Source organism: Salinimicrobium sp. TH3, assembly GCF_026676115.1.
In the GTDB taxonomy this organism is placed as follows: Bacteria; Bacteroidota; Bacteroidia; order Flavobacteriales; family Flavobacteriaceae; genus Salinimicrobium.
Genome location: NZ_JAPONB010000008.1, coordinates 57,672 through 173,014 on the forward strand (window position 1 = coordinate 57,672; position 115,343 = coordinate 173,014).

General features: G+C 41.8%; 101 protein-coding genes (2 of these 101 cut by a window edge). 62 read left to right on the forward strand and 39 right to left on the reverse strand.

All coding sequences use genetic code 11. The features are described from left to right. Positions 1–2,412: the 3' portion of a substrate-binding domain-containing protein gene (locus OU683_RS12535; RefSeq protein WP_268138807.1), read on the forward strand. Its footprint begins 249 nt before the window's first position; 2,412 of the gene's 2,661 nt are visible here — the last part of the coding sequence; its start codon lies beyond the left edge, outside the window; it ends in the stop codon at positions 2,410–2,412. Between the two features lie 164 nt (positions 2,413–2,576). On the opposite strand, the gene OU683_RS12540 is transcribed toward OU683_RS12535, so the two are convergent. The 3 genes from OU683_RS12540 to OU683_RS12550 all read right to left on the reverse strand — a co-directional run bounded on the left by OU683_RS12540 (position 2,577) and on the right by OU683_RS12550 (position 6,334). Next, positions 2,577–4,283: an SGBP N-terminal domain-containing protein gene (locus OU683_RS12540; protein WP_268138809.1), complete on the reverse strand. Its 1,707-nt coding sequence runs from the start codon at positions 4,281–4,283 to the stop codon at positions 2,577–2,579. Positions 4,284–4,781: 498 nt separating this feature from the next. After that, on the reverse strand, positions 4,782–5,291 hold the full coding sequence (locus OU683_RS12545; protein WP_268138811.1) for an SRPBCC family protein: 510 nt from the start codon (positions 5,289–5,291) through the stop codon (positions 4,782–4,784). 413 nt (positions 5,292–5,704) lie between these two features. Beyond that, complete coding sequence (locus OU683_RS12550) at positions 5,705–6,334, reverse strand: thioredoxin family protein (protein ID WP_268138813.1); 630 nt, start codon at positions 6,332–6,334, stop codon at positions 5,705–5,707. Between the two features lie 1,082 nt (positions 6,335–7,416). On the opposite strand from OU683_RS12550, the gene OU683_RS12555 reads away from it, so the two are divergent. Beyond that, on the forward strand, positions 7,417–9,840 hold the full coding sequence (locus tag OU683_RS12555; protein ID WP_268138815.1) for a BspA family leucine-rich repeat surface protein: 2,424 nt from the start codon (positions 7,417–7,419) through the stop codon (positions 9,838–9,840). A gap of 161 nt (positions 9,841–10,001) precedes the next feature. Here the strand turns inward: OU683_RS12555 and OU683_RS12560 are convergent, their stop codons facing one another. After that, positions 10,002–10,670 carry a hypothetical protein gene (locus OU683_RS12560; protein ID WP_268138817.1) on the reverse strand — a complete coding sequence of 223 codons (669 nt, stop codon included), beginning with the start codon at positions 10,668–10,670 and terminating at the stop codon, positions 10,002–10,004. Between the two features lie 169 nt (positions 10,671–10,839). Between OU683_RS12560 and OU683_RS12565 the strand changes: the two genes are divergently transcribed. Beyond that, positions 10,840–10,995, forward strand: coding sequence for a DUF2200 family protein (locus OU683_RS12565; protein WP_268139048.1), 156 nt, complete (start codon positions 10,840–10,842; stop codon positions 10,993–10,995). Between the two features lie 84 nt (positions 10,996–11,079). After that, complete coding sequence (locus OU683_RS12570; RefSeq protein ID WP_268138819.1) at positions 11,080–12,891, forward strand: alpha-amylase family glycosyl hydrolase; 1,812 nt, start codon at positions 11,080–11,082, stop codon at positions 12,889–12,891. Positions 12,892–13,272: 381 nt separating this feature from the next. On the opposite strand, the gene OU683_RS12575 is transcribed toward OU683_RS12570, so the two are convergent. The 3 genes from OU683_RS12575 to OU683_RS12585 form a co-directional block, all read right to left on the reverse strand. Next, complete coding sequence (locus OU683_RS12575) at positions 13,273–14,388, reverse strand: DUF2914 domain-containing protein (protein WP_268138821.1); 1,116 nt, start codon at positions 14,386–14,388, stop codon at positions 13,273–13,275. Positions 14,389–15,527: 1,139 nt separating this feature from the next. Beyond that, positions 15,528–18,458: a sensor histidine kinase gene (locus OU683_RS12580; RefSeq protein WP_268138823.1), complete on the reverse strand. Its 2,931-nt coding sequence runs from the start codon at positions 18,456–18,458 to the stop codon at positions 15,528–15,530. Between the two features lie 31 nt (positions 18,459–18,489). Continuing rightward, entirely contained in the window at positions 18,490–19,242 is a 753-nt protein-coding gene (locus OU683_RS12585; protein ID WP_268138824.1) for a LytR/AlgR family response regulator transcription factor, read from the reverse strand. Between the two features lie 232 nt (positions 19,243–19,474). Between OU683_RS12585 and OU683_RS12590 the strand changes: the two genes are divergently transcribed. Next, positions 19,475–20,140 carry a class I SAM-dependent methyltransferase gene (locus OU683_RS12590; protein ID WP_268138826.1) on the forward strand — a complete coding sequence of 222 codons (666 nt, stop codon included), beginning with the start codon at positions 19,475–19,477 and terminating at the stop codon, positions 20,138–20,140. A gap of 346 nt (positions 20,141–20,486) precedes the next feature. On the opposite strand, the gene OU683_RS12595 is transcribed toward OU683_RS12590, so the two are convergent. After that, positions 20,487–20,864, reverse strand: a complete 378-nt coding sequence (locus tag OU683_RS12595) for a nuclear transport factor 2 family protein (RefSeq protein WP_268138829.1) — start codon at positions 20,862–20,864, stop codon at positions 20,487–20,489. 310 nt (positions 20,865–21,174) lie between these two features. Between OU683_RS12595 and OU683_RS12600 the strand changes: the two genes are divergently transcribed. Beyond that, positions 21,175–21,420, forward strand: a complete 246-nt coding sequence (locus OU683_RS12600) for a hypothetical protein (protein ID WP_268138831.1) — start codon at positions 21,175–21,177, stop codon at positions 21,418–21,420. 70 nt (positions 21,421–21,490) lie between these two features. On the opposite strand, the gene OU683_RS12605 is transcribed toward OU683_RS12600, so the two are convergent. Further along, positions 21,491–21,982 carry a hypothetical protein gene (locus tag OU683_RS12605; RefSeq protein WP_268138833.1) on the reverse strand — a complete coding sequence of 164 codons (492 nt, stop codon included), beginning with the start codon at positions 21,980–21,982 and terminating at the stop codon, positions 21,491–21,493. 462 nt (positions 21,983–22,444) lie between these two features. Then, positions 22,445–22,876: a PepSY-like domain-containing protein gene (locus OU683_RS12610; RefSeq protein WP_268138835.1), complete on the reverse strand. Its 432-nt coding sequence runs from the start codon at positions 22,874–22,876 to the stop codon at positions 22,445–22,447. Between the two features lie 112 nt (positions 22,877–22,988). On the opposite strand from OU683_RS12610, the gene OU683_RS12615 reads away from it, so the two are divergent. From OU683_RS12615 to OU683_RS12660, 10 genes are all read left to right on the forward strand, one after another. Continuing rightward, the gene (locus OU683_RS12615; protein ID WP_268138837.1) at positions 22,989–23,666 is read left to right on the forward strand and encodes a response regulator transcription factor; all 678 of its coding nucleotides are present in this window, start codon (positions 22,989–22,991) and stop codon (positions 23,664–23,666) included. Beyond that, positions 23,663–24,922, forward strand: a complete 1,260-nt coding sequence (locus OU683_RS12620) for a sensor histidine kinase (protein ID WP_268138839.1) — start codon at positions 23,663–23,665, stop codon at positions 24,920–24,922. The genes OU683_RS12615 and OU683_RS12620 overlap by 4 nt, the downstream gene beginning before the upstream one ends. Positions 24,923–24,975: 53 nt before the next feature. Further along, complete coding sequence (locus tag OU683_RS12625) at positions 24,976–25,422, forward strand: PepSY-like domain-containing protein (RefSeq protein WP_268138841.1); 447 nt, start codon at positions 24,976–24,978, stop codon at positions 25,420–25,422. 7 nt (positions 25,423–25,429) lie between these two features. Further along, the gene (locus OU683_RS12630; protein ID WP_268138843.1) at positions 25,430–26,281 is read left to right on the forward strand and encodes an SdiA-regulated domain-containing protein; all 852 of its coding nucleotides are present in this window, start codon (positions 25,430–25,432) and stop codon (positions 26,279–26,281) included. A gap of 79 nt (positions 26,282–26,360) precedes the next feature. After that, a complete protein-coding gene (locus tag OU683_RS12635; protein WP_268138845.1) occupies positions 26,361–27,080 on the forward strand; it encodes a TVP38/TMEM64 family protein in 720 nt (239 codons plus the stop codon). 11 nt (positions 27,081–27,091) lie between these two features. Next, positions 27,092–27,778, forward strand: a complete 687-nt coding sequence (locus OU683_RS12640) for a DUF2490 domain-containing protein (RefSeq protein ID WP_268138847.1) — start codon at positions 27,092–27,094, stop codon at positions 27,776–27,778. 167 nt (positions 27,779–27,945) lie between these two features. Continuing rightward, positions 27,946–29,010 carry a mechanosensitive ion channel family protein gene (locus OU683_RS12645; RefSeq protein WP_268138849.1) on the forward strand — a complete coding sequence of 355 codons (1,065 nt, stop codon included), beginning with the start codon at positions 27,946–27,948 and terminating at the stop codon, positions 29,008–29,010. 178 nt (positions 29,011–29,188) lie between these two features. Next, positions 29,189–30,019, forward strand: coding sequence for a universal stress protein (locus tag OU683_RS12650; protein WP_268138851.1), 831 nt, complete (start codon positions 29,189–29,191; stop codon positions 30,017–30,019). A 199-nt stretch (positions 30,020–30,218) separates the two neighbouring features. Next, entirely contained in the window at positions 30,219–31,403 is a 1,185-nt protein-coding gene (locus OU683_RS12655) for an Rcat domain-containing protein (protein ID WP_268138853.1), read from the forward strand. A gap of 155 nt (positions 31,404–31,558) precedes the next feature. Next, on the forward strand, positions 31,559–33,547 hold the full coding sequence (locus tag OU683_RS12660) for a S9 family peptidase (RefSeq protein WP_268138855.1): 1,989 nt from the start codon (positions 31,559–31,561) through the stop codon (positions 33,545–33,547). A gap of 383 nt (positions 33,548–33,930) precedes the next feature. Here the strand turns inward: OU683_RS12660 and katG are convergent, their stop codons facing one another. After that, a complete protein-coding gene (gene katG, locus OU683_RS12665; protein WP_268138857.1) occupies positions 33,931–36,192 on the reverse strand; it encodes a catalase/peroxidase HPI in 2,262 nt (753 codons plus the stop codon). 326 nt (positions 36,193–36,518) lie between these two features. Here katG and OU683_RS12670 point away from each other — a divergent pair, with 326 nt between their 5' ends. Both OU683_RS12670 and OU683_RS12675 read left to right on the forward strand, forming a co-directional pair. Continuing rightward, a complete protein-coding gene (locus OU683_RS12670; protein ID WP_268138859.1) occupies positions 36,519–37,166 on the forward strand; it encodes a phosphoribosyltransferase in 648 nt (215 codons plus the stop codon). A 4-nt stretch (positions 37,167–37,170) separates the two neighbouring features. Beyond that, positions 37,171–37,932, forward strand: coding sequence for an SDR family NAD(P)-dependent oxidoreductase (locus OU683_RS12675; RefSeq protein ID WP_268138861.1), 762 nt, complete (start codon positions 37,171–37,173; stop codon positions 37,930–37,932). 57 nt (positions 37,933–37,989) lie between these two features. On the opposite strand, the gene ppsA is transcribed toward OU683_RS12675, so the two are convergent. The 6 genes from ppsA to OU683_RS12705 form a co-directional block, all read right to left on the reverse strand. Continuing rightward, positions 37,990–40,377 carry a phosphoenolpyruvate synthase gene (ppsA, locus tag OU683_RS12680; RefSeq protein ID WP_268138863.1) on the reverse strand — a complete coding sequence of 796 codons (2,388 nt, stop codon included), beginning with the start codon at positions 40,375–40,377 and terminating at the stop codon, positions 37,990–37,992. An 18-nt stretch (positions 40,378–40,395) separates the two neighbouring features. Then, positions 40,396–40,782: a hypothetical protein gene (locus tag OU683_RS12685; protein ID WP_268138866.1), complete on the reverse strand. Its 387-nt coding sequence runs from the start codon at positions 40,780–40,782 to the stop codon at positions 40,396–40,398. Between the two features lie 464 nt (positions 40,783–41,246). After that, on the reverse strand, positions 41,247–41,849 hold the full coding sequence (locus OU683_RS12690) for a hypothetical protein (protein ID WP_268138868.1): 603 nt from the start codon (positions 41,847–41,849) through the stop codon (positions 41,247–41,249). A gap of 266 nt (positions 41,850–42,115) precedes the next feature. Beyond that, positions 42,116–42,877, reverse strand: a complete 762-nt coding sequence (locus OU683_RS12695) for a hypothetical protein (RefSeq protein ID WP_268138870.1) — start codon at positions 42,875–42,877, stop codon at positions 42,116–42,118. Positions 42,878–42,982: 105 nt separating this feature from the next. Further along, a complete protein-coding gene (locus OU683_RS12700; RefSeq protein ID WP_268138873.1) occupies positions 42,983–43,474 on the reverse strand; it encodes a YqiA/YcfP family alpha/beta fold hydrolase in 492 nt (163 codons plus the stop codon). Positions 43,475–43,690: 216 nt separating this feature from the next. Next, positions 43,691–44,077, reverse strand: coding sequence for a hypothetical protein (locus OU683_RS12705; RefSeq protein ID WP_268138875.1), 387 nt, complete (start codon positions 44,075–44,077; stop codon positions 43,691–43,693). Between the two features lie 256 nt (positions 44,078–44,333). Between OU683_RS12705 and OU683_RS12710 the strand changes: the two genes are divergently transcribed. Continuing rightward, the gene (locus OU683_RS12710) at positions 44,334–44,879 is read left to right on the forward strand and encodes a lipid-binding SYLF domain-containing protein (RefSeq protein WP_268138877.1); all 546 of its coding nucleotides are present in this window, start codon (positions 44,334–44,336) and stop codon (positions 44,877–44,879) included. 155 nt (positions 44,880–45,034) lie between these two features. On the opposite strand, the gene OU683_RS12715 is transcribed toward OU683_RS12710, so the two are convergent. Further along, a complete protein-coding gene (locus tag OU683_RS12715; protein ID WP_268138879.1) occupies positions 45,035–45,856 on the reverse strand; it encodes a patatin-like phospholipase family protein in 822 nt (273 codons plus the stop codon). Between the two features lie 575 nt (positions 45,857–46,431). Here OU683_RS12715 and OU683_RS12720 point away from each other — a divergent pair. The 6 genes from OU683_RS12720 (at position 46,432) to OU683_RS12745 (ending at position 55,493) form a co-directional block, all read left to right on the forward strand. Beyond that, positions 46,432–47,706, forward strand: coding sequence for an efflux transporter outer membrane subunit (locus OU683_RS12720; RefSeq protein WP_268138882.1), 1,275 nt, complete (start codon positions 46,432–46,434; stop codon positions 47,704–47,706). A 10-nt stretch (positions 47,707–47,716) separates the two neighbouring features. Then, positions 47,717–48,922, forward strand: coding sequence for an efflux RND transporter periplasmic adaptor subunit (locus tag OU683_RS12725; RefSeq protein ID WP_268138885.1), 1,206 nt, complete (start codon positions 47,717–47,719; stop codon positions 48,920–48,922). Next, on the forward strand, positions 48,922–52,047 hold the full coding sequence (locus OU683_RS12730; RefSeq protein WP_268138887.1) for an efflux RND transporter permease subunit: 3,126 nt from the start codon (positions 48,922–48,924) through the stop codon (positions 52,045–52,047). The genes OU683_RS12725 and OU683_RS12730 overlap by 1 nt, the downstream gene beginning before the upstream one ends. A gap of 265 nt (positions 52,048–52,312) precedes the next feature. Further along, positions 52,313–54,016 (forward strand): mechanosensitive ion channel family protein, encoded by a 1,704-nt coding sequence (locus OU683_RS12735; RefSeq protein ID WP_268138889.1) that lies wholly within the window; start codon positions 52,313–52,315, stop codon positions 54,014–54,016. 90 nt (positions 54,017–54,106) lie between these two features. Then, positions 54,107–54,568, forward strand: a complete 462-nt coding sequence (locus OU683_RS12740; RefSeq protein ID WP_268138891.1) for an ankyrin repeat domain-containing protein — start codon at positions 54,107–54,109, stop codon at positions 54,566–54,568. Between the two features lie 130 nt (positions 54,569–54,698). Beyond that, positions 54,699–55,493: a DUF1206 domain-containing protein gene (locus tag OU683_RS12745; RefSeq protein ID WP_268138893.1), complete on the forward strand. Its 795-nt coding sequence runs from the start codon at positions 54,699–54,701 to the stop codon at positions 55,491–55,493. Positions 55,494–55,641: 148 nt separating this feature from the next. Here the strand turns inward: OU683_RS12745 and OU683_RS12750 are convergent, their stop codons facing one another. From OU683_RS12750 to OU683_RS12760, 3 genes are all read right to left on the reverse strand, one after another. Next, positions 55,642–56,340, reverse strand: a complete 699-nt coding sequence (locus OU683_RS12750) for an aspartate/glutamate racemase family protein (protein WP_268138895.1) — start codon at positions 56,338–56,340, stop codon at positions 55,642–55,644. Positions 56,341–56,454: 114 nt separating this feature from the next. Next, entirely contained in the window at positions 56,455–57,684 is a 1,230-nt protein-coding gene (locus OU683_RS12755) for a S8 family serine peptidase (RefSeq protein WP_268138898.1), read from the reverse strand. A 248-nt stretch (positions 57,685–57,932) separates the two neighbouring features. Then, positions 57,933–58,244 (reverse strand): rhodanese-like domain-containing protein, encoded by a 312-nt coding sequence (locus tag OU683_RS12760; RefSeq protein ID WP_268138900.1) that lies wholly within the window; start codon positions 58,242–58,244, stop codon positions 57,933–57,935. Positions 58,245–58,536: 292 nt separating this feature from the next. Between OU683_RS12760 and OU683_RS12765 the strand changes: the two genes are divergently transcribed. From OU683_RS12765 to OU683_RS12800, 8 genes are all read left to right on the forward strand, one after another. Then, on the forward strand, positions 58,537–59,931 hold the full coding sequence (locus OU683_RS12765) for an anthranilate synthase component I family protein (protein WP_268138902.1): 1,395 nt from the start codon (positions 58,537–58,539) through the stop codon (positions 59,929–59,931). Positions 59,932–59,985: 54 nt separating this feature from the next. Then, entirely contained in the window at positions 59,986–60,666 is a 681-nt protein-coding gene (locus OU683_RS12770) for an anthranilate synthase component II (protein ID WP_268138904.1), read from the forward strand. 4 nt (positions 60,667–60,670) lie between these two features. Beyond that, positions 60,671–61,660, forward strand: a complete 990-nt coding sequence (gene trpD / locus OU683_RS12775; protein WP_268138906.1) for an anthranilate phosphoribosyltransferase — start codon at positions 60,671–60,673, stop codon at positions 61,658–61,660. 10 nt (positions 61,661–61,670) lie between these two features. Continuing rightward, complete coding sequence (gene trpC / locus OU683_RS12780; RefSeq protein WP_268138908.1) at positions 61,671–62,462, forward strand: indole-3-glycerol phosphate synthase TrpC; 792 nt, start codon at positions 61,671–61,673, stop codon at positions 62,460–62,462. Continuing rightward, on the forward strand, positions 62,462–63,109 hold the full coding sequence (locus tag OU683_RS12785) for a phosphoribosylanthranilate isomerase (protein ID WP_268138910.1): 648 nt from the start codon (positions 62,462–62,464) through the stop codon (positions 63,107–63,109). Before trpC ends, OU683_RS12785 begins: the two co-directional genes overlap by 1 nt. A 5-nt stretch (positions 63,110–63,114) precedes the next feature. Next, the gene (gene trpB / locus OU683_RS12790) at positions 63,115–64,296 is read left to right on the forward strand and encodes a tryptophan synthase subunit beta (protein ID WP_268138912.1); all 1,182 of its coding nucleotides are present in this window, start codon (positions 63,115–63,117) and stop codon (positions 64,294–64,296) included. A gap of 203 nt (positions 64,297–64,499) precedes the next feature. Next, positions 64,500–65,267 carry a tryptophan synthase subunit alpha gene (gene trpA, locus OU683_RS12795; RefSeq protein WP_268138914.1) on the forward strand — a complete coding sequence of 256 codons (768 nt, stop codon included), beginning with the start codon at positions 64,500–64,502 and terminating at the stop codon, positions 65,265–65,267. Between the two features lie 80 nt (positions 65,268–65,347). Further along, positions 65,348–65,494 carry a hypothetical protein gene (locus OU683_RS12800; protein WP_268138916.1) on the forward strand — a complete coding sequence of 49 codons (147 nt, stop codon included), beginning with the start codon at positions 65,348–65,350 and terminating at the stop codon, positions 65,492–65,494. Positions 65,495–65,624: 130 nt separating this feature from the next. Here OU683_RS12800 and OU683_RS12805 read toward each other — a convergent pair whose 3' ends face one another. The 5 genes from OU683_RS12805 to OU683_RS12825 all read right to left on the reverse strand — a co-directional run bounded on the left by OU683_RS12805 (position 65,625) and on the right by OU683_RS12825 (position 72,615). Continuing rightward, complete coding sequence (locus OU683_RS12805; protein ID WP_268138918.1) at positions 65,625–66,290, reverse strand: uracil-DNA glycosylase family protein; 666 nt, start codon at positions 66,288–66,290, stop codon at positions 65,625–65,627. A 221-nt stretch (positions 66,291–66,511) separates the two neighbouring features. Continuing rightward, positions 66,512–69,961, reverse strand: a complete 3,450-nt coding sequence (locus OU683_RS12810) for a pyruvate carboxylase (protein ID WP_268138920.1) — start codon at positions 69,959–69,961, stop codon at positions 66,512–66,514. A 153-nt stretch (positions 69,962–70,114) separates the two neighbouring features. Next, a complete protein-coding gene (gene yaaA / locus OU683_RS12815) occupies positions 70,115–70,876 on the reverse strand; it encodes a peroxide stress protein YaaA (RefSeq protein WP_268138922.1) in 762 nt (253 codons plus the stop codon). A gap of 109 nt (positions 70,877–70,985) precedes the next feature. Beyond that, positions 70,986–72,062, reverse strand: coding sequence for an RluA family pseudouridine synthase (locus OU683_RS12820; RefSeq protein ID WP_268138924.1), 1,077 nt, complete (start codon positions 72,060–72,062; stop codon positions 70,986–70,988). Next, positions 72,031–72,615: a PASTA domain-containing protein gene (locus tag OU683_RS12825; RefSeq protein ID WP_442800854.1), complete on the reverse strand. Its 585-nt coding sequence runs from the start codon at positions 72,613–72,615 to the stop codon at positions 72,031–72,033. Before OU683_RS12825 ends, OU683_RS12820 begins: the two co-directional genes overlap by 32 nt. A gap of 152 nt (positions 72,616–72,767) precedes the next feature. Here OU683_RS12825 and OU683_RS12830 point away from each other — a divergent pair, with 152 nt between their 5' ends. Then, positions 72,768–73,745, forward strand: a complete 978-nt coding sequence (locus OU683_RS12830; protein ID WP_268138928.1) for a D-alanine--D-alanine ligase — start codon at positions 72,768–72,770, stop codon at positions 73,743–73,745. 38 nt (positions 73,746–73,783) lie between these two features. After that, positions 73,784–74,236 carry a pantetheine-phosphate adenylyltransferase gene (coaD, locus tag OU683_RS12835; protein ID WP_268138930.1) on the forward strand — a complete coding sequence of 151 codons (453 nt, stop codon included), beginning with the start codon at positions 73,784–73,786 and terminating at the stop codon, positions 74,234–74,236. 410 nt (positions 74,237–74,646) lie between these two features. Here the strand turns inward: coaD and OU683_RS12840 are convergent, their stop codons facing one another. Then, positions 74,647–76,956: a TonB-dependent receptor domain-containing protein gene (locus OU683_RS12840; RefSeq protein WP_268138932.1), complete on the reverse strand. Its 2,310-nt coding sequence runs from the start codon at positions 76,954–76,956 to the stop codon at positions 74,647–74,649. A 191-nt stretch (positions 76,957–77,147) separates the two neighbouring features. Here OU683_RS12840 and OU683_RS12845 point away from each other — a divergent pair, with 191 nt between their 5' ends. Beyond that, positions 77,148–78,899, forward strand: coding sequence for a M14 family metallopeptidase (locus OU683_RS12845; RefSeq protein ID WP_268138934.1), 1,752 nt, complete (start codon positions 77,148–77,150; stop codon positions 78,897–78,899). Here OU683_RS12845 and OU683_RS12850 read toward each other — a convergent pair. Then, a complete protein-coding gene (locus OU683_RS12850; protein ID WP_268138936.1) occupies positions 78,867–79,490 on the reverse strand; it encodes an NUDIX hydrolase in 624 nt (207 codons plus the stop codon). The two genes, OU683_RS12845 and OU683_RS12850, sit on opposite strands and share 33 nt — an antisense overlap. Positions 79,491–79,497: 7 nt before the next feature. Between OU683_RS12850 and pyrE the strand changes: the two genes are divergently transcribed. Both pyrE and OU683_RS12860 read left to right on the forward strand, forming a co-directional pair. Continuing rightward, on the forward strand, positions 79,498–80,139 hold the full coding sequence (gene pyrE, locus OU683_RS12855) for an orotate phosphoribosyltransferase (RefSeq protein ID WP_268138938.1): 642 nt from the start codon (positions 79,498–79,500) through the stop codon (positions 80,137–80,139). 3 nt (positions 80,140–80,142) lie between these two features. Next, on the forward strand, positions 80,143–80,535 hold the full coding sequence (locus OU683_RS12860) for an SRPBCC family protein (RefSeq protein ID WP_268138940.1): 393 nt from the start codon (positions 80,143–80,145) through the stop codon (positions 80,533–80,535). Here OU683_RS12860 and OU683_RS12865 read toward each other — a convergent pair. Beyond that, positions 80,532–81,263 (reverse strand): biotin--[acetyl-CoA-carboxylase] ligase, encoded by a 732-nt coding sequence (locus OU683_RS12865; protein WP_268138942.1) that lies wholly within the window; start codon positions 81,261–81,263, stop codon positions 80,532–80,534. The two genes, OU683_RS12860 and OU683_RS12865, sit on opposite strands and share 4 nt — an antisense overlap. A 94-nt stretch (positions 81,264–81,357) precedes the next feature. On the opposite strand from OU683_RS12865, the gene rsfS reads away from it, so the two are divergent. From rsfS to OU683_RS12895, 6 genes are all read left to right on the forward strand, one after another. Further along, a complete protein-coding gene (gene rsfS, locus OU683_RS12870) occupies positions 81,358–81,729 on the forward strand; it encodes a ribosome silencing factor (RefSeq protein ID WP_228915500.1) in 372 nt (123 codons plus the stop codon). A 17-nt stretch (positions 81,730–81,746) separates the two neighbouring features. Beyond that, positions 81,747–83,798, forward strand: coding sequence for an ATP-dependent zinc metalloprotease FtsH (gene ftsH / locus OU683_RS12875; RefSeq protein ID WP_268138953.1), 2,052 nt, complete (start codon positions 81,747–81,749; stop codon positions 83,796–83,798). A gap of 99 nt (positions 83,799–83,897) precedes the next feature. Beyond that, positions 83,898–84,509, forward strand: a complete 612-nt coding sequence (locus OU683_RS12880) for an LUD domain-containing protein (RefSeq protein WP_268138955.1) — start codon at positions 83,898–83,900, stop codon at positions 84,507–84,509. A gap of 1 nt (position 84,510) precedes the next feature. Next, on the forward strand, positions 84,511–85,314 hold the full coding sequence (locus tag OU683_RS12885) for a phosphatidate cytidylyltransferase (protein ID WP_268138957.1): 804 nt from the start codon (positions 84,511–84,513) through the stop codon (positions 85,312–85,314). Beyond that, a complete protein-coding gene (locus tag OU683_RS12890; protein ID WP_268138959.1) occupies positions 85,304–85,957 on the forward strand; it encodes a phosphatidylserine decarboxylase family protein in 654 nt (217 codons plus the stop codon). The genes OU683_RS12885 and OU683_RS12890 overlap by 11 nt, the downstream gene beginning before the upstream one ends. Then, positions 85,926–86,234, forward strand: coding sequence for an acyl-CoA-binding protein (locus OU683_RS12895; protein ID WP_268138961.1), 309 nt, complete (start codon positions 85,926–85,928; stop codon positions 86,232–86,234). Before OU683_RS12890 ends, OU683_RS12895 begins: the two co-directional genes overlap by 32 nt. A gap of 413 nt (positions 86,235–86,647) precedes the next feature. Here the strand turns inward: OU683_RS12895 and OU683_RS12900 are convergent, their stop codons facing one another. Continuing rightward, entirely contained in the window at positions 86,648–89,275 is a 2,628-nt protein-coding gene (locus tag OU683_RS12900; RefSeq protein ID WP_268138964.1) for a valine--tRNA ligase, read from the reverse strand. 141 nt (positions 89,276–89,416) lie between these two features. On the opposite strand from OU683_RS12900, the gene OU683_RS12905 reads away from it, so the two are divergent. Then, positions 89,417–89,788 carry a DUF1573 domain-containing protein gene (locus tag OU683_RS12905; protein ID WP_268138966.1) on the forward strand — a complete coding sequence of 124 codons (372 nt, stop codon included), beginning with the start codon at positions 89,417–89,419 and terminating at the stop codon, positions 89,786–89,788. Between the two features lie 47 nt (positions 89,789–89,835). Here OU683_RS12905 and OU683_RS12910 read toward each other — a convergent pair whose 3' ends face one another. Then, positions 89,836–91,158: a retropepsin-like aspartic protease gene (locus tag OU683_RS12910; RefSeq protein ID WP_268138968.1), complete on the reverse strand. Its 1,323-nt coding sequence runs from the start codon at positions 91,156–91,158 to the stop codon at positions 89,836–89,838. Between the two features lie 87 nt (positions 91,159–91,245). On the opposite strand from OU683_RS12910, the gene OU683_RS12915 reads away from it, so the two are divergent. After that, a complete protein-coding gene (locus OU683_RS12915; RefSeq protein WP_268138970.1) occupies positions 91,246–92,436 on the forward strand; it encodes a pyridoxal phosphate-dependent aminotransferase in 1,191 nt (396 codons plus the stop codon). A gap of 2 nt (positions 92,437–92,438) precedes the next feature. After that, a complete protein-coding gene (gene murB, locus OU683_RS12920) occupies positions 92,439–93,452 on the forward strand; it encodes a UDP-N-acetylmuramate dehydrogenase (RefSeq protein WP_268138972.1) in 1,014 nt (337 codons plus the stop codon). Between the two features lie 71 nt (positions 93,453–93,523). Here murB and OU683_RS12925 read toward each other — a convergent pair whose 3' ends face one another. Together OU683_RS12925 and OU683_RS12930 are read right to left on the reverse strand one after the other, a co-directional pair. Then, positions 93,524–94,141, reverse strand: a complete 618-nt coding sequence (locus OU683_RS12925) for a fasciclin domain-containing protein (protein WP_268138974.1) — start codon at positions 94,139–94,141, stop codon at positions 93,524–93,526. Positions 94,142–94,269: 128 nt separating this feature from the next. Continuing rightward, a complete protein-coding gene (locus tag OU683_RS12930) occupies positions 94,270–94,902 on the reverse strand; it encodes a fasciclin domain-containing protein (protein ID WP_268138976.1) in 633 nt (210 codons plus the stop codon). 190 nt (positions 94,903–95,092) lie between these two features. On the opposite strand from OU683_RS12930, the gene OU683_RS12935 reads away from it, so the two are divergent. The 6 genes from OU683_RS12935 (at position 95,093) to OU683_RS12960 (ending at position 101,371) form a co-directional block, all read left to right on the forward strand. Continuing rightward, the gene (locus tag OU683_RS12935; RefSeq protein WP_228915524.1) at positions 95,093–95,299 is read left to right on the forward strand and encodes a membrane or secreted protein; all 207 of its coding nucleotides are present in this window, start codon (positions 95,093–95,095) and stop codon (positions 95,297–95,299) included. 14 nt (positions 95,300–95,313) lie between these two features. Beyond that, entirely contained in the window at positions 95,314–96,414 is a 1,101-nt protein-coding gene (locus OU683_RS12940; protein ID WP_268138978.1) for a glycosyltransferase, read from the forward strand. After that, positions 96,405–96,974, forward strand: a complete 570-nt coding sequence (locus OU683_RS12945; protein WP_268138980.1) for an RNA polymerase sigma factor — start codon at positions 96,405–96,407, stop codon at positions 96,972–96,974. Before OU683_RS12940 ends, OU683_RS12945 begins: the two co-directional genes overlap by 10 nt. Positions 96,975–97,204: 230 nt before the next feature. Then, entirely contained in the window at positions 97,205–98,074 is an 870-nt protein-coding gene (gene lipA / locus OU683_RS12950; protein ID WP_268138982.1) for a lipoyl synthase, read from the forward strand. After that, the gene (gene gap, locus OU683_RS12955; protein WP_268138984.1) at positions 98,074–99,111 is read left to right on the forward strand and encodes a type I glyceraldehyde-3-phosphate dehydrogenase; all 1,038 of its coding nucleotides are present in this window, start codon (positions 98,074–98,076) and stop codon (positions 99,109–99,111) included. The genes lipA and gap overlap by 1 nt, the downstream gene beginning before the upstream one ends. Before the next feature lie 28 nt (positions 99,112–99,139). Then, entirely contained in the window at positions 99,140–101,371 is a 2,232-nt protein-coding gene (locus OU683_RS12960) for a hybrid sensor histidine kinase/response regulator (protein WP_268138986.1), read from the forward strand. Positions 101,372–101,467: 96 nt separating this feature from the next. On the opposite strand, the gene lpxK is transcribed toward OU683_RS12960, so the two are convergent. After that, positions 101,468–102,475, reverse strand: a complete 1,008-nt coding sequence (gene lpxK / locus OU683_RS12965) for a tetraacyldisaccharide 4'-kinase (RefSeq protein WP_268138988.1) — start codon at positions 102,473–102,475, stop codon at positions 101,468–101,470. A 215-nt stretch (positions 102,476–102,690) separates the two neighbouring features. On the opposite strand from lpxK, the gene OU683_RS12970 reads away from it, so the two are divergent. The 5 genes from OU683_RS12970 to OU683_RS12990 all read left to right on the forward strand — a co-directional run bounded on the left by OU683_RS12970 (position 102,691) and on the right by OU683_RS12990 (position 107,590). Beyond that, complete coding sequence (locus OU683_RS12970) at positions 102,691–103,785, forward strand: Nif3-like dinuclear metal center hexameric protein (RefSeq protein ID WP_268138990.1); 1,095 nt, start codon at positions 102,691–102,693, stop codon at positions 103,783–103,785. A 2-nt stretch (positions 103,786–103,787) separates the two neighbouring features. Next, positions 103,788–104,567, forward strand: a complete 780-nt coding sequence (locus OU683_RS12975; protein WP_268138992.1) for a zinc ribbon domain-containing protein — start codon at positions 103,788–103,790, stop codon at positions 104,565–104,567. 231 nt (positions 104,568–104,798) lie between these two features. Beyond that, positions 104,799–105,377, forward strand: a complete 579-nt coding sequence (locus OU683_RS12980) for a hypothetical protein (protein WP_268138994.1) — start codon at positions 104,799–104,801, stop codon at positions 105,375–105,377. Position 105,378: 1 nt separating this feature from the next. Then, positions 105,379–106,038 (forward strand): peptide-methionine (S)-S-oxide reductase MsrA, encoded by a 660-nt coding sequence (msrA, locus tag OU683_RS12985; protein WP_268138996.1) that lies wholly within the window; start codon positions 105,379–105,381, stop codon positions 106,036–106,038. A gap of 55 nt (positions 106,039–106,093) precedes the next feature. Next, positions 106,094–107,590 (forward strand): potassium/proton antiporter, encoded by a 1,497-nt coding sequence (locus OU683_RS12990; RefSeq protein ID WP_268138998.1) that lies wholly within the window; start codon positions 106,094–106,096, stop codon positions 107,588–107,590. Between the two features lie 70 nt (positions 107,591–107,660). Here the strand turns inward: OU683_RS12990 and OU683_RS12995 are convergent, their stop codons facing one another. Then, positions 107,661–108,098: an organic hydroperoxide resistance protein gene (locus tag OU683_RS12995; RefSeq protein ID WP_268139000.1), complete on the reverse strand. Its 438-nt coding sequence runs from the start codon at positions 108,096–108,098 to the stop codon at positions 107,661–107,663. Positions 108,099–108,162: 64 nt separating this feature from the next. Between OU683_RS12995 and meaB the strand changes: the two genes are divergently transcribed. Further along, positions 108,163–109,248 carry a methylmalonyl Co-A mutase-associated GTPase MeaB gene (gene meaB / locus OU683_RS13000; RefSeq protein WP_442800855.1) on the forward strand — a complete coding sequence of 362 codons (1,086 nt, stop codon included), beginning with the start codon at positions 108,163–108,165 and terminating at the stop codon, positions 109,246–109,248. On the opposite strand, the gene OU683_RS13005 is transcribed toward meaB, so the two are convergent. Next, positions 109,243–110,184, reverse strand: a complete 942-nt coding sequence (locus OU683_RS13005; RefSeq protein WP_268139004.1) for an NAD-dependent epimerase/dehydratase family protein — start codon at positions 110,182–110,184, stop codon at positions 109,243–109,245. The genes meaB and OU683_RS13005 overlap by 6 nt on opposite strands. Positions 110,185–110,307: 123 nt before the next feature. Here OU683_RS13005 and OU683_RS13010 point away from each other — a divergent pair, with 123 nt between their 5' ends. Genes OU683_RS13010 through OU683_RS13020 form a run of 3 tightly spaced genes read left to right on the forward strand, consistent with a single transcriptional unit; the run spans position 110,308 to position 113,252 of the window. Further along, positions 110,308–111,024 carry a glycosyltransferase family 2 protein gene (locus tag OU683_RS13010; protein WP_268139006.1) on the forward strand — a complete coding sequence of 239 codons (717 nt, stop codon included), beginning with the start codon at positions 110,308–110,310 and terminating at the stop codon, positions 111,022–111,024. Further along, positions 111,017–111,640: a lipid-A-disaccharide synthase N-terminal domain-containing protein gene (locus OU683_RS13015; RefSeq protein WP_268139008.1), complete on the forward strand. Its 624-nt coding sequence runs from the start codon at positions 111,017–111,019 to the stop codon at positions 111,638–111,640. Before OU683_RS13010 ends, OU683_RS13015 begins: the two co-directional genes overlap by 8 nt. Next, the gene (locus OU683_RS13020) at positions 111,633–113,252 is read left to right on the forward strand and encodes an ArnT family glycosyltransferase (RefSeq protein ID WP_268139010.1); all 1,620 of its coding nucleotides are present in this window, start codon (positions 111,633–111,635) and stop codon (positions 113,250–113,252) included. Before OU683_RS13015 ends, OU683_RS13020 begins: the two co-directional genes overlap by 8 nt. On the opposite strand, the gene OU683_RS13025 is transcribed toward OU683_RS13020, so the two are convergent. The 3 genes in view from OU683_RS13025 to OU683_RS13035 are tightly spaced (at most 5 nt apart) and all read right to left on the reverse strand, a layout consistent with a single transcriptional unit that may run on beyond the window. Next, entirely contained in the window at positions 113,218–113,808 is a 591-nt protein-coding gene (locus OU683_RS13025) for a phosphatase PAP2 family protein (protein WP_268139012.1), read from the reverse strand. The two genes, OU683_RS13020 and OU683_RS13025, sit on opposite strands and share 35 nt — an antisense overlap. Positions 113,809–113,811: 3 nt before the next feature. Further along, complete coding sequence (locus tag OU683_RS13030) at positions 113,812–114,039, reverse strand: DUF8828 family protein (RefSeq protein WP_268139014.1); 228 nt, start codon at positions 114,037–114,039, stop codon at positions 113,812–113,814. A 5-nt stretch (positions 114,040–114,044) separates the two neighbouring features. Then, positions 114,045–115,343 carry the 3' portion of an MATE family efflux transporter gene (locus OU683_RS13035; protein ID WP_268139016.1) on the reverse strand. Its footprint extends 84 nt past the window's final position, so 1,299 of the gene's 1,383 nt are visible here — the last part of the coding sequence; the start codon falls outside the window, past its right edge; it ends in the stop codon at positions 114,045–114,047.

The following is a 115,343-nucleotide window of genomic DNA, read 5'->3' on the forward strand; positions in this document are numbered from 1 at the left end:
CAGGATGTAGATGTACTTATCGTCTCTCCCAATGAGGCCGCACCTCTTACAGAGGTTGTCTCCCGTACCTACAAAAAGGGGATTCCGGTTATAGTGGTTGACAGGAACATCAATTCCAATGATTTTACTGCTTTTATTGGTGGCAATAATTTTGAAGTGGGAATTTCGGCAGGAACAATGGCCCTCAACAAGCTGGAGCAAAGAGCTGTTGATACCGCCAGGATCCTACAGGTAACAGGATTGCCAGGGTCCTCCCCTGCTGAACAAAGGCTCAATGGGTTTAACCAAAATATAAATAACAACTCTACACATGTTGTAGATATTCTTAAAGCCGACTGGCATAAGCAAACTGCTTACCGCAAGTTAGACAGCCTCTTCAAATCTTCAAATGTAGATTACGATCTTATTTTTGCCCATAATGATGAAATGGCCCATGCGGCTTATCTGGTCACGAGAAAATATTCCAAAAATCCGCTCATCCTGGGAGTGGATGGGCTTATTACTACCAATGGAGGAGTTCCCATGATCCTCGAAAAGCAAATAGATGGCACAATTTCCTATCCTACAGGAGGTGACCTGGCGGTGAGAACTGCTCTGAATGCCCTGGCAGGAAACAAGGTGGATAAATACAATTACCTCAATACCCTGCCTATAGATTCCCGCAACGCTGAAACTCTTTTTTACGAAGGCATACGCCTCCAGGAACAAAAGGAAAAGCTCCGTAATCTTATTGAAAGAAATGATGATCTAAACCTGAATATTGAAAAACAAACTAATGTAATATCTCTTTCCCTGGTCCTTATCTTATTACTGTTGCTCATATCGGGGGTGATATTTTACTTCTTTTACCACAAAAACAGGGCAAACAAACTCCTGCTTGAAAAACAACAGGTGATTGATAACCAGAACCAGTATATAAGGCAACAGAGGGATCATTTGTTGACAGCAGTAAGGAAGATGGAGGAATTAACAGAAGTGAAAACGAATTTCTTCACCAATATATCCCATGAGTTTAAAACTTTACTTACTGTACTCAAGCTGGATATCGACAAACTTAATTCCACAGATTCCACAGTACACCACCTAAAAAATAATGTAACGAAACTTACGAAAACCCTCAACCAGTTACTTCACTTCCAAAAAGTTGAAAATCCCGACTATCCGGTGAGTTTTGAGTATGGAAATATTTCGCTCCTGATTAATGAAATAGCCGAAAACCTGCAACCTACAGCCGAAAGCAAGGGATTATCCCTCGAGGTAAATACCCCCCACATACATTGCGAATTTGATCGTGATATTATGGATAAGATCCTCACCAACATCGTACATAACGCCATAAAATATACCGAAAAAGGAAAAGTGAAAATTGAGCTTTTTAAAGAGGAAGACCTGGTAAAGATCAAAGTCACAGATACCGGAATTGGAATCCCTGAAAATGAAAAAAGTAAGATTTTTGAGCGTTTTGAGCATTCTTCTATTTCAGATTTCTCCGAAGATTCTTCGGGCATAGGACTCGACTTCAGCATGAACCTTATCCTAATGCATGAGGGGAATATTGAAGTAGAAAGTGTAGAAGGCGAGGGCTCTGTCTTCACAATCACCATTCCCCTACGGCAAAACCCCGTTAAGAGGATCGACGTTTCAGAAACAATAGAAAATGCAGGAAACTTAAAGCAAAAGATACTGGTGGTCGAAGATACTCAGCAGATTAGAGATAGGATAAGGGACATCCTGCGAGGAGAGTATAAAGTCATAGAAGCAGTAGATGGGCTTGATGGTTATGAGAAAGCCTGTTATCACAATCCAGACCTCATCATTAGTGATTTGCTAATGCCAAATATGGATGGCATAGAATTCTCCCAAAAGGTCTTTTCTAATCCAGTTACTATGGGAATCCCTTTGATCCTTCTCTCGGCAGTGAGCAGTGATGAATCGATCATTCGTGGATATAAGATCGGGGCAGATGATTATATCACCAAACCTTTTAATCCTGAAACCCTTAAGGCAAGAGTGCGAAATCTACTGGAAAAACGATCGGCCTCACAAGGAAAAGCACCTATTGATGCTTTGGAATGCACGGGAGACAAGGATTCTGCCTTCCTGAATGAAATTAAGGAAATTGTGTATGAAAATATTACCAATCAGGATTTTAAGATCGATGAGGTGGTTAAAAAGGTGGGGATGTCACGCTCAAAATTTTATCGGAAGGTAAAGGATGTAACGGGATTATCCCCTGTTAATTACCTGCGGAAAATTAAACTGGAATACGCTTCGCAGGTCATCCTGAAATCGGACAATACCATTTCTGAAGTTGCCTATCTCTCCGGGTTTTCTGATGTAAAATACTTTACCAAATGCTTTTTAAAAGAATTCAAGATATATCCTTCAGAATACCGAAAGAAGTTCCAGTAGTTAAAAAATAAAAAGGCTGTCTAAAATGCTTTTTTACGTCTAACTCAACTTGTTTTAGGTTCTAATCAAACCTGATAACCAGTTAAATAAGAATCTGAAATAAATTCAGAATGACGGCTTATAAGCTTTTTAGACAGCCCAATACTATCGGGTGACTAATCCAATTAGTTGTTCATCATATAATTAATGCTGTTAGTAGTAAAATTCTCCACGTTGGCCTGGAATTCATTGGTTCTTCCATCGTTCATTTCCCACTCATAAGCTGCGATACCAATAGCTATAATTCGACCTTCGTAAGTAGCAGTTGGCAGGAATTCAATGGCGGCTATACAGCAAAGATCGGTTACATGCTGCCAGGTTCCCAGGATCCTTGAGGTAGTCAATTCCTCAAATTCTGCTCCACGGGCAACGCTCGCATGAGGCTCGGTAAGCTCGGGAACAGCTCCAAGATCCCACATAGAATTATGATCTTCCTTGTACCCGGGATTGATAAAAGGCACAAAGTTATGACCAATAGATTCCCCCGGTACTATCTCGTCGGTTAAACTAAGGCCCTGCATGGCAGGATGACTCATAACATCTGTAGGTAAGCCGGTGGTTGTATTCATACCCCAGTTGTCGGGGTTTGGTCCCCCTGCACCATTCCCTGCAATTCCCGGTTCGTAGGGAATACGGCCAAGATCATCTATGATCCTGGTTCCAAAACCGCCAAGGAACATATTTCCTCCGTTCTCAACATAGTTCGTAAGCGCGGTAATAGAAGCTGCAGTAAGGCTGCCATCGGGGTTATCAAAACTTCCGGTATTGTCATAATAATAAACTACTACCTGTACCGGCTCAAGATCTTCGGCGGTGAAGTTTCCATTCTCAAGGTAAATGAAATTTTCCCCGTAATAAGATTTTAAAAATTCGGCAGCTGCTTTAGTATCGGCTTCAGAAAGAGCGGATATGCTCGCTGCACTTCCCAAAAATGCAATTATTTGCGGCTCTGTGACTGTAACCACATAATCTACAGAATTGTTGTTAAGCGTAACAGTGAAGGTTACAGGGCCATTGCTGAAATCTACCGCCCCATTGGCAGTTGGAGTAACAGTGGCACCGTTAGGCACAGAAAGGTTTACTTCAACGGCGTTTAGATCGGTTCCTCCAGGGACAGAGACAGTCACTCTTTTGTTTTCCTGGTCAATGGTACCATTTGCTTCCACAGGAGAAGTAATGCTAAAGCTGTTAATGGTAGGTTCAGCTCTTTCCTGTACGCTTACCTCATAGGTAGTTGTGGCTCCAAAATAGCTCACGGTCACTTCTACCGGGCCGTCGGAAAAGTCAATAACCGAACCGGATTCCGGACTCACAGTCGCACCTGCGGTAGTGTCAAATTCTACAGTAAGAGCAGAAAGGTCTGTTCCTATAGGCACTTTAGCAGAAGCTTTCTTAAGAGTTTGGTTCACAGTACCGGCTTCCTGCACAGGTTCGATGATCCTGAAGGCCGTAAGTTTCGGCACGCCCGCTTTGAAAACGTTTACCTCATAATTCACTGTTTTAAATCCTTTAGATACATGGAAGTTGACATGTCCCGCAGAAAAATCTACAGTTGAACCCGGCTCTGGATCTACCGTAGCACCTTCAGAAGTAGTGAAGTCCACAACAACATTACTAAGGTCTGTATCCTGTGGCACGGTTACTTCAATCGTTTTCGCTTCCTCATCAATAGAAGCAGTGGCATTAATAGGTGAAGTAATGGCAAATTGCGAGATATATGGGGTTGCAGGAACCTCTGCAAAATCATCTGTTTCACAGGAAACGATGCCGACAATTATGAAACTGAACATTGCCAACACAGCAATGACTTTCATGTTTAATTTTTTGATCATGATTTATTGTTTTGAATTTGCTTTAAAATTACCTGTTCTGACCACTTTTGAAGGGGGTAAAATTGTTCAAAAGCGGTAGAGAAAATAGTTTTTACTCGCTTTTACATGAATAACTTCTGAATTATAGGTATTTATCCTGAAAAATTAAGTTTTGGATTTTGCCTATTCTGTTTAATCATGAAATGATTAGAACTTTTCATGAAGGTTTTTCTGAACAATTTTCGACCAACCCCCGAAATAATCTGAATTAAGATATTAAAAGTACGAAGGAAGAAGTGAAAATTTATTTTTTTTCTGATCACTAATCACTGAAAACTTACTGCCTACTCACCCCTGCCCACTGCATGTTTATTTATTTATTCCACTGTTCTTTTTCATTTCCCCCCAACCCTAAAGGGAGCTGAAAAAGAACAGAACCTGCTAATAGAAAAATATATCAATTTTGATTTAATGTTCATTCATCAACTAGGAGCCTTTACATTATTCGGCACTTCCTACTCACCCCTGCCCACTGCGTACTGTTTTCTGATCACTGCCTTCTAAAACTTCCCGCCATCTGCCACTTTCTGCATAATCTTTAAGAACTCTATTGCGTCCCTTTAGAAAATTGCTCATGTAGCTTTTGAGGAATAATTTATTTGCCAACTCACCTAAAATGCCAAGCGGAGCCTGAAACTTAAAGACATCCCTCATAATTGTTCCTCCATTCGAGGTAGAAAAATAATGTTCATGCCTAAAACTTTTAAAGGCACCTTTCACCATTTCATCCGCAAAAAAATCGGGCCTGTCGAATTCTGTAACTCTGGTAGTAAGGCTTTGAACTACCCCAAGATGTTTCCCCCGCCAGGTAACAGTTTCATTCAGGCCTATTAATCCGCTGGTTCTTCCTGCAACTGCTCTTTCATCAGACGATCTATTGATCTTCGATTGAAAATCAATGCTCCTGGACAGATCAAATACAATCTGCTGCTCAGCTTTAATATATGTTTCTAACCTAATTACCGGCATATTATTAAGTGTTGTGTGGTCTCTTAAAATACGATTTTAGAAAAAGAGCCAGGTACCAAGACTTTTACAGGTTGAACTAATTATAAAAAACTAAACACTTACTGCCTACTTCACTCTGCCCACTGCCTACCGAAATTCCCTTATCATTCAGATCGATCGGCAGCGAAGTGAAGAATCTCTTTTGAAGTACGAGATTAGAAGTACGAAATACGACCGACGAATTACAAAGTACCGCCTGTCATTCAGAACGAGATTTATTAGTATTCTTCATGGAACGGTTTTGCATCCAAAAGATAAACAGAGGACATGACATAACCTGACTTTGCAAAAAGTCAGAAGACGACATTGGAGGCAGAATTGCTTCTCTTTTACCGGCAGAAAAAAAGCTTTTTTGAAGTCTTTGGAATCATAATTTAAACCCAGTCCTCAGCCAAAATCCTTTCCTGCTTTTCCAGCTGTTGTACTACTACTCCAAGTTCGTTGATGATATTCTCTCCTTTGTCCTTATTGTACCAAATTTGCAGCAGGGTTTTAAACTGGGCGTCGATCTTGCCGAATTTCTCTTTATAGTCGGTCACTAGTTTAGTAGCTGCAGCCGTTCGTGGTCCCCAGGTGGCCATCACCTCCAGGTTGGGATTCATTATAATGAGCTTTGGAATGGAGCGGGTGCCATTGGTAAGGAAATGGTCCATTAGTTCCGGATACTCATCTCTCAAAACGACCCTGAGCTCAATATTTTCTGAAGCCTCTGCAAGTTTGTTGAGCACCGGCAGCGTTTGGGCCGCGTCTCCACACCAGGATTCGGTAATGAGCAGCCAGATCTGTTTAACTCCAACACCTTTAAAAAGGGAGGTTTCGGTTTCCGAAAGCTGAATGGTCTTATTCAGCCGCAGGGAGCGTTTATAGTTCAGAGCAGTAAATTCAACCCGGTCCTGATCAATTTCTCCAGAAGTGCTTTCGGTAAGCACCAGCTTTTTCATCAGGTCCATATATTCCGTGTAGGTCATGGAGCCTTCCAGACCTTGAGCCAGTTTTTCTATCATAATGATAAATTTTAAAATGCAAAAATATAGTTCTCTTTTACGGGGAGATATGATCCTACTCAGGTTTGGTAATGGTTAATAAGTAAATTGGGGATTGGGTAATTAGGGTGGGGTGATTTGTTAAAAATTCTCGGTGCATTCAATAAAGAGCCAAAAGCCAGGACCAATACTTTTTGCCGGTTGAACTTATTACTAAACACTAAACATCTACTGCCTACTTATCACTGCGCACTGCCTACCAAAATTCTCTTATCATTCAGAACGAGCGGGTGTGAAGTGAAGGATCTCTTTTGAAGGACGAATTTAGAAGTACGAAATTAGACCCCCAAATGTCCCACTGAGCCCGACCACAGGGAGGAATAGTCGAAGTGCTCCTTAACAAAATTTCTCTTCTAAAACGGCTTCGACTACCCGCCTCCCGGCGGCTCAGCCTGACAGCCTATACCAATGTCACACTGAGCCAGACCACAGGGAGGAATAGTCGAAGTTTTGTGAAGGAAGAAATTTGAAAATACGAAGGTTGAAGTACACCTCCGTCTGTCAACTCAAAACTTTGTAGAACTTTTCCGGCATGGAAAGAAGAACATAACATTTTGAATTGCAGTACAAAAGCTGATTGCAAGTTCCTTTTTTGTACGTGTAGTGGGAGAATTTTCGAAAGTCAATTCGGTGTTTAAGAAAGTCGACAACTATAGATTAACCTGGAGCAGTTCCGCAGAATTTGAGACCCGAACCTAAACCTGCTGTTAAACCTTCTCATCAATTGGAGGCGTATCCAATTTAAAGAGAACTCAAAATTAACTACTTATTTCTAAGAGTACGGAATTACCCGCCAGATATAAATCCGGAAAAACCTCTTATACAATAGGAGAATTTTCAACTTCAGGATAGGGATATCTTTAATACAGTAGATCTACACATCAGGAATTCATTTTAAAACAATTTGAAGTCTTTTTTAAAAAGATCTTTTGCCTAACAACAGCTCTCCCTTCAGTGTTCCTTTTGATCTCTTTTGCAGGTTTTAAAACTTATACTGAGAAATCATCATAACTCCGGTCTTATGACCATTAAACTATACTATTATGAAGAACTCAACTCAACAATTAAAAAAGTGGTTCACTGCAAATGGAAATCCTGCTGTTTTCGGTCTGGTAAGGAAGAGTCAGACAACATTTTCTGATGCTTTTAAATTAAGATTCTGGCTGCTTATGCTAGCTATGATCATCTTCAGCTGCGACACTGATTCTGATGAATTACTACCTGAGGAGGAAAACCTAATAAAAAAGGATCTGTTGCAGGAAAATACCACTGCGACCCAAAATACCCCGGGTATTTATGACGCTGCCCATGGAGGCCAGGAAGGCTTTTATTTTTTGCCTCCTATGGTAAAATCTCCGGACTATAGTGGAACATTTGACCCTGGTCTTGCTCCGGTAGTTGAAATATATGAATTAGGAACCAGTGAACTACTTCATGCTGCTTTTTCAATGAATGGAGACGCGGGCTCAGAGCTCGTTCGGCTAGATGAAGAAGGAGAACAATACGTGGTGAACTGGCACACAGATCAAACAGGGACAGCAGTAGGGCAAACATACAGAATTAAAATAAAGGTCGCCGGTACTGTACTTGGTCATGCAGATGTACAAATGGCAGAAAATGGAAATGAAGCTAAAAATATTACAGATGGTGAAGCGATTGCCCTGGTTGATGGACGAACCCTCCCCATAAAATTTCGGATTGAAGAAGGGGCAGTAAATATTGTTGGACCAGAGGGAGGTGTCGTTATAACCAACGATGGACTTGTGAACCTGATAATCCCTGAAAGTGCTGTTGATGAGAATATAAACATAACCGTCAATCCTGTAGTGGATGAGCTCCAGGATCCCGATGTTGTACCGGGAGCGCTTTTTGATTTTAATCCCAGCCCGTACAATTTTAAGCAGGATCTTACTCTTACGATAAAATACGATCCCGCTAACTTACCTGTGGGTGTGGCTGAAGATGAACTCAGGCTGCTGGCGGTTGTTAATGGAGAGTGGGTACAGTTAGCCGGGAGTTCGGTAGACGTGGAAAACAAAACGGTAACCGGACCTTTAAGCAGCTTTAGCCGAAAAGGTGTAGGGCGTGGAAAAGTTCATGAAATAACTGTCTCACCATCTGAAGCCTCCATTGATGTTGGTGAAACTTTTCAATTCGAAGCAGTTTTGAAGAATTTGGATGGGGAAGTGATGTCCCGAAAAGTCCAATGGTTGAGTTCAGATGATGCAATAGCAACAGTCGATAACTCAGGGTTAGTAACCGCCGTGTCCTTCGGTGAAGTTACAATTGAAGCTAAATCGGGAAAAATTAGTGAAACTGCAAATCTTATTGTAGCAGACGATAATGTTTCAAGTGCTTTTGTCACTAAGTGGAATACTAACTTAGATTATAATTCAAGAATCGCTCTGGCTTTGGCCGGTACGGTAAACGCCTCAATTGACTGGGGAGACGGGACTGCCAAAGAAGAAGTAACAGGACCAGGTCCTCATTATCACACGTATGCCGTAGATGGAATTTATACGGTTTCTGTTACGGGTACAGTGACGGCTTATGATACCTATAATTATGGTGGTAATTATTACGAGAGAAATAAACTTATTGAAGTAGTATCGTGGGGAGATGTAGGTTTTGTTGATCTTTCCTATGCTTTTTATAGAGCAGAAAACCTCCTGTCAGTTCCAACAAGCTCTGCTGGAATAGAAAATGTGACCAATATGAGATCAATGTTTGGAGGTACGTGGTATTTTAATACGGATATAGGAGGTTGGAACACGGCAAATGTGACCAATATGTCGGGTATGTTTGCTGGCACCTATTCATTTAATGCCGACATAGGGAATTGGTCGACTGGAAATGTGACGGATATGAGTTCTATGTTTGGTAATGCAATTCCTTTCAACCAAAACATCGGAGGTTGGGATACCAGTAATGTGACAAACATGCGGGGAATGTTTTCGGGCGCGCAGTCATTCAACCAGGACATTGGAAATTGGAATACCGAGAGTGTTACTAATATGAGGTATATGTTCTCTAGGGCCTATTCCTTTAATCAAAATATTGGACAATGGAACACCGCAAATGTTACTATTATGGAGGATATGTTCAGAAGCGCAAGAGTTTTCAACGGAGATATTAGCAATTGGGATACAGGGAAGGTGACAAATATGAAGTTTATGTTCAACTTGGCGTATGCTTTTAACCAAAATATAGGAGGTTGGAATGTTGAAAATGTTACAGATATGTCGTCAATGTTTGGTGGTGCCACAAATTTCAATGGGGATATCAGTACTTGGAATACTGGGAACGTGCTGTCAATGGATTCTATGTTTTATGATGCACATTTTTTTAATCAAGATCTCTCTAAATGGTGTGTTACGAATGTTTCGAGCGAGCCATTAGATTTCGATACCGAAGCCACGAACTGGGTCTTACCCCGACCAGTTTGGGGAACCTGTCCCACGAATTAAAAGGAGTATGATTTCATAACAATGTGAAACTAAAATCCCGGCTAGTATAGTCGGGATTTTGTTATTAGAAACCCTCGTCAGTTCGAGTGATTTCTGAAGCCGAAAGGCGAAAGAAATCATATCGAGAATACGAGGGGGTTAGGAACTACCAAACCCGCTTTCTAAGAAGCTACTTCAGAAACCGTTAATTCCCCTTCCCATTCAGAAGAAATTATTTCCTCCTTTTTTATCAAATTGCCGGAAGTGGTAATTCTATATTTGTCCTTTTCAGTATTTTGCAAGTCCCAGATAATGTTTTCTGCTTCCGGAAATTCTAAATTACCCTTCATTTGTTCTTCAAATAATCTTTTTACGATATTCCTGTCAGACAACCCGTCATTTAATATTCTTAGGATCATTTCTTTGTCAAGGTTCTTTTCCGGCTCATCCTGAAAGTTAATCAGGCATTTAATAATGGTTGCGCTGGAGCTGGGGAATTTGCCGTTGTATGCCTTAAAAAGTAACTGGTTGATATGGAATAATGGAGCCTGCAGTTCCATCTCGGGGTATTCCTCACACACTTTATCCATTAACATATCATTGGAGATCTGGTCAATTTGACCTTCAGTCAATTTTTCCCCGAGTTTGTATTGTAACACAATCCCTGCAGCTTCCGAAGGTTCAAAATCGGCTATTGCCATAAACAGTAGTTCCCGTAAGCTCTCTCTTCCGGTATCGTCCGCATCGGGATAATCAAACTTTTCCAGCAATTGAACATAGTCCTCATTTGTCCAGAATTCTTTGATCTCATCGACCGTCTGGACTTCCTCTATTGTTATTATGTATTTCATTGTGAACTTTTTATTCGGATGTTATATTTTCCGAAGCGGACAGTATAATCAAATTTAATGACTGTAGGCTTGTATGGAATCACAACTTTTGGTGGAGGGGGATCATGGAGGCTTAGGCCCACTGATCCAAATTTAATATCATGAGACTTCAAAAACTCACAATGCCTGTATAGCCAATCTTACATTTGCTTCTGTTTATCCTCAATACGTCACCAAAATTGAGAAGAAAGGCAGAACAAAAGCAGAGTTTCGCCGTGGTATAACATGGCTAACAGGATTTGAAAAAAAACCTGTACCAATTGATTGTAGAAAACGTTGCTTATGACCTTTCATCAAGGTTAATTTCCTCATAAATAAAACAGTAGCATTCCTTACCGAAGTACATTTACAAGTATCAAAGAAAGATAACATGAACAGCGAAGAAAAGGTGATGCAACCTATAGCGGCATCAAAAGGTATGGGTGCGATCCTGGAAAATGACCAGGTGACTTTCAGGGTCTGGGCTCCTCATGCCGACCGTGTTTTTGTGGCGGGTGATTTCAATGACTGGGCAGAAGACGGGCTGGAACTGCAAAAAGAAGAGGAAGGTTATTGGGCGGGTGTTACCAAGAAGGCCAAAGAAAGGGAGCAATACAAGTATGTGATCTTTAACGGGGAGGACAAGTTTTTCCGAAATGATCCCTATGCGACGGAAGTAACCAACTCAAATGGAAATTCCATCATACGCCGACTGGACTTTGACTGGGATGGGGATAGTTTTGAACTTCCCTCCTGGAACTCCTTGGTGATCTATGAACTGCATGTGGGCACTTTCAACCGAAAACAGGCAGACCAGGTGGGCACCTTTAATGACGTCATCGAAAAATTAGGCTACCTGAAGGAACTGGGGATCAATTGTATAGAATTGTTACCGGCAGCCGAATTTGCCGGCGGCATTTCCTGGGGCTATAATTCCGCTCATCCCTTTGCGATAGAACAGGATTACGGAGGACCCGATGGTTTGTACAGCCTGGTAAAAGAGGCTCATAAACATGGGATTGGTATCATCATGGACGTGGTATATAATCACCTGGGGCCATCAGATGTAGACCTCTGGCAGTTTGACGGATGGAGTGAAAATGGAAAAGGCGGTATTTATTTCTACAATGACCACAGGAGTGATACCCCCTGGGGAGATACACGCCCCGATTATGGTCGGCCGGAAGTACGGCAGTATTTGAGGGATAATGCCCTGATGTGGATCGAGAAATACCACTGTGACGGACTCAGAATGGATGCGACCTCTTATATAAGGTATGAAGGGGGCGGTCTGGGATTTGATACCGAGATCATTGAAGGCCTTATCCTAATGCGCGACATAAATACTGAAATAAGGAACAAGTACCCTAAAGTACTTACTATAGCCGAAGATCTTAAAGGGCAGGACCTCATTACGAACAAGATAGAAGACGGGGGAATTGGCTATGGAGCGCAATGGGACCTTCATTTTGTGCACCCCATAAGAGAGGCTTTGATTAATCCTGAAGATGACGCCAGAGACCTGGAGACCATTGCCAATGCAATTACCTATCGATATGGCCATGATGCTTTTTCCCGGGTCATTTACACCGAATCACATGATGAAGTAGCAAACGGAAAGGCCCGCGTCCCCGAGGAGATACATCCCGGGAATGCTGAGAGTGCCTTTGCAAAGAAAAGATCTATAATAGGCCTGGTACTGGTAATGACGGCTCCCGGAATTCCAATGATCTTCCAGGGTCAGGAATTTTTAGAAGACGAATATTTTAAGGATCATGAAGGCCTGGATTGGGGAAAATTTGAGAACATGAAGGGAATCACCCGGCTGGCAGCAGACCTTTTTAAATTAAAGACCGGCGAATTTGGGGCTACTGAAGGCTTGAGAGGCCAGGAAACCGAAATTTTACATCTTAATCAGGAAACAAAAATACTCGCCTATAAGCGCACCAATCCCGGGGAAAATGAGCAGCCGGTGCTTGTGATCATCAATTTTGGCAATAAGGATTACGAGAATTATGGCATTGGAATCGAACCTGATGTAGACTGGAAGCTGAGATTCAATAGTGCCTGGAAAGGTTATGACGAGGATTTTTCGGAAATGCCCGTCGACGGAATGAATACCGAAGAAAAAGTCACCGATGATAAAGCCTGGACAGGACAAGTGAATATCCCCGCGTATGGCAGCCAGATCTATACCATATAAAATGTTTTACGGTAATCGCCTCGGTTCCCAATACGATTCCGAGTCCTCGGGATCACTAGAACTGACGGCGGTTCAATTGCGGATTCAAAATTTAAAATTCAAGATTGATGAAATTTAAAAATTACCTCCCAAAAATGCCATTTTTGAATACCCGTCAGTTCGAGTGTCCCGATGGCTATCGGGATGTATCGAGAACAAGGGAGCCGGTCCTCGATACGATTTTCAAAACCGTCAGTTCGAGTGAAATTGGACGAGTGGTAGCGAGTACGATTTTGTATCGAGAACGACGGGAGTTCCGGATCTCGCCTCGGTTCTCGATACACCTTTCTGCCTGCGCTGCAGGCCAAAAGCCACTCGAACTGACGGCGAAGGAAACAGTTGTTAAAATGATTCTTTTGTCATTCCTTCTTCATGAGGTTCAGAAGTGTTTTTAATCTCAAAATCCACAACCCCAAGTATTAGTTCCTCTTCTGTAATTACCTCAACTTTCCAATGGCCTTCCTTCAGGTTATTTTTATAGGTATATCCACGAAAACCACGACCACGACCACCGGCAACTTCAAAGCCAATATCATCAGTTTCTTCCCATTTTTCGGTTTCGGGATTATACCATTTCCACCTGTGAAAAATGGACTTTTTTAAATCTGTAGGTGCAAAAACAGAAGTGAACACATAAACTCTTTGATCTGCCTGACGATGAAAATTGGTGTCATGTTTACGCCAGAATACATACCATGGATTCTTCTCGTAAGTAACTATGTATTTGTTATTTACTTTCTGCACCTCATGAGCCACCAATCCGGTATCCATAGCCAGCGGCACCGGGGGAATAAGATTGAAATAGTAAAAAACATTGATCGTTATATAGATAGAAAGGATAAGACTTATCAGTTTTTTCAGACTTATCTCAGCTCTCGTGCCCGGGCTTGACCTGTAAATAAACCTGATGAGGACCAGCGTACTCCCCAAACTTACAAGTCCCGAAATGATAAAAATAAAGGTGTTCATTTCCTTGATCAGCGTGGGAATCATAAAAGCGAAAAAGGTAAAGCTTATAAAAAAATAGACGCTAAACTGAAGGTATTTATTGGATATCTTCTTTTTAAGAAACTCGTTTGCAAATAAGAGCAGCACCAGCAGTATGAAAAAAAACATGGTTTTTGACATGGATACACTTCTGAAAAAATAGATAACAAAAGCACTTGAAAGTGCGCCAAAGAAGAACTGTATGACTAGCGGAAAATATTCGGAATAACGCCTGATGAAAGTACCTTCCCACTTGTCTTCATCCACTGTATTATACAAATAAAGCGTTATGGATAATAAGGTCATATGCGAGCAAAGTACCAGCGTATCATAAACCCGATCTATTCGCCCTAAGGTCAAGGTATCAAAAATAAAACCCCCCATAAAAAAAAGGATGGGAGCGTACTTTTGATTGCGAATAACATACCTGCCAAAAGCACTATTTCTATATTTTTCTAAAGCTCTTTTCATAATATTTTGAGCGTCAAATGTAGGTAAAAACTTCCTCCGGATATTTGCCTGGACTTTAGTGCCGGAGAGCTTATGAAAAAAAGCGGAATTAGGATCTTATCAAAAATTTCAGCGGAATGAAATTATTCATAACATTCTTTACTCTCCTCTCATTAGTTCAATGCTCCCGTCAGTTCGAGTGTTTTCATCAATGTGGGAGCACTGGTTCTCCTCCGTCAGGTCGAGTGTCCCGATAGCTATCGGGATGTATCGAGAACGACGGAAATTTCAATGTCGCCTCTGTTCTCGATACAATTCTTTCATCCGCTCCGCTCCTGTAAAAATCACTCGAACTGACGGCAAAGGAATTTCAAATTAGAATTAGAATTAGAATTAGAATTCAAATTCAAGATCAGGAGAAACTTGTATTTGGAATTTGGTACTTGTAATTTTGGTGCTTTGCAAAAAAATCTCTCAAAAATGTCCTTTTTGACTACCATTAAATGACAAAAAACAAAAAAAACCGCCCCTAGCCTACCAAAAATGCCATGGCGCAGGTATATAAAAAGAACTTGTGGGGTGGTGACAGTTCTGAATTCTACCTCAAATTAGGTTCCAATAATCCTGAAACAGGAAATCTACAAATTGTAGTGGTATCACGGTTCCAATCCAGAGTGAGGAAAAGAAATTGGAGTTAACTGGGAAAGGGGTAATAATTTTTTCATTGATTCGAAAATCCCTGGTCTGGGAATAGAAATGTATCGACAATCAACATTGTACAATAAAAAAAGCCCCCAGAAAAACACGTTACCCTACATAAATGTTTAAACCGGGAGCAATTTCTATGTAGATGGTACATCTGTAACATCATTAATTTCCCGCAAATTTAGAGGTTATCCAGGTGCAGGAGGAGCTGATTTAGTAAACGTATGGAATTTCAAAGTAAACGTAACCAAGGAATTGGTTAATAGGTTAAATGGGAATTGGTTCAATATTCAATTGGGGACCTGGGACGACCTCACCTGTTTTTGTTATATCAAAATTAGGAATTGCCTCATTCATCGCGATGGAATACATCTCTTAAGAGTATGATGTAATAGACCCCGCAACGGGCATAACAGGAAACAGGCAACGGCGGGCAGGCAACAGGAATAAGAACATTAGACCCGTAATTTAAGTATGACAGTAGTACCTTTATCTTTTTGGCAATTTACCTGCACTGCTTTTTCAACGTCATAACCAAGCAACGATAAACGCTCATTGACCAGAGTGATCCCCTTGGATTCATGCAGTTTGTTACCCTTATTAGTGGCAAACCCAATTCCGTTGTCTTCAATTTTGCACTGTAAGAGGTTCTCTGAAAGCGACTTAAAAGAAATTTTTAATGTAGGATCTGTGATCCCCGGCGGAAAAGCATGAACAAAAACATTCTCCACAAAGGTTTGCAGTAGCATCGTGGGGATTTCCACATCGTAGACATCAACTAAAGGATCTACATCAAATATCACTTTGATCCTGTTATTAAACCTCGTATTCTCCACCCGAATGTAGGATTGCAGATACTCAATTTCTTCGATCAAAAGAATGCTGGGTTTGGTGCAGTGATCCAGATTTAGCCTTATCAATTTGGCAAAGTCATTTAAAAAGCTGCTGGCATTGTCTATATCACTGTCCATGATATAGTTCTGAATGGAATTCATGGCATTAAAAATAAAATGCGGATTCATTTGGGCCAGTAAGGCTTCCATTTTGGTCTCTTCAAAGCGTTTCTGAATCAATCCTTTTTGTACTTCAAAATTCCTGGTTTGCCTTATTTGTAGCCTATAAACACTGTAAACCAACATAATGATAAGGCTCATGACCGCTAATCCAAACCACCAGGTTTTCCAGAATGGCGGAAGTATGGCCAGGTGTAAAAGCGACTGGGTATGACTTAGACCGGTACTTTTATCCAACACTTTTACCGCGACATCATAATTTTTTGCAGGTAAAAAAGGCAGGAATATTTCAGGTTTAGGCGAAGGAAGGCTCCAGCTGTCATCTTTGTTTAATTGGTATTGATAAGTTAGTTTATGCGGGTAAGGATGTGCGTTGGTGCTTAGTTTAAACAAGAGGGTATTTTCATTGTGCGGCAACTCCAATTCCTCCTTGTTGACAAATTCTCCCAAAGGAGTTTTATCGTTGTTGATAAAAACTTCTTTCAGTTTTACTTCATCTACCAATGCTTCAGGATTACTTACCACCTCAAGATCTATACTATAAAACCCATTTTCGCTGCCAATAGATAATTTATTGTGATCTACATCGGCACTCAATAAGGGTTGTTTTAGTCCTTGTTCCTCATCCAGGAATATAAAGCGGTGATCCTTGTAAAGCGTCAACCCCTTTTCTGTCCCAATAATTAAACTCCCCCGATATTGCTTCAGAAACGAAATGGAATTACCCTGGATTTTTGCCCGCGGGATCTTCTTAAGAACTTTAAATTCAGCTTTATCGTTTACGATAAATACATCCCCAAATTCATTGGAAACAGCGATATTATTTTCTAAAGGGGTAATATGTTTTAATTTTTTTTCTTTCCAGATCCCATCATCAAGATAAGACTTAAACCCATTGTTTTCCCACACGTAAAGACCTGAGAAAACCGAAAGAAAATAGGTTTTACTGCCCTGTCGCAAACTATTGACTACCATGGTTGGCGTGTGGGGATCTTCAGGTGTAAAATAAGTGTATTTAAAAGCGTCCAGATCCCTGTAAAGTCTTACGCCGCCATAAGGATTTGTTTCTATTAGATTACCCGCTTCAGTAAAATTAATCTCTTCGGAATGCAGGGGTAAATAACGCTTCAATTCCCCCGAATCATTTATTGCAAATATTCCGACATTAGTATTTAACCAGTAAATATTCTGAAACACCTTAATGTCATAAAAACTGATATCCCCGGCCTTTGTGGAATAATCCATTTCATAAAAATGATCCGTGTGTTTTGGAAGTGGTAATTTGGTGTTTAAGACATATTCCTCCTGCCATTTTTTAAATTGATCCAGGGAAATTTTATCGTCATTCCCGGAATTTTTTAAAAGGAGCGCGTCGTTCAGTAATACTGCAGAAGTGTTTTCGGTTTCGGCAAATCCAAGAATGTTTTTTCCATGGATCGCATTGATCTTTATTTGAGGATTTAAATTGATCTCATACAGTCCGGCATCTTTGGTTCCTATATATAGTTTTTCAAACCTTGCATCATAAGCCAGGGAAATAACTTTATTGCTCAAAATATTAAATTCTGAAGCCCTGGAAACCATCCGGTCCTTTACCACTTCATAAATTCCGCCGTTAGTATCGTATATACCCCAGGCAGCCGCAAATATTTTATTCCCGGCAGTTTTGACATGATCCCAGATAATAGAATGTCCCAGTTTTTTTGCCGGAACAGGGTCCTTCTCACTCACATATTCAGCAAGATCATTCTTTGTAAAAAAACCTTTGTTGCTACTATAAATACTGTTATTATCCACCAGCACGGAATAGATATATTCATGGTCATTCACCTTAACCATCGCTGCCACATTGTTCTTTTGAACAATTTTAAAAACTCCTGAATTATAGGTCACCACATAAATTTGATCCCTGTATTCAAAAAAACCCTGCACCCTAAAAAGTCCTTCTTTAGAAGGAATTTTGAAGGAATGTACCTTATAGGTATTGATGTCGATCCTTGAAGCCCCATTGCTGGTCCCCACATACATATAATCCCCATGGGGAAAGAGGGTGGTGATTTCATTGTGAACCAAACCGTCTTTTTCTGAAACTACCCTGAATTTGAATCCGTCATAGATGCTGACTCCTTCCCCGTAGCTTCCAAACCACAATTTTTTATTCCTGTCTTCTGCAATGGCCCAACAGCTGTTTAAAGCCAGGCCGTCCTCCTCAAAAAAGTAGGTAAAAATATCGTTCTCCTTTTTCACCACTCCGTTCTCAGTCCCAATCCACAGAATATTATTGCTATCAACCAACAAAGACCTCACGGCGTTGTTAGGCAATTCGTTGGCTGCAGTATAATTTTTACCGGGAAAGTTTTGGGGAAACGCCATGTTTACCCACAAAAACAGGAGAAGTACAGGTTTATTGATTTTGCAGAATGGCATTGATAAATTCTTCTTCTTTTCTATGTGAAACAGGAAGTTTTTCTCCATTGGTCAATTCCACTTCCTTATTTGCCTTATGGTACCTCACCACATAATTCAGGTTTATAACATAGGTCTTATGTATCCTTATAAAAGATGTGTCTGGCAGTATTTCTTCCACATATTTTAAGGTCTTGGTGGCTGTTTTACTGCAGCCGTCAATCCTTTTAATGCAGCAGTAATTACTTTCAGCTTTGCAATATAAGATCTGGTTGGCATGAATGAGTTCAAATCCTTCCAGGGTAGGAAAAGCGATCTTGCTTACATTTTGATCATTTACATTGAGATTCTCAAGCAATAAAGACAATTTTTTCTGGGCGAAATTCCCCTGGTTCTTACGCTCAAACTTTTTTACAGCTTCAGATAGATCCAGATGGTTAATAGGTTTCAGTAAATAATCCAGCGCGCTGCGCTTAATCGCTTTAATGGCAAATTGATTATAGGCAGTGGTAAAGATTACCTCGAAATTTATGACCTCAAAATATTTAAACAATTCAAAACCATTTTTCTCTGGCATTTGAATGTCCAGAAAAACCAGCTCGGGCTGATGTTCCCTGATAGCAAGCACCCCGGAATCTACCGAATTGCACTTCCCTACAATATTGAATCTATTAGGAAAGTACCTGTTAAGGGTTTTCTCCAGTAGATCCTGCGCATTAATCTCATCGTCAATAATTACTGCTTTTATCATAAAGCAATTATACAATTAAATGGGAATATGAGGATTGATTTAGTAATGAGAACAAAATTTCCTTTTCTGAAATTATTTCACGTTTATCCATTTTATTGTTTATGGTTTTTGGTTTTTGGTTTTTGGTTTTTGGTTTTTAAAAAGGTCTTTATGTATGTTCAGGGTTCGAGATAGAATGTCTTATTTTAGCTTACAAATTTCCCTCAAGTGAAAAACCCATTCTGTTCTTTTAATGTCAAAAAATAAAAAAATAAAGAAGCCCTGGCCCACCAAAGACGCCATGGTGCAGATCTATGAAAACAATTTATGGGGTGCTGGCGAATCCGGATTCTACTCGGGTTTAGGCTCCCATGATCCTGAAACTGTGGACCAATACATAGCTGTAGTATCCGCTTTCTTAAAAGGTTTTGAAACTCCCCCAGTTGTTTGCGATCTGGGTTGCGGGGATTTCAATATTGGCAAAGAACTGGTAAATTACACCAGGAAGTATATCGCACTGGATATAGTACCGGAACTTATCGCACATAATAAAGAGAAATATAAAGCTGATCATCTGGAATTCCGGGTTTTGGATATTGCGATTGATGAATTGCCTTTGGGAGATTGCGTGGTGCTAAGACAGGTTTTGCAGCATTTATCAAATGCGGAAATCAAAAGTGTGGTAGAAAAATTATATGCTTTTAAATATGTTATTTTAACCGAGCATCTCCCCGAAGAAAATTTTGAACCCAATAAAGATATTATCTCGGGACAGGGAATCAGGCTAAAAAAACAAAGTGGCGTGAGACTTTCCGCCCCACCATTTAATTTTAAAACCAGGAAAGAGAAACAGTTATTATCGGTACCATCTCCCGGTTTTGAAGGAGTCTTAGTTACTAGCTTGTATGAGGTTAAATAAAACTTACAGAGGTTATTGGATACCTCATAATTCATAACCAGATTTTTCAAAACATTATGGGCTTTATAATTTACAGCCATAAAAAACCGGAACTTTCAAATCCGGTTTTAATTAGACTTACCCGTCGCGGGATTGATTGTTTTCAGCACTTTTTCTTCAGACATAGTTCTTCTATTTACTTCAAATAAAGATAGATAGAATAGGCGTGGGAGTAATAATGCCGTATTAGACAAATGTCATAACCGCCACGTTAGGATTGCTGCTGGTAACGGGTGGAGAAAAAGCCTGTGAGATGAGTGGTTTAAATATTGACGTATTTACTGCAAAAAAAGCCATTATTATTCTATTACTCAGGCACCTTTTCTACGGGATAATAAATTGTCTGCACCTTAATTTTACCTTCTTTTATTAAATAGGAGTCAGCGCCATCAGGTATTACTGAAATATCCGATTTGCCTGTCCAATGCAGAAAACAGATCTCGTCATGGCAAAGTTTCAATTCGTAATTGTAATTACCTCCCGGTAATTGGCTTTCCAGCAGTTCTGCCGCTTCTTTCATCCCCTTTCTCCCATGGAAAACCCCATAGTTGGTAAGAAGAACAGAATCTGGAGCATAATTCCGCTCAAGGTCCTTTTCCAGTTCCCCTTTTTGAGCCAGTGCCAGGTGATCTTCAAACACCTCCCGCACACTCCTCTTTTCAAGATCTTTTTCCTTCTCGATCATGCCGTTTTATTTTTAATTTACCTCTTATAAGGTAAGCTAATTCTTCCGTTTAATTTAAACCTACTGCCTATCCTTCCGCTACTTTAACTGCTCCTCCTAAAAGAACAGTTAATCGTATTAAGTAACGTTATCTCAACAAGCCCTTCCAAAAATGACATTTTTAAGGCTCTTCTTCCGGAATGCTTTTTCCCGGCTGTACCGGCATTGTAAATACCTGAAAATTTCCCGATCTTTTCAGGCCACACTAAAGGAGGACAGGTTAAATTAGAATAGATTTATAAAACTGGAAATCAAACACGTACAGGGCGGCATGCGAGAATTCGAGAGGACCGGGATCTACCCCGAATACCTGCTGTTCAACATGCCCGGCACCCGCCAAAGCTGGAAAATAAAAATTAAACACACGCCCCAGAAAGGAGTATTGAACAGTAAAGGCAAAGTTCTTTACGAGTACAGCTTTGACGAAAATTTTTGCAAATTCAGGAAAGTCAATGCCGATGGCACTTATTCGGAATGGATGGAGCCGGAATTTATAATTACCGAAATGCGGGATTGAATTTGAAAAACTTCTCTTAAGCTTTAACCTGCAGCCACTAAAAGATCAAGAAAAGGAACAGAAGATAGGATCATTTTCTAAAAAAATACCTCAGTCCAATTTTTCCTTCCACGATTCCTGTTACTTCCAGGTCGGGCCGGCTCTGATATTGAAAATGCCCCACCAGTCCAAGTTTTGAATTGATCCAAAAGATCCCTGTAAGGCGTCCCAGCCAGCCAAAATAGGTGGAGGTTTCTGAATTATCCCCTTGCTTTTTCCAAATATTGGAAACACTGCTTCCTACTCCTATTTCGATCCTGTTGTCTTGTATAAAAAAGTAGTCGGCTCCCAAAGCCAGTTTCTGGTAATTTGCCTGCTTGAACTTTCCGAAGAGTACGTAAAAAGCAAACTCGTTTTCAATTAATCCCACTTCGATATCGAAATGAAGCCCGCGGTGATCTTCTTCGGTCCTGGGATTGTCAATGATCCCAAAAGCTTTATTAGGATCTATGGCAATTCCCGTATAGATCTGGCTATAACAGCTAATGCTGCAAAAAAAGAAGTATAAAATGCACCGGCACATTTTAATAAACTTAAAATTCCATCTTAAATTTAGTTACTATTCAGAGTAAAAGCATTTCCATTGGGCTAAGCTTAACTTACTAATAAACAGGAATGTTAAATTAAACATGAAGAGATTGAGACCTCAATTTTGAGGAAGAGATGCAAATCAAATTTTACCCGCCATACCGGGGCCGTCCAAACTTAAATTAGTAATTGTTAAATATTCACTCCCCTAACGGTTCCAACCGCCACTAAAAGAATTATTATTTTTTCTGAAGTTTTAAAACGGCGATTCAGAAAAAGAATATAATCTGAAATTATGTCTCAAGAAGTTTTTACCTGGTTTCCAATTTAGCTGAAAAATACTTTCCCGGCCACCCAAGTATTGGTTCAAAAGAATCTTCAGATAAGATTGAAAAACAATTTACATTGAAAAAGGCCGCCTTTTGGCAGCCTCTTATTAAAAATATTCCAGTGGAATTTAGTCCAATTTTCTAAAATTCCCCTGTGCATCAAATTCCACTTCGATACCACTGGCGAGTTCCACTTCCTGTTCCTTATCTTGTTTCTCCCATCCAATTACCTCTGCATCTGCATGGTTGGCCTGTAAATAAGAAGCTACTTTTGCAGGTAAAGCAGTCATAGGAAGTGCTTCATTATTTTGGCTGTCGATCTCAATAATATTTCCATTCTCATCAAAATCCAGCTCGATTCCATTTGCTAACTTCACTTCGTATTTCTCATCTTCCCATATCTTCCAGTTGCTGTTCTCCTCTACTCCTGTTACAGAGACTGAAGAGAAATGTTGCTTAATAAAATTCTGGGCTGTTCCCGGTAAGTTTCCGGTACTTGTCTGCGCAAACATACCAATAGAGAACAATGCAAAAAATGCTGATACAATTTCTTTTTTCATAACTTGTTATTTTAAATTCTATGCGAAGTAAGGCGCCAAAACTGGAAGAAATTAGGAATAGATCTCAGCAGGAATCCTAAATGTTTCCCAAATTCAATTCTACTTTCGAATCATGAAGATCCTGATTATTGAAGACGAGAAAGATATGAGGCAAAATATGCAGACCACCCTGGAAAAGGAAAACTTCCTGGTGGAACCTGTAGCTACATATAAAGAAGCTATTTCCAAAATTGGAGTTTATGATTACGACTGTATCCTGCTGGACATAAGCCTTCCGGATGGTAACGGACTTGAAATTCTAAAAACCCTCAAAGAGAAAGGCTACAGCGATTCGGTCATTATAGTGTCGGCTAAAGATTCGATCGACGATAAGGTCGAAGGCCTGGAACTTGGCGCCGATGATTATCTCCCTAAACCTTTCCACATGGCCGAGCTCAATGCAAGAGTGAAAGCCGTTCTTCGCAGGCGTAAATTTGAAGGGAACAATTTCCTGGAGGTAGCCAATGTGAAAATAAATATCGATAGTCATACAGTTGCCGTAAATGATAAGGACCTTGAGCTCAACCGAAAAGAATTTGATGTGCTTTTTTACCTGTGCACCAATCAAAACCGCCTGGTAAGTAAATCTGCGCTGGCAGAACATGTTTGGGGAGATTATATCGACCAGACAGATAATTTTGACTTTATATATTCCCAGATCAAAAACCTGAGAAAAAAACTATCCGATACAGGGGCAGAACCGGAAATAAAAGCTGTCTATGGAATAGGTTATAAGCTCCTCGTTCCATGAAACTTCTCAATTTTACTACTACCTATTTTGCTGTGATCCTGGTTTTTTTGTTGGCACTCTGGGCACTCATCTTTTACTTTGAGATTCTGGATGAGATCTATGACAGTATGGATGACGGTCTTGACAACCAAAAAATGCTCGTGATTAGAAAAGCCAGACAGGATCCATCGGTGCTTGAAAAGAGCGCTTTTGAAGATGGAAATTATATCATTTCCCCCACTACTCCTCAAATAGGCCGTGACTTTACAGATGCTTACCGCGACACGCTCATGTACATGGAAAACGAAGATGAATACGAGCCGGTACGCCTTATAGAAAGTGTCTTCCAGCAGGACGGCTCCTTCTACAAAATAAAGGTAATAACCTCTATGGTGGAAGAGGATGATCTTCGCAAGGAATTGTTCTTTTCCCTCCTGTGGCTATATCTCGGCCTTATCTTGACCATTGTGTTGCTTAACAGTTATTTTCAGAAAAAGGCCTGGCAACCTTTCTATAAACTTCTTCGCCGCCTGGAAAATTTCAGTATTGAAAAAGACCGGACGATTAAATATGAGGAAACGAAAATAGATGAGTTCCGCCTTCTTAATGAACGGGTAGACAGCCTGCTGAAGAAATCTGTTGAAAGCTACAATAGCCAGAAAGAATTCATTGAAAACGCGTCGCATGAGTTGCAAACCCCGCTTGCCATTAGTATTAATAAGCTGGAGCTAATGGCCGAAAATGCCGAATTATCACAAGAACAAATGGAAGAACTGGGAACGGTTCTGCAAAGCCTGGAAAGACTTACCCGGCTTAACAGGTCCCTGTTATTGCTCTCAAGGATCGAGAACAGGCAATTTGCAGAAGAAGAAAAAATCAACTGGAATAGCCTGACCAAACAGATCATTACGGAATTTCAGGATTATGCGGCCCACCGGGAGGTGAAAATAGTGCTTGCTGAAGAAAACAGTATTGAACATCAAGGAAGTAAAGATCTTGCCGGAATGCTTATTTCAAACCTGCTCAAAAATGCCATTTTTCACACCCCTTCGGGCACTGTTGTCAAAGTCATCATTTCCTCAAGGTCAATAAAATTTGAAAACCCCGGAAAAGCAGCCCTTGAAAAAAATAAGATCTTCAGCAGGTTTAAAGGAGCCGAAAAAGCAGATTCTACAGGTCTTGGTCTTGCAATTTCTAAAGCCATTGCCGAAAAAATGGACCTGGACCTCACCTATACTTTTCACGATCAAACCCACATTTTTACAATAGACTTTTAAAGTTCCCAAATCTTTCCAGTTTCCTTTCCCATTTTAGCAGGAAAGAACAAAAAGTGAAGTATGGACATCTCTTATTAATTCTTCTCAGCAACTTGTTGTTGTCCTGCGACGACGATGATTATCCTTACGCAGAGGTACCCTCTGTTGTGCTGAATGAATTCTGGGCCGAATATCCCAAAGCCACCGATGCTGAATTCAGCCAGTTTCAAGAAACCTATGAAGTAGAATTTGAAATAGGGGATAATGACTATAAGGCTCTGTTTGATTCCTCGGGAAGCATTCTGAAGAAAAAGCGGGAAATATCCTGGTCATCCCTGCCTCCTGCAGTACGCAATTCGCTCCGGAAGCAATACGGAGAAAAAGACATTAAAGATCCTGAGGTATTGAGAACAGGGGACAAAACTTTTTATCAGGCAGAAGTCAGACGGTTTTTTTCAAATGAAAAGGTGGTTCTGAATGAAGCAGGAAAAACCGACACCACATTGATTTACTGGAAATAAAAAAGTTATGAAAAAGATCATTTTTGGAATACTAGTTTTAATCGTGGGGGTGCTGACCTTTTTCTCCTTTAAAGAAAAGCCTTCAGAAAATTTAAACAAAAACCTGAATTATGAGATCCTTCAAAAATGGGATTTACCCGATGTGCTTAATGAAGTATCGGGGATTGCATGGCTTGGAAAAGGTCGCATTGCATGTATCCAGGATGAGGATGGGATAATTTATATTTATAATCTCCAAACTTCCAAAATAGATAGTGAAATAGAATTCGGCGATGGCGGAGATTATGAGGGAATAGCCGTAATAGACGATGACGCATATGTTCTGCGGAGCGACGGAGTTATTTTCGAAGTATTAGATTTTGAGGGTGCCAACCCACAGGTCAACAGGAATGTAACTAAAGCTAACACTCTGCCCGGGATCAACTTTGAAGGTATTTGTGCCGATCCGGTAAACAATCGGCTCCTGCTGGCTGTAAAAGAGCGTAAAGATTCTCAAAACGAAAAAGAGATCTATGCTTTTGACCTCAACAAAAAAGATTCAGGTGAAAAGCCCGAGTTTAAAGTCAGTCTTTCCGATCCTCTTTTTGACCGGGTAGATGAAAAATTGAAAAATAAATTTTCGCCGGGAGAATTGAATATCCATCCACATAGTGGTGAGCTGTTTATCCTTGACGGCACCAGGCCTAAACTTTTAATTGTCGAAAAAGGAGGAACTCTTAAGGAGCTGTTCATTTTCGAGTCCAAAGACTTTGCAAATCCCGAGGGATTGACCTTTAATTCTGAAGGAGATCTATTCATTTCCAATGAAGCGGAAGAAGGTCCTGCAAATATCCTTAGAGTTTCTCTCAACAGGAAATAAATAAAAATTAACCAAAAGAAAATCCTTCATGCAGAAACTGTAGGATTTTCTTATTCAGATAGTAAAACTAAAAACAAGAATGGAAAATAATTCTATTGAAACAGCTTCGGTAAAGCAAAGTAAGCTCCCTCTTTACATTTCAGCGTTAATTATTGTCTCCCTGGTCCTCGCCTACTTTTTTATTCCGGGGGTTCAGGATTTTCTCACTGAAGCCTGGAATGTCCTCACGAGCGATGATAACGAAAGAATTGAAGCATGGGTTGGAAACTTTGGATGGTTTGGTCCGGTAGTACTTGTTCTGGCCATGATCCTGCAAATGTTCCTCCTTGTCATTCCCACAATTGCACTCATGGTAGTTTCGGTACTGGCATACGGACCCGTCTTTGGAAGTATTATAATTCTTGTGGCTGTATTTTCGGCCTCTTCTGTAGGTTACTTTATCGGGAGGTATTTTGGACCTTTGATCGTAGAAAAACTCATAGGTCACAAAAACGAAAAGAAAATTGGAGATTTTATTGATGACTATGGATTTTGGGCAGTTATTGTCACCCGGCTAAATCCATTTCTTTCAAACGATGCCATTAGCTTTGTAGCCGGCATCCTTAAAATGGGTTATTGGAAATTTGTTGCCGCCACCTTAGCAGGTATTGCCCCCCTCACACTTTTTATTGCAGTGATAGGAGAAAGTACAGATGGCCTTAAAACCGGATTGTTATGGGGATCAATTATAAGCCTCATCTTGTTCGGGCTCTATGTATATTGGGATAAAAGTAAAAGAACATCACAAAGCACAGCTTAAAACGAGGACTTATGGCATCTTTTTCCAGGAAGAAAATTATAATTCTAATGCTCTTCTGCATAATGAGCATAAACAAGGCTTTTTCTCAAAATTCCCAATCTTACTTTTACGATCATGAATTCGAAGTTTCTCTGCCTGTAAATACAGGGTGGTCTATGGATATTAGTGCAGGATACAGGGGATTACTTCAGGAGAGACTGGACGGGCAAAAAATTTCCGGTTCCCGCAATGAACATCTGGAAATAAACCATTTTACAAATTACCGGGAGCGCAAGTCACTGGTGTTAAGTCTCGGCCTTAGGTACCGTTTTAAAGAACTTTTTGACTCTTCTGAAGTAGATGAATTCCGAATTATTGAACAGGTAAAGATCGACCCGGTTAACTCATATTTGCCCTTTTCGCACAGGTTTCGGCTGGAACAAAGGTTTAGAGAACATTTGACTCACCGATTAAGATATGAACTTGCATCTTCATATGCCATGAGCGAAGCTTTTTCCCTGGGTTTATCCACAGAAGCTTTATATGCCGTTTCTGCCCACCACAAACCTGAAGCTGAGCAAAGATTTTCTTTGGGTGTAGAAAACAGTTCTTTTAAGGATCTTGAACTTGATTTATCTTTCGAATACAGGATGGAAAATTATGCTGTTGACCTCGCCCATGAATTTTTTATTATGACCGGGGTGTCTCTTTCGTTTTAGATCATTTATTCAAAGTGGCCATTCCAATTAAAGAAGAATCTGCCATCCTTTAAAACCTTTTTGAATCAAATCTTCATTGGGTTTAACCTTCCTGAAAGAACTTGCAACAATATTTTCTTTAATTTAACCGAAGCACAATTACTTACGGTCTAAAAAGAAGATTAAAAATGAATGCCGACAAAAGAACGGAAGAGGAAGAAATAAAAAAGATCCTTGAGGAAGAGAATGTAAAAAAAGCCCTTTTAGAGACCGGTACGTCAAAGAAAACCTTTCCCAGTGCAAGAAGAGAAATCCTTCTTCTTGTGGGCTACACAGCCCTTATAATTATAGTAGCAGGTCTCCTCTATTTTTTGCTGGAATCGGGCAACCTGCCAATCTCTCAAGCTTATCTCCCAATAGCCAAAAAACTCATATTAGGCTCGGTATTGATCACTACTGTACTCTTTTTGAACAGTCTTCTGCGGAAGATCTTAAAAAGAAAAATAGATGATAAGGCCAGTGCATATAATTTTAGAAGCCTCATCAACTTTGTCAGCTTCTTTCTTATTGTTCTTATCGTCATATCCCTTGTGTTTTCAAATTGGTATGCGACCCTGGTCTCCTTCGGGGTTATCTCATTAATCCTGGGTTTGGCACTTCAAAATCCCCTCACCAGCCTTTTTGGATGGGTTTACCTTCTTCTTCGGAAGCCATATGAAGTTGGAGACAGGATAAAAATAGGAACTGTTTACGGTGATGTAATGAATGTGGGATATTTTGACACCACCCTGTGGGAGTTTCGTGGTGACTACCTATCGGGGGATCACCCTAGCGGAAGAATAATCAAATATGCCAATTCCCGAATCTTTAGTGAATATGTAGTGAACTATTCCTGGCCGCTTTTTCCTTTTATTTGGAACGAAGTCAAATTTTATGTTTCCTACGACAGTGATTTCGATTTTATCTCCCTTTTGGTAACAGATATTGCCGAAAAAGAACTGGGAGAAGCAATGATGAGAAGGGTAAAAAGACTAAAAACCATTCTTGCCGATTCTATGATCCAGGAGCTTGAAATCAAAGAGAAACCTTCAGTAATTTTTACAGCTAACAACAATACCTGGATCGAAGTTACCGTAAGGTTCCTTGTTGAGCCAAAAAATTCGGGTCCCACAAAATCCTTGTTATTTACACACATCATGAAAGAACTGAAAAAACATCCTCAAAAGGTTATTTTTCCTAATTCAAATCAGTAAAGGTTCATTTATTATCCGTCCGAATTCAATTTCTTCAGCTTTTCCGAACCTCTGAAACCAGGTAGTACTTCAGATAAACTTTACTGGCAGATCTCTTATTCTTAATTAATTACCAATAATGACAAAAGTCATTTCTGCATAGCCAACAATTAAATATTTTTAGGTAAAACTCCTGGCTATGAAAAATGTTCTTGTACTTACAGATTTTTCTGAAACCGCCAATCTTGCATCAGATATTGGTTTAGCGATCGCCGGAAAACTTAAAACCGGGATAACTTTTTTGCACCTGGTTTCAACCCCGGTCGAATGGAGAAAGCTCCCTCTGGAGAAGGAGAATCTTTATCCCGAAACCAAAGCCGCCATTGGGGACGCCAAAGATAAACTGTTCAGCCTGGAAAGAAAGGCTCACGATATGGATGTTGAAGCCCATACTTCTTTGGTCTTTGATGCAGGGATGGAAGAAATCTACAGGTATATCAACGAGAAGAATTATTGCCTGGTGTTGATAGGCACCCACGGCGAGAAAGGCAAGAATAAAACAGCCGGCACAAATACCCTGAGGGTGCTCCACAAATCCCCGGTTCCCGTTATTGCCGTTAAACTGGGAGCTAACCCCCATTTGCCTCAAAAATGGGTAATCGTCTCCGATTTTTTGGAAAAATCCCAAGAGAGCTTCAACAGGATCATGGATTTAGTAAAAAAACTTGGGGCCTCTGTACAGATCCTATATGTGAACACCCCTTATTTCTTTGAAGAAACCACCGGGATCAATAAAAAATTAGAGCTTTTCACTGCTCCTTATTCTGAAATGCAGATTAAGCCGGTTATTATAAACGCCTATAATGAAGAGCGGGGAATAGATGCTTATGTGAACTCTTACGAGTGTGACCTGGTTAGCGTCATCACCCATGGCCGCAGTGGTCTCAACCCGGTTTTTAGAAGGAACATTACCGAAAAGATCCTGAATCATCTCGACCTGCCTCTTATGAATATAAATGCCGATCTGTAATAAAACATCGTCTTATCCCGATTGCCTAATGTTTTAATGCCCGCCAAAAAAGAACTTCAAAAAACACCTTTTTGACACCTAAGCCATTGAAAGATATTAAAGAGTTAGGATCAATGTTCTATTTCTAATTGCAGCCTTTTTACTGCTTCTCCTTTTCCTGCTCAATTTTTTCTATCTTTTCTTCCCTAAACCCATTTTCATGACTTTCGTTCAAATTGTCAGCATTTTAGGTATGATTCCGCTGTTCTCGATGAGAACCTTCCTCCCCGCCTTTCTTGCAGCACTTTTTCTAAGGTATCCACAATATTTCCCGGGAATGGGAGAACTCGTGTCCCCTGCAACAGATTCTTTTATCACCAGGGACTGGGTTTTGTACACCCTGGGAGGCTTAAGTTTATTAGAGATCGTGGGCGATAAAAGTACCGAGATAAGAAATTTTTTGAAAGATGCAGAAACCTACCTCAAGCCGCTAATATTTTTTATTATCAATCTTAATTTACTGGACGAAGCCTCTGTAGAAGTACTTGGAAAAGTTCAATGGGCAGCCTTTGATCCCCTTTGGATCCTCCTGCTTTTTGGAACTCTCGCAGTGCATTGGCTGGCGGGACTAAGGCGGGATTTTATCAGCTTTTTAGAAGACGTAGATGAGGATGACAACTTTTACATAAGTAAAATAAGCAGTTGGCTGGAGGACAGCCTGGTCATCTTCGGATTTCTGCTACTTATCTGGCTCGGGCTGATAATGGTTGCAGTTTATGCAGCGGCTATAGGCTTTTTTATCCTTCTAAAGAAAAGAACCGAACGCAAACTGGAACAGCAAAAACTCGCCTGCCCCAACTGCGGCAAAATGAACCTGCCCTTCGCGGTAAAATGTTATAACTGTAAAGCACCGCAGCCGGAGGTACACCAAATAGGCATTTTTGGGCAGCGTAAAAAGGAATTAGTATCTAATCTCGAAAAACACCGGCTCCACCTTGCCTCTCACCGAAAATGTCCCGACTGTGGGAACAAGTTGAAAAGCATAGATTTATTTCAGCAGTGCGATCTCTGCGGTTCCACTTTATTTGATTCTCCAACTCCAAAGGAATATATTCGTTACCAGGACAGGAAATTCTATAAACTCGCCGGAGTATCTTTTCTCCTGGGGTTTATTCCTATTATGGGGTTTGTTATAAGCGCGGTACTCGCCAATGTATATCTTTTCACACCTTACCGGCGGTATATCCCTAAGAGCAAATCTTTTCTCACAAAGATCTTTATAAAGATTCTCACCTTTCTGTTTTTTATCTTCGGGATAGCTCTTGGTTTTATTGCCGCTCCCGTTTACATTATCTTAAGATACTTTATCTGGAAGCGACGCTTCGTGAAAAGAAGTACCACCTGATTATTTTTTGATTCTTTCAGAAGGAATGAGAAAACCGCCTTTTTCTTCAGCGCAGTACCAGGTGGTAAAGGCTTAAAACATGCACTTGGGCAAATGCTCATTTTCCCGTATCTTAAGATGCGAAAATAAGGTTTAACTATAATTCAATAACCGCAATGAAAAGATCCCTTACATTACTCATGTTTCTTATTTGCAACGCCGTGTTTGCCCAGCAAAATGTGCTCACCCCACAGGATGTTGCAAAAATGGAATTTATCATCAATACCGTGATCTCCGAAGACGGGGAAAAGGTCGTTTACCAGCACCTTAAGCCTATGGCACCACAGGAAGAAAATGCACCGGCAGATGTTCACCTCTATGTCTACGACAAGGCGAGCAAATCAAACAGGCCGTTTATTACCGGCTACAGCGTTTCCAATGTGAAATTTAGACCGGGGCATAACAGCATTAGCTTCACTGCTAAAAAGGACAAGGACAAATTTACTTCTCTTTACGAAATAGGAATGAACGGCGGAGAAGCTCAAAAGCTCTATGAATTCAAAAATGCTATGAGCTCCTATGACTGGAATCCTGATGGAAATAAAATCATTTTCATTTCAAAAGAACCAAAAGAAAAGCAGGATTCCCAACTTCCATATCAGCCGGAAATCTATGAAGAAGGTCTCGACAATTCAAAAGCCTACGTTACAGATATTAGTAGCCCCTCTCCCCGCTCCCTTGAGGTACAGGGACATGCAACGGCAGTAGAATGGAGTCCCGATGGTGCAAAGATGGCAGTTAGTGCAGCTCCTTCTTCTTTAGTTGATGATTTTTACACCGGTCAAAAAATCTTTATAGTCGATGCAAATTCGTTAAAAGTTACTTCGCAAGTAGACCATAAAGCTAAGCTAGGCCCAATGAAATGGAGTCCCGACGGAAAAAGGATCGGATTCATAGCAGGACAGGATCAACATGACCCGGTAGATGGCCGTATCTTTATAGCTGAGGCAACCGGAGGCAGTCCAAAGATCCTACAGGCCGATTACCCGGGGAAATTTGATGACCTGGCATGGAAGGATAATAAAACACTTACCTACCTTGCCAGTGAAGGTGTTTACAGCAGCATTGGAACTTTGAGCCTTGACGGAAAAATGAATAAGATGTACAGGGATGATAACCTTAGTATTTCCAGTTTCTCTATGGCCGATAATGGTGCGATATCTTTTGTAGGAAATACAGCGCAACACCCGGGAGAACTTTTCCTTTTAAACCCCAAAGCTTCCACTGCAAATCGTGTTACTAATTCCAATCCATGGCTGGACCAGGAAAAATTAGGAAAGCAGGAAGTGATCACCTACAAAGCTGCCGACGGAATGGAAATCGAAGGAATTCTTATTCATCCTGTTTCCGGCGGGGGAAAAACTCCTTTGATCACTGTGGTTCATGGAGGACCTGAAGCCCATTATGATAATGGCTGGCTTACCTCTTACAGCATGCCGGGCCAGATGGGTGCCGGGGAAGGTTACGCTGTATTTTACCCTAATTACCGCGGAAGCACCGGTCGCGGAGTGGAGTTTGCAAAATCCAGCCAGGGAGATCCGGGCGGAAAAGAATTTGACGATATCATAGATGGTGTAGATTACCTGGTGGAAAACAGAAATGTGGACAGAGACCGCGTGGGAGTGACCGGCGGATCGTATGGTGGTTACGCTACAGCATGGATGGCCACCCGTCATACCGACCGGTTTGCTGCAGGAGTTATGTCTGTAGGTATAAGCAACAATATTTCAAAGTGGGGAACAAGTGATATTCCGGAAGAAATGTTCCTGGTGCACAGCCGAAAAAGAATTTGGGATGATTACCAGTTTTTCCTGGAGCGAAGTCCTATTTTTTATGCAGATCAAGCTAAAACGCCTCTTTTGATCCTTCACGGAAAAGAAGATACCCGTGTTGATCCGGGACAGTCATATGAACTTTACCGTCATATTAAAACCAGGACAGAAACCCCGGTGAGACTGGTTTTATATCCCGGTGAAGGCCATGGGAACAGAAAATCAACTGCCAGGTATGACTATAGTGTGAGGATGATGCGCTGGTTCAACAGCTACCTGAAAGGTACTGAAGATGAGATGCCGCAGGCTACGGTAAACTTTGCTTCAGAATAGAAGATCTCAAATTAAAAACTTGCCCCCATAAACTTTTGTTCATGGGGGCTTTTTATTTTTATGTGGTGCCAATTTCAGAAATATCCCTTTCAAAAATGACATTTTTAGGACTCTAAATAACTGACGTTTATTTTAAAAATTTCCTGTAGTTGACGATCACCACATATTTGATCGAGTCTCTATTCTTTTTCAGCAACGACAGTAAAATGATCTGTAATAAAGTGAAAAGAGGCTGTCTGAAAAAGCCATTTTTCGTCAAGCTGAAATTGATTCAGCTTCTAATTGATTTTGATTTTCAATTAGTTAAGATCCCAAAAATAAATTCAGGATGACGTATTACATGCTTTTCAAACAGCCTCTTTCTAATAAACCGGTGACACAGATCAATTCTTTAAATCAAAACGATCCAGGTTCATTACTTTGTCCCATGCTTTTACAAAATCCTTGACGAACTTCTCTTTAGAGTCATTTTGCGCGTAGACTTCCGAAAGGGCATGGAGTTCTGAATTAGACCCGAAAATGAGGTCAACTCTTGTGCCGGTCCATTTTACCTCATTAGATTTCCTGTCACGACCTTCAAAGATGTTTTGAGCATCGGTTCGGGCCTGCCAGGTGGTGGTCATATCCAGTAGATTTACAAAGAAATCGTTGGTAAGTTTCCCGGGCCTGTTTGTAAATACACCGTGTTTTGATTCGTCATAATTCGCTCCAAGAACTCTCATTCCTCCTACCAGGACAGTCATTTCGGGCGGAGTAAGAGAAAGCAACTGTGCCTTATCTACCAACATCTCCTCTGCAGAGGTAGAAATATATTCGTTCTTTTTCACATAATTACGAAAACCGTCTCCTCTTGGCTCCAGCGGCTCAAAGGCCTCGGCATCTGTTTGCTCCTCAAGGGCATCCATTCTTCCGGGGGCAAATGGAACACCTATATCATAGCCGGCATCTTTTGCAGCTTTTTTGACAGCAAGATTTCCACCAAGCACAATAAGATCGGCCAGGGATACTTTTTTATTGCCTTTTTGGGCACTGTTGAATTCCTCCTGAATCTCTTCAAGTTTTGTAAGCACTTGCTGAAGTTTCGGTGGATTGTTCACTTCCCAGTATCTTTGTGGTTCCAGGCGTAGACGTGCTCCATTGGCTCCTCCACGTTTATCTGAATTTCTAAAAGTAGATGCCGAAGCCCAGGCAGTGGTCACCAACTGGGAGACAGAGAGGCCTGAAGCAAAGATCTTTTTCTCCAGTTCAGCAATATCTTCGCGGTCTATCAATTCATGATCTACTTTGGGAATTGGATCCTGCCAGATAAGTTCTTCCGAAGGCACCTCGGGTCCCAGGTAACGGGAAAGCGGTCCCATATCCCGGTGGGTCAACTTATACCATGCCCGGGAAAAAGCATCTGCAAATTCATCAGGATTTTCATGGAAGTGTTTTGAAATTTTTAAATATTCGGGATCTTCCCTTAACGCAATATCCGATGTCAGCATGAATGGGGCGTGCTTTTTATTAGGATCATGAGCATCGGGGATGGTGCCCTCTCCTGCTCCGTCTTTAGGCTTCCATTGCCAGGCCCCACCGGGTCCTTTATGACATTCCCATTCATAGCCAAAGAGATTATCGAAGAAGCCGTTACTCCATTTCGTTGGAGTTTTTGTCCATGTCCCTTCAATACCACTGGTAATAGTGCTTCCGGCATTTCCGGTACCAAATTTATTCTTCCAGCCCAATCCCATTTCAACGATATCTGCCCCTGCCGGCTCTGCACCAACATATTCAACAGGATCTGCTGCTCCATGAGTTTTTCCGAAGGTATGTCCCCCGGCGATAAGAGCCACAGTCTCGTAATCGTTCATAGCCATACGACCGAATGTTTCACGAATGTCTTTGGCAGAACCCACGGGATCTGGGTTACCATTAGGACCTTCGGGATTCACATATATAAGTCCCATGTGAGAGGCTGCAAGTGGCTGTTCAAGTTTGTTTTCCCTTGCGTAGCGTTCTTTGTTTCCTACCCACTCCCCTTCAGACCCCCAGTATATATCTTCTTCTGGTTCCCAGATATCTTCCCGGCCACCGGCGAAACCAAATGGTTTTAATCCCATAGACTCGAGAGCAACGTTTCCGGTAAGGATCATAAGATCTGCCCAGGAGATCTTTCTTCCATATTTCTGTTTGATTGGCCATAACAAGAGACGCGCTTTATCAAGATTAGCATTGTCTGGCCAGCTGTTAAGAGGTGCAAATCTCTGGGATCCCGAACTTGCCCCTCCCCTTCCATCACTAATACGGTAGGTGCCCGCACTGTGCCACGCCATACGAATAAAGAGCCCTCCATAATGTCCATAATCTGCCGGCCACCAGTCCTGGGAATCGGTCATGAGATTAGTGAGATCTTTTTTCACTGCAGCCAGATCCAGGCTTTTGAATTCTTCAGCATAATCAAAGTCCTCTCCCATTGGGTCGGAAAGGTTGGAGTGCTGTCTAAGAATACTAAGGTTCAACATATTTGGCCACCAGTCACGGTTTGTAGTACCGCTTCCGGCAGTTTTATGGACGGCCCCGCCTAAGAAAGGGCATCTACTGGATTCGTTAACTTCCCAGGCTTTGTGGGTCCCTGGAGAATTTCGGTGCTCATTGTCTGCCATTTTAATAAAATTTTAGTTAGTTATTTCCATAAATTTACAATAATTAAGAATTATAAATTTTAACTGCTCATAGTAAAAATTGATGCTTTGACAGAAAATTATTTATAGTGTCTGACTGAAAAAAAGAAATAATTACCAGTCTTCGCAAGGAAAAAATCCACAGAATCTTTGCCTGCTTCACTTAGCCCGCCTTACAGGAAGAAGACTTTAAAAAGAATAACCCGAAAATTGAAGGCTACTCCTCAAATTGATAAATATCATCAATTCATAAATATAAAAGTCTTAAATTCAGATAATTAAATCAAATAAAGACTTACATAAAACTTATGTTCTACAATAGAAAAGAAGCGGGAGAATTACTGGCAGCTGCACTAAAAAAGTTCCGGAATTTGGATCCGGTGATACTTGCTATTCCCCGGGGAGGTGTGCCGGTAGGTTATGAAGTGGCCAAAATATTAGAGGTCCCCCTGGATGTGGTCATTACAAAAAAAATAGGCCATCCCATCGACAGGGAGTATGCCATTGGTGCCGTAGGAATGAGAGGTCATTCTCTTAATCATACCGCCGAGGGAATTTCTGAAGATTATTTATTAAACGAAATTTTAAGGGTCAAGAAGGTCGTGAAGGAGAAGGACCACTTGTACCACAAGACATTTCCCGGTATTGAACTTAAAGACAGATGGATCATTCTGGTGGATGACGGGGTGGCGACCGGCAGTACTGTTTTAGTAACTGTAGATCTACTGGCAAAGCAGTCTCCGGCAGGAATTATTGTAGCCGTCCCGGTGGCCCCTGCTAAAACTTTCAGGAAAATGGAAGACCACCCTTTAATAAATGAGGTGGTTTGTCTGGAAACTCCCGAATACTTTAGAGGTGTTAGCCAATTCTATGAAAATTTTGCTCCTGTAGAAGATTCAGAAGCCATTGATCTGCTCCGGCGAGCCAGCGCAACTGAACGAACCAATAAAATATAAAAAAATGGAAAAACTTAAGGATAAGGTTTGTGTCGTAACCGGGGCGGCCGGTGGAATTGGAAAAGCTACAGCTGAACTGTTTCTTTCGCATGGGGCAAAGGTGATGTTGGTAGATCTCAATGAGGATGACCTTCGTAACGTCACCCAAAGCCTGGATAAGGAACGAACAGCCACCTTCGCGGCCGATGTTTCAAAGCTCGCCGATAATAAAGCTTTTACGGAAGCTACCCTATCAAAATTCGGTAGGATTGACATTGCTTTTCTAAATGCGGGTATAGAAGGTAAATTCTTTCCAATATCCCAATATCCCGAAGATGTCTTTGACAGAGTAATCGCAGTTAATCTAAAAGGGGTGTGGTTGGGATGCCAGCAATTAATTCCAAAAATGAGCCAGGGAGGGAGTGTCATTATCACCTCTTCTGTAGCAGGCCTAAAAGGTTTTCCTCATTTAGGTGCCTATGTGGCTAGCAAGCATGCAGTGGTAGGAATTATGAAAACGGCTGCCCTGGAATTTGCAGTTAAAGGAATAAGAGTTAACTCTATACATCCGGGGCCTGTGAACAATCGTATGATGCATTCTATTGAAGAACAAATACACCCCGAGCAACCTGCAGATTCCCGAAAAGATTTCGAAGCCAGTATTCCTTTTGTACGCTATGCAGAAAATTCTGAGATAGCCGATCTTGCTCTCTTTCTTGCCAGCGATGACAGTAAGTACATGACCGGAACCACACAGGTAATTGACGGCGGAATGATCATTAAGTAAAAAATTACTCCCGGCTTTATGAAAATGCCGCCGGGAGTAACTTTAGTACCTGAAATCCTAAACAACGGGTTCCTCTTTTTCTTCTTCAGCGTTTTTAATATTCTTAATTCCTTTTATAAGAGCATCGGGATTGAAGGAAATACTGCTTATTCCCGCCTTTACAAGAAAGGAAGCGAATTCAGGAAAATCACTTGGAGCCTGTCCGCACAAGCCTATTTTTTTCCCGGTTTTATTGGCTTTTTCAATGGCAAGGGAGATCATTTTTTTGGGAGCAGGATTATTTTCGTCAAAAAGGGAGCTAATTAACTGCGAATCCCTGTCTATACCAAGGGTGAGTTGGGTAAGGTCATTAGAACCAATTGAAAATCCGTCAAAAACCCTCGCAAATTCTTCCAGTAAGAGTACATTACTGGGAATTTCCACCATGACATAGATCTCGCAGCCGTTTTCTCCGCGTTTCAATCCATTTTCGGCCATGAGGTTGACTACTTTCTCACCTTCTTCTACGGTTCGGCAAAATGGGATCATTAATTTAACATTTTCGAGACCCATCTCTTCCCTTACCTTTTTTAGCGCCCTGCATTCCAGCAGAAATCCCTCCCGGTACAGGTCATGGTAATACCGGGAAGCTCCTCTAAAGCCCAGCATCGGGTTTTCTTCTTCAGGCTCAAATTGTTTCCCTCCAATAAGATTTGCATACTCATTAGTTTTGAAGTCACTCATACGAACAATGACCTCTTTAGGATAGAAAGCAGCTGCAATGGTGGCAATGCCCTGGGACAATTGATCCACGAAATATTCTTCCTTTTGCGGGTAATTCCTGGTGAGGTGACTAATTTCTTTTTTAGCCTCTTCATCTTTTAATTCATCAAATTTTATAAGAGCCATTGGGTGTACCTTAACCATATGAGTAATAATAAATTCCATTCTAAGAAGGCCAACACCGTTGTTAGGATAAAAAGAGAGCTGGAATGCCCTTTCCGGATCTGCAAGAATAAGCTTGGCCTCTGTATTCGGCATTTTTATCTCTCCAAAGTCGATCTCTTGTGTTTCAAATTTAAGCTCTCCCTGATAAATAAACCCGGTTTGCCCTTCCACACAAGACACTGTGATCATCTCCCCATCCTTGATGTTGCGGGTAGCAGCACCCGAGCCTACAACCGCAGGAACACCGAGTTCCCTTGCAACTATAGCAGCGTGACTTGTACGTCCCCCACGATCTGTGACAACCCCGGCGACCTTTTTGAGTAATGGATCCCAGTCGGGACTTGTGGTTTCGGTTACCAATATATCACCCTTTTGCAGTTTATCTGCCTCGCGTGGGGACTCGAGAATCCTGGCAGGTCCCACCGCAATCCTGGAACCAATAGCATTTCCTTTACCCAGGACTTTACCTTTCTCCAGAAGCTTATATTGCAGCTGAAGTTCTTCCTTTACTGAAGTATGGACTGTTTCTGGCCTTGCCTGAATTATAAATAGCTCATTGGTGATTCCGTCTTTAGCCCATTCAATATCCATAGGCTTTCCGTAATGCTCTTCTATTTCCAGGGCCCACTTGGCAAGAGCAAGTATTTCTTTGTCATTCAATACGAACTGGTCCTGCTTTTTAGGTTCGGTATCCATGTTCATTGTTGAGGCATGCCCGTTTGAACCGGCATAGACCATGGTTTTCTCCTTAGCCCCAAGTTTTTTCTGAATAATCGCCAGCTTTTCTTTTACAAGAGCCGGCTTAAAAACATAGAATTCATCAGGGTTTACCGTTCCCTGCACAATGTTTTCGCCAAGTCCCCAGACGCCGGCTAAATGTATGACTTCTCTAAAACCACTTTCAGGATCAATAGTGAACCCAACTCCCGAACTGCCACGATCTGATCGCACCATTTTTTGAACCCCAACAGAAAGGGCAACTTCCCGGTGCTCGAATCCCTGGTCTTCCCTGTATTTTATCGCCCTGTCTGTGTAGAGAGAAGCAAAGCAGTTCTTTACAGATTTTAACAATGCCTCTTCGCCGGAAATATTCAGAAAAGAATCATGTTGACCGGCGAAACTTGCCTGTGGAAGGTCTTCGGCCGTAGCACTGCTTCTCACAGCAACCTCAATATGCTTTTCTCCACTTAGATCTTTATAGGCCTGTACTATTGCCTGCTCGAGATCTTCGGAAAAATTACCACCCAAAATAAGCTGCCTTGCCTCTTCCCCTATTTTATTCAGGTTGGAATAATCTGGCCGCTTCAGGTCCTTCAGAAGCTTTTCCAGTTTTTGATCCAGCTCATTTTCCTTAAGATAACTTCTAAAGGCTTCGGCCGTAGTGGCAAAACCATCGGGAATCCTTACCCCATGTGAGGCCAGATCAGTAAACATTTCCCCCAGGGATGCATTTTTCCCTCCCACCAGAGGAACATCCTTCATTCCAATTTCTCTAAATTTCCGTATATACTTATCCATGACAGGTGCTTTTTACAGTTAATATTGAACAATTTGGTATCCCATATTCAGCAGAAAGATACCCAGCAAAAACAGGAGAAAATAAATGGTCTGAACCAGTTTCACATTCACTACTTGTAGTTTTTGAGTAGTGGAAGCAGGAAAAACAAACAGTCCCAGGCCTACTAAAAGTGAGGCCCATCCCAGTAGCGTGATAATAAACCGCCAGTCCGGCTGCCAGATGTTGTGAAACAGAATATTTAATAATCCCACAACTATAGCAATAAAGGCTGCAAGGATCTGGAATTTTTGATCTTTAAGGTCATCAAAAATCTGTTTGATCCTCACCGGGTTGAAGCTGAGGATAAAAAAGAATATCAACAGATACCAACCCCAGAATTTCGCCAGGAATGGTGAAATTTCCATTTTCCAAATATTTAGGTAATCTGAATTTACCAACTGTAACTGTCTTATTCAATGACATTTATCATTGAGCTCAAGTTTGTAGAAAATTAATTGTGTTTTACAAGATTTCTTCACAAACATTTATATCCAGAAGTCACTTTTTCAGCTCTTCATAATACTGTAGGAGATACAACCGCCAAAGAATAATGGCAGTTAATTTTGCCGGACCCGGCACGATAAATTTTTTAAAGAATTATTTCCGGACCGCTGGAAAGGGATACTTCAGCTGTGGTTTGTGGCCTCATGGAAGATACAGCCAATGTTATAGACAGGCTTGAACCAGGCTAAAAACCAGCAGCTTTCAGTTAGCATTTATTTGAAACCGAAGCGCAATTCATCAAATCAAAAATGAGACCCGGGACCCAGGAAAAACGGGGAAGGCTTTACGCTGCTATATAAAAGTCTCATGGCTCTCTTCCCTCTTCCTAATCATGCTTCATTTGAAGTTTGGGATCAATGACAAAAGTCCTGGGGGTTTCCTTATTAATCCTTATCATAATATTATAATACTCCAGACCTTCTACCTTTTTATTTTTGATCTTCCCTATGACAATTCCGTCTTTATTAGGATCGCGAAAAACCCCGTCCAGAATTTCTGCACCCCCCTCTGGTTTCCTAAAGATCCCCAGCACATCTACCGTAGTTCCTAATTGAGGATTCAAAGCTTCTGCACTCCAGTATATTTTCATATTCTTGTCAACCAAAGCAACATGATTTGAGGGCAGAACGTGTTCTGAGGATCCCGATCGATCATCAGATATTTTCACATAGTCTTCTACTGTCTCTTCCGTAATGTTTTCGGTATCTACTGTGAGCAGGACATTAGTATCCTTTTTAGCGCCCACTGGAAGAATTTCAGAATTCATTGCTAAAATACCCCCGGAAGAATTCTGGAGCAGGCTCATTTCCCCTGAAGCTACCTGCTCAGGATCACCTTGTGTTTTGCTTTCATTACAGGAGAAGGTACCAAAACTGAGACATAAGACTAAGAGGACAGATAAAAACTGGATGGTCGGTTTCTTTCTCATAACTTCTTGTATGAGTTGTTAAGTTATGATTTTCAAAGACTTAAAAATTAAAAACAATTAATTTTTAACATTTTTGATAAGTCAAATTTAATCCACTGTACCTCCCGAAGACTACTTTCCCCGCGCCACAGAATAAGCTTTCAGTTACTTCAAAGGGGAAATATGGGCCTGTAATGGGATCATGAGTGGGTGCCAAACCGGCTTCGACCTTATTCTCACCTTCTCAGGTCGGGATAATTAGACTTTCTGATGGTTTGCCACCCAGACTAATTCACAATGAAATTTGTTCTGTCCAATCCTGTATTTCCACTAACAGGATCAAAAGCGTAAATAAGCAGCTCATAAAGTCCCTTTTCTAGAGTAGTTTCTGCCGAAAATGTGCTGGGCTTATCTTTTGCCTTGAGTTCCAGCTCGCTCACCTTTGTTCCTTCGCGGCTTAGTATAGCCTTGACTTCATATTTTTCGGCATCCCATATTCCGCCGGGCGTGACCGGGCAACCGCACATCATCACCACATTTGCTTTTATTGTTATGGTTTTGTCTTCACTAATTCGCTCATGAGTTTGAGGGGAAAGTATATCCACAACAAATCCTGGTACCTCCAGGATCAATCCTTCGCCGGTAATATCTTTCCTGGGTAGAAGCCACAGCTGGGTGCTGCTCATTACCCTTGCCTGCTTCTTATTGTATGGGGCCTGGGCTTCCACGGTAACAAAAACCGGTTCTTCAAGGTCCAGTTTAGCCAGGAACCCGGCCGTATTTTCATCGGTGATCCTTTGGTTACGGCTGTGGGCCTGCTTCATAATAAGCTCTGTGTCTCCGGTACTTCCACTCGTTTTTCCGCTGGCCAGCACTTCTCCTGTTTCAGCATTTTTGATGAGAACCATGGCTCCCCCAATAGAACTGCCAATAAATTTGGCGTCTTTGGATTTCACCCTTACCATAACTTCCGTTTCCTGTGCCTGTAATGCGGGTGTCATTATGATCATTCCCAGCACGACAACAATACTTACATACCAGTTTTTCATCTTTCTTTTTTTGATTTTACTAATTTACGCCTCTCCCGGCAAACCAAAAAGTCCCGGAAAGATTTTTGGAAGGAAGGCTTTTTTAAACCGGGAGCAATTTCAATCTTAGTAGCCCAATTTCCTGAAGAAGGATTCCACCTCCTCTTCAAAAAATTCCACCGGAATATTATGATCCAATCGGGGAGCAAGGTGTAAGTGTATATCTGTGACAGAGTTAAAATCTTCTGACAAAAAAGTAAACGTGTCTGCCGGGGAAACAACATCATCCTTTTGACCAATAACGATCTGCTTCAGGTTGTTGTAATTCTCCTGCGACGGAATATTTTGAGGTACAGAACGCTTCATCAATGCAGGATTGAACAAGAGCGCCGGGCGAAGAAGTGCGTTTGAAACATAATATCCTGCGAAGCCTCCCATGCTGCTACCTATTACTGCATCAATCTCCACATCTGTATAGAGATCAATAATAGTCTCAATCGCATCGGGATTTTCATAATAATTAAGATCGGACGCATAGACTTTTCCATACTTCTCTAAAATGGCTTTTTTCTCGGGGCTTAGTTTACTGTCCAGACCGTGTAGATATAAAATATTCAAAATTCCTGGTTTTTAGGTTTAATAGTCATTTTCAATATACAATATTCAGTATAAAGTTTTCTTTTATCTAAGCCTTCTTCTCGTGGTAAATTTAATTTAGTACTTCGATTTCTGCCCTAAAAAGCTAAACTACCCGGCATTTACGGGCCAATTTAAGACTGCTTTTTTTCTCAATAATTTAAAAATTTCCGCTCCGGCCCCCTGTTCTGTGTACCCCTACAATCCACAGGAACCATTGACCGAAACGGAATTATGCTTGCTTTTACTTAAAAATATCCTGCTGTCCCATATGTAGCGTTCATGCAGGGAAAGTTTGTAAACTGTTATATTCTCTATTCCCTGTTGAGCCAGGGCAGCCTTCAGCTCTATTTCCTCCCGGGCTTTAAGCACAGGAATTATAATTTCTTCGGAAAGATCCCCTTTCAAAAAAGCTATTTTTGACACCTCTTCTTCCGCAGAAAAATAGATTCGGGCATGCCCTTCTTCAGAAATCACTCTTAATCCTGAAATTCCTCCCAGGTCAAGATATGTCACCGAAGCTCCCCGCTCCAGGAAACATTCTGCCAAAAAATCCAGCAGTTGGTATTTATTTGAATCTTCCATAACCTTTAATTTAAGTACAAAAATAAACCTGAGTAGCGCCAAAAGGTGACGCCGGGGAAAATTCAGATTTTTCAGGAAGGAAAATTAAAATTCAAAAAAGAAGACTTTTTTTCCAAAAACATAAAATATGGAATCAAATGTTACAGTTCAAAAGTGTCATCTACAGATATGAAACCCGTCAATAAAATAACATCTGGTTAACATCAAATGTGTATAAATCTCTCTAATTTAAAGCATTAAATGTAAACCAATTAAGATGAAAACTTTGACAAAAAATCTGCTCAGAACAGCTACTGTATTATTAGTCCTGGTTCTGGCATCCTGTGGATCGGCCAAAAAAACGAGTGATGACCTCATTACCGATGCGTCACAGGAAAAGGCTATGATCGAGAGAGAACATCCTATGATGGCTGAATATTTCAATTCGGCTGAAGGATATGCTATTTTTCCCAATGTGGGGAAAGGAGCCTACATTATAGGAGGAGCCTCGGGTAACGGGGTTGTTTATGACAACGGAAATTTGATTGGCTACGCCGATCTAAAGCAAGTGGATGTAGGGCTGCAAATTGGAGGAAAAGCCTTTGTAGAGGTACTTTTCTTTGAAACCGAAGAAGCCCTTCAACGCTTTAAAGATGGTAGTTATGAAGTAAGTGCCAACGCCTCTGCCGTGATTCTCGACAAAGGATTTTCGGAAGACCTGGAATTCCAGGATGGAGTGGCAATTGTTACGGTTCCTAAAGGTGGTGCCATGGCAGGAATCTCTGTAGGAGGACAAAGATTTGAATACACCCCAATACAATAAGGTAACCCGAATATTAAAAAGCAGTTTTCTTTACGAAGGAAGCTGCTTTTTAATTTTGTCCAAAGGTGCTTTGTGCTTCGTCCCTGGAACATAGCTTTTTTTGCGGAATTTAGATGTGAAATATTCCCGGCCTATACAGCTTCACTGCTATTTGACTACTTTACCCTCGTCCTGAGTTTTTCCACAGGAATCTCCCCGTTCTCAATCATTTTTTTGGTGTGCTCATATCCCGCCCGAATAATTTCCTCGATTTTTGCAAAATCAAGCAAAGTATAATTTTGCATTTGCGGCGGATCGATTAAAAAATCACACAAATCCATTTCAGGTTTGGAATTCTGGGTAATTCCGAGGTTTACAGCACGTTCCATAATGCTTCGCGGCCCCGGAAAACTGTCTTTTTGACCCGGAAAATTAACATGGGAACCTATAAGATATTTACATTTATCCCTTATAGCCGAAGCCGGAAGATTGCAGAAAAGTCCGCCATCTACGTAGTTGGTCTTCTCCAGCACAATAGGTGCAAAAACCCCAGGAACAGAACAACTGGCGACTATATAATCAAAGAGAGGACCACTATTACGCATTTCGCCGCAGGCATTATTAAGGTTGGAAAGTGCGAGATAGAAAGGCTTTTTTAGACCCGAGAAATCATCTTTGGCGATATACCTCTGGAGTGCTACCTTCATCTTTTCCAGTTTGTAGAGCCCGGTGCGTCTCCATGAAAAGCCGGTCATCTTGGAAAAAGTCTCTTCAGTAAGTATTTTTTTTATGCCTCCGGGAGAATATCCTGCAGCATATAAAGATCCCACAACTGCACCCATACTGGTGCCCGAGATTATCTGCGGCTCAATCCCGTGTTCATGCAGCGCCTGCAGTACCCCCACGTGAGCATAACCGCGGGCACTGCCACCACTAAGGCATATGCCTACTTTATACTCGTGTTTTTTTCTAAAACGGAAGATATCCGGAAGGTCCAAATTTAATTTATTTTACCTTTTTACAGGGGGTGCAAGATACCATTTCAACAGGACTTTCACTATTCACCTCAATTCAAAAAAACTTTAGAAGTTACGGCTACTAATTATAATTAACATAGGTGGGTATTACCGGTAGCTAAACACAGTGAAGGATTAATTAAAATACCTTGAAAAATGAATTTTACGAATGGAGAGCTTCAACCCTGCAAAATATTCAAGCTAAACCTTCACAGGTTGGCTTAATCCGACACATCAACTTAGTGTTTTAGTTGTAGCTATCTATTCAATGAAAAAATCCCGGACTACCTTCCGAAAATGCCTTTTTTGAGACCTCTTTATCCCGGTTGCCTATATCCGAAAAATCTGTAACTTTAAAATTCTTCGATCTCTAAAAGCTTGAAGATAAAGTTTAACTTAAATATCAATCGTAACTGAAGCCGGAATTCACATATTTCACTCCTCCCTCAAGAACCTACCTCTTTGAGGATTTTAGGCTGCTCCTGGGTCTTGGCGCTTTAATCCTTTTTTCCTGCACTCCCCGGCTCGCACCGCAGGAAGCTCCTATCCCCGAACCTGTGGAATTTTCAACACCGGGAACCACTCCTCTTCCCGATGAATGGTGGACAAGCTTTGAAGATCCTGTCCTTGATTCCCTGGTGGAACAGGGCTTGCAGGAGAATCTCCTGCTGGCCGGCAACTGGCAGGAATATCAGGCCGCCCTGGCTGTTGTGAAAAGGGAACGATCCTTACTTTTTCCCCAGATAGATGCCTTTGCGGGAGTATCAAAAGACGGACGCCCAACTATTTTCTCCCGGGACATGAGATTAGAGACCGGTCTTGCTGCCTCCTACGAAGTGGATCTATGGGGACGCATTCGCGCAGGAATACAAGCCGAAAAATATACTTCTGAAGCTATTTTACGCGACTATCAAGCAGCTGCAATGACAATTTCGGCCGAGATCTCCAATACATGGTATGAACTTCTCACTGCCCGAAGACAGCTGGCGCTTATTGAGGAACAAATACAAACCAATGAAGATATAGTTAAATTGATCCGTGCCCGGTTTGCCGGCGGACAAATACGTGCTGTTGACATTTTGAGACAGGAACAGCTGCTGGAAAGCACCCGCAATCAAAGGATCTTTTACGAAACTAATCTTGAAGTACTGAAGAACCGGCTGGCAGTACTGCTGGGTCGCCCGCCACAGAACATAGAAGATTTTCGACCTGGCGTTCTACCTTCGTTGCCTCCGCTACCAAACACCGGGCTACCTCTGGAACTCATTCGTCGCAGGCCCGATCTGCAAAGGGCTTATAACCTTGTATTGGCGGCCGACCGTGAAATGGCATATGCGGTAAGGAGCAAGTTCCCTATCATCTCCCTCGACGCAACCGGGAGTTTTAATTCTTCGGAAGTAAGTAACCTGTTCCAGAACTGGACCTACAGCCTGGCCGGTAATTTAGTGGCTCCACTTATCTACGGCGGAAGACTTTCAGCAGAAGTAGATCGGGCTGAAGCAGTAAAGAATCAAAGGCTTTTTGAATATGGACAGGCAGTTCTTACGGCTTTTGAGGAAGTCGAAAATGCACTTCTTCAGGAAAAAAAACAACTTGAAAGACTGGAGGTACTTGAAAGAAGAATTGAGCTTTCAAATAAAACTTCCCGGCAACTTCGAATTGAATTTCTCAACGGGTTGAGCCCTTACCTGGATGTACTGCTGGCGCTTGATGAGCAACAGCAACTCGAAAGGGAGATGATCGAGGCGCAGCAAGTATTGCTGGAGATAAGAATTGGCCTGTACAGGGCCCTGGCAGGTGCCTTTGATGTCCAAAGAGAAACCAGCCTTTAAAAGTAAAAACATGAGTACAAAGAAGATCATTCTTATTTGCATTGGCATTATGGTTTTGGCAATAGTGGTGACCTCTTTTATTTTTATGAGTGAACCCACGGCCCAAATAGAGGGAGCTACAAGGGAAATGGCCATGTTGGTTAATGTGACAGAGGCAGAAAAAGGCAATTTTGCGCCTTTACTGGTCGCTACAGGCACGGTGGAACCTGTAGAAGATGTGATCATTAGCGCCCGTGTAGGTGGGGAAGTAGTGCGTCGTGCCCCTGCTTTTGTGCCTGGTGGATTTGTAAAGAAAGGAGAAGTGCTCCTGCAAATAGACCCTGCAGATTATCGGAATACTCTGGAACTGCGGCAAAGTGAACTGTTACAGGCACAAACCGAACTTGATGTAGAAATGGGTCGCCAGGAAGTAGCACAGCAGGATCTGGAACTGATAGGTGGTCAAACTTTAACGCAGCAGGAAAAATCCCTTGTATTACGGCAACCTCAGCTCAATGCGGTAAGGGCGAGGATAAAGGCCGCACAGGCAGCCGTAGATCAGGCGAGACTGGATCTGGACCGCAGTACCATTCGTGCTCCTTTTGATGCGCATATTATCACACAAAATGTGACTACCGGCTCACAGGTGGCTCCCGGTGAAGATCTGGGACGCATTGTAGGCACCGAGGAATACAGGGTAATCCTGGGCCTGCCGGTTTCCCGTTTGCGCTGGCTAGCATTTCCAGATTCAGAACATAAAAAAGGGTCTCCGGTACAAATTCGAAACACTGCAGCCTGGCCTCCGGGCACATACCGCACCGGATATCTTGCGAGCCAGGTGGGCGCTTTGGACAATCAAACCCGACAGGCCCGAATTCTGGTAGAAGTTCCAGATCCTCTTGCCCAGGACACAGCTGCAGGAAAACCCGAGCTCATCATTGGCACCTTTGTGGAAACTTTAGTTGAAGGAAATGAGATATCAAACGTGGTACGGCTTAACAGGGATTACCTGCGCGATAATAATAAAGTATGGGTCATGGTGGACGGAAAACTCACAATAAAGGAGGTGGAAGTTTTATTGACCGATAACCAGTACGCATATATAAGCCAGGGACTCCAGGGAGGAGAAAAGATTGTCACCACGAACCTGAGTACGGTAGCCGAAGGGATAGCCTTACGTACAGAGAAAGATACTACCGCGCAAAAGAAAGGAAGCGAAAAGGATAGCATAGAGTAATGGCCGAAAAAGAGTCAAATACCAGGAAGGAAGGAGTCATTGCATATATGGCCCGCAATTCTATTGCTGCTAATTTAATGATGGTCCTACTCATAGCCGGTGGTATATGGACCATGCTGCAGATTCAAAAAGAGGTTTTCCCGCAGTTTCAGCTGGATTATGTAAATGTAAATGTACAATATCCTGGAGCTGCTCCTGCCGAGGTGGAACAGGGAATCCTGTTACCGGTTGAAGAGGCTATTCGCGGGATACAGGGGATAAAGGAGATCGTTTCTACCGCCAGAGAAGGTTCGGGGGAAATTGCCATTGAACTCATAGCGGGCACGAACCGAATGAAGGCTTTTCAGGATATTGATCAGGCCGTAAGCAGGATTCGCACCTTCCCCGATGATATTGAACAGCCCCAGGTAAGCCTTCAGTTGCAGCAGCAGGATGTGATGGAAATAAGCTTGTATGGACAGGTAGATATCTGGACCCTGCGTCAACTTGGAGAACAACTTCGGAATATCCTGCTTAGCAATTCGGAGATCACGCAGGTTGATCTGGGAAATGTGCCCGATTATTTTACTCACATAGAAATTCCCCGCAATAACCTGCGGAAATACAATCTTACCCTGGACGAAGTAGCCCGAATCGTAGCCGAGTCAAGCGAAGATGTGCCGGCCGGAGCCGTGGAAACCGCATCGGGAGAGATCCTGCTCAGGATGAAGGAACGGAAACAATGGGCAGAAGAGTTCAGGAAGATTGCAATTATTAATTCCAATTCAGGAGCAAAGGTTACCCTGGGGGAAATAGCTACAGTGACCGATGGTTTTGAAGAATCAGGCTTTCACGGACAGTTCAATCGGCAGCCGGCAGTAAGCCTGGAGATCTTTCGGGTTGGTGACCAGTCTCCCCTCGTTATAGCCGAGACGGTACAGGAGATACTGGATGACTTTAGGCTACCGCCGGGAGTAAGTTACCGCATAGACAGTAACCGCGCCGAAGACTTTAGCGATCGGCTGTCCCTGCTAACAGAAAACGGCTTAATGGCAATAGGCATAGTTTTGATCATCCTCACCCTGTTCCTTGAATACCGACTGGCGTTTTGGGTGATGATGGGGATGACCATCTCCTTTATAGGGGGAATAATTTTTCTTCCGCTGGTGGGCGTGAGTATCAACATGATCTCTATGTTCGGATTCCTCGTGGTGCTGGGCATCGTAGTGGATGATGCCATTGTAGTAGGAGAAAACGTATATGAATATCGTAAGAAAGGCCTCAAACCCATGCAGGCTGCCATTGCCGGGACCAAAGATGTCTCTCGGCCTGTAGTCTTTAGTATTGCAACCACTATTATTGCATTTGTACCGCTTTTGCTTATGCCCGGGGAAACGGGAAAATTCTGGTGGCCCTTACCCGTAGTGGTGATCGTGATCCTTGCGGTTTCCCTACTTGAAGCCCTGTTCATCCTCCCCTCCCATCTTGGTCATCTTAAGGAGAAAAAGCCAAAAGGCCTGGCCCTAAAACTGGAAAAATGGCAGCAAAAATTTGCTGATGCTTTTGACAGATTTATACAGAATTACTACAGACCGCTTCTCGACACATCCTTAAAGTATCGCTATATAACGCTTACCGCAGCCATCGCACTTTTAATTATGGTAGGCGGTTATGGCTACAGTGACCATATGGGAATGATCATGATGCCTGAGGTAGCCGCCGATGAAATCGAAGCCGGGGTACGCCTTCCCGAAGGCACCACTACCCCACAAGCCGCGAAAGTAGCCGAAGAGATCACCAACTCCACCTTTGAAATGTTTGAAAAGCACAACCTTTTTGAAGCTGCCGAAGGGGTGAAAACCAATGTGAGAGGACAAAACTTTATTGATGTGGAGATCGTGATGAAACCACCCGATGAGAGGGAAATGACCGCCAGGGAGGTTATTGAATTATGGCGGGAAAATATTGGTGAAATTGAAGGTGTAGACCAAATAACATTTGAAGCCGAGCGAGGCCCCGGCGGCTATCAACAGGCAATAAGTGTAGATCTTAGCCACACGAATATTGAGGTGTTGGAAAAAGCCAGTACGGCATTTTCCGAAAGACTGGAAGCCTTTGAAAATACCCGTGACATTAGTGACAATTATAATAAGGGAAAGCAGCAATTCGATTTCAAGCTACTTCCACAGGGGCGAAATCTTGGCCTCACCTCCAGTGAGGTTGGGCAGCAGGTAAGGGATGCTTTTTATGGAGCTTTGGCCATGAGACAAATGCGGGCCACAAACGAGATCGAGGTGCGGGTAAAACTGCCGCTGGAGGAGAGACGAAATATTCAGAACCTGGAGAACTTTCTCATAAGGACTTCACAAGGAGTGGAGGTGCCTTTGATGGATGTGGTCGAGATAGAAAAGGATGAGGCTTTTAGCAGCATCAACAGGCGCGACGGCCGCCGGGTGGTGAACGTTGGTTTGGATGTAGAACCCGCCAATACTGTTGGACAGGTTCTTGCAGCGATCCAAAAGGAAATACTGCCACAACTGCGAGCCGATTTTCCGGGGCTAACCTGGACCTTTGAAGGCAGCCAGGCCGATATGCGCGAATCTACAGATACCCTATGGAACACTTTTTCAATGGCTATGTTGATCATATATGTGTTACTGGCAATAGCCTTTCACAGCTATGCCCAGCCGCTCATTGTAATGGCAGCTATTCCTTTTGGGATCGTAGGTGCGGTGATAGGACATATCCTGCTGGGTTACGACCTTTCCCTGGTGAGTCTAATGGGCGTGATAGCCCTTACGGGCGTAGTGGTGAATGACAGCCTTATCATGATAGATTATGCCAATAAAAAACGAAAAAACAGTTCCATCTATGAAGCCATTCACGAAGCAGGTCTCCGCCGTTTCAGACCAATAATACTTACTACGCTTACCACTTTTGGAGGTTTAACCCCAATTATTCTTGAGACCTCGAGCCAGGCTTATTATCTTATTCCCATGGCTATCTCGCTAGGTTTCGGGATCGTTTTTGCCACATCCATTATTCTCTTAATCGTACCCTGTCTTTATCTTATTCTGGAAGACGCAAAACTGTACATCCAACACCGCCGTACCGTGCCGCGAAAACTTTCTTCGGAAGACGCCTAATCAACATGTAAATTAAAAAGCTTCCTTAACACCTTCAGTAGCTTATTTGAATTTTCTTATCTTTATATTTTCCTGAAAAATTCGAAGAAAAGCAGATCAAAAATGCCATTTTCGGTACCTTATTTAGCAGAACCTTCAGCTGAGAATCATGATAAAAACCTTCCCCAAAAACACCATTTTTAAAAGAAATATCCTAATACTCTTCAGCTTAATCTTTGTTTTTCAGCTATTGGCTTCCGCCGAAATGAATGCGCAAATTCCCGGCATGCAATCTGAAACAGAATCCGAAGAACCCGAATGGCCCGAAGATGCCCTAACAAGACGTACCCCCCGTGGAAGTGTCGCCGGATTCATCTCTGCCGTAGCCGAAAAAAATTATGATGTGGCGGGTGAATACTTTAATATTCCGGAAGGAGAATTTGAAGATGATCGAAGTGCCGAACTGGCAAGAGAACTTCAAATCCTGCTCAATCAGCGCGGGCAAATAATGCCATACTCATGGCTGAGCAAAGATAGTGAGGGGCGGCTGGATGACGATTTGCCCAACCATTTGGAGCGGGTGGGGACAATTAGCATTTCGGGGGAAGATTATGATATTTTGCTCGAAAAGGTAGAAGGACCTTTGGGAGGACCACTCTGGCTGTTTTCAGATCAAACCGTACAATATATAGAGGAGCTCTCGGTCCTGGAAGAAAATGTCCTGCTGCTTGGCCGTATAATGCCGCCAATTTTAGAGCGATATGAGCTGTGGGGAGCTACGATAGGACAATGGCTGGCCATCCTGCTGTTAGCTGCTTTTTCGTACGTAGTTGCCTGGCTCATCATCCATTTTTTCCTTTTCATTATTCCTCTTATCTGGAAAAGAGCCCGAATAGAGCCTACAGCCGGAGTGCTAAAGGCTTTTGCCCTGCCGGTCAAACTTTATCTTGCAGTATGGCTTTTTGTAATGCTGTCCCAGGAAATTGGGATTAGTATCATCCTTCGGCAGCGATTTAGTGGCATCTCGATAATTATAGGTTTACTGGCTTTCCTAATTCTCTTGTGGCGCCTATCAGAATTTCTCGGAAACTTTAGTACAAACAGGATGAGTTCCCGGGGGAATCTATCTGGAGTTTCTGTTGCACTTTTTCTGAAAAGAGCTGCGAAAATTGCGATCATAATTTTTGGTATAATTGCCGTTTTAGGAACCATAGGTGTAGATGTCACCACCGGGCTTGCCGCCCTGGGAATTGGTGGTATTGCCCTTGCCCTGGGAGCTCAAAAAACCATCGAAAATTTTGTGGGAAGTGTAACCCTTATTACCGACCAGCCCATAAGAGTAGGTGATTTTTGTAAAGTGGGAGATACAGTAGGAACTGTAGAAAAGGTGGGAATGCGTTCGACAAGAATAAGGACCCTCGCCAGGACAGTAGTTACTATTCCCAACGGGGAATTTTCCTCCAGTAAAATTGAAAATTATGCCCACCGGGATAAATTCTGGTTTAATACCGTTATAGGTCTGCGATATGAGACCACTCCAGACCAAATAAGATATCTATTGGTTGAGTTAAGAACTATTTTATATGCTCATCCCATTGTAACTTCAGACACTACACGGGTTCGCTTTATAGAACTGGGATCTGATTCCATAAATATTGAAATTTTCACCTATATAAAGGTCAGCACTTATGACGAATATTTGGAAGTGAAGGAAGACCTGCTCCTGCGTATCATGGATGTAGTAGGAGAGAGCGGTACAGGTTTCGCTTTCCCATCTCAAACTATTTACTTCGGAAAAGATGCCGGTCTTTCAAAGGAAAAATCCAAAACGGCCGAAGAGAAGGTGCGCCAGTGGAAGGAGAAAGGAGACTTGCAACTGCCTAAATTTGATCCTGAACATATCAAAGAGATCGAAGACAAGATCCCGTATCCGCCGGAAGGTTCTGCCGAGCAGAAGAGCAAAGGTACAGGCACCCTTCCCGGATTATAAATATTAAATTCAATAACTGAAGTGGATTAGCTCTACCTAAAAAAAATTTGCTTAAAAAATCACATTTTTGAGTCCTCATAAAATACAGATATGGATTTCTACGAAAATATTAGATCGGGTAATACCGAAGCAGTCGAACAAATGCTGAAGCAGGATCCTTCCCTGGCAAATCAAAAGGATGAAAAAGGCTTCCCTCCTATTGTTCTCGCAACTTACAATGAACACCCGGAGGTATCACAGGTCCTGCTCGGGCACGGTGCCGATATTGATGCAAAAGACGTGGCGGGAAACACGGCCCTAATGGGAGTATGTTTTAAAGGCAACCTTGAGATCGCCCGCCTGTTGATTAACAGTGGTGCTGATGTCAACGCAAGAAATTTTAGCGGGGCCACACCTCTTATTTTCGCCGCTATGTTCAATCAACCGGAGATTATCCACCTTTTGCTGGAAAACAGAGCAGATAAAGCAATGAGGGATGTGAAGGGGAATACCGCATACACCTACGCTCAAAAAGCAGAGAGCCAAAATTTACGGGAGCTGCTTGAGCCGTAAAGGAAGCCTTAAAAAATTCCGAAAGTTTTACTTTTCCCTAGCTTTTTAAGGATATTACCTTAAAATAAATATAATTCATTGGTCGGGCACATCTGTTTCCCTTAAATTAGAAAAAACCAACACCAAAATTATGATAGACAGTAAGATTAAGACTATGGCCCGCACCGGCTTTGTAGCAAAGGGAGTGGTATACGGAATTATTGGCGTTTTGACCTTTAAAGCCGCTATTGATATGGGTGGCCAAAAGGCAGGGCAGTTAAAGGTTCTTGAATTTCTGGAAAAACAAACTTTCGGTAACATCCTGCTTATTTTAATGGCGATAGGTTTAGCCTGTTATGCTGCCTGGAGATTTATACAGGCTATAAAGGATCCAGAGAATATTGGAGATGACAAAAAGGGTGCGGCAAAACGCATCGCATTCTTTTGTAGTGGACTCCTGTATCTGGGCTTTGGAGTTCTTGCGGCCTTAAAAGCATTTGGGTCGGGAAGAGGTAGCTCCGGCTCCTCCGGTTCTGCCCAAAAATCTTCTTTTTTGGCAAGCGAAACAGGACTCTGGATCATTGGGATAGTAGGTGTAGGAATTATTATCGCCGGTATTTTCCAATTTGTAAAGGCCTATAAGAACGATTATTATAAGAAACTTGGTCTTGCCTCCCTCGGCGACAAAAAGAAGAGAGAGAGTGTAAAGAAAACTGCGGAATTTGGTTTGAGTGCCCGGGGAGTGATCCTGGTGATCATTGGATTCTTTGCAGTCAAGGCTGCTGTAAATTCTAATCCTTCAGAAATAAAGACAACACAGGAAGCTTTTGGATTTCTTCAGGACTCGGCTTATGGCCCGTGGTTGATGGGAGTGGTAGCTGCCGGCCTTGTGGCCTATGCGGTTTATATGTTCCTCATGGCGAAGTACAGAAGATTTCACGCTTAAAAATTAGGGGAATTCACCCATAGGTTTTTAAAGCAAACAAACCTTATCTTTACATATACCTTTAATTAAGACATGATCTAATCAAAAGGTAATTTGTAAATTTTTGTTTAAAATTAAGAAGAGAGATTGGGGGATCTCTCTTCTTTATTTATGTACCTGTCTGTTCTTTTTGAAAAATAAAATTCACAGCCATTTTTGCATGAAGATTAGTGCTTTGCAACAAAGGAAGGTCTGTGTCCTCTTCACTTATTAAAAGCGGTAGTTCGGTGCAGCCCATTATCACTGCCTGGGCACCTTTTTCTTTTAGCAACTGGATATGGTCCAGAAAGAAAGACTTGGCAGATTCAGTAAATTTTCCGCGGGTGAGTTCCGCAGCAATATAATGGTGGATCTCATCCATAAAATCCTCTTCAGGAATTATAGTTTCAATCCCGAACTTCTCCTTAAGCCGCTTATGAAGGAAATCTCCTTTCATCGTAGCCCGTGTGCCCAATAATCCCAATTTTTTATAACCTTTACGAGTAGCTTCCATACCTATAGCATCGGCAATATGTAAAATGGGTATGGATATTTTATCGTGCACGTATTCGTACACCAGGTGTGGGGTATTGGCACAGATAACTATAGCCCGGGCGCCGGCAATTTCAAGCTTGCGCGCTATGTGCAAATAAGTGGTCTTTATTTTATCAATATCATTCTCCCGCATAAGTTCTACATTAAGACTGTAAAGTATGAGAGGAGGGTTTGCTTGAGTTCCTGTCCTTTTCCCGGCCATCTCATTGATAAGCCGGTAATAAACAATGGACGAATGCCAGGAAGTGCCGCCAATTAATCCGAGAGTACGCATGGGTGGTAAAGTTTGTATAAAGGTACTTATAACACTTGGCCGCTGGGCTGATCAAAGTCATTAAAACGAAAAAAAGCACCCCGAAGGATGCTTTATTTTTTAAATTTTTATCCCTTAATGTACAGCAATAGTGTCTGGATTATTATCCCTGTCTCCCGATACTGTTCCCCCGGAAGAAACGTTACCCAATAAAAGTATACCGGCTACGTGTGGTGACGCCATTGAAGTTCCACTAATAGTATTGTATCCGCCGCCTTTCCAAGTTGAGTTAATTGATACTCCTGGTGCTGCGTAATCTACAGGTGGATTTCCATAGTTAGAGAAAGATGCAAACCTATCTGAAGAATCATGTGCAGAAACTGTATAGATATTTGTTCCATTCACTCTGGCTGGTGAGGAATTATTAGCATCTGCACTTTCATTACCCGCTGCAAGAGCGAATTTAACTTTTGAAGATGCGGCTAATACTGCATCGTCGAGTGCTTTGGAAGTTGGTCCTCCTAAACTCATATTGGCAACATCTCCTGTTTGACCGTATTGAGCAACGTGGTTCACCCCGGCAATAACTCCAGAATAAGATCCACTTCCACGGCTGTCAAGCACTTTAACAGGAACAACTGTTGCTCCGGCAGCAACTCCAATGACTCCCACATTATTATCAAGAGCAGCTACAGTACCTGCCACATGTGTTCCATGCCCATTATTGTCATCTGGAGCCCCGGAATCCCTACCAGAAGTAAACGCGTTAAATCCACGGGAAGCATCCACATTAAGATCTTCATGGTCAATGTCGATCCCACTGTCAATGATCCACGCAACATTGCTGCCGGTGTAGGCAACTCCGCCATTCACACGTGTAATTCCATAAGGGGTTGTTTGAGTACCTGTTCCTCCACCGGTGTCGCCACCTCCGTCATCTGGACATGGTTCCCCATTTTTAGTCCCACATGGAGGGGCAAGAGCTACAATCCTGTCTTGCTCTACATAAGCTACATCTTTACTCTTACTCAATTTTAGAGCAGCACTTTTGGACATTTTCAATGTCACGCCCGATAGTGCAGCGCTATAAACATTTACGATCTCGGCACCTTCCACCTCGTTCATGGTTAAGACAGCCTGAGTTTTTTGCTGAACCTGCATACTGTTAAGATGGTGATCGCCACTCATTTTCCCAGCTTCCCTGTATACAACGATATATTGACCGGGAATAATCTCAGAATAGGACTGGGCAGCCTGTGGCTCCTCTGGCATTGGTGAATTCGGTGTTTCGTCCTGGGAACACGACACCATTGCGGTTAGGGCCAAAGCAGCCGCAAAACCTGAGTAGTACTTCTTTAAATTCATAATAAAGATTTTAGGTTATTGTTAAAAGATTTTTCGAATCTATATTATTAAATCTTTAAATGAAACTTTTTAACACCAACCACATCAGCATTTTGGGGAATTTAACAGCAAAAAATCAATGTTATTACACCGGTTTTTAAATGTTAAATTCTTCTTATAACCTTTGCTCCTGCTGCTGTTTTGAAAAAATAAAAAAGGCAGAATCTCCGGGATTCTGCCTTTTTTAACTTTAACATTTATTTGTAGGATTATTCTGTCCTTTCTCCTTCCCACTGAGAAAATCCTCCAAGAAGGTTATAGGTGTTTTTAAATCCCTTTTGATCCATGATAGCACAGGCTTGACCGCTTCTGTTTCCACTACGGCAATAGATATAATAATTTTTACTCTTATCCAGTTTATCAATTTCATCGATGAATTCCTGCCCTTTATAGATATCAATGACCCTTGCGCCGGGTATGTAACCTTCCTCTACTTCCTGTTCAGTTCGAACATCCAGAATAACAGCATCATCATCTTCTGCAATTTTTTCTCTCCACTCTTCCTGATTTATTTCTTTCATAATTTCATGTTTAAATTTATCCTCACAAATATAAGAATCACCTGCTCTTTTAGAGCTCCTTTCCAACTTCAGATTGTTTATGCCTAAGAAATTTTTCCATAAAATATTTTTTTAGAAATATTTCCCATCTATATTTGCTATTCTAATGAAACTGATAAACAAAAATAACTGGTGGTGGAAGTCCTTACGTGAATCGTCGTGAGCAACACCTCCTGTAATCATATACAAAGGCTTGTCAATCACGACAAGCCTTTTTTTATGTCCGCATTTCAGTAAAAACAGAAGAAAAAACATGTACAAACTCAATACTACCTATAAAAAACTCCTGGCCGATACCTTTACCCCTGTAAGCGTTTATCTAAGGCTTCGGGATATTTTTCCCAACAGCCTGTTGCTGGAAAGTAGTGACTATCACGGGAACGAAAACAGCTTCTCCTACATTTGCTGCAATCCTATCGCAGGAGTAAAGGTTGAAAAAGGGCATTTTATCGAATTCTTTCCAGATGGCACTTCCAGGGAAACTAAAATTTCATCGAAATTTGATGTTCCTGCCGGTATTCATGATTTCTCTAAAAAGTTCAAAACCACCGGTCCCGACTTTAATTTTATTAATGAAGGTCTTTTTGGTTATATCGCTTACGACGGTGTGCAGTATTTTGAGAAGCTCAACCTTTCAAAGAAAAAGGAAGACCTGGAAATCCCGGAGATCAACTATTCCATCTATCAGAATATAATAGCCATTAACCATTTCAACAATGAAGCCTACATATTCGACCACAGCTTTAATTCAAAGAGCAATCTTGAACAAATAGAGCAACTTCTCAAAGTCAAAAATTTCGCTTCCTATGCTTTTTCTGCGGAAGGAGAACCGGCTTCAAATGAAACCGATGAAGGTTACCGCCAGATGGTTTTAAAGGCTAAAGAACATTGCCACCGCGGCGACGTTTTTCAACTGGTCCTCTCCCGAAGGTTTTCACAAGCATTTAAAGGTGACGAATTCAATGTCTATCGTGCCCTGCGAAATGTGAATCCTTCCCCCTATCTCTTCTATTTTGACTACGGAAGCTTTAAGATCTTTGGAAGTTCACCTGAAGCCCAGCTGGTGGTCAAAGAAGGCAAAGCCGAGATACATCCCATTGCCGGAACCTTCAAACGCACCGGAAATGATGAACAGGATGCTGCAAGTGCAAAAGTTCTGGCGGCCGACGAAAAGGAAAATGCCGAACATGTGATGCTCGTCGACCTGGCCCGCAATGATCTAAGCCGTAGCAGTAAAGAGGTGAAAGTTGAAAATTATAAGGAGATCCAGTATTTCTCTCACGTAATCCACCTGGTGAGTAAAGTGACAGGTATTAAAAACAGGGATGTGAGCACCATGCAAATGGTAGCCGATACCTTTCCCGCAGGAACACTAAGCGGAGCCCCAAAACATAAGGCCATGCAGCTCATAGAAAAATACGAAAATGTCAATCGCGATTTTTATGGTGGTGCCATAGGGTTCATGGACTTCAATGGGAATTTTAACCACGCCATCATCATCAGGTCTTTTTTAAGTAAGAACCACCGACTCTATTACCAGGCCGGCGCCGGAGTAGTTTCGGGATCAACGCCCGAAGGGGAATTACAGGAAGTCTACAATAAGATAGGAGCTCTTAAAAAAGCACTGGAACTGGCTGAAGAGATATAACACCCCGCCCAGCGGGCACCCCTTCTTAGGAAGGAGGAGAAAAAGAAAATAAAAATGGAAAATAAAGAATATAAGACCGGTAATTCCCTAACCTCTACAGAGAACCAAGGAGGAGCTAAATTCTCTGTGCTTGTAATCGACAATTACGATTCTTTCGTGTACAACCTGGTACATTATCTGGAGGAACTGGATTGTGTAGTAACTGTACGCCGCAATGATGAAGTGAATCTTGAGGATATTGAAAAATATGACAAGATCCTGCTTTCCCCCGGCCCTGGAATTCCCGATGAAGCAGGCCTTCTCAAAGAAATAATCTCTACCTACGCCTCCAAAAAGAGCATTTTTGGTGTGTGTTTGGGTCAGCAGGCTATAGGAGAAGTCTTTGGCGGAAAAATTATCAATCTCAAGGAAGTTCATCATGGTGTGGCATCCAAAATAAAATTATGCGTAGAAGACGAACCTCTTTTTGATCAATTAGAAAATGAGCTGGAAGTAGGGCGTTATCATTCATGGGTAGTTGACAAGGCTTTGCCAGACTGTTTGGAGGCCACTTCTTATGATGAGAATGGAGAAGTAATGTCTCTGCGTCACAGAGATTTCGATGTGCGGGGAGTGCAATTTCATCCTGAATCGGTTTTAACGCCACAGGGAAAAAAGATGATTGCCAACTGGATCAATAGTCCGGTAAGGAAGAGCAAAGAAGAATCAAACAATCGGGAAGCCGAAACAATTTAGCAGGATGAAAGACATTTTAAACAGGTTGATCAATCATGAAACTATTTCAAAGGAAGAGGCCAGAAAAGTTTTGGTAAACATCTCTACCGGCGAATACAATGACAGTCAAATTGCCGCCTTTCTTACGGTTTATATGATGCGCAGCATTACTCTTGAAGAACTGGAAGGTTTTAGAGACGCACTTTTGGAAATGTGCCTTTCCACAGATCTTTCTCAATATGACCCCATTGATCTTTGTGGTACCGGTGGCGATGGGAAGGACACCTTTAATATTTCCACACTTGCCTCTTTTGTGACAGCAGGCGCAGGAGTAAAAGTAGCCAAGCATGGTAACTACGGAGTTTCTTCAAGCTGCGGAAGTTCAAATGTTATGGAGCACTTTGGAATAAAATTCAGTAATGAGCAGAATTTCCTAAAACGAAGTATGGATGAGGCGGGAATTTGTTTCTTACATGCCGCTTTATTTCACCCGGCCATGAAGAACGTAGCACCCATAAGGAAGAACCTGGGCGTAAAAACATTCTTTAATATGCTGGGACCTATGGTGAATCCGGCTTTCCCGAAGAAACAGGTAGTGGGGGTTTACAGCCTGGAGCTCGCGAGAATGTATGCTTATCTTTACCAGAAAACAGATAAGAATTTCACCATTTTACACGCCCTTGATGGCTACGATGAGATCTCCCTTACCGGAAATACAAAAATGATCACCAATAATACCGAAGCTATGTTAAGGCCAGCCGACCTAAACCTTACCGCCGTCCACGCAATCGAAATTTCAGGAGGAGACAGTGTATCCTCGGCGGCAGAGATCTTTATGAATGTACTTAGCAATAAAGGTACGGCAGCACAGGAAAATGTGGTTTGTGCCAATGCGGCAGTGGCAATAAACACCGCAAAAAATACAGGGCTGGAAAATGCATTTTTGGAAGCAAAGGAAAGCCTGCGTTCAGGCCGTGCTTTAAATGCGCTTAAAAAACTACAGCAATTAAATTAGTTAGAAAAAAATGAACATACTGGATAAAATAGCAGCAAGAAAAAGAGAAGAAGTAGCCATTCTTAAAGAAGAAGTGCCTGCTGAATCCCTGCAACTCCTGCCCCACTTTCATCGCAAATGTTATTCGTTAAAAGAAAACCTGAAGAATTCCTCCACAGGGATCATTGCAGAATTTAAGCGCCGCTCCCCTTCTCATCCCGAGATAAACCTGGAAGCCGATGCTGCCACTGTAACGGCAGGATATGAAGCTGCGGGTGCATCGGGAATTTCGGTGCTAACAGATGAGGAATTCTTTGGCGGCAGCCTGGATGATCTTGCAATTGCAAGAGAAACAGTCAAGCTTCCATTGCTTCGAAAGGATTTTATGATCGACGAATATCAAATCGTTGAAGCCAAAGCCATGGGTGCAGATGTGATCCTGTTGATCGCAGCTATTCTAAAGCCCGAAGAGATTAAAAATCTTTCAAAAAAGGCAAAAGATCTGGGCCTTGAGGTGCTGTTGGAAGTGCATAATGAAGAGGAGCTGGAAAATGCCATTTTTGACACCGTAGATATGATTGGTGTAAATAACCGGAACCTCAAAACTTTTGAGGTAGATCTTGGCATTAGTAAAGACCTGGCACAAAAGATCCCTAACCAGTTTGTGAAAATCTCCGAAAGCGGTATTAGCGACACTGCACCAATTATTGAGCTCCAAAAAAGCGGTTTCAAGGGCTTCCTTATTGGTGGGAATTTTATGAAAACCGAAGATCCCGGAAAAAGCGCTTCAGAATTCATTAAGAAATTAAAAAACAAAGCCTGATGAACCTGAAACTGAAGATCTGCGGAATGCGGGAGCCCGAGAATATGAGCAGGATCGAGGCTTTACATCCCGATTACCTGGGACTTATTTTCTTTGCCGGTTCTTCGCGGAATGTTTCCGAAGAAATTCTTCAGGTGGGAGAAAAGATCAAAAGAACGGGAGTTTTTGTAAATGCTTCAAAGGAAGAAATCCTGGAGAAGGTTGAAAAATATAAGCTTTCGGCACTTCAGCTTCATGGAGAGGAAAGTCCGGCATTTTGCAAGGAGCTTACAACAACGCTTTCAGAAGGAATAGAGTTGATCAAGGTCTTCAGTATTAAAGAAGAATTTGATTTTGACCGGCTGCGCCCGTACGAAGGTATCGTAGATTACTTCCTGTTTGACACCAAGGGAGAAAACAAGGGTGGCAATGGCATTATGTTTAACTGGGAAGTATTAAAAGATTATCCTTCCACTACTCCTTTTTTCCTGAGTGGTGGGATTGGTCCCGGGGATGAGCCTGCGATCAAAGAACTTTACCGTAGCTTTCAAAAAAGGGAAAAAGAAAGTTTGTTCTACGGGATAGATGTAAACAGCAAATTTGAGACTGCCCCGGCAGTAAAAGACGCCGAAGCCCTGAAGATCTTCAGACAACGGCTATATAATTGAACATTATGAGTTATCAAGTAAACGAAAAAGGATATTACGGGGATTTTGGCGGTGCCTTTATTCCTGAAATGTTATACCCAAACGTGGAGGAATTACGCTCCCAATATTTAGAGATCATGCAGGAGGAGGATTTCCAAAAGGAGTTCCGCCAGCTGCTCAAGGATTATGTAGGGAGACCAACTCCACTTTATTTTGCTGAAAGATTCAGTCAAAAATATGGGACAAAGATCTATCTAAAACGTGAAGATCTTTGCCATACGGGGGCGCATAAGGTGAATAATACCGTTGGGCAGATCCTCATGGCAAAACGCTTGGGCAAGAACCGCATCATCGCCGAAACCGGCGCAGGACAGCATGGCGTCGCTACTGCAACTGTTTGCGCCCTTATGGGGATTGAATGTATTGTTTATATGGGGGAGGTTGATATTAAAAGGCAGGCGCCTAATGTTGCGCGAATGAAAATGCTTGGGGCCACTGTAGTCCCGGCAATTTCGGGAAGTAAAACTTTGAAGGACGCCACCAATGAAGCAATCCGCGACTGGATCAACAATCCGCTGGATACGCATTATATTATTGGCTCTGTTGTAGGGCCTCATCCTTATCCCGATATGGTAGCCCGCTTCCAGAGTGTGATTTCTGAAGAGGTAAAAATCCAGCTTAAGGAAAAAGAAGGTCGTGAGGCACCAGATCATGTCGTGGCCTGCGTAGGTGGAGGCAGTAATGCCGCCGGGATCTACTATCACTACCTTGATAACGAAAAGGTAAATATCATTGCTGTGGAAGCTGCCGGAGAGGGCATCCTTACCGGAAAAAGCGCTGCCACCTCTGCTCTAGGCCGGGAAGGCATTATTCACGGTAGCAAAACCCTGCTTATGCAAACCGATGACGGACAGATCACCGAACCTTATTCAATTTCTGCCGGCCTTGATTATCCCGGAGTGGGGCCAATGCACGCGAACCTGTTTAGGACAGGACGTGGAGAATTCATCTCTATCACCGATGAGGATGCCATGGCAGCCGGATTGCAACTCTGCAAACTGGAGGGGATCATTCCCGCCATAGAAACTGCCCATGCACTTGCTATTTTTGACAAGCGGAAATTTGAGAAAGATGAAGTTGTGGTAGTTAACCTGTCGGGGCGTGGAGACAAAGACCTCAACACCTATATCGAACATTTTAATTTGTAAATAAAACAGGCCTCACAGGTTTTGAAAACATCGTCATCCTGAGCTTGTTTTGAGAGCATTAAGAAGCTGAAATAAATTGAAAGTACCGTCATCCTGAACTTGTTTCAGGATCTAATGGAAGCTGAAATAAATTCAGCTTGACGCAAGAAAAATAAAATTAAATCTTACAGGTTTTTAAAACCTGTGAGGTTCAAAAAAAGAACATGAACAGAATCAAACAAAAACTACAGGAAAAGCCTTCAAAAAAGCTGCTTTCCATATACTTTACAGCCGGATATCCCGAACCTGACGATACTACTACAATTTTACAGGAGCTGCAAAAAAGCGGGGTGGACATGGTGGAGATAGGGCTGCCATTTAGCGATCCCCTTGCCGATGGACCGGTGATCCAAAAAAGTTCTGAAGCCGCTTTAAAGAACGGCATGACCACCAACAAACTTTTTTCTCAACTGGAAAGCATCAGGGAAAGCATCGACATTCCTTTGTTGATCATGGGGTATTTTAATCCCATTCTTCAATACGGGGTAGAGAAATTCTGCCGCAAGTGCAGCGAAATAGGTATTGACGGGCTTATAATCCCCGATCTTCCCCTGGAAGAATACGAACTGCAGTACAAAGAGATTTTTAAGCAGTACGATCTACTTCCGGTGTTCCTTGTTACCCCACAAACTTCAGAAGAAAGAATTAGGGAGATTGACAGAGCTTCCGAAGGATTTATCTATATGGTAAGTACCGCGGCAGTTACGGGAGGAACAGGAGGTTTTGGCGAAGCACAAAAAGAATATTTTGACAGGGTGTCAAAAATGGGTTTACAGAACCCTCTAATTGTTGGTTTTGGAATAAAGGACAGTACGAGTTTTGAGCAGGCTACGGCAGTGACCAACGGCGCAATTATTGGCAGTGCCTTTATAAAACAACTTACTGACAGCGGCACCTCCGGGATTTCGGATTTTATCAATTCCATAAGATAACCAACCCTCTTATTAACAAGTATTTAATAGAGACAGGGTATGAACTTTCGTATCTTGAAGTGAATTCAAAAAACGAAATTATGGGACGTATAGAAGATAAACACGATAAAAGGAAAAGAAGCAGTGATAATGATCCTCTTAGTGGAGAATTAGGAAACCGCGATAGAGAAACGAACAAATTTGATCTGGAAAAAGACAATATCAAAGACCAGCAGAACAAAAAGTAATGGAAAAGGAGAAAAAAAAGAACAAAGGAGGTAAAACTCCCCTCCCTACTTTTGGAAAACTGCGACCTAAAAGAGGAAAGTTTACTACTAAACCTCAGCAAATAAAAAATCCGCTGGAAAAAGAATCCGTCTAGTCTTCAAAAAACTGACGGTACTGCAAGACTCTGAAATCAATTGTATTGAATTCAGGGTTTTGTTTTTTCAAATGTTTATACAATTCCATACTTCCTATAGCCCTGTTTGCCGATCCTGACGGGGCCGTGAGGGAAACGGTATTGATCAAGCGTCCATCTAGCAGGAACTGGTGTACCCGCGGCACATCATTAGAAATGACTTTAATCTTAATATCCTGCTCCTTTAGTAATTTCCTGAAGAAGAATTCCGGCCCGTTCTTACTGTTGCCACCCGTAAAAAGAAGGGTGTCTATCTTTGCATTTTCCCGCAGTATCCCAAGAAGATCACGTAATTCAACGTGAAGCATCCCCAAATCTGAAGCATCCACTTTTTCCCTCCTGCAGCTTTCCACAGTGTCACAAATCCCTATGCCTTTACCCGCCAGGAATTCTTTGCGCTGCTTCACGGCTTCGGGAGTATTTTCAAATTTAAGATCGAGATCAAAGATCCTGTCGATGATCTGCCATAACATTCCGTCCCTGCTGCCATAACAGAAATCCACGTCGCCTTCTTTTAGTTCCCTTGTAGTAAATCGCGGCGGCGGCAAAGTGCCCACAATAAGTTTTGTGGCATTTTCAGGAATAAAAGGTTTGTAAGGATGTTTATGATGAAAAAGGTTCAAAGTTTAAGGTTTAAGGTTTTAGATCTTTTTGTTGTCGGGCCAGTTGCAAATAAAATTAATCGGCACGGATTGCAAATCCGCGCCATCTGGTTCTGGCTTTTGGCTGTGTTCTCGGTATAATTTTAATTAACTACCGCTTCTCAAAATAAACTTGATCTTACAGCCAATAGTTCTCAATATTCATATGTCCAATCTCTTATCTCATATCTCAATACCCGATACTATTTAAGCACAACAACCAGGTCATCTGCGTAGACCATATCTCCTTCTTTAAGGATGATCTTATCAACTTCTCCCGAAGCATTGGCGGTGATAGTAGTTTCCATTTTCATGGCTTCGATCACAAACAACGGCTGATTTTTCTCCACTTTTTGCCCCGGCTCCACCTGTATATTAGACAGAGCTCCCTGTAGAGGGGCGCCTACCTGCTTCTTGTCATTCTTGTCTACTTTTTGATGTACCACTTTCTCTACCTTGACCGACTGGTCTTTCACCTCAACAGCGCGGGTTTGTCCGTTTACTTTGAAGAAAACCTTTGCCATTCCGTCCTCATCTGTCTCTCCTATTGAAAGGAATTCGATCAACAAGGTCTTACCGCGGTCAAGATCTACAATGATCTCTTCTCCAGGTTCCATTCCATAGAAAAAGCTCTTTGTTGGTACATTCATTACACCTCCAAATTCCATATGGTGGTTGTAGAAATCTGTAAATACTTTGGGATATAATTTATAGGAAAGGAAATCTGTGATCTCAACATTCCTGCCCATTCCTTCTCCAAAAGTTTTTTCAAATTCGGCAAATTCCTTTTCAAAATCAATGGGTTCTAGATGTGCGTTAGGCCTTTCTTTGTATGGCTTCTCATCTTTAAGAACGATCTTTTGAATTTTCTCCGGGAACCCGCCATGAGGCTGCCCGAGGTCACCTCTAAAGAAACTTTTTACCGATTGAGGGAAGGAGATTTCATCCCCTTTCTCCAGGACATCTTCTATACTCAGATTATTGCTCACCAGGTACTGCGCCATATCTCCCACTACTTTTGAGCTGGGCGTAACTTTTATGATGTCCCCGAAAAGGTCATTGACCTTGCTATACATTTCGGTGATCTCATGGAAACGATCTGCAAGACCTAGACTTTCTGCCTGGGGTTTTAGATTGGAATATTGACCGCCTGGAATCTCGTGTTTATAAACCTCCCCCGATCCAGCTTTAAGTCCGGATTCAAAGGGGTAGTAATAGCTTCTTACTGCTTCCCAGTATTGTGAATATTCGTTTAATTTATCTGTATTAAAAGCTCTGCCGCGGTCATGGAACCTAAGCATTTCAACTATGGAATTAAAGTTTGGTTGAGAAGTAAGCCCGGAGAGTCCCCCAAGCGCCACATCCACTACATCGACCCCGGCCTCTATGGCCTTAAGATAAGTAGCCGCCTGTATTGAGGAGGTATCATGTGTATGCAAATGGATTGGAACATTAATTCTGGATTTTAGTGCAGATATCAACTCATACGCCGCATCGGGCTTCAGGATTCCCGCCATGTCTTTAATTCCTATGATGTGAGCTCCCGCATTCTCTATATCTTTACCAAGCTGGACATAATAGTCAAGATTGTATTTTGATTCCTTCGGGTTCATAAGATCCCCCGTGTAGCAAATAGTTCCTTCGGCAAGACCATTGGTTCTCTTTCGCACGTGGTCAATACAGGGTGCTATGGATTCCATCCAGTTAAGGCTGTCAAAAATCCTGAAAACATCTATCCCGTTCTCCCAGGACTGCTCTACAAATTTTTCTATAAGGTTATCGGGGTAAGCAGTATAGCCCACGCCGTTAGAACCGCGAAGCAGCATTTGCATAAGAATATTGGGCATAGCCGCTCTAAGGATCCTCAACCTTTCCCACGGATCCTCTTTAAGGAACCGCATACACACATCGAAAGTCGCACCTCCCCAAATTTCCATACTGAATACTTCCGGATGGTTTCGTGCAAAACCTTCGGCTACTTTTTCCATATCGTATGTACGCATACGGGTCGCCAGCAAACTTTGGTGTGCATCGCGCATAGTAGTATCGGTAAAATGCACCTTGCCTTCATGTAAAAGCCAGCGGGAAAATTTTTCGGGTCCGTATTCGGTTAACAGATCTTTGGTACCTTTTGGGTAGCCATTATCATCTTTAAAAGAAGGCACCACAGGGGTAATAAATTTCTTTTTTTCGCGGTTTTTGACATCGTCATTCCCATTGATGATCACATCTCCCAGGAACTTTACCATTTTAGTGGCTCTGTTTCTGGTTTTTTTGATCTGGAAAAGTTCGGGATGTTCTTTTATAAAGTTCACCGTCACATCGCCCTCCCGGAATGTCTTATGCGACAGGATATTGTCAAGAAATCCAATATTTGTCATCACACCCCGAATCCTGAATTCGGCCAGAGCCCGTCGCATTTTTCGGCAGGCACCGTCAAGGGTACGGCTGCTTGCAGATACTTTTACAAGCATGGAATCAAAGAAGGGAGAAACTTTTACTCCCTGGTAAATACTACCGGCATCCAGTCTTATTCCAAAACCCGAGGCACTTCTATAGGTTGTGATGGTACCATAGTCTGGTTTGAAATCGTTGGTAGGATCTTCTGTAGTGATACGGCACTGCAGGGCGAATCCATTCTTTTGAATAGATTCCTGGCTTTCGATCTTGATCTGTTTATCACTGAGTTTATATCCCCCGGCGATAAAAATCTGTGCTTTTACGAGATCGATATTGGTGATGATCTCTGTAACTGTGTGTTCCACCTGGATTCGCGGATTCACCTCAATAAAGAAGATCTCTCCACTCCTGTCCACAAGGAATTCGACAGTTCCAATATTATTGTAATCTACGGTCTTACAAAGTTTAACTGCATAATCGTAAAGGTTTTGTTTTACTTTTTCATCCAGTCCCATGGACGGGGCAAATTCGATCACTTTTTGATACCTGCGCTGGACCGAGCAATCGCGTTCGAAAAGGTGCACCAGGTTTCCATGATGATCACCTACGATCTGAATCTCAATATGTTTAGGATCTTCCACAAATTTCTCGAGAAAAACCGTGTCATCTCCAAAAGCATTTTTAGCTTCCCTTCGGGATTCATTAAAGCCGTTTTTAAGGTCTTCCTCGCTCCTAATCACCCTCATTCCACGGCCACCTCCACCTGAAGCAGCCTTCAGCATCACCGGATACCCAATTTTATCGGCTTCTTCCAGGGCTATTTCAACGGTTGTAAGATCTTTTTCGTTGCTTCGTATAACCGGAATATCATTCTTCACAGCAACTTCCTTGGCCTTTACTTTATCCCCCAATGATCTGAGAACAGAGACTTTTGGACCAATGAAAATGATATCGTTTTCCTCACATTGTTTGGCGAATTCGGCGTTTTCAGAAAGAAATCCGTAACCCGGGTGAATGGCATCCACACCATTTTTCTTTGCCACTTTAATGATGGCCTGTATATCTAAGTAAGGTTTAAGAGGATCTTTATCTGCCCCTATCTGGTAAGATTCATCGGCCTTGTATCTGTGGAGGGAGTATCGATCTTCGAAGGTGTAAATTCCTACCGTTCTTAACCCGATCTCGGTACATGCTCTAAAAATTCTTATTGCAATTTCTCCCCTGTTTGCTACTAAAACCTTTTTAATTTTCATTTTATGAAGTTGCTTTTTTATTATTAAAGTATTGCTGCTGAAGATCCTTGAAAAATGTCATTTTAGGGACCTTATGTTGGTTCAGAAATTAAAAAGAAAAAAGCGGTGAGACACCGCTTTTTTAAATACTTTAACAATAAACTGCTGCTGAAGCTACCTTGTAAAAACAGGTTCGTTTTCATTCGAAGTTTCTTCAGCCGAATATCGATATCCATCGAGGTCAAAAGCTTTGATCCCCTCAAGTGTCTGTGCTTCAGATTCGATAATATACCTAGCCATAGCACCACGGGCTTTTTTTGCGAAAAAGCTGATGATCTTTAATTTCCCGTTCTTAAAATCCTTGAATACAGGGGAAATAACCGGCACTTTAAGCTTTGAAGTATCTACAGCTTTAAAGTATTCCTGGCTGGCGAGATTCACAAAAAGTTCATCTTCTTTCAATTCCTTATTCAAAAAATCTGTCACCTTTTCCTGCCATACTTCATAGAGGTTCTTTTTACGGCCCACGTGCAGGGAAGTACCCATTTCAAGGCGGTATGGCTGCATGAGATCCAGCGGCCTTAAAATTCCGTAGTAGCCTGAAAGGATCCGCAAGGAATCCTGCATAAAATCCAACTTTTCAGAAGGAATTTTATAGGCATCAAGGCCGGTATAAACATCCCCGGCGAAAGCATAAACTGCGGGGCGGGAATTTTGTTTGGTATGTTCTTCAGAAAACTCGTGATAGCGGTTATAATTAAGGTCGGCAAGCTTGTCGCTAATACCCATAAGATCGGCTATTTCCTTTTTGGACATTCTCGCCAGTTTTCGGTTAATGGAAGCTGTGGTTTCAAGAAATGACGGCTGGGTTCCTCTGGTAGTTGGTAATTTGGATTCGTAATCCAGAGTTTTGGCGGGGGATACAACTATTTTCATGGAATTATCTTAGAAGGTTTTCTATTACCTCTCAAAAATATCAAATCCCGACAAGATTTCCTGCCGTGCCGGGATTGTTTTTTACTATTGATAGGCTTATCAAAAATGTCTATTCATCAATGAATTCCTTTTGATTTTTCGCGTAGTTCCTCCACCGCTCAATGCAATCTTCCATATCCTGCGGGACAGGAGAATCAAAACTAAGCCACTCCCCTGTTTCGGGATGTTTAAAACCAAGCGTTTTGGCATGCAAAGCCTGTCTTGGTAACACTTTAAAACAATTTTCTACAAACTGTTTGTACTTGGTAAATGTTGTGCCCTTAAGGATCTTGTCACCGCCATAGCGTTCATCGTTAAAAAGCGTATGGCCAATATGTTTTAAATGTACCCGTATCTGGTGAGTACGACCTGTTTCGAGTCGGCAGGAAAGGAGTGTGACATACCCGAGTCTTTCCAGAACCTTAAAATGGGTAACTGCCGGTTTTCCCTTGTCTTCATCCTCCCCGAGATACACTGTATTTTGCAACCTGTTCTTCGGGTGACGACCTATATTTCCTTCAATAGTTCCTTCATCCTCTTCTACGTTACCCCAAACCAGGGCTACATATTCGCGCTCGCTGCTCTTGTCAAAGAATTGCTTTGCCAGCTTTGTCATTGCTTTTTCTGTCTTTGCAATAACCAGCAGGCCACTGGTGTCTTTATCGATCCTGTGAACAAGCCCTGGACGTTCATCGCTATTTTGCGGCAGGTTATCAAAATGATATACGAGTGCATTGATAAGAGTACCGCTATAATTCCCGTGACCGGGATGTACTACCATCCCCGGAGGTTTATTTACCACAAGCAGGGAATCATCTTCATAGATGATATCCAAAGGAATATCTTCGGGGGTAAGAAGGAATTCGTATGGTGGATGTTCGAACAACACCTGCACCACATCTCCCGGCTTTACCTTGTAATTTGACTTGACCGAAATCTCATTGACGTGAATATTGCCTTCTTTGGCTGCAGTCTGTATCTTGTTTCGGGTAGCTTTCTCGATGTAGTTCATCAAAAATTTATCTACCCTTAAAGGCTGTTGTCCCTTATCGGCTACAAACCGGTGGTGTTCATACAGCTCATCATCATTATCTTCCGGCTCCGGTTTATTGTTTTCAGAAATCATATTCTTCTTCTTCCAGGTCATTTATAATTTGATCTTCGGCAATGGAATCCTCTTCATCTTCCATTCCATATCTTTTTGAACCATCTGCCAGTACGAGATCAATTTTGGAGGTCTTCATAAGTTTCATCCCCGGCTCCAGAAGTTGCCCCCTGTGACGCATTTCCAGCACTACATCTTTAGCCACATCGGGCTTATAAGAAATGGTCCCTATTTCAAATCCAAGGGAACGCAAAGTTGGCTCCACCTGTCTTCGGGTTCTGCGGATTAGATTTTCAGGAATTTCAACTTTTGTAAAGCCAGAGGGATTCAGCGTCAAATAGATCTTTCTGTTTTCCTTTACCTCTTTCCCCGGAAGCGGCACCTGGTCGATCACCGAATAGGGCGGAAAATCGGGATTATAATTAGCCGAATCCAGGATCTCCCTGCGCAATTCAAGTTCTGCAAGGCGCTCATCGACCTTGTCCAGGGACAAACGCTCAAGATTAGGCACTGTAATTCTTTGATCCTGCCTGGTAGAATAATCTAACCACTGCAGCATGATAAACGCGATCAAAACAACCGCTAATACTGCCAAAACCAACTGTATTAAAAAGGTTTTGCTAAATAAAAATTTGAAAAAACTCATAGTTTAAAATAAAAAACAAAGATATAAAAACAGGTGGGTTTGCAGACATTCATTTATAGTCGCTATTTTTGTTAACGCAAATAATCGGGCCATATTGAATTATGAAGAAAAATGTAGCCATAGCCATGGGCGGCTTCTCAAGCGAATACCGCATTTCTATTAACAGCGGTAATGTAGTATATAAAAACCTTGATCGCAGTAAATACAATCCCTACCGGGTACACATCCTGCAAAAAGAGTGGTTTGTCATTGGAGAAAATGATATGCCCTACCCTATTAACCGAAGTAATTTCACCGTCACAATAGATGGAAAACTTATAACTTTCGACTGTGTGTTTAACACCATTCACGGTACTCCCGGGGAGAATGGCCTCCTGCAGGCCTATCTCGAATTACTTGATATCCCGCAAACCTCCTGTGATTTTTACCAGTCGGCACTAACTTTTAATAAGAGAGATCTCATTAGCGTGCTTAAACCCTTTGGAATACAAACCGCAGAAAATTTCTTTGTCGATAAAGGAGATGAAGTGGATCCCGACGAGATCATTGCCAAGGTAGGACTTCCCTGTTTTGTCAAGGCCAATAAGGCCGGCAGCAGCTTTGGGATCACAAAAGTAAAAACAGGCGAAGAAATTATTCCTGCCACCAAATTCGCCTTTAAAGAGGATGATGAGATCATCATTGAATCTTTCCTCGATGGAACCGAAGTCTCTGTTGGTGTAATCACACACAACGGGGAAATTTTTGCACTGCCGGTCACCGAAATTGTTTCTGAAAACGAGTTTTTTGACTACGAAGCAAAATACCTCGGAAAGTCACAGGAGATCACCCCGGCAAGAATTTCTGACGAGCAGACCAAAAAGGTACAGGAAATTGCCAAACTTATTTATCGAAAACTGAAGATGAAAGGCTTTTCCCGCTCTGAATTCATTTTTCACAACAATGAGCCACATTTTATTGAGATGAATACTAACCCGGGGCTTAGCGAGGCAAGTATTTTACCACAGCAGGCGCGGGCAGCCGGCATTTCACTGGAAGAACTCTTTGGCAGTGCGATAGAAACCGCCTTAAAATACTAGGTCCTCAAAAATGTCTATTTTAGGATAAATTTTTTTCAATGAAAACAGCTGTATTTCCGGGTTCTTTTGATCCCGTTACCCTGGGACATGTAGATATCATCAACCGCGGTCTTCCGCTTTTCGATGAGATCATTCTCGCAATAGGAATAAATTCAGATAAGAAATACATGTTTTCCCTTGAAGACCGGGTGCGTTTTTTGAAAGAAACCTATAAAGATGAGCCAAAGATCAAGGTAATGACTTATAAAGGCATGACTGTGGATTTCTGTAAGTCGCAAAATGCCGGTTTCATCCTGCGCGGACTTAGAAACGCAATAGACCTGGAATTTGAAAAGACCATTGGGCAAACCAATAATAAATTAAGCGGAGTAGAAACTGTTTTCTTTATTACTTCCTCCGGAAAAAGCCACATTTCCTCTACAGTTGTTCGGGATGTGATACGCAACGGCGGAGATTACCACTTCATGGTGCCCGATGTGGTTAGGAAATAGCCGGTAGTTGATTGGGGATTGGTTAATTGGGGATTGGTGAACTGGAAAATATTGCTCCGTAGATAATTGGGCTAAAGCCCCTTTTCCAAATTATTCTTTATCCTCCGCCTGAAGTCGGAGGCAATTCATAGATCATTTCATACTTCCCCTCCTCCGGAGGGGTGCCGCCGACAGGCGGGGTGGGAAAACCCTGAATTATAAATACCTAAAAAATCATTCTCAGGTATTCGGTTGGGCTAAAGCCCCTTTTTCCAAATTATTTCTTTATCCTCCGCCTGAAGTCGAAGGCAATTCATAGATCATTTCATACTTCCCCTCTCACGGAAGGGTGCCGACAGGCGGGGTGGGCAAACCCTGAATTTAAAATCATTAATCTATCTTCTAGTTCCTAGTCTCTAGTCTCTAGTCTCTTAAAACTTATAGCCAACCCCCAATCCTGCATGAAAATTCTGAGGCATTCCGGGATAAAAGTATCGCGGTGCAGCGCCACCAAAGCCTACGGCATTTGGAATTACCGAGGCAGCATATTCCTCATCAAGTGCATTGTTCACTCCACCAAAAATTTCGATTTCCCAGTCATTCATCACCCCGGACCTAAACATCTCCAGTGGTTTCAAAGAAGCTTTAAAATGCAGAAGATCATAGGAACTTCTATATTCTGTGTTGGCATCGTTAAGAGGCATTTGTCCTTCATACTGGTAGGTAGTGCGCAGGCTTAGACCAAAGGAAGTTATTAGATCTAGCCCCGCATTAACGGTTTCCTGCGGGACTGCAGGAAGATCATTTCCCGAAAAGTCCTCTTCTTCATCTATGAATTCATCAAAGCTGAAAGAATTGTAAGCTGCATTGACAAAAGTACGGGCGCGAAGTGTCGAAAATATTGGGAAGTTATAATTTAGCAGGAGTTCTAACCCGTTATGGTCGGTTTTTCCCGCATTGCGGCCAATATATTGATCTTCGGCCACACGTTCGGCCACTAAGAGATTGTCGACCTGTATTGAAAAAGCTGCAACTTCAGCGTATAAACGGTTATTCAGGAAGTTCCCTTTGAAGCCCGCTTCATAATTGATCCCCGTTTCAGGCTTCAGGTTTGTATTGATCAAACCTTCCGGAGTAAGGGTTTCGGCTACTGTAGGAGTGGAAAATCCATGGCTCACAGTGGCATACAAATTCTTTCCGGGAGAAACTGAATATACAGCACCAAACCTTGGCGAAAGCACATCCTCAAAAGTATAATCACCCGATTGGTCTACTTCATCTTCCTCGTATAAATCGCTTAGTTCGTAGGAGGTGGAATTCAAATTCAATCCTACCTCCAGCTTTAACCGGGAAGTGACTTGCAAATTCCATTGAAAAAAGAAGTTATAATAGATCCTGTCCTGCTCATTATGGCTCAAATTAATTCCGGGGACACTTCCTGCATTCTCAAATTGCTCATAAAGATTCTCATAAGTGGCAATGTCATACCACTCATTGTAAAGTTCCATCCCAAAACTCACACGGGAAGGCGCATTTAGAAAATCCCCCTCGAGATTGAATTTTGTCCTGGCTCCCAAAGCCGTTTGCTCTTCATTGAGAATATCAAATGGTCTTGGCTCATAAGCATCTCTAAAAGTGCCATAAATACTGGTAGTATTGTAAAAAGTTTCACTAAAGTTGTACTTGTAGGACAGTCCCAGCAAACCTTTGTCATAAGATTCATAACCTCTTGCCGCGCCCCATGTAAAAGCTGCCGAAGAAGGGTCTGCGAGCAAGGTTTCCCGGTTTAAAGAACTTGGTATAAAAGCTTTAAGCCGAACAAAATGCCCCAGTACCGATAACTGCCCGTTTTCTCCCGAGGTGACCTGCCCAAACATGGTAAAAGAATCACGGTCATAAGCCGAATTATCCCGCCAGCCATCGGTTTCGACATGGTTATATGTTGCCACTAAATTTGAAGATTCAGAGGCATGGGAGGCCTGCATAGTTCCACGTATTAAGTTATAGCTGCCATAAGTTCCTTTTACCTTTGCACTGGTTCCCTGCTTCTCTGCCCGGGCAGGGAAAAGAGTGATAACTCCACCAAGACCGGCCCCATAAACACTGGAGGTAGGTCCTTTTATGATCTCGACACGTTCTACAACCGCGGGATCCAGGTCATCAAGCGTGGTTTCACCTTCGGCGCTGGTAATTGGGATCTCCATAAAATAAGCCTTTACCCTGTTGGTGCTATATTGAGACCGTGCACCAACTCCGCGAATACTCATTTTATTCGTATTTAGGGCACCTTGATGCACATTCACTCCCGGTACAGTACTAAAGTTCTGCATTATGTTGGTCTCATCAAACCTTTGCAGCTCTTCCCCACTCAACACAGACACAGCCGATGGAGTTTGAAGAAGCTCCTGCGGAATTATGGTACTGCGAAGCACAACTTCGGAAAGAGAACCTTCGGAAGGTGCAAGTAACACTATTAAGTCTTCTGAATATTTTTCGATATGAAGGACCTTACGGCCATAACCCGGATAGTCAAAAATGACATTTACAGGCAGCTCTTCCACCGAAAGCAAAAATTCCCCTGAAGGACCGGAATAAACGGGTTCAGAAATATTTTCAGAAGTGATTTTAACCTTTTCAAGTGGTTTACCGGTAAAGGCATCGGCTACTTTTCCTTTTATGTTCTGGGCAGTAAGATTTCCGAAGAAAATAAAGATAGAGAGCAGAAAAAGATATTTTCTCAAGATGTGTGTTTTGTTTTCCTAATGGAAATAAGTTTGAAAAATGGCATTTTTGGCATCTCACCTTTTACTCAAAGCAAAAGCCATAGCTAAAATAAGCTTTTTTTGAAGCCTGGAAAAGCCTGCTTTATTCTTAGCATTTCTTTAGGCTTTTGAAGTTTTTCTTTATGTTTACAGCTGTTAAAAATCCCTGCATGAAAAAGATTCTGTTTCTGGCGATCTTCGCTCTTGGCCTAAGCTCCTGTGATTTTTCTAATTACATTTTGGAACAGGATTATGATTTCACTACTGTTTTTGAAAAATCTGGAGGAACCGAGACTGCCACATATACCGAAATCATTGATTATTACGAAGATCTCGCTGCTGTATATTCCACAATAAACCTTAAGCGCATTGGAGAGACCGACAGTGGAGAACCCCTGCACCTGGTTACTTACAGCCGTAACCGGGAATTTGATTTTGAGAACCTTAGGGCAGATCATAGCGTTGTAATGATCAATAACGGGATTCATCCCGGGGAAAGTGATGGGATTGATGCTACTATGATGTTGTTTCGGGACCTGGCCCAGGATTCAATCGCGCTTCCTGAAAATACGGTCATTGCAGCAATTCCTGTCTACAACGTAGGTGGCGCATTGAACCGCAATTCCTTTACCCGTACGAACCAAAATGGCCCCAAAGCTTACGGTTTTCGTGGAAATGCACAGAACTACGATCTCAACCGGGATTTCATCAAAGCCGACACAAAAAATACCCGCAGCTTTTATGAGATTTTTCATTTAGTTGACCCGGATATTTTTATTGATACTCATGTTAGCAACGGGGCCGATTATCAATACACCCTCACTCATCTTTTTACTCAACATGACCAGATGGGTGGAGCCCTTGGTAATTATATTAAGACCGATTTGAGACCCGCCCTGGAAAAAGCGCTAAAAAAGAAGGATTGGGAGGTCACTCCTTATGTTAATGTATTTGGAGATGTTCCTGAAAAGGGATTTTCACAGTTCCTTGATACTCCCCGCTACTCCACGGGATACGCTGCTCTTTGGAACACCCTTGGAGTCATGGTAGAAACTCATATGCTTAAGCCTTACGACAAAAGGGTGCGGGGCACTTATGAATTTTTGCGCTCTATGATCGACCTTGCCGACGAGGATACTGAATTGATAAAAAAGCTACGGGCAAAAGACCTGAAAGAATTCCATAGCAAAAACAATTATGCCTTTGATTTTGTGATTGACAGCAGTGAAGTTTCAAATTTGGAGTTCAAAGGTTATGAACCAAAAAGAATTCCCAGCGAGGTAACAGGTTTTGAACGGCTTAAATATGACACAACCCGTCCATTTACCAAACCTGTTGATTATTACGACAACTTTACGGCTTCCCGGGAGGTGAAAATGCCACAAGGCTACATTGTGCCCCAGGCATGGTGGCCGGTTTTGGATCTATTAGAAATGAATAACGTAGAAATGATCCCCTTTGAAAAGGACACTAGTATGGTTGTTGAGGTTTATACCATAAAGAACTACGAGACACGGGAAAATACTTATGAAGGTCATTACCCGCACTCTAATGTGGAGGTGGAAACCAACAGACAAAAGGTGAATCTTAGAAAAGGAGATGTTTTTATACCCATAAAACAAAAAGCAGCAAAATATCTAATGGCGACACTGGAACCTGAGGCTTCGGATTCTTTCTTTAACTGGAATTTCTTCGACAGTGTCCTGCAGCAAAAAGAAGGATTCTCCCCTTATGTTTTTGAGGAAATTGCTAGAGAATTTTTGGATGATCATCCCGAGATCGAAGAAGAGTTTATGGCTAAGAAAACAAGCGACCCTGAATTTGCGGCAAACTGGTACGCACAGTTGGCCTGGATACATAAAAAAAGTGAACACTATGAAAGTTCACATTTAAGATACCCGGTCTTTAGAGTGAACCGGTAAGATCTCTTCGGGGAAGAGTAGTTTAATATTGGCATAGGATTTCTTAAGAGCCTTTTGCGCCTTCTCCATGTCCTTCCACTTCACCTTTTTAATACCTTCCTTTTCTTCGGGGATAAGTTCGCCGTCATAGTCGGTCGTCATTTCATACCAGTAGGTAACTTTAAGCCTGTAGCGCCCTTTACGCTGAAAGATGTGATACGTTGTTTGCAGAAATTTGGAGATCTTTAGATTTTTCACACCCGTCTCCTCTTCTACCTCACGAATAGCTCCTGTTTCGATACTCTCATTCTTTTCCACTTTTCCTTTAGGGAGATCCCACCGGCCGTTGCGGTAAATGAACAGCACCTCTTTTTTGGAGTTTAGGACCATTCCTCCCCCGGCAGTAACTACAGGTAATTTCTTAAAAAGGTGTTTTAGCAGCTTCTCCTTTTTTTCATGGTAAAGATTCACATAGAGCAACTTACCTTTGTTAATTTTTTTAATAATCCTCTTTAATTTCACCTCTTTTAACGGAACGGAAACATATTTTTCACCCAAATCCTTTTCCGTAGAGAGAATAATAGGAATATCATTTACAAAAACTTTATACATTTGCACTATGATTTTAGACAAGGAAACAGCTCGCAAAACTGCTGAGTTATTATTGCAAATTAAAGCAATAAAATTAGATGCACAACAAGGGTTTAAGTGGGCGAGCGGCTGGAACTCTCCTATTTACTGTGATAACCGCATTATTCTTTCCTATCCTCCCATCCGCAATTTTGTAAGGGAACATATGGCGCGGCAAATAGAGCAGCTCTATGGTAAAGCCGACGTGATTGCGGGAGTTGCCACGGGCGCCATAGGAATAGGAATGCTGGTTGCAGAATACCTTAGCCTGCCTTTTGCATACGTTAGGCCCGAACCAAAATCCCATGGTAGAAAGAACCAGATAGAGGGAAAAGTTGAGGACGGTCAAACGGTTGTTGTGATTGAAGACCTTATAAGTACAGGAAATAGCAGCCTGAATGCGGTAAAAGCATTACAGGAAGCCAATCTCCAGATAAAGGGGATGCTCGGCATTTTTTCTTATGGGTTTGAAACCGCCAACCAGAATTTTAAAGAAGCAAATATTGAACTACACACCTTAAGTAACTATGATTACCTTTTGGAAGTAGCTTTGAAAACAAATTATATAAATCAAGCCGAAAGCGAGCTCCTGAAAAGCTGGCACAAAGATCCGGCTAACTGGAAAAAATAAGCCATGGAATTACAGAGTGATAAGGTAACAGTACAGAAGAATCAGCAGGAATTGTTCAATTTCCTCACAGACGTGAGTAACTACGAACAGATCATGCCCGAAAGCAAGGAAAAGTTTGAAGTAAAATCTCAGGACACTTTTGCTTTTGCACTTAAGGGAATGCCCGAGATTGCTCTCCAAATAAAGGAGACCCGGGAACCGGAGTTTATTAAACTGGGATCTACTTCAGATAAATTTAATTTCTCACTTGATGTGGAAATCGAGTCGCTTGGAGAAAACCAAAGTTCTGCACAATTATTCTTCCACGGGAAGTTTAATACTATGATGGCAATGATGGTTAAGGGACCTCTTAAGAAGTTCATTACGAACTTGTCAGAAAATTTGGCGAAGATCTAATAGCAAAGACTAACTTCTTTCAGATCAAATTCGGCAGTTTCCTCTTCATCTTTTTGCACCAGCAGTTTTCCTGCCGGGGTGACATCGAGGATCATTCCGGTAAAGAGTTGCCCGTCGGGATATTTAAAGGTAGATGGTATCAACCTGCGAAAAAGGTCATTTTTATAGGCGCTTAATATAGCTTCGGAGTTTTCTTCGGAAAGTTCTGCGAAACCGGATTCCAATTCCTTCAGAATTACTTTCAGCACTTCATCCAGCTCGAACTCCTGTCCTGTGACAGTGCTCATGGATGCAGCTTGTGGCAGGTTTTGAAAATTTTTTTGATTAACATTAAGACCAACTCCAATAATAGACCCCACAACTTTTCCTTCAGCAAGAATATTTTCAATAAGAATTCCCGCCACCTTCTGGTTTGCTGACAAGATGTCGTTAGGCCATTTTATTTTAAGCCGTGGCAGTAGAAAACTTTTTAGTGCAGTGAGCAAGGAAGTTGCAACCGTGGCGCTTAACAAAAATTGGTGGGCGGGATTTATTTTTGGACGGGGCAAAAATACCGAAAAAGTAAGGTTCTTACCCTCTTCGGCGTCCCAGGAGGTTCCCCGTTGCCCCCTGCCCTGCAATTGTTTTTTTGCCACAATGCAGGTTAGTGGCAGTTGAGAATTCTCTTTAAGGAGCTCCCGGGCAAAAGAATTGGTAGAGTTGATGGCACTAACTTTGATAAGGTGCATACGAACGATAGATAAAGCTGGCGTTAAATGTTATGAAAACCAAGGTTCAAAAAACCTTAAAAAGTAATAACTTTGCGCAAAGAAAATAAATTTAATGGTAAAAAAAGAAGCTAACAACGACATACTTATAGCACATATAATCAAGGGGATTGAAGAAGTTAAAGGAAATGACATTGACATTCTTGATCTTCGGGAAATAGAAAATACTGTTTGCGATTATTTCATAATCTGTAATGGAACATCAAATACGCAGGTAAATGCCATCGTAAATTCCATTCAAAAAACCGTTAGCAAATCCCTTAAAGACAAACCCTGGCATATTGAAGGATCGGACAATGCCGAATGGGTACTAATGGATTACGTAAGTGTGGTAGTGCATGTTTTCCAAAAGCACATAAGAGAATTTTACGATATTGAGAGTCTTTGGGGGGATGCAAAATCCACTTCAATTGAAACAAATTATTAAGAGTTAAGAAAGAACGCATGGCCAAAGAGCAATCTAAAAATAAAGAGCCCAAAAAGCCTAAATTCAGTGCATACTGGATTTATGCCGCTATAATACTTGTTTTCCTGGGAATCAATTTTTACAGTGGAAGCGGGTTCAATGAACCTGCCAAAACCAATCCCGCTGAATTCCTGGATTATCTTGAGCAGGGGGACGTAGAGAAAGTGGTTATAGTAAACCGCAACCAGGCAAGGGTATTCCTTACCGAAGAAGCGAAGTCAAAGGAAGTACACAAGGATGCAGTCCAGGAGGAAATTTTCCCCGGTGGAGATTCTCCAGCCTATACTTTTGAATTTGGAGATCTTCAAAATCTAGAAGACGATATTAGAGAGGTAAAAGCCGAAACTAATGTTGATACCCCTGTGGTATTTGAGACCCAGCAAAATTTATTAGGGGATATCCTGTTGACCCTGTTACCTTTTATCCTAATCATTGGAATATGGATCTTCATCATGCGACGCATGAGTGGAGGTGCAGGCGGAGGTGCCGGAGGCCAGATCTTCAATATTGGAAAATCTAAAGCCAAACTCTTTGATCAAAATACAGATGTAAAAGTTTCCTTTAAAGATGTAGCCGGACTTGAAGGAGCGAAAGAAGAAGTTCAGGAAATCGTGGACTTTCTTAAGCAGCCAGAAAAATATACCTCTTTAGGAGGAAAGATCCCTAAAGGAGCCTTATTAGTAGGTCCTCCGGGAACCGGAAAGACCCTATTGGCAAAGGCCGTGGCAGGAGAGGCAAAAGTTCCTTTCTTCTCACTTTCGGGATCAGATTTTGTAGAGATGTTCGTAGGTGTTGGAGCTTCAAGGGTAAGAGACCTTTTCAAACAGGCCAAGGAGAAATCCCCTGCAATTATCTTTATTGATGAAATTGATGCCATTGGACGTGCCCGCGGAAAAAGTAATTTCTCCGGCTCTAACGATGAGCGTGAGAATACCCTTAACCAGCTTCTTACAGAAATGGATGGTTTTGGGACGAACACAAATGTGATCGTACTTGCAGCTACCAACAGGGCCGATGTACTTGACAAAGCCCTTATGCGTGCCGGAAGGTTTGACAGGCAGATCTATGTTGATCTACCCGATGTTAGGGAACGACAGGAAATATTTGAAGTTCACCTTAGACCTCTTAAGAAAGTAGCAGACGAGCTGGATACTGAGTTCATGGCGAAACAAACCCCTGGATTCTCGGGTGCCGATATTGCCAATGTTTGTAATGAAGCGGCTCTTATTGCCGCCCGTAAAGGCAAAACTGCCGTTGGTAAACAGGATTTCCTTGATGCAGTAGATCGTATTGTAGGTGGTCTTGAGAAAAAGAATAAGATCATTACTCCCGAGGAGAAGCAGGCAATTGCTTTCCACGAAGCAGGACATGCTACAGTAAGCTGGATCCTGGAGCACGCCGCACCATTAGTTAAAGTTACTATTGTACCTCGTGGACAGTCTCTGGGTGCTGCATGGTATCTTCCGGAAGAAAGACTTATTGTAAGGCCAGAACAAATGCTTGATGAAATGTGTGCTGCTCTTGGAGGACGTGCTGCCGAAAAGGTGATTTTCAACAAAATTTCCACAGGAGCTCTTAGTGACCTGGAAAAGGTCACCAAGCAGGCAAGGGCCATGGTGACCGTTTATGGACTTAATGATAAAGTAGGAAACCTTACTTATCACGATTCTTCGGGACAGAGTGAATACAACTTCACTAAGCCGTACAGTGAAAAAACTTCAGAATTAATAGATAAAGAGATTTCAAATCTTATTGAAGAACAGTATCAAAGAGCTATAAAATTACTTGAAGAAAACAAGGACAAGCTTACCAAACTGGCTGAGATCCTGCTGGAGAAAGAGGTTATTTTTAAAGACAATCTTGAAGAGATCTTTGGAAAGAGGCCATTCAAAAGCAGGGATGAGATCATGAGCGGCAATAGCCAGGAAAAAAAGGTCCCCGCAAAGGAAGAGACGGTTACCGAAAGAACGATCCCCGGCGACACAGCGCCTTCAGAGCCTCAAGACGCTCCGACTTCCGAAGGAAAATAATATATAAAATACCCGGAAAAAATCTTAACTTACCCTAATCTGTAAGTTAAGATTTTTTACCTTTGGGTGAAATGCTACCCTGAGTAACCGAAAACCTATATGAGTCTATTTAGAAATTTTTTAAACCCTAAATCTAAATCAGACAAAGGTCAGGATAAGGAAGATCATTCTGACCGTAGCAAGTACATGCCAGATGTTAAGCTCCCAACAGATGAGCGTTTTATGCTCAATTTTAAAAACAACGGCGGCAAATTCCTATATTGTGAAAGTAACGAGGAGTTGATAGAAACATTTGAAAACATCATGTTGGAAAATGACTGGTATGAAAAAGAAGCTTGCTGTTTTGATCAAAATTTAAGGGATAAATTCTCTGACCAGAATCTGGATTTTAGCTATTCTGGAGAAGCGGCTTTTTTTCTTAGCACCTGTGAGTACCTCATTGCAAATGATGGATCTATCCTTATTTCCTCTAATCAAATCAAGGAAAAGAAACTAAAAGAATTGCCCTATAATTTTGTCATTTTAGCCTCTACAAGCAAACTTGTAGATGCAATTGGAGAAGGTTTAAGGGGAATTAAATTTAAAAACAAAGATCGTATTCCTTCAAATATTACAACCATAAAGAATTTTGAGACCAACAAAGAAGGGGATTTTATGAGCTATGGAAGTAGCACAAAAAACCTATATTTGCTGCTTCTGGAAGATCTGTAACATGAAGGAAAATATTATTCGGGGTTTATCGGGAGTCATGTACGTATCTATACTCGTGGTCTCCATTTTCGCCTCGGAATTTGCCTTTACCACCCTTTTTCTATTATTCGGGGTTATCTGCTTAAGGGAACTGCAACGACTGCTACATCTTAAAAGCTTTCTAGGGTATCTTCTGTTAATTGGATTGTTTGTCATTTTCAGCTATATGCGCTGGAGTCCATATGCCACCCTCGTTCTTTTGATGATCACCATTTTTGTGAATCTCTTTTTAGTCAAGGACCTAATGCTGGTCAATAAAATTCCGCTTTTTGAAAAGAAGAAGTATGTGATTATCATCTTCTATCTTATTGCTTCAATGATCTTTCTTACCCTCATTCCAAGCTATACAGGAGATTTCACACCAGAACTGGTGGTAGGGATATTTTCCCTTATTTGGATAAACGATACTTTTGCCTATCTTGTAGGTAAGAATTTTGGAAAAAAGAAGCTCTTTGAAAGGATCTCTCCAAAAAAGACAGTAGAAGGTTTCCTGGGAGGTCTTATTTTTAGTGCAATTGCCGCCTATCTTGTATTTTTCTTTACAGGGCTACTCGACATTCAAAAATGGATAGGATTAGCGGTGATTTTAAGCATTTTTGGAACCTTGGGAGATCTTATTCAATCTAAATTTAAACGACAGGCAGGGGTCAAAGACAGTGGAAGGCTTATGCCGGGACACGGTGGCTTGTTCGACAGGCTGGATAGCATTATCTTCGCGAGCCCTTTTGTTTATGCCTATTTACAACTAATTAACTATGTTTCATAAAGAAGGATATAAAATAATGGGAACTGCGATGATCCTGTTGATCATTGTAAACCTGCTTTCACAGGCTTTTATTTTCACCTATTGGATTAGGGTTGTTATTCTCGTTGGGTCCATTCTATTGTTCTTCCTGGTACTCCAGTTCTTTAGAAACCCCAAGAGGAATACCGAGATCAATGATGTACATGTGGTCGCACCGGTTGACGGTAAAGTAGTCGTCATTGAAGAAGTCTACGAAAAAGAATATTTTAAGGATAAGCGGTTAATGGTTTCTGTTTTCATGTCACCAATTAACGTGCATGTTACGAGACATCCTGTAGGTGGAATTGTAAAATACAGCGAATATCACCCGGGGAAATATCTTGTTGCCTGGCATCCAAAGGCAAGTGAAGAAAATGAACGCACTACGGTAGTCGTTGAAAATAAAGTTGCCGGAGAAATCCTGTATAGGCAAATCGCAGGGGCTCTGGCAAAGCGAATAGTCAATTATGCCAAAGTAGGCGAAGAAGTTGTACAGGGAAGCGACAGCGGCTTTATAAAATTTGGTTCCAGAGTAGATGTATTCCTTCCCTTAGGTACCCAGCTGGAAGTTAAACTGAATCAAAAAGTAAAAGGTGGAATTAGTCTCATTGCCAAAGTTTCCTAATCTAACAGCCATGACTCCTGAAGAAGTTGATAAGGAATTTTTGAAGGCTTATGAAAAAGCCAGTAAGACTTCCCTGAAGTTCCCGCCAGATATTATGCTACAGCTCTATGCTTTTTATAAACAGGCCACAGAGCACACCAGAGTATACATTCCTTCTGGTGACAGTGATGTCAAAAATGCTTTTAAACTGAACGCTCTGCTCCAGGTGCGAAACATGACTCCGCAGGAAGCAAAGGAAGCGTACATTAAACTTGTCGATGAGAATATTGTCGATTAGTTAAGAAAGGAATTTTAATTTATCAATTCCAAAAACCACATTAACCAGAAAGTTTTTGGACCGGGTTAATTCCTGGAAATCTCTGTTTTATTGCTTTAAAAAAGGTAATGGCAAAGCTTTTTAATATACGAGGAATTTGCTTGGTGTATAAAGCATTAGGCCCCAATTTTTCGGTGACAGACACAAAATCCCCACCCCCATAGATCTAAATTTAATCCTTCTCCATTTTGGAAAAGCAGAATTACGCCAGGTCACATTTCACATGATCTGAAAACCTCTTTCGATTGTTTCTTCTACTAAAGAACCTACTTTGTAGAAATGCTCTGAAAACTTTTAAAAAGTAAATGAACCAGTTAATTTTTAAAATTAAAAATCAACTGGTGAAACTAACTCTATTCCCAAAACCTCACTATTTAAGAAAGTGCTTCTAAGCTCGCCAGTATTGCTTCTATTTTTGCTTCGGCATCGGCTTTTTTCTGCTTCTCGTTCTCCACAACCTTTGCAGGAGCACCGCCAACAAACTTTTCATTAGACAATTTCTTTTCTACCGACTTCAGGAATCCGCGGGTATAGTTCAATTCTTCTTCAAGCTTTGCTTTCTCGGCATCAACATCTATCGCACCTGCAACAGGAATGAAATAATCATTTGATTTCACTCTGAACGAAAGTGCACCTTTTACTTGTGCATCTGTATATCCAAGCGTAGAAATATTACCCAATTTTTCGATAACAGGATCAAAAGTACCGGCAACATTTTCGTTGTTAAGGACGTGTAATTCAATCTGATCTTTATAAGAGATATTCTTTTCTTTCCTGATGCTTCTTATCCCCGAAATAACTTCTGAAGCCACCGTGAATTCTTCAACTAAAGAAGCATCAAAGTTTTCAACTTCTGGCCAGGATGAAATGATAAGCGCTTCATTTTCTGAACGCTCCTTCATTGACTGCCAGATCTCTTCAGATACAAAAGGCACAAAGGGATGGAGTATCTTCAAATTATTTTCCAGGATCTCTGTCACTGCATCAAAAGTAACCTTGTCCATAGGTTGCCCGTAAACCGGCTTCACCATTTCCAGGAACCAGGAACAGTAATCGTCCCACACCAGCTTATAAGTTGCCATTAAAGCATCACTCATGCGATACTTTTTATAGTTATCATCGATCTCTTGCAGGCTCTTCTGGAATTTTGCCTTATACCACTGTATTGCAATTTTTGCAGCTTCGGGTTGCTCTGCTTTATCGGAAACTTCCCAGGAATTTACCAGCTTAAAGGAGTTCCATATTTTATTTACAAACGCCCCACCCTGCTTGCACAGATCTTCTTCAAACATCAGGTCATTCCCTGCAGGGGAACTCAAAAGCATCCCTACTCTAACCCCATCTGCACCATAAGCATCTATAAGTCCAAGAGGATCGGGGGAATTACCCAGGGATTTTGACATTTTACGACGCTGTTTGTCGCGAACAATTCCGGTAAGGTAAACGTTGTTAAAAGGTTTTTGATCCCTGTATTCATATCCCGCAATGATCATTCGCGCCACCCAGAAGAAAAGGATCTCGGGTGCAGTAACCAAATCATTGGTTGGGTAGTAATAATTAATTTCTTTATTATCCGGCTCCAGGATCCCGTTAAAAACACTAATTGGCCATAACCAGGAAGAAAACCAGGTATCCAGCGCATCTTTGTCCTGCGTAAGGTCGGCGGCTGTAAGATCTTTCCCCGATTGTTTCCGCGCCAATTCCAGGGCTTCTTCCGGAGTTTCGGCCACAACAAAATCTTCCTTTCCGTCTCCATAGAAAAATGCAGGAATTTGTTGCCCCCATACCAATTGACGGCTAATGTTCCAATCCCGAACATTTTCCATCCAGTGACGATAGGTATTTACAAATTTATCGGGCACAAGGTTCACCTCTTTTTCCAATACAGCATCAAGAGCAGGCTGGGCTAATTCTTTCATTTTAAGGAACCATTGATCACTCAATTTTGGCTCTATAACTGCACCGGTGCGCTCACTGGTCCCCACCTTGTTCACATGCTCCTCGGTCTTAACAAGGATCCCTTTTTCCTCCAGGTCCTTCACCATTTGCTTTCGGGCCTCAAAACGATCCATCCCCTCGTACTGCATTCCGAAAGAATTTAGGGTAGCATCGTCGTGAAAAATATCGATCACCTCGAGATTATGCTTGTCACCAAGCATCTTATCATTTTCATCATGTGCCGGAGTCACTTTTAAACATCCGGTACCAAATTCCACATCAACATATTCATCCTCTATGATAGGAATAACCCTCTCGCATAGAGGCACAATTGCTTTTTTACCTTTTAGATGGATAAATCGCTCATCATTTGGATTAATACAAATTGCAGTATCTCCCAAAATTGTCTCGGGACGGGTGGTTGCTATGGTAAGCGTATCTTCTGTGCCTTCAATTTTATATTTTAGATAGTACAAATGCCCCTGCCGCTCCTGATAGATCACTTCTTCATCGGAAAGCGTGGTTTTTGCCTGTGGATCCCAGTTTACCATACGATAACCGCGGTAGATATGTCCTTTGCGATAAAGATCAACAAAGACTTTGATCACCGAGGCTGACATATCATCATCCATCGTGAATTTGGTGCGTTCCCAGTCACAGGAAGCTCCCAGTTTCTTTAACTGCTCGAGGATAATTCCTCCATGCTTGTGAGTCCAGTCCCACGCGTGCTTCAGGAATTCTTCTCTTGAAAGATCATTTTTATCAATTCCTTCAGCTTTTAGCTTGGCAACCACTTTTGCTTCCGTAGCAATAGAAGCGTGGTCTGTTCCCGGCACCCAGCAGGCATTATAACCTTTTAGCCTTGCCCGCCTGATCAACACATCCTGAATCGTGTTGTTAAGCATGTGGCCCATGTGCAACACCCCTGTAACATTGGGCGGCGGAATCACGATCGTATACGGCTCCCTTTCATCAACTTCAGAATGAAAATAATTGTTTTTCATCCAGTAGTCATACCATTTATTTTCAACTTCCCGGGCTACGTAATTTGATGCTACAGTCATTCTTTGGTGCGGTTTTTGGAATATCTTGGCAAAAGTAATTATAACTTCAGGATTAAAAAAGGCAGAGCAGTGGATTGCCTTTTTATTTGCTACAATAAACAGATTAGTAGTATATTTACAATTCTGATTAAATTAAAAACTATGAAAAAATTAATTGCAATTGCCATTTTCGTTTTAGTCGGTTTCGCAGTTCAGGCTCAGGAAACAGCAAAAATCGAATTTAAGTCTGAAGTGATTGACTATGGCGAAATAGCAAAGGGAAGTGACGGCGTTCGCGTCTTTGAATTCACAAATACTGGAAATGTTGCTCTTGTGATTACAGATGTAACTTCAAGTTGTGGATGTACTATCCCCGAAAGACCTAAAGATCCTATCGCTCCAGGTGAAACTGGCGAGATCAAAGTTAAATATGACACCAAAATTGTAGGACCTATTAGAAAGACCATCACAGTTTATTCTAATGCAGAAGAGCCTGCAAAATCGATCAAGATCAAAGGAAGAGTTTTAGAATAAGACTTTCCAGAAATGACATTTTTGAAGCCCCTTTTTGAGGGGCTTTTTTATTTTAAAGGATTTCTCAATTGAAATTCAAATTCCATCTTTTGGTCCTTCCGAAGCACTTGCATTTTAATTTTCTTACCTTCTCCAGAGGTAAAAAAGCTATTAAAATCATTAAGGTCCAGCTTCCAGGCGTCACGCCCATTGATCTTTAGTACCTCATCCCCCACCTTGAGCCCTGCTTTTATTGCAGGAGAATCTGGTCTTAACCTGGCTATTTGGAAAGCCGGCTTTAATTCGAACTTCCTATAGAGTGACGGCTCAAGGATGATTTCATTTTTACTCAGTTCCCTTGAAGAGATAGATCTCACAACTTCCTCATAAGATTCTACAATCTGGTACCCCTTATGTTCCAGTACTATCCCACTTAAATTATGCCTGAATTCGTTATTTCTCCATTTGTTGCCCCTCAAGTAAAGCTTTTGATCCCGGTAATCAAAAACTACATGGAACCGCTTTAGAATCTCTGCCCCCATACTCCCGTTGCGTGCGTGATATGTTTTTAATCCTTCAACCGAAAGACTATCGGGAAAAGAGGCAGAGACATTATTTAGAACCTCTTCCCCTATAGTTAATGTTTCAACGATACCACGCTCCCCTACCACATCACCCAACAAGCCCCGGCCAAGAAAATCGTGAAAAGTATTCTGGGGAACATGTATCTTTTCGGAATCGGAGAAAAGCCATAGAGCGTCGCTAAGACCATTATCTAGAAGTAGGGTTGCTCTCGACTCCTTTCCTTCAATGTTAAGCGCCACCTGTACATAAGGTTTATCCTGAAAAAACTCCAGGGGCACTTCCTTATATCTTCTGAGTTTCTTACTGTATTTTTCAGGATCGTGAAGCACAAGGAAGCGCCTTGGATAATTTATCTCCACTACAAAATCTTTAAAAAGATCGTAGCCAATGATCCCGTGAACAGGAACTCCCAGCCTGGGAGAGAAATTAATATCAGGGTCATAAATGACGTAAACATTAAGATTTGTACTGGTTGTATTTCCTAACCTAAACTCATTATTGGAAGATCTATAAGCTTTGATCAATTCTTCCCCGCCTATACCCCTTAAAAAGATCCTTTCGGCCGATTTGAGTAAAAGAGTATCTTCTTCATTGAGCGTGAGCAATACTGTGGTCTTTACACCTGTATCTACAAGAAAGGAAAGTTGGGTCCCATTAAGTTCCACTGGTACAATAATGAGATTATTGACCATTTCAAATTTTATCCGGTCCTTTTTCTTTCCATCTTTGATCCTGAAGTTCTCCTGACCAAACCCGGAAGTAATGGCGGCACATAACAGCAATATGAACAGCTTAAACGTAAGCATGACGGCCGAATTAGGATGTCATAAAAATTACGAAAATTATCGTTGTCAAGTTTAATTTTTGCAACTTTGTAGGCCAAAATTTTAAGTATGCCACGCATTTCAAACAAGGGGCAGTCAATGCCCGAATCTCCTATAAGAAAATTGGTCCCCTACGCTGAAGCCGCCATTAAAAAAGGTCGCACAATTTATCAGCTAAACATTGGGCAGCCCGATATTAAAACTCCGGCGAAAGCCCTTGCCGCAGTTAAGAACAACGACATTGAAGTTCTTTCCTACAGCCACTCTGCAGGTTTTGAAAGTTATCGTACCAAACTTGCCGCCTACTACAGGAAACATGACATCAATATTTCGGCCAATGAATTGATCATCACCACGGGTGGGTCTGAAGCATTGATGTTTACAATGGGTAGTATTTGCGATGCAGGTGATGAAGTGATCATTCCCGAGCCATTTTACGCCAACTACAATGGTTTCGCAACAGCATCTGGCGTTACCGTAGTACCTGTAAAATCTAAATTCGAAGACAGCTTTGCCCTGCCTCCAATTTCTGAATTCGAGAAACTCATAACTCCCAAAACAAAAGCCATTCTTATTTGTAACCCGGGGAATCCCACAGGTTACCTTTACACGAAAGAGGAGATCGACCAATTGGCCGAAGTTGTCAAAAAGCACGATCTTTTCATTGTGGCCGATGAAGTATACCGTGAATTTGCTTATGACGGGGCTCAACACCACTCTATTATGAGTGTTCCCGGGTTAGAGCAAAATGCGATTATGATTGATTCCGTCTCCAAACGTTATAGCATGTGTGGCGCCCGTATTGGCTGTGTAGTATCCAAAAATGAAGATTTTATGGCTACAGCGATGAAATTCGCACAAGCACGTCTAAGCCCTCCGACCTTTGCCCAAATCGCAAGTGAAGCTGCCCTCGATACAGAGCAGGAATATTTTGATGAAGTTATTGAAGAATACACTTCCCGAAGAAACACTCTCGTTCAGGGTCTTGAGCAGATCAAGGGGGTAAGAGTAGCCAATCCTAAAGGCGCTTTCTATTGTATTGCTGAATTACCTGTTGCAGATGCCGAGGCTTTCGCTAAATGGCTCCTGGAAAGCTTTGAAATAGACAATGAAACCATAATGGTAGCTCCTGCCGCCGGCTTCTATTCTACTCCAAACACAGGAAAGAACCAGGTGAGAATCGCTTATGTACTTAAGAAAGAAAACCTGTTGAGAGCTATAGAGCTCCTAAAGGAAGCATTAAAGCAGTACAAAGGATAAATATGAAGGTTCTTACAAACGTTTCCCTTAAGCCATATAATACCTTCGGCATAGATGTGAGTGCCCGCAAATTAGTGGAAGTAACTTCTGTTGAAGAGCTTCGGGAAGTTTTGAAGAACATGTATGCATCAGAGCTTTTGATCCTTGGCGGCGGAAGTAATATGCTTCTCACCAAAGATGTAAAGCAAACGGTGATCTACATAAATCTTAAGGGACGGGAGATTCTTGAGGAAACTGAAGATGAAGTCGTAGTGCAGGCTATGGCCGGTGAGAACTGGCATGAATTTGTATTATTCTGCATAAATAAAGGCTTTGGTGGTCTTGAGAATCTTTCATTGATCCCGGGGAAAGTAGGTACAGCTCCAATTCAAAATATTGGTGCCTATGGTGTGGAACTTAAGGACAGTTTTGTAAGCTGTACCGCAATGGACTTACAAACTCTGCAATTAAAGACCTTTAGCCGGGAAGAATGCCGCTTTGGCTACAGAGATTCCATCTTTAAAAACGAAGCAAAAGGCAAGTATATAATAACAAGCGTTAGCTTCAGGCTTCATAAGAGAGATCATGAGCTTAATACCTCCTATGGTTCCATAGATCAATATCTGGAAGAGCAGGGAGTCAAAAACCCTACAATTGGAGATGTTTCCAAAGCCGTAATAAGCATCCGTCAATCCAAGTTACCAGATCCCAGAGAGCTGGGTAACAGCGGAAGTTTTTTTAAAAATCCGGTTGTTTCAAAGGAAACACTAAAGGAACTTCAGCAGGAATTTCCGGAAATTCCGTTTTATGAGATCGATGAAGACCATGTAAAGGTTCCTGCCGGCTGGTTAATTGACCGCGCCGGACTCAAAGGCTTCCGGGAAGGAGATGCCGGAGTTCATAAGAAACAGGCACTCGTGCTTGTGAACTATGGAAATGCAACAGGACAGGAAATACTGGCACTGTCTGGAAAAATTCAGCAGAAGATTAAGGAGATGTTTGGAATCGAGATCATCCCTGAGGTCAATATTATTTGAGCAGGGTAAAAAATAAATAAGGCCTCAAAAATGACATTTTTGAGGCCTTATTTATTTTATTCAAACTAGCTCTACTCTTCCGTGGTAATAGTAACTGTGGGTATTCCCTCGGGAAGCAATACACTATCAATAATGTAAGCAGTACCGTTTTCTATCTCAAAACTTTCGGTGATATTGGCTTTCAAACCAGTTGTACCTGTAAGCACAATTTTATCTCCTTCCATAGAAAAGGTGATATTTTCCCCCTCAAAAGTTGGAAGTACAAGAGAACCATTGGCTTTCTGGATTTCATTTTTTAGTTCCTCCATGGTATAATCTGCTTTTACCATGTGGTAGGGAATAACAGCCTCGGGAGTTGTGGCCAAAATATCATACCCCTGTTGCCTGTAGACTCTACTATAAGCTCTATTACTTGGCGCAAAGACCATATAAGATCCCGTAACCTGGTCCAATGTATCCTCAACGTTCCAAACATTAAGGCCAGTGGCAAAAGTGCTTAATTCAGGGTTTCCTTCAATGGCGTCTACAGTCGCGTTCCTTTGACGCAGCTCTTCTACATTTTCTTCAAAATTCTCTTCCTGCATTTCAAGGGTTTCAGCCTCTGTATCTACCTCTCTTTCTTTGTCTTTACACGAGTTAAAACCCAGCAATAAGAGTCCACTAAACAAAATTATATTCTTAATTTTCATAATATCCTATATTTAACTGTTTAGATATGAATTTATTAAAAACCTTGCAGTTAAGCCAATATGAAATTATAATCCTTAGTTAAAAGAAAAATCTATTCACAAAAGCCTATCCAATAATCCTTTCAACATTATTCCTGACCTTCGGTACCACTATTTTCACCGGGAACCAAAACATTGTCAATGATGTGATAGGCACCATAATATTCTTCCATTTTGGAAGTTAGAATTTTCGCTTTGTTCCCTAACACATCGATAAGCACGATATCGTCTCCTTCTTCAACTGCCCAAAGCTTCTCGCCCAATGCAGTTTCGAATTCATATCTTCCATCTTCTGAAGTTCTTATTTCTTCGCGCAAAGCACCTAAGGTCAATTCCCCTTCCACCATGTAATAGCGCAAAAGATCTTTTTGATTCTCTCCTGCTTCTAGAGTGTCTCCTTCCTTCATCTCTTTGGCAGGAATCCTGTCATAAGCCGCATTAGAGGGCGCAAAGATGGTATAGATTCCTTCTTTACCCTCGAATTCTTCTTCCAGACCTGTTCTTTTTAGTTCTTCTGTAAAAGTGCTCAATTCATCATTTTCCCTCATTTTTGCAAGGAGATAGCTGCGAGGCATGGGCCTGTCGTCCTCTCTTAATTCATCCTTCTTCTCCTCTGCGGGAAAAATTTCTGTATCAGAATCACCTCGGTTCTCTTTATCCTGACAAGAGAAAAGACCGATAAAAAGACCGACTATGATAATTTTTAAAAATTTGTAACTCATAATTTTTGATTTTAAAGCATTATCTGCAATTTATTGTGATATAATCCCAAAACATATTTAAGGGAAATAAATTTAAGTTAAAATTCCCTGAATTAAGCCTTAAAAAGTGAACCAAATAAAGGCTGGACAAATTTTTGCATACCTTTTATATACTGTACATTATTGTTTATTTTTGCCAAAACTTTTGAATATGGAACTCGTATTAATCACTATAGCCCTTTTAGCTCTTGCTGTTGCCGGTATAGCCATCAAAATCTGGGGAAAGAAAGACGGGAAGTTTGCCGGCACCTGTGCCAGCCAAAGTCCTTTTCTAAATAAAGAAGGAGAAGCCTGTAGTTACTGCGGAAAATTACCCGATGAAGCCAAAGATTGTGATCAACCTCAAACGGTAAAATAATTCCCACCCCATAAATGCTAACCATCCTTGTTGCCTTTGTTCTCATTGGCCTAATCAACCTGTGTTATTACCTGGGCTTTTTAAAGTTTGCCTTTGCTAAAAATGAAAATCCACCCGTATATAAGAATCTTCCTGTTTCTTTAATTATTTGCGCCAAGAATGAGGCCGAAAATTTAAAAAACTTTCTTCCCGTGATCCTGTCCCAGGATCACCCCGACTTTGAGGTGGTGGTAATCAATGACGCGTCTATAGACGAGACCCTTGAGGTACTTGAGGATTTTCAACTTCATGATCCCAGGTTAAAAATTGTTGATGTACAAAATAACGAAGCTTTTTGGGCCAATAAAAAATATGCGATTACTCTGGGTATTAAAAAGGCCAAAAAACCTTACCTACTTTTCACTGATGCCGATTGCAGACCCGAATCCAACCAATGGCTAAAGGAGATGAGCGCCCATTTTGAGGAAAAAAAGAGTATTGTACTTGGTTATGGCGGATATTTTATACAAAACCGCTCTCTCCTGAATAAAATTATCCGGTTTGAAACACTATTTACTGCCATCCAATATTTCTCCTATGCAGGTTGGGGTAAACCTTATATGGGAGTAGGGCGTAATCTTGCCTATACATCGGAAGAATTCTTTGCTCAAAATGGTTTTGCCACTCATCTACATATAAAATCGGGAGATGATGATCTTTTTGTAAACCAGGCAGCCAATAAAACGAACACCGCATTATGTTTTTCGCCATTAGGCATTACCCGCAGTGTCCCAAAAACAGATTTTAAATCATGGTTCACGCAAAAAAGAAGACATGTCTCCATTGCTTCCCACTATAAAATTGAACACCAATTTATGCTAGGGTTGTTTTACACTACCCAGCTTCTTTTCTGGATATTTTTTTTCATCCTTCTTTTTGGTCCTTTTTGGCAGGCTGCCCTTGGCCTTCTTGCCCTCAGGTGGATTGTACAGGGCATGGTTTTTTACAACTCCGGAAAGAAATTTGGCGAGGAAGACCTATTCTGGATTTTTCCTTTTCTGGAATTGTTCCTCATCTCGGCTCAATTAATTATATTTATTGCTAATATTATTTCAAAACCCACTCATTGGAAATAGAGCCGGATCTACTTCAGGAACAAATTGAGAAGGCTAAAAAGGGAAAGCAGGCGGCTTTTAACTACCTGTTGGACAGGTTTTGGAATGATGTTTACGGTTTTCAGCTCAAGCGCACCCAAAATGAATCTGATGCCGAAGACATAACAATTCAGGCATTTTCAAGAGCTTTTGACAAGATCGATACATTTGATCCCAACTATACCTTCAAAACCTGGCTCATTACCATTTCAAAAAACATTCATGTAGACCTGGTAAGAAAAAAAAATGCCTCCATCAGGGCCCGCACCACCGATGAAGAGGATGACAGGGTGCACCGAATAGCCGATGAGACGCCAAGCATCGAGGATACCCTTATTACCGAACAAAATCTGGCTCAACTTCTTAGAGATATTAAAAAACTCAAAAAACCTTACCAGGAAGTAATTAACCTAAGATATTTTCAGGAAATGAGTTATAAGGAGATTGCGGCTCATCTACAGGAGCCAATGAACAATGTGAAAGTAAAACTGCTAAGGGCAAAAAAATTATTGTCGGAAGTGATCGAAAATAGAACTTCCTGAAAAAGGAATCTGGCTAAAGAATTTATTCCGTAGAATCTAATTTTTTAAACCGGGGCGCTCGGCTCTTTACCAGTCACTATGCCTTTAGAGGATTTAATTCCCTCTGTATTTTTGAATTCGCACTTTAAAAGGTGCAGTTAAAAGTCACTTCCTGCTTACCATACGCATTCAACCTGGCCTTCTATATTAGCGTTGGTTTTTAGGCATTCTAATTGTATCTTTGCTGACTTATGGAAACACAGCAAATCCCTACTCAAAGAACCCCAAAACCCAAGTGGTTAAGGGTGAAATTACCTACCGGTAAAAAATACACCGAGCTGAGAAGTGTGGTAGACAAATACAATCTTCATACGATTTGTACCTCGGGAAGTTGTCCTAATATGGGCGAATGTTGGGGAGAAGGAACCGCAACCTTCATGATCCTTGGAAACATCTGTACCCGTTCCTGTGGTTTTTGTGGTGTAAAAACCGGAAGACCAGAAACCCTGGACTGGGATGAACCGGAAAAAGTCGCACGTTCTATAAAATTAATGAAGATCAAGCATGCTGTGATCACCAGTGTAGACCGTGATGATCTTAAAGATATGGGTTCTATCATGTGGGCAGAAACTGTAAATACCATACGACGTATGAATCCCGAAACTACTCTTGAGACCTTAATACCGGATTTTCAGGGAGTGGAAAGAAATATTGACAGAATAATCGATGTAAATCCCGAAATCGTTTCCCATAATATGGAAACGGTTAAAAGGTTAACCCGGGAGGTACGAATCCAGGCAAAGTATGAACGCAGCTTACAGGTGTTAAAATACCTGAAACAGCAAGGGGTAAAGAGAACAAAGTCGGGAATTATGCTCGGGCTGGGTGAAAAGGAAGAAGAAGTGATACAAACTCTTAGAGACTTGAGAGAAGTTGATCTCGATATCGTGACTATAGGCCAGTATTTACAACCTACAAAACAACATCTCCCAGTTCATGAATTTGTTACACCGGAGCAGTTTAAAAAATACGAAACTATAGGCCTCGAGATGGGCTTTAGGCATGTAGAAAGCGGTGCACTGGTTAGATCATCCTATAAAGCACAAAAACATCTCACTTAATGAAGGACACAAAACCTTCAGGAGCGACACACAAAAAGATCCGGGTTGGGATTAATGGATTTGGTAGGATTGGACGAAATTTATTTCGGTTACTACTCGATCATAAAGACCTGGAAGTAGTAATTCTCAATGATATTGCTACCGCACCCACCCTCGCTCACCTACTCAAATACGACAGCATTCATGGCGTCCTTAAAAAGGAGATTTCTTCAATCGCTAATACCATTTTGGTAGACGGAAAGGAAATCCCGGTGTCGAATCACAGGAGTCCGGAAGAGATTAACTGGAATAAGTATAAAGTCGATGTGGTAGTTGAGAGCACAGGTAAATTCAAAACACGAAAAGACCTGGAGCCTCATTTGCAACAGGGTGTCAAAAAAGTGATTTTGAGCGTTCCTCCACAGGATGATTCCATAAAAATGGTTGTTTTGGGTGTCAACGAAAACATTCTCGACGGGACAGAAGATATTATCTCAAATGCTTCCTGCACTACCAATAATGCTGCACCCATGCTGAAGATCATAGATGAACTGGCGGGAGTAAAACAAGCGTATATTACTACTGTCCATTCTTACACTACAGATCAAAGCCTGCACGACCAGCCTCACAAAGATCTACGACGGGCCAGGGCTGCAGGGCAGTCAATAGTTCCCACCACCACCGGAGCAGCAAAGGCGCTTACAAGGATTTTCCCCAATTTGAGGGATGTTATCGGCGGCTGCGGAATTAGAGTACCGGTAGCAAATGGCAGTCTCACAGATATGACCCTCCACGTTGAAAGGGAAACCAGTATTGAAGAAATAAACACCGCTTTTAAGAAAGCAGCGGCCGAAGGACCTCTTAAAAACATTTTGGAATATACCGAAGATCCTATAGTTTCAATTGATATCAATGGAAATACTCACTCCTGTATTTTTGATGCGCAAATGACCTCTGTAGTGGGAGGCAATTTTGTGAAAATAATTGGATGGTATGATAATGAGATTGGTTATTCCAGCCGACTCATTGATTTAATTTCCCATGTATCAATTAAATAGTTATATTTAGCAAGTTATTAAGGTCCCAATGAAGAACTTTACTCTTTTGATGGTGACGTTGTTTTTCTATTCCTTTTCCTATCCTCAGGAAAAAAACCTACAGGAAGCAGATGAAATCAATGTCACTATTGAGCAATTATTGGAAGACGCAGAAGAGTCGATCAACAGTGTAAACTTTGATCAGGCAATGCGTGAATTGCATACCGCTCTTGAACTGTCACGATCTATCAACCATCAACGGTTGATCGCCCTCTCCAGTAGTATTTTGGCACAACTGCATTATGTACGCCAGGAAAATGAAAAGGCGGCCACAGAGCTGCAACGGGCAATCTCTATTCAGCGGGAAATAGAAGACGAGGAAGGTCTTGCCTATAGCTATCTTAACTTCGGAAAAATTTTTACTGCCAAGGGAGTCTTTGATCGCGCAACCGAATATTTCGACCTTGCTGAAGGTCTTTATAAAAAGCAGAATGATCTGGAAGGTCTTGGAATTGTGGACCTCAACCGGGGGATTCTTTATTTAAATACTGCAAATAGACCTCATGCTGCCCTTACACTACTCAATTCGGCAGAAGAGAAATTAAAGACCAGTGGCAGCGATAATGAATATGAGCACGGACGAGTTCACTATTACAAAGCACGTGCTTATCAGGCTTCAGATCAATGGGAAGAGGCTAAGGCCGAGGCAGAAAAAAGTATGTTATATGCCCGCAGGAACAATTTCGCGGGAATGGTACAGCATACATTGCTGGTTCAAAGTCAGCTTCAGGAGCAAATGGGAAATCCTACAGAGGCCCTGGCACTTCTTAAACAGAATAACAAAATTCAGGATTCCCTGGATGCCCTCAACAGAGAGGCCCTTGCTCTGGATGCAAATGCCCGCTACGGGGTTGATGCGCTCAAAAGCACTGTTAGTGAGTTGACAAGAAAAAACGAAGAGAAAGAGAGAAATTTAAAGGTCAACAAATTAACTACTATTCTTAGTGTGGCTTTGATCACTATTTTGTCCCTGCTAACCCTTTCCCTCTACAAAAATAATAATCTCAGGGCCCGCGCAAATGACCTGCTACAAAAGAAGAATTCAGAATTAATCACGGCCAAAGAAAACGCCGAAAAGGCTTCTCTTGCTAAAGCGCAATTCCTTTCCACTATTACCCACGAGCTAAGGACCCCATTATATGCAGTAACAGGTTTAACCCACCTGCTTCTGGAAGAGAGTCCTACAGAAAATCAAAAGGAACACCTGAATTCTCTCAAGTTCTCGGGAGAATATCTGCTTTCTCTAATCAATAATATTCTTGACCTCAACAAACTCGAAGCTAAAAAAGTGGAGATGCTGGAGAGTTCCTTCAATTTAAAGAAGAGGATAACAGATGTGTTGATCGCTTTAAAAAATTCGGCTGAAGATAAAAAAACAAAACTGCACCTCGAATTCGACAAGGATATTCCAAGAAAATTAAAAGGAGATCCACTTAAAATTTCACAGATCCTTATCAACCTCATAGGTAACTCTATTAAATTCACCGAAGACGGAGACATCTGGGTACGTGTAAAGCGTCTTAGCCAGAAGGATAACCGGGTGCTTTTAAGATTTGAGGTCCAGGATACCGGGGAAGGGATAAGTAAGGAAAAACAAAAAGCGATTTTCGAGAACTTCACCCAGGGCTCTCTACAAATCAACCGTAAATTTGGTGGTACCGGGCTGGGACTTTCCATTGTGAAAAACCTGCTTAATTTAATGGACAGCGAGATTCACCTGGAAAGCGAACTTGGAGAGGGTTCCTTATTCCATTTTGAATTAACTTTTGAAGCTCTTGAACCGGCAAATCCTCAGGATAAGAAGATCAATGAAATTCCCGAGCCGTTGTCAAACGACATCATGCATGAAAAGAAGATCCTAATTGTTGAAGACAATAAGATCAATCAAATGATCACCCGCAAAATCCTGGAAAAAAATAAGGTCATTTGCGACGTGGCCGACAATGGAACTGCAGCAATTTCAAAAGCAGAAAACGAGAATTTCGACCTCATTTTAATGGATATCCACATGCCCGGGATAAGCGGGATCGAGGCTACCCGGGAGATAAGAAAATTCAATGAGACCATTCCTATAATTGCTCTTACTGCCGTAACCCTGGAAGAGAGCCTGGATGAATTTTATCTCAATGGTTTTAACGATATTATTCCAAAACCGTATAAAACGGAAGAATTCTTTCAAAAAATAAATAAATATTTAAGTCAGGAAAAAGCCACGATTTAAAAAAACTGGCATGAGGTTTGATTTAGGTCTGATTCAGGTTATTGTATGAGATAGTTTGAATTAGCCAAATAATAAAAAATGAGACTGTAACAGGTCTCATTTTTTTTGCACATAATCCAGAACCAGAGCATCAAACTCCCCACCTCTGTGAAGGAACATGTTCCTAATTGGGAGATAAAAGATCTTCTCTCTGGAAATCTCATTTTTGAGCCGCATATAATCTTTTTCGGTAGTGATAATAAGCTCCTGGTGTTGAAGTTCCCGCAGTTCGGCTTCTGTAAAGTTATGGTGATCTTTATATGCTTTATGCTCAAAAGTCAACCCTAATTCCTGAAGATGATCCACGAGAGGTTTTGGATTAGCTATACCTGTTACCAGGGTAAATGGGGTTTTTTGAAGCTCCTTTAATTTTAGGGAATTATTTCTTCCAAAAACAGTTTGGCTGTATTCTACACTACTAAAAAAAACTTCCTGTTCGGGAGAGGGTTTTAGTTTTTTGACGATTTCCATCTGCTCTTCCAAAGAAAGCTCTGCCGGGCATTTCGTTACCACGATCACATTAGCCCTTTTAGCTCCCGAAACCGGCTCTCTTAGGTCACCTGCCGGAAGAACAAGATCATTGCGATAAATTTTTGAGTATGAAGTGAGTAAAATATATAATCCCGCAGCGACGCTTCTGTGTTGAAAAGCGTCATCAAGCAATATGACCCCGGGCTTTGGATCTTCTTTAAGGAGCTCTTCTATTCCATGGGCGCGGCTTTCATCTACAGCCACCATAACATCCGGAAATTTATACTTGAACTGCAGGGGCTCATCCCCCACTTCTGTCGCCGGTTCATTTCCCGAAAGCAAAATATACCCTTTGCTTTTTCTTCTATAACCACGGCTAAGGGTTGCTACCTTATGATCCATTTTTAGCAGGTGAGTAAGATATTCCACCATGGGAGATTTACCTGTGCCACCCATACTAAGGTTGCCTACCACAATAACAGGCAGATCAAAACTCCGGGAAGGTAAGATTCCGCGGTCATAAAGTTTATTACGCACACGCATTACTCCCCCATAAAGAATGGAAAAAGGATAAAGTATTTTTCTTGCAGACATGGATGCGAAGGTAATTTTTTTCAGGAAACGGAAAAGATCTAATATAGCAACAGCAAAAAAAATATAGTTAAAATTTCCCTTTTTGAAACCTTGTTTCTGCGATATCTTTTCTTCTAAAGATCCTTTGACGAAATAAATCCTAAAGAGAAACTATCGGGGTTTATGCGCTTGGCTTCAGAATATTTATCTTTGACTTCTTCAGTAAAAGAGAAATTATGTTCATTAAAGATGTTATTCAGGAAATTGAAAGATTTGCTCCTACTGCCTACGCCGAAGCTTATGACAATGTAGGTTTACTCACCGGCTCCCCAAACACCGAGGTCACAGGCGCGTTGGTGACCCTGGACACCTTGGAAGACGTGGTGGACGAGGCATTGGAGAAGAATTGCAACCTTATAATTAGCTTTCATCCCATAATTTTTTCAGGCCTTAAAAAACTTACAGGCAGCAATTATGTTGAAAGGACTGTGCTAAAGGCTATTAAGAACGACATAGCTATTTACGCGACTCACACTGCCCTTGACAACAGCTTTAAAGGTGTAAATGACGTAATTTGCGAACAACTGGGGCTAAATAAAAGGAAGATCCTTGTGCCCCAGGCGAATACTATTAAAAAATTACTCACTTTTGTTCCCAAGAATGATGCTGCAGGTGTTAGAGAGGCTTTATTTGCCGCCGGCGCAGGAACTATAGGAAATTATGATCACTGCAGTTTCAATCTTATTGGCAGTGGATCCTTCCGCGGAAATGAGGAATCAAATCCCGTCATTGGAAGAAAAGGAGAAACCCATTATGAGGAAGAAGCGCAGATTGGGGTAACCTTTCCAAAGCACCTTGAAAAGAACGTTTTAAATGCCCTTTTCAACAGTCATCCTTATGAAGAGGTCGCATATGAGGTCACCAGCCTTGAAAACACCAATCAACAAATTGGCCTTGGAATGATTGGCGAACTCGAGGAAGAAATGGAAGAAAAAGATTTTTTAAGACAGGTGAAAGAGATCTTTAGAAGTGGGATCATTAGACATTCATCACTGTTGGGAAAACCAATTAAAAAAGTTGCTGTTTTGGGTGGAAGCGGAAGCTTTGCCATTAATAAAGCTATTGCCGCCGGGGCAGATATTTTTATTACTGCAGATCTTAAGTATCACGACTTCTATAAAGCTGAGCAAAGACTGGTGTTGGCCGATGTTGGGCATTACGAAAGTGAGCGATACACAAAAAACCTCTTAGCCTCTTTTCTTAAGAAAAAATTTGCTAATTTTGCAGTCGTTTTATCAAACACAGAAACCAATCCTATCAAGTATTTTTAACTATGGCAAAAAAATCCGATGTTACTGTAGAAGAGAAGTTAAGAGCGTTGTACGATCTTCAACTTATAGACTCCCGCGTGGATGAAATAAGAAATGTACGAGGTGAACTTCCGCTTGAGGTAGAAGATTTAGAAGATGAAGTTGCGGGCCTTAACACTCGTATGGAGAAAATGGATGCCGACCTGGAAGTGATCGACCAGGGTATCAACACCAAAAAAGTTTTGATAGAAGATGCGAAGGCATTGATCAAAAAATATAATGAGCAGCAAAAAAATGTGCGTAACAACAGAGAATTCAATGCACTTTCAAAAGAAGTCGAATTCCAGGAGCTCGAAATAGAACTTGCTGAAAAGCAGATCAAAGAATACCGTGCGCAGATCGACCAGAAGAAAGAGGTGATCGAGCAAACGAGGGAACGATTAGCCGAGCGCCAGAAGCACCTTGAACACAAAAAAGGAGAGCTTGATGAGATTCTTGCTGAAACTGAGAAGGAAGAGAAAGCTCTTCTTGACAAATCTAAAGAATTTGAGCAGCAAATTGAAGATCGCCTGGTAAATGCTTATAAAAGAATTCGCGGCAGTGTAAAGAACGGTCTTGCAGTAGTTCCTGTTGAAAGAGGAGCATCTGGAGGTTCATTTTTCACCATTCCTCCACAGGTTATTATGGAAATAGCCGGTCGCAGGAAGATCATTACAGATGAGCACAGTGGTAGAATCCTTGTAGATGAAGAACTGGCACAGGAAGAAAGACAAAAGATGAATGAACTTTTTCAAAGCTTTTAATTTTTCCCGATCAATATAAATGAACCCTTCACGAAAGTGAGGGGTTTTTTGTTGAAAATAAATTTGAGATGTGAGATGTGAGATGTGAGATGTGAGTATTGAGACTATTCACATAAAACATCTGTCTTGGTTCTTGTTTTTTGAAACGTGGCGATTTTGTTTTTCCCATTAACATCTGTTTCACAGAAATCTATTTTGTATGGCTTAACTTTAAAGATTAAACCTACCCCTATGAAAAAAGTATTTTTCATTATCACAGCAGTTGCTTTATTCTCTTGCAAGGACGGAAAAACAGGCAGCCCCGATACCTCCGAAAGAATAGATCCAGACACTATCTCTGCCGATACTCTGCCTCCCGGCAATCTCCAGGAAGAAAGAGACGCGGTACAGACAGATAAAGAAGTGGCCTTGTCTGAAGTTGAGCCTATGGAAACTAACTTAGGAAAATACCGAAAACTGGTAGAAAACAAACCCGCTGCTGATTGTGCCTGCGACTGTATAGAAATTTCATACGACCGTGCCACAGAGTGGTGTATAGACAAGAATAAAATGTACATAAATGCTATGTGTAAAAAAACCGGAGAAAACACGGCAGATGTATATTTCGTCTCAGCTTCCAGAGAGAATTCCCCCGACAGGGTCTTGCCCTGGAATGAATTCGATACCAATACTCCCGTGGCTACTCTCACCTTCCAACAGGATGGAAGTGCAGAACTCGACTGGCTAGGGTTTTCGAAAAATGGAGAAGTAGTGACAGATTATGCACTTTACGGTAAGAAAACATTAGAAGGAACTTATAAAAAAGAATAAAATGAAATATTTGATCTTAACTCTCTTTTTCAGCTTAACTGCTTGCAAAAATTCCTCGGGCGAGCCTGTAACTTTACCTGAAATAGCTAATGCCGAACCGGTGGAAGTACCTCTTCAGGATGGTCTTAAAAGGGCCTATTTTGCCAGTGGCTGTTTTTGGTGTGTGGAGGCAGTGTTTGAAAGTGTAATTGGCGTTAAAGAAGCGGTCTCAGGATATTCCGGTGGACACACGAAAAATCCGACCTATGAAGAAAGTAACACAGGCCGCACAGGACATGCCGAAGCAGTAGAAGTAATTTATGACCCCAACGTAGTGGATTTTGCCACTCTTACAGATGTTTTCTTCGGCTCAATGGATCCTACTCAAAAAAATGGACAGGGGCCCGATCTCGGCTCCCAGTACCGTTCTATAATTTTTTATCAAAATGCTGATCAAAAAAAGATTATTGAGCAAAAAATGAAAGAACTGGCGGGCCAGTATAAAAAAGCGATTGCTGTAGAGGTATTGCCATTTCAAAAATTCTGGGTGGCAGAAGATTATCATCAGGATTATAAGAAACTTAATCCCAATGATCCATATATACGGAATGTTTCTGTTCCCCGAATGAACAGGTTCAAGGAAAAATTTCCGCAGCTACTTAAGGAAAATCAACCTCAATAACCGCCAAAAAAGCCTAAAATTGGTTTTCTTTGCCGAAACAGAATATGCCCTATAAATGGATATTACCACAGAGAATGTACTATTAATAGGTTCACTTCTGCTTCTTATAAGTATCCTGGCAGGGAAAACCTCATATAAATTTGGAGTACCTACGCTTATACTTTTCCTTTCGGTGGGGATGTTAGCAGGTTCCGAAGGAATTGGAAAAATTGAGTTTGATGACCCTCAGCTTGCACAATTCGTAGGTATAGTATCTTTAAATTTTATCCTCTTTTCTGGAGGTCTGGACACCAACTGGAAAAGTATAAAGCCTATTGTTTGGCATGGAATATCCCTTTCTACCCTGGGCGTTCTCTTTACGGCACTTTCTGTGGGGACCTTCGTTTGGGCGATCACAGATTTTACTATCTATGAAGGACTGTTGTTAGGAGCGATTGTTTCCTCGACAGATGCTGCTGCAGTTTTCTCTATTCTTCGGTCCAAGAACATGGCATTAAAAGCAAATTTAAGGCCTACGCTGGAGCTGGAAAGCGGGAGTAATGATCCCATGGCTTACTTTCTTACCATTGCCTTTTTAGGCCTGGTGGTGAACCAGGATCAAAGTCTGCTTTCTATAATTCCGCTTTTTCTCCAACAAATTCTTATTGGCGGTGCGCTTGGTTTTCTCTTCGGAAAGCTTAGCAAAATAATCATCAATAAAATCACTCTTGATTTTGAAGGGCTTTATCCTGTACTTGCAATTGCCCTAATGTTCCTGGCCTTTTCGGCTACAGACAGGCTGGGCGGAAACGGCTTTTTAGCTGTTTATCTTGCCGGCGTTTACCTTGGAAATCAGGACCTCATCCATAAGCGTACGATTATGCGCTTTTTTGACGGGGTTGCCTGGCTCATGCAAATCGTACTTTTCCTCACTTTGGGGCTGCTTGTATTTCCAAGTGATATAGTCCCTGTTCTTGGCCTGGGGGTTTTAATTTCAGGATTTCTCATCCTTATCGCCCGGCCCATAGGAGTCATGTTAAGTCTTGCTCCCTTTAAAATGAAGATGCGCCGCCGCTGGTATATTTCCTGGGTTGGCCTTCGGGGAGCCGTGCCCATTGTTTTTGCCACTTATCCCCTGCTTGCGGGTATCGAGAAGGCGCACATGATCTTTAACATCGTATTTTTCGTTTCCCTCACTTCTGTACTGGTGCAGGGAACTACGCTCTCAACAGTTGCAAAATGGCTTCATGTGGCACTTCCAAAAAAGGCAAAAAGAATATCCCCTGTAGATGCTTTTCTTGCAGATGGGACAAAATCCCTTATTCGGGAAATCACCATTTCGCCAGATAATTTTACGGTTGGAAAAAGAATTGTAGATATCCATTTCCCTCGAAATGCTATTATAGCAATGATTTCCCGCAATGGCCAGTTTCTTACTCCAAATGGCGCCACCCAAATCGAAGAAGACGATACCCTGATCGTTCTCATGGAAAATCAACGCAATGTGGAAGCAGTATACCACAGCCTTCATTTGGCCTATAACCCCGATTCGGAAGATGATGAAAACTTATAAATTTTCTGGAATAAAGGCATAAAAAAAGAGCATTAAAAAATGCCCTTTTTGAATGGTAAGCGAGAAGAATCTATTCTTCCTCCTCATCATCCAGCATAAGATTAAGAGTTACATCAATGTTGTCGCGGGTAGCTCTTGAATAAGGACAAATTTCGTGCGCCTCATTAACCAGCTTTTCGCCTGTCTCCACATCTACTCCCGGAATATAAGAATCAAGGATGACCGAAAGCTGCAGGTCTCCTTCTTCAGTTTTTCCAAGGTCTACAGAAGCTGTCACAGAAAAATCTCCCAGATCTACCTTATGTTTTTTGGCTACCACCTGCAGTGCACTCCCGTAGCAGGCAGAATAGCCGGCAGCAAAAAGCTGTTCCGGATTGGTTTTTTCTTCGCCTTTACCGCCCATAGATTTTGGAACGCTAAGATTGAAATCCAAAATTCCGTCATCACTTTTCACGCTTCCTTCTCTCCCGCCGGTTGTGGTAGCTACACCAGTATACAATGTCTTCATAATGATCTTTTATTTTGTTATTTTAGTACTTCAATATACAAATAAGATCTCCACCTAAAAATTAATTCCCAGTTTGAAAAAACAATCGGCTCTACAAGAAAAAGAAGGCAGTCGCCCCTCATCGGAGATTAATGCGGCAATGGCCAAAAAAATAAGGGATTCCCGAAAGAAGGAATTCACGGTTGATGAAATGTTCACCCGGCTAAGATCGGGGGACAAATCGGCTTTGAGTCAGGGAATTACCCTGGTCGAGACCAACCAGCCAAAGCAACAGGAAAAAGCAGCTCAACTAATTGAAAAATGCCTGCCGTTTGCAAATGAATCTATCAGGATTGGAATCACAGGCGTTCCCGGAGTTGGAAAAAGCACCTTTATTGAAGCCTTTGGCGGCCATTTGGCTGACGCCGGAAAAAAAGTAGCGGTTCTGGCGGTAGATCCCACCAGCACGATTTCGGGCGGAAGTATTTTGGGTGATAAGACAAGGATGGAGACCCTGGTTAATCATAAGAATGCATTTATTCGACCTTCTCCCTCGGGAGATTCCCTTGGAGGGGTGGCAAAAAAGACAAGGGAGACCATCATTTTATGTGAAGCGGCAGGCTTTGACACACTTCTTATTGAAACCGTGGGCGTAGGACAAAGTGAAACTACCGTTCACAGCATGACCGATTTCTTTTTGCTTCTGAAACTGGCAGGCGCCGGAGACGAACTTCAGGGAATAAAACGTGGAATAATGGAAATGGCCGATGCCATTGTTATCAACAAAGCCGATGGTGAAAACCGAAAGCCGGCAGAAAGAGCTCGCGCAGAATTCCGTAGAGCTTTGCATCTTTATCCGGCTAAAGAAAGTGGCTGGCAGCCCAAGGTTTTACTTTGCAGTGCCTATTATAAAGAGGGAATTTCTGAAGTATGGGAGCTTATTTTAGATTATGAGCAAAAGATGAAAGCCGGCGGGGATTTTAGCAAAAAACGGCATGAACAGAATAAATTCTGGTTATTACAAACGATTAATGAGCATTTAAAAAGCCGCTTTTACAACCATCCGGAGATCAAGAAACTGCTAAAACAACAACTTGAAGCGCTGGAGAACAACGAAACGACTCCCTTTGAAGCAGCTAATTATTTGCTTCAGCAATACCGGGAACTATAGAAAATTTTCCCTGTACCATTCTACCTGAAGGCGCAGACCTTCTTTTAGAGTAGTTTTAGGTTCGTATCCCAGCATCTTTTTCGCCTTCTGGATATTGGCTAAGGTCCTGGACTGGTCGCCCTGTCTTCTTGGTTTCACCTCAAGTTCAATTTTCTTCCCCAGGATCTCCTCTACCATTTCAATTCCCTGCTGAGTCTTGTGTTCTTCTTCGGCTCCAAGGTTAATGATCTCTCCATCCAATAATTCGTGATTTTGTACCGCCTTAAAGATCCCTTCGACTATATCGCCGACATAGGTAAAACTCCTAAGATGTTTTTCACTCCCTTCAAAAATTGGGAAAGCCTCTCCTTTTAATCCGCAGGCGATGAGTTTGGTATAAAGTTTCTCTGGACGTTCACGTGGGCCGTAAACAGAAAATAGCCTTAGAGAAGAACACTTAATCTTTTTCGACCTGCTCAACGCCAGGGCAAGTTGTTCTGCGGCAAGCTTTGAAACTCCATACCAGGAGGCCGGTTTTGGTGCTACAGTTTCAGGGAAAGTTGCTTCGAGGCCATAAACTGAAGAAGTTGAGATGTTGAAAAAATGCTTCAGGTTTTTGTTCTTTTGAGCGAACTCCAGGAGATTTTGAGTGGCTATTACATTGTTGCTGAAATATTCTTCAAAAGTACTTTCAGAAGAAATTCCGGGTTGAGCCGCAAAATGAATAATGAAGTCGAAATTTGAAGAAAGTGAATCAAAGGCTTCAGGCTTTCGCAGGTCCATTTTGATCACTTCAATTCCATTTTTCCGAAGAGCTTCAGCATTAAGCTCTTTTAAAGAAACATCATAGTAATTTGAAAAGTTATCGAGTCCGGTCACGGTGTAACCTTCTTTTTGTAAACGTTCCGCAGCATGTGATCCAATGAACCCGGCTGCTCCCGTTATTAATACCTTCATATTTAAATGTCTTTTTCCAAAGTTTTATGGTTACAAAGAAACGGGTAATTTTCTAAAAAGCGCCTTTACCCTGTGGCTGTATAGGAATTGTAATATTACTACCTTTGCGCATATTTAATTTTAATGGAATACCAATTTACTATCGTAGTTCCTCTCTACAACGAAGCACCTAATTTATTAAGGGTGGAGCAGGAATTAGATAAATACATACAAAAAGCACCTATTAAAACCTGCGTCCTATTTGTCAATGACGGATCTACAGACAATAGTCTTCAATTGGTTCAGGAAATTTCACGTCGTAACACAGCTTTTAAGTATATCTCTTTTGACCGGAATTACGGTTTAAGTTCGGCTATCAAAGCAGGTTTCGATCATGCGGAAACTCCTTTGATTGGCTATATAGATTCAGATCTTCAAACAGATCCCGAAGATTTTGACTTGCTGTTGGAGCATATAGGGGAATATGACCTTGTGACCGGCGTGCGTACTAATAGGAAAGATTCATTTAAAAAGAATCTTTCTTCCCTTGTTGCCAATGGTATAAGACGCAGCTTTACCCAGGATGGAATGGATGACACCGGCTGCCCCTTAAAAGTTATTAAAGCCGATTATGCCAAACGTATTCCAATGTTCAAAGGGCTACACCGGTTTTTGCCCGCGATGATCCTTCTCCAAAATGGTAAAATAAAACAGGTCCCCGTGAGACATTACCCCAGGATCGCAGGGAAAGCGAAATTCCACCTCCTCAACAGGCTTGTGGGTCCCTTTGTAGATTGCTTTGCTTATTTGTGGATGAGGAGGAATTACATCAATTACAAAGTAGCTCAAAAAAATGAGTAGCTGGCAGGTGTATACCCTTGGGTTTATAGCCCAGGCCCTTTTCTCGGCCAGGCTCCTGCTACAATGGATAGCTTCTGAAAAACAAAAAAAGGTTCTCACCCCTTCCAACTTCTGGAAGGTCTCTCTTTTCGCTTCTTTCTTATTGTTCGTTTATGGCTATTTACGTAACGATTTCTCCATAATGCTGGGCCAGGCTCTTACCTATTTCATCTACATACGTAATATGCAGTTACAGGGAGAATGGAAAAAAATGTCCGGGTGGTTACAGCTTTTTCTTTATTTTTTCCCGGTAATACTATTCATTTATTCATACAACAATAATGTTTATGACGTTCAAAACCTGTTCTATAATGAGAAAATACCATTATGGCTACTGGTATTAGGCTCCACAGCTCAGGTGATTTTTACATTGCGCTTTGTCTATCAATGGGTTTATTCTGAAAGGATAAAAAAGTCTGTGTTACCAATGGGGTTCTGGCTTCTGAGTTTTGCAGGTGCGGTTTTGATCCTTATTTATGCAATTTTGCGGAAGGATCCTGTTCTATTTGTAGGACACCTGGCGGGAAGCGTTATCTACGTAAGGAATATGGTTTTAATAAGAAGAGAAGATGACTAAGAATCAAAAATACCTGCTCTACATCCTCCTTGTCTGGGTTCTGATCTTCCTGGTCCACCTCGATGTGATCTATGTGAACATCATGGAGGCGCGTAATTTTATCACGGCCCGTGAAATGGTGACAGATGGAAACTGGATCCTCACCACCATGAACGCCGAAGCCCGTTATGAAAAGCCCCCGTTACCCACCTGGCTCACCGCCATAAGCGGGCTCATCTTCGGGTTTAGCAGCCTCTTTGGAATGCGGCTACCGGCAGCTCTCATTACCCTCCTGCTGCTTTACGTTTTCTACAGGTTCATTCCGAAACTGGGGGTCACATTAAAACATTCCTTTTTGGCTACGCTTGTCCTGGCCAGTTCTTTTTATATCATCTTCATGGGGCGCAATGGACAATGGGATATTTTCACCCATTCTTTCATGATGGTCGCAATTTATTTTCTGTGGAACTTTTTTAACAGTGAAAAAAACCTGATCAAAAATGCCATTTTTGGAGCTGTATTTTTTGGATTTTCTTTTTTAAGCAAAGGCCCGGTTTCCCTTTATGCATTGCTCCTGCCCTTCCTTATCGCCTACGGAAGTATTTACGGCTTCAAAGGATTTACAAGAAAGTGGAAAGCCTTTTTTATCTTTCTAGTAATAGCGCTCTTCATTAGTGGCTGGTGGTTTTTATACGTAAGACTGGCAGACCCTGTCTCGTTTATCGAAATCACTTCAAGGGAGACTACCCGCTGGACAAATTACAACGTACGGCCATTTTATTACTACTGGAGCTTCTTTACCCAAAGTGGAATATGGACAATTCCTGCCTTTGTTGCTTTGTTGTATCCTTATTTGAAGACGCGGGTCTCGAATAAAAAAGCCTATAAATTTGCTCTTTTATGGACTTTGGCTGCAGTGGTTTTGCTATCGGTTATTCCCGAAAAAAAATCCCGCTACCTCCTCCCGGTATTAATACCCATGGCCTTAAACACAAGCTTTTATATAGAATACCTCTTTAGATGCTTCAAAGAACTTCCAAAAAAAGAAAATTGGGTCGTCTATTTTAACCACGGTTTGATCGCAACTATAGGGCTCGTTTTCCCGGTTGCAGGTTACTTCCTGCTTGAACTGGAAGGCCACTGGTTCTGGTACTTCTCTGCATCCATAGTACTCTTTGGACTTGGAGTTGCTTTATTCTACTTTCTGAAAAAGCAAAAATATCCAAGGGTTTTTTATCTCACTGTTGCTTTTATTTGCGGAATAATTGTCTTTGCATTTCCGCTTTCAAATGCTTTTTTGAAAAACCCGGATTTCAGGAATTTTGATGAACTTCGGAAGCTTTCTGAAGCCGGTGGTTTCCAGGTTTATGAGTATGCTACTGAAACACCCGAGATCATTTGGGAGTTTGGAAAACCTATTCCGAAGTTAACCAGGGAAAACTTTAGATTACCTGAAGAAGAGAAATTCGGAATCATTATGCGGGAACAGGATTCAGTTTTAATAGACTCTCTAAAAGGGGATTTTGAAGTGTTGTCTTCAAAAAGATATGACCTCAACTACGTGAATCCTGAAGCTTCGGGATACAAGGACAGGTTGATCAGGCAGTTTTATCTCCTGAAACGGAAGGATTAAAATACTTTTTCAGCAAAAACCCGAAAAGCAGGTAGAAAGTATATCCAATTCCTATCCCAATTATCCAGCCGGTAAGAATATCTCCGGGATAATGTACGCCGATATAAATACGGCTGTAGGAAACCAGGAGCCCCCAGGCTATTAATACGCCGAAAATGTGTTTCCAGTAAGTTTTGAGGATCATTCCGAGAAACACCACAAGAGCTGCCGAGCTTGCTGCATGCGCAGAAAAATAGCCGTACCTGCCGCACCTTACTGCTACAAATCGTGCGTATTCCATCACACCTTCCTGCCTGCACGGGCGGGGACGCTCAAAAAAATGTTTAAACAGGTTGGAAAGTTGATCTGTACAGGTGATCACCGCCGCTACCAGGACGAGGCTTAGCAAAGTCTTCTTCCATCCCAGTGCCCTGTATAGAAAAAAAACAAGCAGGATGTAAAATGGGATAGACGCAAACTTATTGGTAATGAAATTCCAAAAGTCATCCCAGGCGGGATTCCCCAGATTGTTGAGAAAAAGGAAAATTTCGTGATCCAGTTCTACCAACTGCTCCATAATTTAGTCTTCGTATCTGGAAATTTCCCGGTCATAAAAATCGGTGGCCTCTTGAATAAGGCCTTCGGCTTCAGAAGAAAGTTCTTTTTCATCGGTTGCATCAAAATCTTCCAGCCATTCTACCTCGTCATTTTCCAGGTTTATAATGAACCTTGGAAATTCGGTATGAATGATAAAAATTGCATCGGGATAATCTGTATTATCACCTAAGAGGAATTTTGGAAAGTCCATAGTTTCTATTGTACATTTTGTTCGGCAGGCTGGCCCGCAGGCTCTACCGTAAGTAATAATTTATTGCTTAAATAATTAAACCGAAGATACAACATTAATGCCGATGCAGTAAGACCGGCGAGTAACCCATACCAGATCCCCATGCTGCCTAGAGCAGATTCTTTTCCCAGGTACCAGGATACGGGAAAACCAATGATCCAGTAAGCTATAAAGCAAATAAGCGTTGGAAACTTCACATCCTGCAGCCCTCTTAATGCTCCAAGTATTACAACCTGCATTCCGTCACTCAATTGAAACAGGGCCGCTACGATCAACAATTGGGCGGCCAGTAAAATAACTTCGGCGTTATCGATATAAAGCGTGGGAAGCCAATCCTTCAGCAAAATAAAACCTACTGCAAAGACTGCTTCGATCAAGAAAACCAATAAAAAAGTTGAGAACGCAATACGTCGAAGCTCATGAAAATTTGCTTTCCCTTTTTGGTTTCCCACGCGAATGGTTGCGGTCACCCCTAACCCAACGGCAATCATAAAAGTCATCGATGCGAGATTGAGAGCGATTTGATTTGCTGCCTGCGGATTTGTTCCTAAAGTACCAGCGAGAAAAACAGTAGCAGTAAAAATAGCAACTTCAAACAGCATTTGTAGAGCGGTAGGAAATCCAAGGGCAAATAACTTCTTAAAAATGTCAATCCTTAACAACCCACTTTTGGACCAGATAAAGTACTGCCTAAATTTCTTCTTTCTTCTCAAGATCTCCCAAAGGAACCACAACATAAAGAATCTCGAAATCAAAGTTCCCAATGCTGCCCCTTCGAGTTCAAGTCTTGGAAAAATCCAGATCCCGTATATGAGCAGGTAATTAAATACCACATTCACAACATTGGCGATCAAGGTGGCATACATTGCATAGCGCGTTTGGGAAAGACCATCGGCAAACTGCTTATAAGCCTGGAAGAACATTAGCGGGATCATAGAGAATGCGACTATCTCCAAATAAGGAATTGCGAGGTCGACCACTTCTGGCGGTTGGTCAAGATGATATAAAATTGGTTTGGCCAGTAACAACAGGATGAAAAGAAATAATCCATTGATACCGCACATGATCACCCCGTGATGGAAGTAACTTTTCCCGGTCTCGATGTCTCCCGAACCATCGGCTTCAGCAATAAGAGGCGTGATGGCAAAAGAAAACCCAATCCCGAGGGAAAGGGCAATAAAGACAAGGCTGTTGCCAAGAGATACGGCGGCCAGGGGTGCAGCTCCAAGTTGACCCACCATGATATTGTCGGCCAGGCCTACCAT

Coding starts and splice junctions, on each gene's coding strand:
- OU683_RS12540 (WP_268138809.1), bottom strand. CDS start 4,283: ATGATCAAAAAATTAAACATGAAAGTCATTGCTGTGTTGGCAATGTTC.
- OU683_RS12545 (WP_268138811.1), bottom strand. CDS start 5,291: ATGCCGGTAATTAGGTTAGAAACATATATTAAAGCTGAGCAGCAGATT.
- OU683_RS12550 (WP_268138813.1), bottom strand. CDS start 6,334: ATGATAGAAAAACTGGCTCAAGGTCTGGAAGGCTCCATGACCTACACG.
- OU683_RS12555 (WP_268138815.1), top strand. CDS start 7,417: ATGAAGAACTCAACTCAACAATTAAAAAAGTGGTTCACTGCAAATGGA.
- OU683_RS12560 (WP_268138817.1), bottom strand. CDS start 10,670: ATGAAATACATAATAACAATAGAGGAAGTCCAGACGGTCGATGAGATC.
- OU683_RS12570 (WP_268138819.1), top strand. CDS start 11,080: ATGAACAGCGAAGAAAAGGTGATGCAACCTATAGCGGCATCAAAAGGT.
- OU683_RS12575 (WP_268138821.1), bottom strand. CDS start 14,388: ATGAAAAGAGCTTTAGAAAAATATAGAAATAGTGCTTTTGGCAGGTAT.
- OU683_RS12580 (WP_268138823.1), bottom strand. CDS start 18,458: ATGGCGTTTCCCCAAAACTTTCCCGGTAAAAATTATACTGCAGCCAAC.
- OU683_RS12585 (WP_268138824.1), bottom strand. CDS start 19,242: ATGATAAAAGCAGTAATTATTGACGATGAGATTAATGCGCAGGATCTA.
- OU683_RS12590 (WP_268138826.1), top strand. CDS start 19,475: ATGTCAAAAAATAAAAAAATAAAGAAGCCCTGGCCCACCAAAGACGCC.
- OU683_RS12595 (WP_268138829.1), bottom strand. CDS start 20,864: ATGATCGAGAAGGAAAAAGATCTTGAAAAGAGGAGTGTGCGGGAGGTG.
- OU683_RS12600 (WP_268138831.1), top strand. CDS start 21,175: ATGCGAGAATTCGAGAGGACCGGGATCTACCCCGAATACCTGCTGTTC.
- OU683_RS12605 (WP_268138833.1), bottom strand. CDS start 21,982: ATGTGCCGGTGCATTTTATACTTCTTTTTTTGCAGCATTAGCTGTTAT.
- OU683_RS12610 (WP_268138835.1), bottom strand. CDS start 22,876: ATGAAAAAAGAAATTGTATCAGCATTTTTTGCATTGTTCTCTATTGGT.
- OU683_RS12615 (WP_268138837.1), top strand. CDS start 22,989: ATGAAGATCCTGATTATTGAAGACGAGAAAGATATGAGGCAAAATATG.
- OU683_RS12620 (WP_268138839.1), top strand. CDS start 23,663: ATGAAACTTCTCAATTTTACTACTACCTATTTTGCTGTGATCCTGGTT.
- OU683_RS12630 (WP_268138843.1), top strand. CDS start 25,430: ATGAAAAAGATCATTTTTGGAATACTAGTTTTAATCGTGGGGGTGCTG.
- OU683_RS12635 (WP_268138845.1), top strand. CDS start 26,361: ATGGAAAATAATTCTATTGAAACAGCTTCGGTAAAGCAAAGTAAGCTC.
- OU683_RS12640 (WP_268138847.1), top strand. CDS start 27,092: ATGGCATCTTTTTCCAGGAAGAAAATTATAATTCTAATGCTCTTCTGC.
- OU683_RS12645 (WP_268138849.1), top strand. CDS start 27,946: ATGAATGCCGACAAAAGAACGGAAGAGGAAGAAATAAAAAAGATCCTT.
- OU683_RS12650 (WP_268138851.1), top strand. CDS start 29,189: ATGAAAAATGTTCTTGTACTTACAGATTTTTCTGAAACCGCCAATCTT.
- OU683_RS12655 (WP_268138853.1), top strand. CDS start 30,219: ATGACTTTCGTTCAAATTGTCAGCATTTTAGGTATGATTCCGCTGTTC.
- OU683_RS12660 (WP_268138855.1), top strand. CDS start 31,559: ATGAAAAGATCCCTTACATTACTCATGTTTCTTATTTGCAACGCCGTG.
- katG (WP_268138857.1), bottom strand. CDS start 36,192: ATGGCAGACAATGAGCACCGAAATTCTCCAGGGACCCACAAAGCCTGG.
- OU683_RS12670 (WP_268138859.1), top strand. CDS start 36,519: ATGTTCTACAATAGAAAAGAAGCGGGAGAATTACTGGCAGCTGCACTA.
- OU683_RS12675 (WP_268138861.1), top strand. CDS start 37,171: ATGGAAAAACTTAAGGATAAGGTTTGTGTCGTAACCGGGGCGGCCGGT.
- ppsA (WP_268138863.1), bottom strand. CDS start 40,377: ATGGATAAGTATATACGGAAATTTAGAGAAATTGGAATGAAGGATGTT.
- OU683_RS12685 (WP_268138866.1), bottom strand. CDS start 40,782: ATGGAAATTTCACCATTCCTGGCGAAATTCTGGGGTTGGTATCTGTTG.
- OU683_RS12690 (WP_268138868.1), bottom strand. CDS start 41,849: ATGAGAAAGAAACCGACCATCCAGTTTTTATCTGTCCTCTTAGTCTTA.
- OU683_RS12695 (WP_268138870.1), bottom strand. CDS start 42,877: ATGAAAAACTGGTATGTAAGTATTGTTGTCGTGCTGGGAATGATCATA.
- OU683_RS12705 (WP_268138875.1), bottom strand. CDS start 44,077: ATGGAAGATTCAAATAAATACCAACTGCTGGATTTTTTGGCAGAATGT.
- OU683_RS12710 (WP_268138877.1), top strand. CDS start 44,334: ATGAAAACTTTGACAAAAAATCTGCTCAGAACAGCTACTGTATTATTA.
- OU683_RS12725 (WP_268138885.1), top strand. CDS start 47,717: ATGAGTACAAAGAAGATCATTCTTATTTGCATTGGCATTATGGTTTTG.
- OU683_RS12730 (WP_268138887.1), top strand. CDS start 48,922: ATGGCCGAAAAAGAGTCAAATACCAGGAAGGAAGGAGTCATTGCATAT.
- OU683_RS12735 (WP_268138889.1), top strand. CDS start 52,313: ATGCAATCTGAAACAGAATCCGAAGAACCCGAATGGCCCGAAGATGCC.
- OU683_RS12740 (WP_268138891.1), top strand. CDS start 54,107: ATGGATTTCTACGAAAATATTAGATCGGGTAATACCGAAGCAGTCGAA.
- OU683_RS12745 (WP_268138893.1), top strand. CDS start 54,699: ATGATAGACAGTAAGATTAAGACTATGGCCCGCACCGGCTTTGTAGCA.
- OU683_RS12750 (WP_268138895.1), bottom strand. CDS start 56,340: ATGCGTACTCTCGGATTAATTGGCGGCACTTCCTGGCATTCGTCCATT.
- OU683_RS12755 (WP_268138898.1), bottom strand. CDS start 57,684: ATGAATTTAAAGAAGTACTACTCAGGTTTTGCGGCTGCTTTGGCCCTA.
- OU683_RS12760 (WP_268138900.1), bottom strand. CDS start 58,244: ATGAAAGAAATAAATCAGGAAGAGTGGAGAGAAAAAATTGCAGAAGAT.
- OU683_RS12765 (WP_268138902.1), top strand. CDS start 58,537: ATGTACAAACTCAATACTACCTATAAAAAACTCCTGGCCGATACCTTT.
- OU683_RS12770 (WP_268138904.1), top strand. CDS start 59,986: ATGGAAAATAAAGAATATAAGACCGGTAATTCCCTAACCTCTACAGAG.
- trpD (WP_268138906.1), top strand. CDS start 60,671: ATGAAAGACATTTTAAACAGGTTGATCAATCATGAAACTATTTCAAAG.
- trpC (WP_268138908.1), top strand. CDS start 61,671: ATGAACATACTGGATAAAATAGCAGCAAGAAAAAGAGAAGAAGTAGCC.
- OU683_RS12785 (WP_268138910.1), top strand. CDS start 62,462: ATGAACCTGAAACTGAAGATCTGCGGAATGCGGGAGCCCGAGAATATG.
- trpB (WP_268138912.1), top strand. CDS start 63,115: ATGAGTTATCAAGTAAACGAAAAAGGATATTACGGGGATTTTGGCGGT.
- trpA (WP_268138914.1), top strand. CDS start 64,500: ATGAACAGAATCAAACAAAAACTACAGGAAAAGCCTTCAAAAAAGCTG.
- OU683_RS12800 (WP_268138916.1), top strand. CDS start 65,348: ATGGGACGTATAGAAGATAAACACGATAAAAGGAAAAGAAGCAGTGAT.
- OU683_RS12810 (WP_268138920.1), bottom strand. CDS start 69,961: ATGAAAATTAAAAAGGTTTTAGTAGCAAACAGGGGAGAAATTGCAATA.
- yaaA (WP_268138922.1), bottom strand. CDS start 70,876: ATGAAAATAGTTGTATCCCCCGCCAAAACTCTGGATTACGAATCCAAA.
- OU683_RS12820 (WP_268138924.1), bottom strand. CDS start 72,062: ATGACCTGGAAGAAGAAGAATATGATTTCTGAAAACAATAAACCGGAG.
- OU683_RS12830 (WP_268138928.1), top strand. CDS start 72,768: ATGAAGAAAAATGTAGCCATAGCCATGGGCGGCTTCTCAAGCGAATAC.
- coaD (WP_268138930.1), top strand. CDS start 73,784: ATGAAAACAGCTGTATTTCCGGGTTCTTTTGATCCCGTTACCCTGGGA.
- OU683_RS12845 (WP_268138934.1), top strand. CDS start 77,148: ATGAAAAAGATTCTGTTTCTGGCGATCTTCGCTCTTGGCCTAAGCTCC.
- OU683_RS12850 (WP_268138936.1), bottom strand. CDS start 79,490: ATGTATAAAGTTTTTGTAAATGATATTCCTATTATTCTCTCTACGGAA.
- pyrE (WP_268138938.1), top strand. CDS start 79,498: ATGATTTTAGACAAGGAAACAGCTCGCAAAACTGCTGAGTTATTATTG.
- OU683_RS12860 (WP_268138940.1), top strand. CDS start 80,143: ATGGAATTACAGAGTGATAAGGTAACAGTACAGAAGAATCAGCAGGAA.
- OU683_RS12865 (WP_268138942.1), bottom strand. CDS start 81,263: ATGCACCTTATCAAAGTTAGTGCCATCAACTCTACCAATTCTTTTGCC.
- rsfS (WP_228915500.1), top strand. CDS start 81,358: ATGGTAAAAAAAGAAGCTAACAACGACATACTTATAGCACATATAATC.
- ftsH (WP_268138953.1), top strand. CDS start 81,747: ATGGCCAAAGAGCAATCTAAAAATAAAGAGCCCAAAAAGCCTAAATTC.
- OU683_RS12880 (WP_268138955.1), top strand. CDS start 83,898: ATGAGTCTATTTAGAAATTTTTTAAACCCTAAATCTAAATCAGACAAA.
- OU683_RS12885 (WP_268138957.1), top strand. CDS start 84,511: ATGAAGGAAAATATTATTCGGGGTTTATCGGGAGTCATGTACGTATCT.
- OU683_RS12890 (WP_268138959.1), top strand. CDS start 85,304: ATGTTTCATAAAGAAGGATATAAAATAATGGGAACTGCGATGATCCTG.
- OU683_RS12900 (WP_268138964.1), bottom strand. CDS start 89,275: ATGACTGTAGCATCAAATTACGTAGCCCGGGAAGTTGAAAATAAATGG.
- OU683_RS12905 (WP_268138966.1), top strand. CDS start 89,417: ATGAAAAAATTAATTGCAATTGCCATTTTCGTTTTAGTCGGTTTCGCA.
- OU683_RS12910 (WP_268138968.1), bottom strand. CDS start 91,158: ATGCTTACGTTTAAGCTGTTCATATTGCTGTTATGTGCCGCCATTACT.
- OU683_RS12915 (WP_268138970.1), top strand. CDS start 91,246: ATGCCACGCATTTCAAACAAGGGGCAGTCAATGCCCGAATCTCCTATA.
- murB (WP_268138972.1), top strand. CDS start 92,439: ATGAAGGTTCTTACAAACGTTTCCCTTAAGCCATATAATACCTTCGGC.
- OU683_RS12925 (WP_268138974.1), bottom strand. CDS start 94,141: ATGAAAATTAAGAATATAATTTTGTTTAGTGGACTCTTATTGCTGGGT.
- OU683_RS12930 (WP_268138976.1), bottom strand. CDS start 94,902: ATGAGTTACAAATTTTTAAAAATTATCATAGTCGGTCTTTTTATCGGT.
- OU683_RS12935 (WP_228915524.1), top strand. CDS start 95,093: ATGGAACTCGTATTAATCACTATAGCCCTTTTAGCTCTTGCTGTTGCC.
- OU683_RS12940 (WP_268138978.1), top strand. CDS start 95,314: ATGCTAACCATCCTTGTTGCCTTTGTTCTCATTGGCCTAATCAACCTG.
- lipA (WP_268138982.1), top strand. CDS start 97,205: ATGGAAACACAGCAAATCCCTACTCAAAGAACCCCAAAACCCAAGTGG.
- gap (WP_268138984.1), top strand. CDS start 98,074: ATGAAGGACACAAAACCTTCAGGAGCGACACACAAAAAGATCCGGGTT.
- OU683_RS12960 (WP_268138986.1), top strand. CDS start 99,140: ATGAAGAACTTTACTCTTTTGATGGTGACGTTGTTTTTCTATTCCTTT.
- lpxK (WP_268138988.1), bottom strand. CDS start 102,475: ATGTCTGCAAGAAAAATACTTTATCCTTTTTCCATTCTTTATGGGGGA.
- OU683_RS12970 (WP_268138990.1), top strand. CDS start 102,691: ATGTTCATTAAAGATGTTATTCAGGAAATTGAAAGATTTGCTCCTACT.
- OU683_RS12975 (WP_268138992.1), top strand. CDS start 103,788: ATGGCAAAAAAATCCGATGTTACTGTAGAAGAGAAGTTAAGAGCGTTG.
- OU683_RS12980 (WP_268138994.1), top strand. CDS start 104,799: ATGAAAAAAGTATTTTTCATTATCACAGCAGTTGCTTTATTCTCTTGC.
- msrA (WP_268138996.1), top strand. CDS start 105,379: ATGAAATATTTGATCTTAACTCTCTTTTTCAGCTTAACTGCTTGCAAA.
- OU683_RS12990 (WP_268138998.1), top strand. CDS start 106,094: ATGGATATTACCACAGAGAATGTACTATTAATAGGTTCACTTCTGCTT.
- OU683_RS12995 (WP_268139000.1), bottom strand. CDS start 108,098: ATGAAGACATTGTATACTGGTGTAGCTACCACAACCGGCGGGAGAGAA.
- OU683_RS13005 (WP_268139004.1), bottom strand. CDS start 110,184: ATGAAGGTATTAATAACGGGAGCAGCCGGGTTCATTGGATCACATGCT.
- OU683_RS13010 (WP_268139006.1), top strand. CDS start 110,308: ATGGAATACCAATTTACTATCGTAGTTCCTCTCTACAACGAAGCACCT.
- OU683_RS13015 (WP_268139008.1), top strand. CDS start 111,017: ATGAGTAGCTGGCAGGTGTATACCCTTGGGTTTATAGCCCAGGCCCTT.
- OU683_RS13020 (WP_268139010.1), top strand. CDS start 111,633: ATGACTAAGAATCAAAAATACCTGCTCTACATCCTCCTTGTCTGGGTT.
- OU683_RS13025 (WP_268139012.1), bottom strand. CDS start 113,808: ATGGAGCAGTTGGTAGAACTGGATCACGAAATTTTCCTTTTTCTCAAC.
- OU683_RS13030 (WP_268139014.1), bottom strand. CDS start 114,039: ATGGACTTTCCAAAATTCCTCTTAGGTGATAATACAGATTATCCCGAT.